106 protein-coding genes (1 of these 106 only partly in view) are annotated in these 115106 nt (G+C 68.6%); 59 read left to right on the top strand and 47 right to left on the bottom strand.

What is annotated here, in order from left to right; all coding sequences use genetic code 11:
- A protein-coding gene (locus AB0F41_RS02860; RefSeq protein WP_357420963.1) for an acetyl-CoA hydrolase/transferase C-terminal domain-containing protein crosses the window boundary here: on the top strand, positions 1-97 show its 3' end. Its footprint begins 1175 nt before the window's first position; 97 of the gene's 1272 nt are visible here — the last part of the coding sequence; its start codon lies off the left edge, out of view; it ends in the stop codon at positions 95-97.
- Positions 98-868, top strand: a complete 771-nt coding sequence (locus AB0F41_RS02855; RefSeq protein ID WP_357420962.1) for an enoyl-CoA hydratase-related protein — start codon at positions 98-100, stop codon at positions 866-868.
- Positions 869-872: 4 nt separating this feature from the next.
- Here the strand turns inward: AB0F41_RS02855 and AB0F41_RS02850 are convergent, their stop codons facing one another.
- From AB0F41_RS02850 to AB0F41_RS02835, 4 genes are all read right to left on the bottom strand, one after another.
- Positions 873-1136, bottom strand: a complete 264-nt coding sequence (locus tag AB0F41_RS02850; protein WP_357420961.1) for a hypothetical protein — start codon at positions 1134-1136, stop codon at positions 873-875.
- Between the two features lie 9 nt (positions 1137-1145).
- Positions 1146-1457: a hypothetical protein gene (locus AB0F41_RS02845; RefSeq protein WP_357420960.1), complete on the bottom strand. Its 312-nt coding sequence runs from the start codon at positions 1455-1457 to the stop codon at positions 1146-1148.
- Positions 1458-1529: 72 nt separating this feature from the next.
- Positions 1530-1724, bottom strand: a complete 195-nt coding sequence (locus AB0F41_RS02840; RefSeq protein WP_357420959.1) for a ferredoxin — start codon at positions 1722-1724, stop codon at positions 1530-1532.
- 5 nt (positions 1725-1729) lie between these two features.
- Entirely contained in the window at positions 1730-3019 is a 1290-nt protein-coding gene (locus tag AB0F41_RS02835) for a cytochrome P450 (protein WP_357420958.1), read from the bottom strand.
- A gap of 142 nt (positions 3020-3161) precedes the next feature.
- Between AB0F41_RS02835 and AB0F41_RS02830 the strand changes: the two genes are divergently transcribed.
- The 4 genes from AB0F41_RS02830 to AB0F41_RS02815 are packed head-to-tail and all read left to right on the top strand — an operon-like array spanning position 3162 to position 7397.
- The gene (locus AB0F41_RS02830; protein WP_357420957.1) at positions 3162-4319 is read left to right on the top strand and encodes an acyl-CoA dehydrogenase family protein; all 1158 of its coding nucleotides are present in this window, start codon (positions 3162-3164) and stop codon (positions 4317-4319) included.
- 33 nt (positions 4320-4352) lie between these two features.
- The gene (locus tag AB0F41_RS02825; RefSeq protein WP_357420956.1) at positions 4353-5582 is read left to right on the top strand and encodes an acyl-CoA dehydrogenase family protein; all 1230 of its coding nucleotides are present in this window, start codon (positions 4353-4355) and stop codon (positions 5580-5582) included.
- Positions 5583-5616: 34 nt separating this feature from the next.
- Positions 5617-6534, top strand: coding sequence for an LLM class F420-dependent oxidoreductase (locus AB0F41_RS02820; protein ID WP_357420955.1), 918 nt, complete (start codon positions 5617-5619; stop codon positions 6532-6534).
- 11 nt (positions 6535-6545) lie between these two features.
- The gene (locus AB0F41_RS02815; RefSeq protein ID WP_357420954.1) at positions 6546-7397 is read left to right on the top strand and encodes an SDR family NAD(P)-dependent oxidoreductase; all 852 of its coding nucleotides are present in this window, start codon (positions 6546-6548) and stop codon (positions 7395-7397) included.
- A 34-nt stretch (positions 7398-7431) separates the two neighbouring features.
- Here AB0F41_RS02815 and AB0F41_RS02810 read toward each other — a convergent pair whose 3' ends face one another.
- Positions 7432-7869, bottom strand: a complete 438-nt coding sequence (locus AB0F41_RS02810; RefSeq protein WP_357420953.1) for a MarR family winged helix-turn-helix transcriptional regulator — start codon at positions 7867-7869, stop codon at positions 7432-7434.
- A 67-nt stretch (positions 7870-7936) separates the two neighbouring features.
- Here AB0F41_RS02810 and AB0F41_RS02805 point away from each other — a divergent pair, with 67 nt between their 5' ends.
- Positions 7937-8539, top strand: coding sequence for a TIGR03086 family metal-binding protein (locus AB0F41_RS02805; protein ID WP_357420952.1), 603 nt, complete (start codon positions 7937-7939; stop codon positions 8537-8539).
- A gap of 13 nt (positions 8540-8552) precedes the next feature.
- Here AB0F41_RS02805 and AB0F41_RS02800 read toward each other — a convergent pair whose 3' ends face one another.
- From AB0F41_RS02800 to AB0F41_RS02765, 8 genes are all read right to left on the bottom strand, one after another.
- Positions 8553-9353, bottom strand: coding sequence for an NAD(P)-dependent oxidoreductase (locus AB0F41_RS02800; protein WP_357420951.1), 801 nt, complete (start codon positions 9351-9353; stop codon positions 8553-8555).
- A gap of 89 nt (positions 9354-9442) precedes the next feature.
- On the bottom strand, positions 9443-10282 hold the full coding sequence (locus AB0F41_RS02795; protein ID WP_357420950.1) for an NAD(P)-dependent oxidoreductase: 840 nt from the start codon (positions 10280-10282) through the stop codon (positions 9443-9445).
- A 21-nt stretch (positions 10283-10303) separates the two neighbouring features.
- On the bottom strand, positions 10304-10825 hold the full coding sequence (locus AB0F41_RS02790) for a DoxX family protein (RefSeq protein WP_357420949.1): 522 nt from the start codon (positions 10823-10825) through the stop codon (positions 10304-10306).
- A 3-nt stretch (positions 10826-10828) separates the two neighbouring features.
- On the bottom strand, positions 10829-11797 hold the full coding sequence (locus AB0F41_RS02785; RefSeq protein WP_357420948.1) for an alpha/beta hydrolase: 969 nt from the start codon (positions 11795-11797) through the stop codon (positions 10829-10831).
- Between the two features lie 25 nt (positions 11798-11822).
- Positions 11823-13508, bottom strand: a complete 1686-nt coding sequence (locus AB0F41_RS02780; protein ID WP_357420947.1) for an OB-fold domain-containing protein — start codon at positions 13506-13508, stop codon at positions 11823-11825.
- A 144-nt stretch (positions 13509-13652) separates the two neighbouring features.
- Positions 13653-15005, bottom strand: coding sequence for a cytochrome P450 (locus AB0F41_RS02775; RefSeq protein ID WP_357420946.1), 1353 nt, complete (start codon positions 15003-15005; stop codon positions 13653-13655).
- Positions 15006-15022: 17 nt separating this feature from the next.
- Positions 15023-15217 (bottom strand): ferredoxin, encoded by a 195-nt coding sequence (locus AB0F41_RS02770; RefSeq protein WP_357237425.1) that lies wholly within the window; start codon positions 15215-15217, stop codon positions 15023-15025.
- Positions 15218-15264: 47 nt separating this feature from the next.
- Entirely contained in the window at positions 15265-15972 is a 708-nt protein-coding gene (locus tag AB0F41_RS02765; protein ID WP_357420945.1) for an SDR family NAD(P)-dependent oxidoreductase, read from the bottom strand.
- 235 nt (positions 15973-16207) lie between these two features.
- On the opposite strand from AB0F41_RS02765, the gene AB0F41_RS02760 reads away from it, so the two are divergent.
- Entirely contained in the window at positions 16208-17674 is a 1467-nt protein-coding gene (locus AB0F41_RS02760; RefSeq protein ID WP_357420944.1) for an aldehyde dehydrogenase family protein, read from the top strand.
- Positions 17671-18879: a CoA transferase gene (locus tag AB0F41_RS02755; RefSeq protein WP_357420943.1), complete on the top strand. Its 1209-nt coding sequence runs from the start codon at positions 17671-17673 to the stop codon at positions 18877-18879. The genes AB0F41_RS02760 and AB0F41_RS02755 overlap by 4 nt, the downstream gene beginning before the upstream one ends.
- A gap of 73 nt (positions 18880-18952) precedes the next feature.
- Here AB0F41_RS02755 and AB0F41_RS02750 read toward each other — a convergent pair whose 3' ends face one another.
- Complete coding sequence (locus AB0F41_RS02750) at positions 18953-19207, bottom strand: hypothetical protein (protein ID WP_357420942.1); 255 nt, start codon at positions 19205-19207, stop codon at positions 18953-18955.
- 216 nt (positions 19208-19423) lie between these two features.
- Between AB0F41_RS02750 and AB0F41_RS02745 the strand changes: the two genes are divergently transcribed.
- Positions 19424-19861 (top strand): TIGR03667 family PPOX class F420-dependent oxidoreductase, encoded by a 438-nt coding sequence (locus tag AB0F41_RS02745; protein WP_357420941.1) that lies wholly within the window; start codon positions 19424-19426, stop codon positions 19859-19861.
- A 92-nt stretch (positions 19862-19953) separates the two neighbouring features.
- Here AB0F41_RS02745 and AB0F41_RS02740 read toward each other — a convergent pair whose 3' ends face one another.
- Complete coding sequence (locus AB0F41_RS02740; protein ID WP_357420940.1) at positions 19954-20829, bottom strand: helix-turn-helix transcriptional regulator; 876 nt, start codon at positions 20827-20829, stop codon at positions 19954-19956.
- 301 nt (positions 20830-21130) lie between these two features.
- Between AB0F41_RS02740 and AB0F41_RS02735 the strand changes: the two genes are divergently transcribed.
- The 3 genes from AB0F41_RS02735 to AB0F41_RS02725 all read left to right on the top strand — a co-directional run bounded on the left by AB0F41_RS02735 (position 21131) and on the right by AB0F41_RS02725 (position 23202).
- The gene (locus AB0F41_RS02735) at positions 21131-22153 is read left to right on the top strand and encodes a zinc-dependent alcohol dehydrogenase family protein (protein ID WP_357420939.1); all 1023 of its coding nucleotides are present in this window, start codon (positions 21131-21133) and stop codon (positions 22151-22153) included.
- A gap of 94 nt (positions 22154-22247) precedes the next feature.
- On the top strand, positions 22248-22643 hold the full coding sequence (locus AB0F41_RS02730) for a cupin domain-containing protein (RefSeq protein WP_357420938.1): 396 nt from the start codon (positions 22248-22250) through the stop codon (positions 22641-22643).
- 133 nt (positions 22644-22776) lie between these two features.
- Positions 22777-23202 (top strand): hypothetical protein, encoded by a 426-nt coding sequence (locus AB0F41_RS02725; protein ID WP_357420937.1) that lies wholly within the window; start codon positions 22777-22779, stop codon positions 23200-23202.
- A gap of 59 nt (positions 23203-23261) precedes the next feature.
- Here AB0F41_RS02725 and AB0F41_RS02720 read toward each other — a convergent pair whose 3' ends face one another.
- Positions 23262-23999, bottom strand: coding sequence for a TioE family transcriptional regulator (locus AB0F41_RS02720; RefSeq protein WP_357420936.1), 738 nt, complete (start codon positions 23997-23999; stop codon positions 23262-23264).
- Positions 24000-24079: 80 nt separating this feature from the next.
- On the opposite strand from AB0F41_RS02720, the gene AB0F41_RS02715 reads away from it, so the two are divergent.
- The 4 genes from AB0F41_RS02715 to AB0F41_RS02700 all read left to right on the top strand — a co-directional run bounded on the left by AB0F41_RS02715 (position 24080) and on the right by AB0F41_RS02700 (position 30718).
- Positions 24080-25270, top strand: coding sequence for an erythromycin esterase family protein (locus AB0F41_RS02715; protein ID WP_357420935.1), 1191 nt, complete (start codon positions 24080-24082; stop codon positions 25268-25270).
- A gap of 78 nt (positions 25271-25348) precedes the next feature.
- The gene (locus tag AB0F41_RS02710; RefSeq protein ID WP_357420934.1) at positions 25349-27160 is read left to right on the top strand and encodes an ABC transporter ATP-binding protein; all 1812 of its coding nucleotides are present in this window, start codon (positions 25349-25351) and stop codon (positions 27158-27160) included.
- A complete protein-coding gene (locus AB0F41_RS02705) occupies positions 27157-28896 on the top strand; it encodes an ABC transporter ATP-binding protein (protein ID WP_357420933.1) in 1740 nt (579 codons plus the stop codon). The genes AB0F41_RS02710 and AB0F41_RS02705 overlap by 4 nt, the downstream gene beginning before the upstream one ends.
- A gap of 247 nt (positions 28897-29143) precedes the next feature.
- Entirely contained in the window at positions 29144-30718 is a 1575-nt protein-coding gene (locus AB0F41_RS02700) for an alpha/beta hydrolase (RefSeq protein WP_357420932.1), read from the top strand.
- 206 nt (positions 30719-30924) lie between these two features.
- On the opposite strand, the gene AB0F41_RS02695 is transcribed toward AB0F41_RS02700, so the two are convergent.
- The 4 genes from AB0F41_RS02695 to AB0F41_RS02680 all read right to left on the bottom strand — a co-directional run bounded on the left by AB0F41_RS02695 (position 30925) and on the right by AB0F41_RS02680 (position 36651).
- Positions 30925-32184, bottom strand: coding sequence for an amidohydrolase family protein (locus AB0F41_RS02695; protein WP_357420931.1), 1260 nt, complete (start codon positions 32182-32184; stop codon positions 30925-30927).
- A 248-nt stretch (positions 32185-32432) separates the two neighbouring features.
- Positions 32433-33860, bottom strand: a complete 1428-nt coding sequence (locus tag AB0F41_RS02690) for a FadD3 family acyl-CoA ligase (protein ID WP_357420930.1) — start codon at positions 33858-33860, stop codon at positions 32433-32435.
- Entirely contained in the window at positions 33857-35053 is a 1197-nt protein-coding gene (locus AB0F41_RS02685; RefSeq protein WP_357420929.1) for an amidohydrolase family protein, read from the bottom strand. The genes AB0F41_RS02690 and AB0F41_RS02685 overlap by 4 nt, the downstream gene beginning before the upstream one ends.
- A 38-nt stretch (positions 35054-35091) precedes the next feature.
- Positions 35092-36651 carry an AMP-binding protein gene (locus AB0F41_RS02680; protein ID WP_357420990.1) on the bottom strand — a complete coding sequence of 520 codons (1560 nt, stop codon included), beginning with the start codon at positions 36649-36651 and terminating at the stop codon, positions 35092-35094.
- Positions 36652-36817: 166 nt separating this feature from the next.
- On the opposite strand from AB0F41_RS02680, the gene AB0F41_RS02675 reads away from it, so the two are divergent.
- Entirely contained in the window at positions 36818-37534 is a 717-nt protein-coding gene (locus tag AB0F41_RS02675; protein ID WP_357420928.1) for an enoyl-CoA hydratase/isomerase family protein, read from the top strand.
- Positions 37535-37550: 16 nt separating this feature from the next.
- Here the strand turns inward: AB0F41_RS02675 and AB0F41_RS02670 are convergent, their stop codons facing one another.
- The gene (locus AB0F41_RS02670) at positions 37551-38135 is read right to left on the bottom strand and encodes a helix-turn-helix domain-containing protein (protein WP_357420927.1); all 585 of its coding nucleotides are present in this window, start codon (positions 38133-38135) and stop codon (positions 37551-37553) included.
- A gap of 366 nt (positions 38136-38501) precedes the next feature.
- Between AB0F41_RS02670 and AB0F41_RS02665 the strand changes: the two genes are divergently transcribed.
- On the top strand, positions 38502-39770 hold the full coding sequence (locus AB0F41_RS02665; RefSeq protein ID WP_357420926.1) for a cytochrome P450: 1269 nt from the start codon (positions 38502-38504) through the stop codon (positions 39768-39770).
- 78 nt (positions 39771-39848) lie between these two features.
- On the top strand, positions 39849-40685 hold the full coding sequence (locus AB0F41_RS02660; protein WP_357420925.1) for a mycofactocin-coupled SDR family oxidoreductase: 837 nt from the start codon (positions 39849-39851) through the stop codon (positions 40683-40685).
- A gap of 371 nt (positions 40686-41056) precedes the next feature.
- Here the strand turns inward: AB0F41_RS02660 and AB0F41_RS02655 are convergent, their stop codons facing one another.
- The gene (locus tag AB0F41_RS02655; RefSeq protein WP_357420924.1) at positions 41057-41527 is read right to left on the bottom strand and encodes a DIP1984 family protein; all 471 of its coding nucleotides are present in this window, start codon (positions 41525-41527) and stop codon (positions 41057-41059) included.
- A 182-nt stretch (positions 41528-41709) separates the two neighbouring features.
- Here AB0F41_RS02655 and AB0F41_RS02650 point away from each other — a divergent pair, with 182 nt between their 5' ends.
- Positions 41710-42339 carry a hypothetical protein gene (locus AB0F41_RS02650; RefSeq protein ID WP_357420923.1) on the top strand — a complete coding sequence of 210 codons (630 nt, stop codon included), beginning with the start codon at positions 41710-41712 and terminating at the stop codon, positions 42337-42339.
- A 45-nt stretch (positions 42340-42384) separates the two neighbouring features.
- Here the strand turns inward: AB0F41_RS02650 and AB0F41_RS02645 are convergent, their stop codons facing one another.
- A complete protein-coding gene (locus AB0F41_RS02645) occupies positions 42385-43281 on the bottom strand; it encodes a serine hydrolase (RefSeq protein WP_357420922.1) in 897 nt (298 codons plus the stop codon).
- Positions 43278-44153, bottom strand: a complete 876-nt coding sequence (locus AB0F41_RS02640; RefSeq protein WP_357420921.1) for a LysR family transcriptional regulator — start codon at positions 44151-44153, stop codon at positions 43278-43280. Before AB0F41_RS02640 ends, AB0F41_RS02645 begins: the two co-directional genes overlap by 4 nt.
- Before the next feature lie 190 nt (positions 44154-44343).
- Here AB0F41_RS02640 and bla (AB0F41_RS02635) point away from each other — a divergent pair, with 190 nt between their 5' ends.
- A complete protein-coding gene (gene bla / locus AB0F41_RS02635) occupies positions 44344-45261 on the top strand; it encodes a class A beta-lactamase (protein WP_357420920.1) in 918 nt (305 codons plus the stop codon).
- A 108-nt stretch (positions 45262-45369) separates the two neighbouring features.
- Positions 45370-46326 (top strand): class A beta-lactamase, encoded by a 957-nt coding sequence (bla, locus tag AB0F41_RS02630; RefSeq protein ID WP_357420919.1) that lies wholly within the window; start codon positions 45370-45372, stop codon positions 46324-46326.
- A 111-nt stretch (positions 46327-46437) separates the two neighbouring features.
- Here the strand turns inward: bla (AB0F41_RS02630) and AB0F41_RS02625 are convergent, their stop codons facing one another.
- Positions 46438-48924, bottom strand: coding sequence for an FAD-dependent monooxygenase (locus tag AB0F41_RS02625; RefSeq protein ID WP_357420918.1), 2487 nt, complete (start codon positions 48922-48924; stop codon positions 46438-46440).
- Positions 48925-49068: 144 nt separating this feature from the next.
- On the opposite strand from AB0F41_RS02625, the gene AB0F41_RS02620 reads away from it, so the two are divergent.
- Positions 49069-49656, top strand: a complete 588-nt coding sequence (locus AB0F41_RS02620; protein ID WP_357420917.1) for a helix-turn-helix domain-containing protein — start codon at positions 49069-49071, stop codon at positions 49654-49656.
- Positions 49657-49704: 48 nt separating this feature from the next.
- A complete protein-coding gene (locus tag AB0F41_RS02615) occupies positions 49705-50232 on the top strand; it encodes a DUF1990 domain-containing protein (RefSeq protein WP_357420916.1) in 528 nt (175 codons plus the stop codon).
- Here the strand turns inward: AB0F41_RS02615 and AB0F41_RS02610 are convergent.
- From AB0F41_RS02610 to AB0F41_RS02600, 3 genes are all read right to left on the bottom strand, one after another.
- On the bottom strand, positions 50193-51464 hold the full coding sequence (locus AB0F41_RS02610) for a Bcr/CflA family efflux MFS transporter (RefSeq protein ID WP_357420915.1): 1272 nt from the start codon (positions 51462-51464) through the stop codon (positions 50193-50195). The genes AB0F41_RS02615 and AB0F41_RS02610 overlap by 40 nt on opposite strands.
- A complete protein-coding gene (locus AB0F41_RS02605) occupies positions 51461-51967 on the bottom strand; it encodes a MarR family transcriptional regulator (protein WP_357420914.1) in 507 nt (168 codons plus the stop codon). The genes AB0F41_RS02610 and AB0F41_RS02605 overlap by 4 nt, the downstream gene beginning before the upstream one ends.
- 275 nt (positions 51968-52242) lie before the next feature.
- Entirely contained in the window at positions 52243-52998 is a 756-nt protein-coding gene (locus tag AB0F41_RS02600; protein ID WP_357420913.1) for an IclR family transcriptional regulator, read from the bottom strand.
- Between the two features lie 270 nt (positions 52999-53268).
- Between AB0F41_RS02600 and AB0F41_RS02595 the strand changes: the two genes are divergently transcribed.
- The 10 genes from AB0F41_RS02595 (at position 53269) to AB0F41_RS02550 (ending at position 62946) form a co-directional block, all read left to right on the top strand.
- Complete coding sequence (locus AB0F41_RS02595; protein WP_357420912.1) at positions 53269-54330, top strand: NrtA/SsuA/CpmA family ABC transporter substrate-binding protein; 1062 nt, start codon at positions 53269-53271, stop codon at positions 54328-54330.
- Positions 54331-54340: 10 nt separating this feature from the next.
- A complete protein-coding gene (locus tag AB0F41_RS02590) occupies positions 54341-55195 on the top strand; it encodes an ABC transporter permease (protein WP_357420911.1) in 855 nt (284 codons plus the stop codon).
- Positions 55192-56004, top strand: coding sequence for an ABC transporter ATP-binding protein (locus AB0F41_RS02585; protein WP_357420910.1), 813 nt, complete (start codon positions 55192-55194; stop codon positions 56002-56004). Before AB0F41_RS02590 ends, AB0F41_RS02585 begins: the two co-directional genes overlap by 4 nt.
- Positions 56001-57050 (top strand): ABC transporter substrate-binding protein, encoded by a 1050-nt coding sequence (locus AB0F41_RS02580; RefSeq protein ID WP_357420909.1) that lies wholly within the window; start codon positions 56001-56003, stop codon positions 57048-57050. The genes AB0F41_RS02585 and AB0F41_RS02580 overlap by 4 nt, the downstream gene beginning before the upstream one ends.
- Positions 57047-58093 carry an LLM class flavin-dependent oxidoreductase gene (locus AB0F41_RS02575; RefSeq protein ID WP_357420908.1) on the top strand — a complete coding sequence of 349 codons (1047 nt, stop codon included), beginning with the start codon at positions 57047-57049 and terminating at the stop codon, positions 58091-58093. Before AB0F41_RS02580 ends, AB0F41_RS02575 begins: the two co-directional genes overlap by 4 nt.
- Positions 58090-59247, top strand: coding sequence for an LLM class flavin-dependent oxidoreductase (locus AB0F41_RS02570; protein WP_357420907.1), 1158 nt, complete (start codon positions 58090-58092; stop codon positions 59245-59247). Before AB0F41_RS02575 ends, AB0F41_RS02570 begins: the two co-directional genes overlap by 4 nt.
- A 10-nt stretch (positions 59248-59257) precedes the next feature.
- Positions 59258-59965, top strand: coding sequence for a class II aldolase/adducin family protein (locus AB0F41_RS02565; RefSeq protein ID WP_357420906.1), 708 nt, complete (start codon positions 59258-59260; stop codon positions 59963-59965).
- Between the two features lie 26 nt (positions 59966-59991).
- Positions 59992-60939 (top strand): ABC transporter substrate-binding protein, encoded by a 948-nt coding sequence (locus AB0F41_RS02560; RefSeq protein WP_357420905.1) that lies wholly within the window; start codon positions 59992-59994, stop codon positions 60937-60939.
- 212 nt (positions 60940-61151) lie between these two features.
- Positions 61152-61592 (top strand): MarR family transcriptional regulator, encoded by a 441-nt coding sequence (locus AB0F41_RS02555; RefSeq protein WP_357420904.1) that lies wholly within the window; start codon positions 61152-61154, stop codon positions 61590-61592.
- A gap of 262 nt (positions 61593-61854) precedes the next feature.
- The gene (locus AB0F41_RS02550) at positions 61855-62946 is read left to right on the top strand and encodes an epoxide hydrolase family protein (protein WP_357420903.1); all 1092 of its coding nucleotides are present in this window, start codon (positions 61855-61857) and stop codon (positions 62944-62946) included.
- Here the strand turns inward: AB0F41_RS02550 and AB0F41_RS02545 are convergent, their stop codons facing one another.
- On the bottom strand, positions 62947-64038 hold the full coding sequence (locus AB0F41_RS02545) for an aldo/keto reductase (protein WP_357420902.1): 1092 nt from the start codon (positions 64036-64038) through the stop codon (positions 62947-62949).
- Positions 64039-64171: 133 nt separating this feature from the next.
- Here AB0F41_RS02545 and AB0F41_RS02540 point away from each other — a divergent pair, with 133 nt between their 5' ends.
- Positions 64172-65104 (top strand): AraC family transcriptional regulator, encoded by a 933-nt coding sequence (locus AB0F41_RS02540; RefSeq protein ID WP_357420901.1) that lies wholly within the window; start codon positions 64172-64174, stop codon positions 65102-65104.
- 163 nt (positions 65105-65267) lie between these two features.
- On the opposite strand, the gene AB0F41_RS02535 is transcribed toward AB0F41_RS02540, so the two are convergent.
- Both AB0F41_RS02535 and AB0F41_RS02530 read right to left on the bottom strand, forming a co-directional pair.
- Positions 65268-65912 carry a pentapeptide repeat-containing protein gene (locus AB0F41_RS02535; protein WP_357420900.1) on the bottom strand — a complete coding sequence of 215 codons (645 nt, stop codon included), beginning with the start codon at positions 65910-65912 and terminating at the stop codon, positions 65268-65270.
- A 95-nt stretch (positions 65913-66007) separates the two neighbouring features.
- Positions 66008-68827, bottom strand: coding sequence for an FAD-binding and (Fe-S)-binding domain-containing protein (locus tag AB0F41_RS02530; RefSeq protein ID WP_357420899.1), 2820 nt, complete (start codon positions 68825-68827; stop codon positions 66008-66010).
- A 476-nt stretch (positions 68828-69303) separates the two neighbouring features.
- On the opposite strand from AB0F41_RS02530, the gene AB0F41_RS02525 reads away from it, so the two are divergent.
- The 13 genes from AB0F41_RS02525 (at position 69304) to AB0F41_RS02465 (ending at position 83379) form a co-directional block, all read left to right on the top strand.
- Entirely contained in the window at positions 69304-70908 is a 1605-nt protein-coding gene (locus AB0F41_RS02525) for an SMP-30/gluconolactonase/LRE family protein (protein WP_357420898.1), read from the top strand.
- A 7-nt stretch (positions 70909-70915) separates the two neighbouring features.
- On the top strand, positions 70916-71761 hold the full coding sequence (locus AB0F41_RS02520) for an SDR family NAD(P)-dependent oxidoreductase (RefSeq protein WP_357420897.1): 846 nt from the start codon (positions 70916-70918) through the stop codon (positions 71759-71761).
- A gap of 58 nt (positions 71762-71819) precedes the next feature.
- Positions 71820-73193: an aromatic ring-hydroxylating dioxygenase subunit alpha gene (locus AB0F41_RS02515; protein WP_357420896.1), complete on the top strand. Its 1374-nt coding sequence runs from the start codon at positions 71820-71822 to the stop codon at positions 73191-73193.
- A gap of 45 nt (positions 73194-73238) precedes the next feature.
- The gene (locus AB0F41_RS02510) at positions 73239-75062 is read left to right on the top strand and encodes an NAD(P)/FAD-dependent oxidoreductase (RefSeq protein WP_357420895.1); all 1824 of its coding nucleotides are present in this window, start codon (positions 73239-73241) and stop codon (positions 75060-75062) included.
- Positions 75063-75090: 28 nt separating this feature from the next.
- A complete protein-coding gene (locus tag AB0F41_RS02505) occupies positions 75091-76005 on the top strand; it encodes an SDR family NAD(P)-dependent oxidoreductase (protein WP_357420894.1) in 915 nt (304 codons plus the stop codon).
- Positions 76006-76007: 2 nt separating this feature from the next.
- A complete protein-coding gene (locus AB0F41_RS02500) occupies positions 76008-77714 on the top strand; it encodes a thiamine pyrophosphate-binding protein (RefSeq protein ID WP_357420893.1) in 1707 nt (568 codons plus the stop codon).
- Entirely contained in the window at positions 77714-79150 is a 1437-nt protein-coding gene (locus AB0F41_RS02495; RefSeq protein WP_357420892.1) for an aldehyde dehydrogenase family protein, read from the top strand. The genes AB0F41_RS02500 and AB0F41_RS02495 overlap by 1 nt, the downstream gene beginning before the upstream one ends.
- 30 nt (positions 79151-79180) lie before the next feature.
- On the top strand, positions 79181-79714 hold the full coding sequence (locus tag AB0F41_RS02490; RefSeq protein WP_357420891.1) for a nuclear transport factor 2 family protein: 534 nt from the start codon (positions 79181-79183) through the stop codon (positions 79712-79714).
- Between the two features lie 11 nt (positions 79715-79725).
- Positions 79726-80589: an SDR family NAD(P)-dependent oxidoreductase gene (locus AB0F41_RS02485; RefSeq protein ID WP_357420890.1), complete on the top strand. Its 864-nt coding sequence runs from the start codon at positions 79726-79728 to the stop codon at positions 80587-80589.
- Positions 80590-80620: 31 nt separating this feature from the next.
- Positions 80621-81172, top strand: a complete 552-nt coding sequence (locus AB0F41_RS02480; protein ID WP_357420889.1) for a nuclear transport factor 2 family protein — start codon at positions 80621-80623, stop codon at positions 81170-81172.
- Between the two features lie 113 nt (positions 81173-81285).
- The gene (locus tag AB0F41_RS02475) at positions 81286-81870 is read left to right on the top strand and encodes a carboxymuconolactone decarboxylase family protein (RefSeq protein WP_357420888.1); all 585 of its coding nucleotides are present in this window, start codon (positions 81286-81288) and stop codon (positions 81868-81870) included.
- 124 nt (positions 81871-81994) lie between these two features.
- Entirely contained in the window at positions 81995-82396 is a 402-nt protein-coding gene (locus AB0F41_RS02470; RefSeq protein ID WP_357420887.1) for a DUF427 domain-containing protein, read from the top strand.
- A gap of 71 nt (positions 82397-82467) precedes the next feature.
- Positions 82468-83379 (top strand): acyl-CoA thioesterase domain-containing protein, encoded by a 912-nt coding sequence (locus AB0F41_RS02465; RefSeq protein WP_357420886.1) that lies wholly within the window; start codon positions 82468-82470, stop codon positions 83377-83379.
- 1 nt (position 83380) lies between these two features.
- On the opposite strand, the gene AB0F41_RS02460 is transcribed toward AB0F41_RS02465, so the two are convergent.
- Positions 83381-84187 (bottom strand): GntR family transcriptional regulator, encoded by an 807-nt coding sequence (locus tag AB0F41_RS02460; RefSeq protein ID WP_357420885.1) that lies wholly within the window; start codon positions 84185-84187, stop codon positions 83381-83383.
- Positions 84188-84307: 120 nt separating this feature from the next.
- Positions 84308-84730: a helix-turn-helix domain-containing protein gene (locus AB0F41_RS02455; protein ID WP_357420884.1), complete on the bottom strand. Its 423-nt coding sequence runs from the start codon at positions 84728-84730 to the stop codon at positions 84308-84310.
- Between the two features lie 48 nt (positions 84731-84778).
- Between AB0F41_RS02455 and AB0F41_RS02450 the strand changes: the two genes are divergently transcribed.
- On the top strand, positions 84779-85603 hold the full coding sequence (locus tag AB0F41_RS02450; protein ID WP_357420883.1) for an SDR family NAD(P)-dependent oxidoreductase: 825 nt from the start codon (positions 84779-84781) through the stop codon (positions 85601-85603).
- Between the two features lie 55 nt (positions 85604-85658).
- Here AB0F41_RS02450 and AB0F41_RS02445 read toward each other — a convergent pair whose 3' ends face one another.
- From AB0F41_RS02445 to aztB, 9 genes are all read right to left on the bottom strand, one after another.
- Entirely contained in the window at positions 85659-86891 is a 1233-nt protein-coding gene (locus AB0F41_RS02445) for a TerD family protein (RefSeq protein ID WP_357420882.1), read from the bottom strand.
- A 94-nt stretch (positions 86892-86985) separates the two neighbouring features.
- On the bottom strand, positions 86986-87381 hold the full coding sequence (locus tag AB0F41_RS02440) for a hypothetical protein (protein WP_357420881.1): 396 nt from the start codon (positions 87379-87381) through the stop codon (positions 86986-86988).
- Between the two features lie 108 nt (positions 87382-87489).
- Positions 87490-94326, bottom strand: a complete 6837-nt coding sequence (locus AB0F41_RS02435; protein ID WP_357420880.1) for a putative T7SS-secreted protein — start codon at positions 94324-94326, stop codon at positions 87490-87492.
- Entirely contained in the window at positions 94327-94965 is a 639-nt protein-coding gene (locus AB0F41_RS02430; RefSeq protein WP_357420879.1) for a type VII secretion target, read from the bottom strand.
- A gap of 24 nt (positions 94966-94989) precedes the next feature.
- Positions 94990-95376, bottom strand: coding sequence for an SseB family protein (locus AB0F41_RS02425; RefSeq protein ID WP_357420878.1), 387 nt, complete (start codon positions 95374-95376; stop codon positions 94990-94992).
- 186 nt (positions 95377-95562) lie between these two features.
- Positions 95563-96366, bottom strand: a complete 804-nt coding sequence (locus AB0F41_RS02420) for a methyltransferase domain-containing protein (protein WP_357420877.1) — start codon at positions 96364-96366, stop codon at positions 95563-95565.
- Positions 96367-96447: 81 nt separating this feature from the next.
- The gene (gene aztD / locus AB0F41_RS02415; protein ID WP_357420876.1) at positions 96448-97599 is read right to left on the bottom strand and encodes a zinc metallochaperone AztD; all 1152 of its coding nucleotides are present in this window, start codon (positions 97597-97599) and stop codon (positions 96448-96450) included.
- A gap of 58 nt (positions 97600-97657) precedes the next feature.
- Positions 97658-98575 carry a zinc ABC transporter substrate-binding protein AztC gene (gene aztC, locus AB0F41_RS02410; protein ID WP_357420875.1) on the bottom strand — a complete coding sequence of 306 codons (918 nt, stop codon included), beginning with the start codon at positions 98573-98575 and terminating at the stop codon, positions 97658-97660.
- Complete coding sequence (gene aztB, locus AB0F41_RS02405; protein ID WP_357420874.1) at positions 98572-100620, bottom strand: zinc ABC transporter permease AztB; 2049 nt, start codon at positions 100618-100620, stop codon at positions 98572-98574. Before aztB ends, aztC begins: the two co-directional genes overlap by 4 nt.
- A 58-nt stretch (positions 100621-100678) precedes the next feature.
- Here aztB and aztA point away from each other — a divergent pair, with 58 nt between their 5' ends.
- The 6 genes from aztA to AB0F41_RS02375 all read left to right on the top strand — a co-directional run bounded on the left by aztA (position 100679) and on the right by AB0F41_RS02375 (position 105436).
- Positions 100679-101350 (top strand): zinc ABC transporter ATP-binding protein AztA, encoded by a 672-nt coding sequence (aztA, locus tag AB0F41_RS02400; RefSeq protein WP_357420873.1) that lies wholly within the window; start codon positions 100679-100681, stop codon positions 101348-101350.
- Positions 101351-101541: 191 nt separating this feature from the next.
- On the top strand, positions 101542-101838 hold the full coding sequence (locus AB0F41_RS02395) for a hypothetical protein (protein ID WP_357420872.1): 297 nt from the start codon (positions 101542-101544) through the stop codon (positions 101836-101838).
- Between the two features lie 133 nt (positions 101839-101971).
- On the top strand, positions 101972-102910 hold the full coding sequence (locus tag AB0F41_RS02390; protein WP_357420989.1) for a phosphotransferase family protein: 939 nt from the start codon (positions 101972-101974) through the stop codon (positions 102908-102910).
- An 8-nt stretch (positions 102911-102918) separates the two neighbouring features.
- Positions 102919-104205: an acyl-CoA dehydrogenase family protein gene (locus AB0F41_RS02385; protein ID WP_357420871.1), complete on the top strand. Its 1287-nt coding sequence runs from the start codon at positions 102919-102921 to the stop codon at positions 104203-104205.
- Between the two features lie 101 nt (positions 104206-104306).
- The gene (locus AB0F41_RS02380) at positions 104307-104645 is read left to right on the top strand and encodes a hypothetical protein (RefSeq protein ID WP_357420870.1); all 339 of its coding nucleotides are present in this window, start codon (positions 104307-104309) and stop codon (positions 104643-104645) included.
- A gap of 11 nt (positions 104646-104656) precedes the next feature.
- A complete protein-coding gene (locus tag AB0F41_RS02375; protein ID WP_357420869.1) occupies positions 104657-105436 on the top strand; it encodes a crotonase/enoyl-CoA hydratase family protein in 780 nt (259 codons plus the stop codon).
- Here AB0F41_RS02375 and AB0F41_RS02370 read toward each other — a convergent pair.
- The 3 genes from AB0F41_RS02370 to AB0F41_RS02360 form a co-directional block, all read right to left on the bottom strand.
- A complete protein-coding gene (locus AB0F41_RS02370) occupies positions 105429-106361 on the bottom strand; it encodes an LLM class flavin-dependent oxidoreductase (protein WP_357420868.1) in 933 nt (310 codons plus the stop codon). The genes AB0F41_RS02375 and AB0F41_RS02370 overlap by 8 nt on opposite strands.
- An 83-nt stretch (positions 106362-106444) precedes the next feature.
- Positions 106445-107680, bottom strand: coding sequence for a cation:proton antiporter (locus tag AB0F41_RS02365; protein WP_357420867.1), 1236 nt, complete (start codon positions 107678-107680; stop codon positions 106445-106447).
- A 97-nt stretch (positions 107681-107777) separates the two neighbouring features.
- Entirely contained in the window at positions 107778-108248 is a 471-nt protein-coding gene (locus AB0F41_RS02360) for a hypothetical protein (RefSeq protein ID WP_357420866.1), read from the bottom strand.
- A gap of 261 nt (positions 108249-108509) precedes the next feature.
- Here AB0F41_RS02360 and AB0F41_RS02355 point away from each other — a divergent pair, with 261 nt between their 5' ends.
- Positions 108510-108929, top strand: a complete 420-nt coding sequence (locus AB0F41_RS02355) for a YciI family protein (protein WP_357420865.1) — start codon at positions 108510-108512, stop codon at positions 108927-108929.
- 9 nt (positions 108930-108938) lie between these two features.
- A complete protein-coding gene (locus AB0F41_RS02350) occupies positions 108939-110231 on the top strand; it encodes a DUF6596 domain-containing protein (protein ID WP_357420864.1) in 1293 nt (430 codons plus the stop codon).
- 42 nt (positions 110232-110273) lie between these two features.
- On the opposite strand, the gene AB0F41_RS02345 is transcribed toward AB0F41_RS02350, so the two are convergent.
- Positions 110274-112439, bottom strand: a complete 2166-nt coding sequence (locus AB0F41_RS02345; protein WP_357420863.1) for an elongation factor G-like protein EF-G2 — start codon at positions 112437-112439, stop codon at positions 110274-110276.
- Positions 112440-112708: 269 nt separating this feature from the next.
- Between AB0F41_RS02345 and AB0F41_RS02340 the strand changes: the two genes are divergently transcribed.
- A complete protein-coding gene (locus AB0F41_RS02340) occupies positions 112709-113230 on the top strand; it encodes an MmpS family transport accessory protein (protein WP_357420862.1) in 522 nt (173 codons plus the stop codon).
- A 95-nt stretch (positions 113231-113325) separates the two neighbouring features.
- Here the strand turns inward: AB0F41_RS02340 and AB0F41_RS02335 are convergent, their stop codons facing one another.
- The gene (locus tag AB0F41_RS02335) at positions 113326-114882 is read right to left on the bottom strand and encodes an NERD domain-containing protein (RefSeq protein ID WP_357420861.1); all 1557 of its coding nucleotides are present in this window, start codon (positions 114880-114882) and stop codon (positions 113326-113328) included.
- Positions 114883-115106 lie beyond the last annotated feature (224 nt).

The raw sequence follows: 115106 nt of genomic DNA, 5'->3' as shown, positions 1-115106 counted from the left end.
GGCCGAACGAACCCGGCGATTGATCGCGATCGCGCACCCGGACTTCCGGGAAGAGCTGTCCCGCGACGCCTACGAGATCCAGCGAAGAGGATTCTGAATGACCGACGACGCCGTACTGTTCGATGCCCGGCCCGACGGGATCGCGGTGATCACCCTGAATCGTCCGGGGCGCCGCAACTGCCTGGACAAGGATATCCGGGAGGGCCTGTTCGAGGCGTGGGACCGATTCGAACACGATCCGGCCCTCCGGATCGCGGTACTCACCGGGTCCGGATCCAAGGCATTCTGCGCCGGCGGGGATCTCGCGGAGATGGTGGAGACCCGGATGGCCGAGCCGCCCCGGGAGATGTTCCCGCTGCCCTACGACACGATCGAACTGTCCAAACCCACCATCGCCGCGGTGAACGGGGCCGCCTTCGCCGGCGGCTGGATGATCGCCCAGGCCTGCGATCTCTGCGTGGCCAGCACCACCGCCACCTTCGCGGTGACCGAGGTGAAGGTCGGCCGCAGCTCACCGTGGGCGGCGCCGCTGATCCATATGATCCCGCAGCGGATCATGATGGAAATCCTGCTCACCGGCGACCCGATCACCGCCCGGCGCGCCTACGAAATCGGTCTGGTGAACCGGCTGGCCGAACCGGACGAGTTGCTGCCGACGGCATTGAAGTTGGCGGGGAAAGTCCTGGCCGGGGCGCCGCTCTCGGTGCGCGCCGCCCGCGAAACGGTCATGCTGGCCACGGAAATGGGCCGATCGGCGGCGCTCCAGGCGGCCCGCCATTCCGCCGCGCGCGCCTATCGCAGTGCGGATGCGCAGGAGGGACCCGCGGCATTCGCGGAAAAGCGACCGCCGCAGTGGCGCGGCGAGTAGCCGGTCAGAAGCGTTCGGCGGTGAGATCGTCCGGGTTCCGGATTCCGAATACCTCGCGGAGCACCGCGGTGACGATGTAGGCGACCCGCTGGTCGTCGTCCCCCGTTTCGTCCGGGCGCATCTCGTAGTTCGGATCGCCGGGCCGGAATCCGAGATGCGCCAACGCCGCGATCTGCCGCTCGGTGAACCCCGCCGGAGCCGCCCGGCCGGAGTGTTCACGGCGCTGCCACCACCGGCGGCGAGGGTGCCGTGCCGGATCGACGCTCATGCTCCGGGATCACCTGGGCGCGGTGGGTACCGAGGCTTCGGATGTGACATCGCTGGGGCGTGCCGCTGGAGCGCTGCAGGTGAGCCAGAGGTTACCGATCTTGCCCTCTTTCAGGGACAGCGTGAATCCGTCTCGCGGGTCGTGGATACGCAGGACACGGAAGCGGTGGTCGAATTTCCGGGTGATGATGCGGTAGTCGTTGTCGACCGACCATCTGTTCCTCCGCTTGAAGACGGCCGTGTTCCGGGCGAAGATATCGCCTTCGGGATCGGGAAGGCCGACCGTGTAGTTCACCTCCACGTCCACCAGTCCCGTATCCACGCCGGCATAGGTGGGTGAATGGGCCGCAGGGTCGGATCCGGACCTCTCGCCATGAGGTCCGGACCGGCACGCCTATTCGTCGACGATCTTGATGGCCCACTCGGGGCAGGCGTCCTTGGCGGTGGTCACCGCCTCCTGGAGATCCGCGGGGATCTCGGTGTCGATGGCCTCGGCGTAGCCGTAATCGTTGAGCGTGAAGACCTCCGAGCACAGCGTGGTGCAGATACCGTGGCCTTTACAGGAGTCCGCGTCGACGATGACCTTCATGGGACCTACCCTTCCGTGCGGTCGAATTCCAGGTGCAGCGACGTGATTCCGCGGAGGATGAACGTCGGCAGATACGTGTAGTCGCGGTTGTCCGCCGGCCCGTGCACGCTTTCGTCGATCCGGATATCGGTGGTGCGTTCGAGCAGGCGTTTGATCGCGACCTTCGCCTCGGCCCGGGCCAGCGGAGCACCCGGGCAGGTGTGGATACCGCGGCCGAAGGCGATATGGGAGCGGGCGTTGGACCGCTGGGCGTCGAAGGTATCCGGGTTCTCGAACCGGCGGGGGTCGCGGTTGGCGCCGCCGTTGGCCAGCATCAGGACCGTACCGGCGGGCACTTCGACACCGGCGACCGTGGTGGTCGTCTTCGCCATCCGGAAGTCGCCCTTCACCGGGCTCTCCATGCGCAGCATCTCTTCGATGAAGTTGTTGATCCGCTCGTGGTCCTCCCGCAGCCACCGCTGCAGTTCCCGATCCTCGGCGATCATCTTGAGCGCCGAGGACAGCAGCCGGACCGTGGTCTCCTGGCCGGCCGAGAACAGGTTGGCCGCCACCCGCACCACATCGAGTACCTCCGGCCGACTGCCGTCCGGGAAGGTGGCCTCGGCGAGGCTGGTCAGGACATCGGCCCGGGGGTCGGCGCGCCGGTCGTCGATATACGCCGAGAATTTCGCGTAGAGGAATTCGATGGGGTTGTGCGACATCCCGCCTTCGCCCTCGGTGCTGCCCACGGTTTCGGTGCGGTGCGGGTCGCGCTGGAGGGCGTTGAGGAATTCCTGCTGGTCTTCGGTGGGGACGCCGAGCAGGTCGGCGATGATGTAGAGGGTGAAGGGCCCGGCGAAATCCCGGATGAGGTCGCCCTTGCCGGGCGCGAGGTATTCGTCGAGCACCTTATCGGCCATATCCCACATCGCCTCTTCGTTCTCCTTGAGGCGTTTGGGGGTGATGAGCCGCATGAGCAGGCCGCGATGCGCGGTGTGGGTGGGCGGATCCAGCGTCGGCAGCTGGTCGCTGAGCGGCAGCGAATCGCGGTGTTCGGCGATGAGGGCGTCCACATCGGAGTTCTCGTCGATGGGGACGGGAAAACCCGGGAACGGGCCGGTGACCGAAATGCACGACGAGTACTGCTGCGCGTCGTTGAGGATCTCCAGCGCTTCGTCGTAACCGGTGACCATCATGACGTTGTGGTGCTGCTCCCGTGTCACCGGGCACTTTTCGCGAAGAGCCTGGAAGTACGGGTAGGGGTCGGCTACCAGTTCTTGACCGAGGAAGAAATCGAGATCCTCGAAGTTTTTCACGTGACGGGTCCCTTCGCTTCGCCGGCTCCTACCGCCACGAGCAGCTCCGCCGGTTGACTTTCGCATTTGAGAATATAACTCTCATCTGTGAGTATGAGATTTCCACACGGCGTGCCGTGCGTCAACCGGAGGACCGGACAAAATGAACCTCGACCTCACCGCTGACCAGCGGCTCTTCCAGCAGACAACCCGGGAATTCCTGGCCGGAACGGTTCCGGTCGCGACAGTACGCGCGCTCGGCGAGAGTGGTACCGGATTCGAGGCGGACTGGTGGCGTTCGGCCACCGAATTGGGCTGGACCGCCATGCTGGTCGCCGAGGAACACGGCGGCGGAACGATTTCCGGTCGTCCGCTCACCGAACTGGCGCTGGTGGCCACCGAACTCGGCCGCGCGTGCGCACCGGGCCCCTTCGTGACCACCAACGCGGTGCTGGCCGGTCTCGCCGACGCGGGCGAGGGATTCGGTGCGACAGTGGCGGAGATCGCCGCGGGCACCCGGATCGCCTCATGGGCCATCTACGAACCCGGACACGGTATGGACGTGATCGCCGCCCTCACCGACGAACCCGCGGCCGCCGCCGATACGGTCACCGCGGTCGCAGACGGCACCGGTTACCGCCTCACCGGCGCGAAGGACCGCGTCGAGTCCGGCGACCGCGCCGATACCTTCCTGGTGACCGCGCGTGGACCGGAAGGGCCCGTCCAGGTCCTGGTCCCCGCGGACGCACCCGGCGTATCCATCACCCCCACCTGGACGCTGGATCTGGTCCGGCGGACGGCCCGGGTCGATTTCGACGCGGTGGCGGTACCCGCCGAAGCGGTCACACATACCGGCGCCGCGGCGGTCGCCGCGGTCCGCGCCCAATTGCATACCGCGGCCGTGCTCACCGCCGCGGAGATGGTCGGCGCCACCGATAAAGCCCTGGACGCGACCCTGGGCTGGCTGAACGATCGCTTCACCTTCGGCCGGCCCCTGGCCTCCTATCAGGCCCTCAAGCACCGGATGGCGGACAACAAGACCTGGCTGGAGGCCTGCCGGGCGACCGCGGCGGCGGCTGCCGCCGCCTGCGACGACGATCCGGCGAGCGCGGACGAGGCGGTCAGCGTCGCGAAATCCTATGTGGGAGCGAAGGCCCCGGTGATCGGCCAGGACTGTGTGCAGCTGCACGGCGGGATCGGGGTCACCTGGGAACACGATCTGCACCTGTACCTGCGGCGGATCGGTCTGGGACGCGCGCTCTACGGCACTCCGGAGGAGCACCGGCGCCGTATCACCGAACTTCTCGTCGCCGCCGCCTGACGCGGCGATCTCCTCGTGGAAGGCAGTACCGCTATGACCACCGAAGTCGAACCCGTCGCCGAATTCCGGGAGCGCGCCCGGGTCTGGTTGCGCGACAATCTTCCGCCCGCCCCGCCGGACCAGGGCCCGCCCGACAGCAAAGAGGAATGGGACCGGACCCGCGAGCTGCAGCGGCTGCTGTTCGACGGCGGTTTCGCGGGAATCTGTTTCCCGGAGGAGTACGGCGGCCTCGGTCTCACACCGGCGCACCAGCAGGCCTTCACCAAGGAGTCGTACCGCTACGAGATGCCGGTCATCCTGAATGTGCCCACGCTGTCCATCTGCGCCGCGACCCTGCTGGATCTCGGCACCGAGGAGCAGAAGCGCGAGCACCTGCCCGCGGTACTGCGCGGGGACGAACTGCTGGTGCAACTGCTGTCCGAACCCAACGGCGGCTCGGATCTGGCCGGCCTGACCACCCGCGCCGAACGGGACGGCGACCGCTGGATCCTCAACGGCTCGAAGATCTGGAGTTCGGGTGCGTACGCGGCCGATTACGGGCTGTGCCTGGCCCGCACCAATTGGGAAGTGCCCAAACACCGTGGGCTGACCATGTTCCTGGTGCCCATGGGTGCCGACGGGGTCACCGTGCAGCGGATCAAACAGGTCACCGGGTCGACCGAGTTCTGCCAGGAGTTCTTCGACGATGTGAGCCTGGGCGACGACGCGGTACTGGGTCAGGTGGACAACGGCTGGGAGGCCGCGTCGCGGCTGCTCTACCACGAGCGGTCCGCGATCGGCGGCACCTCGCCCTACATCAGTGGCGCGCGGCCGCATATGGGCGGCGAGGATTCCCCGATCTTCGAACTGGCCCGTGACACCGGTCAGCTGGACGACGCGCGGGTGCGCGAGGACGTGGGCGAAGCGCGCGCCATGGCCGTGGTGCGTGATCAGCTCATCGCCCATATCACCCGCGGCATCATGGCCGGGGAGCTGCCGCCCGCGGCCGGTTCGATCACCCGGCTGTTCAGTGCCGAATACTCCTGGCTGCAAACGGATATGGCGGTCAAGATCGCCGGTTCGGCGGCGGCCACGCACGCGCCCGGCGATCCGGCCGATACCGCGAAGATCGGGACGGATTTCCTGTTCCGCGCGGCCTGGAGCCTGGCCGGCGGCAGTACCGAGATGGCCCGCAATGTGATCAGCGAGCGGGTGCTCGGTATGCCGCGGGAGTACGCCGCCGATCGCGATGTGCCGTTCAACGAGGTCAGGCGCGGCCGGTAGCGGACCGGTTCGTCTCGAATACGCGGAGGTAACAGTGCGGTTCATCTTCCACTATCCGGAGACCGGCGGCGTGGACGCCGATATCCTCGACCCCGGGCCGCTCGGCGAGGTGGCCGCCGCCGCCGAGGAGGCGGGCTTCGCCGGATTCTCACTCAGCGAGCATCCGGCGCCGGGAGCGCGCTGGCTGGGCGCGGGCGGTCATCAGACCCTGGACCCGTTCGTCGCCCTGGGCTACGCCGCGGCGCTGACCAGCCGCATCCGGTTGATCACCTATCTGTCGGTGGCGCCCTACCGCAACCCGATGCTGCTGGCGAAAGCGGCGGCGACACTGGACAAACTCTCCGGTGGGCGGGCGATCCTCGGTATCGGCACCGGCTACCTCAAGGGCGAATTCCACGCCGTCGGCATCGATTTCGAGGAACGCAACACGCTGTTCGACGAGGCCCTCGACGTCCTGCCGCTGCACTGGAAGGGCGAGCCGTTCAGCTATACCGGCACCCATTTCAGTGCCCGTGACGTCCAGGCCCGGCCGACGCCGGTGCAGCAGCCGATTCCGATCTGGATCGGCGGCAACTCCGCGCTCAGCCGGCGGCGCGTGGCCCGGGCCGCGCACGGCTGGATACCGATGTCGGGCGGAGCGGAGCTCAGTTCGACGGCCCGGACCCCGGAGCTCGGTTCCATCGACGACCTCGCCCGCAAGATCGCCGAGGTGCGATCGGCGGCCGAAAACGCCGGGCGCACCGACCATATCGATCTGGTGTACTCCTACAGCCATACCGGTCTCACCGGCCCCGGTGAGGATCCGGAACCGCACCGCAAGGCGTTCGAGGCGCTGGCCCGGGCCGGCGTCGACTGGATCACCGTCTCCACGCGGGCGGGGGTGCACGACACCGTGGACCCGGCCGTGACCCTCGAGTTCCTGTCGTCGTTCGGCACGACCTACATCGATTGAGAGGCGCGACGATGGGCTGGTTCGAGGAGCGTGCCGGTTTGGCCGGTACCGTCGCGGTGGTCACCGGCGGTGCCGGGGGTCTGGGCCGGGCGGTGGTCACGGATCTGGCGGACAACGGCGTACGGCCGGCGGTGGTCGATATCGATGCCGACGCCGTGGCGGACCTGCGGGAGTTCCTCGGCGATCGCGGCTGCGACGCCCTCGTGGTGCACGGCGACGCCCGGGACCCGGAGGTGCTGGCCGCGCTGTTCGCCGCGGTGGACGAGCGCTGGGGCCGGCTCGACATCCTGGTGAACGTGGTGGGCGGGACCTTCCGCAGCCCGTTCACCGAGACGCGCCCGAAGGGCTGGGACGCCCTGCTGCGCACCAATCTGACCCATGTGCTGCACGCCTGCCACCTCGCCGTGCCGCGGATGCGGGCGGGCGGTCGCGGTGGCAGCATCATCAATATCTCCACCATCGAGGCGCACCGCGCGGCACCGGGTTTCGCGGTGTACGCGGCGGCGAAGGCGGCGGTGGAGCAGTTCGCGCGCACACTCGCGATCGAGGTCGCGCCGGACGGTATCCGGGTCAACAACATCGCCCCGGATTTCGTGCCCACCCCGAATCTGGAACGGATCGGGACCGGTGACAACGCGATGCTGGATCCCGAGGGTGTGCGGGTCGCGATCCCGATGGGCCGGGCGGGAGAGCCCGGCGATATCTCGGGCTGCGCGGTGTTCCTGGCCTCGCGGCTTGCGTCCTATCTCACCGGCACCACCCTGCATCCCGACGGCGGCACCTCGGCCTCGGCGGGCTGGTTCAACTGGCCGGAGGAGGGCTGGGCGAACCACGCGCCGCTGCGGGTGCTGCGGGGGAACTGACGGGGTCGCGCGCGGTGGCCGGTCGATCGCGCGGCTATTCGCCGGTCTCGGGGCCGCTGGCGCGGAGGATCCGCAGTGCGTTGAGGAAGCCGCGGCGGTCGGCGGCGGGGAGTCGCTCCAGTAACTCCTCCTCCCGCGCCCGGATCCCGGCCTGCGCGGCGCCGTGGAGCCGGCGCCCCGCGGCGGTGAGTTCGAGCAGGCGCGCACGCCGGTCGGCCGGATCGGGGGTGCGTTCGATCAGGCCGCGGGCCTGGAGATCGTCGAGGGTCGCGATGATGCGCGTCTTGTCCGCGCCGATCTCCTGGGCGAGTACCCCTTGGCCGCGGGCCGGGCCCGCGGACAGCGCCGTCAGGACGGAGTAGGCCCACATGGTCAGTCCGTGGTCGTCCAGGATGGGCAACTCCATGGCGATGAGACTGCGGGTCAGCGGCGCGAGCATTGCCGCCAGGTCCGGCCGGTCCGTTGATCCCATGGGTAGAACCTACCGGCCGAAAATAATGTGCATGGACATATGATAGGCAGCTGCATATTATTGCGGTATGACTCCGAACCTTCGTGACCTCGACCGCACCGCGGTCCTCGATACCGTGAAAACCGCCGAACTCGTCACCCCCGAGCACCTCTTGTCACCGACCCCCTGCACTGCCTGGACGGTCGGTGACCTACTGGCGCATATGGCCGCACAACACCGCGGTTTCGCCGCCGCGGCCCGCGGTGCCGGAGCCGATCTCGCGGTGTGGCAGCCGCGCACACCCGGTGCGCACACCCCGGCCGAGTACACCGAAGCCGCCGACGAGGTGCTGCGCGCTTTCGAACCCGCCGATGTGCCCGATCGGATATTCGCGTTACCGGAATTCGGCCCCGCCGTCACCGTGCCCGGACACCAGGCCCTCGGTTTCCATCTGGTCGACTACGTGGTGCACGGCTGGGATCTGGCGCGCGCCCTCGGACTGGACTACGAACCGGACGCGGCCTGCACCGATGCGGTACTGGGCATCGCCGCCGCAGTCCCCGACGGCCCGGAGCGCGAGAATCCGGGTTCACCCTTCGCGCGGGCGTTACCGGGGGCCGACACCGGCTCTCCGCTGCAGCGGATCCTGCGGATGCTCGGCCGGTCTCCGGACTGGCCGGCCCTCGGATGAGCCCCGGCCGATATCAGGCGGGTTCGACCGCGGCCCGGATCGCGGGATCGAGCAGACCCAGGTCGCTGCCGAGCCGAGCGGCCAGTTCCCGGGCCACCGCGACATCTTTGCGCAGGAAATCGCCGACGGATTCGGAGAAGGCCGCGACCGAGCCCTTCGCGGCCACGCTCAGCACGGCCCGGCTCGAACTGCTCGCGTGCGGAAGCGCGGCGAGTATCTCGGATTCGGCCAGACCGAGTTGCCCGGCCAGGCGCACGGCCTCGGTGACGAGGCCGATCTGGGCGGCGAACAGCGAATTGTTGACCAGTTTCACCCGCTGGCCGTTTCCGAGCGCGCCGACCGCCAGTATCGGGTCGGCATAGGCGGCCAGGACGGGCCGGGCGCGTTCGACCGCCTCCGGGGCGCCGCCGAGGAAGACCGTCAGACTGCCGTCGGCGATATTGTGCGGGCCGCCGCTGACCGGGGCGTCCACCACCGGCCGGCCGGCGGCCGCCGGTGCGGCCGCGATCGCGGTCGCGGTATCGGGACTGCCGGTGGTGTGCAGGATCAGCAACGATCCGGCGGGCATGGTTTCCAGCAGGCCGCTGTCCAGGCATACCTCGCGCACCTGCTGGTCGGTGAAGACACAGATCACCACGGCGTCGGCCTGCCGGCCCGCTTCGGGCGCGGCGCCGACCGCGGTGGCGCCGGCGCCGGTGATCGCGTCGCGGGCGGCGGGGGTGCGGCCGACCGCGCGCACCTCGTGGCCCGCCGCGACGAGACGCCGGATCATGGGGACGCCCATCCGGCCGGCGCCGACGAATCCGATACGCACTCGGTTCTCCTTCGTTCGTGGGGCGCGGAATCACCGTGCCCCGGTGGGGCGCACCGGGGCACGCGACGGGCGGCCGGTGCGGCGCGGGTTCAGCGGGGCCGGCCCATCAGGGCCAGCGTCGCGTCCGCGGTATCGAGTACCGCGCCCGGTGTGATACCGGCCGCCGCGGCCAGTTCGCCGATCAGCCGGACATCCTTGCGCAGCAGATCTCCGGCGTGCGTGGCGATCTGGTCCAGTGATCCGCCGCCGGCCAGGATCCGGCCGAGCGCGAAGCTGTTCCCGCTGCCGTTGCCGATCACTTCGCCGAGTTTCTGCGGGCTCACGCCGAGTCGCTCGCCGAGTTCCAGGGTGCTGACCGCGGTCGCCATATGCGCGGTGAAGAGCAGATTGTTGAGCAGTTTGGTGGTCTGCCCGGCGCCGATATCACCGAGGTGCACCACCGGGTTCGCGTACGTCTCGAAGACCGGCAGGCAGCGCTCGAGGGTCGCGGTGTCACCACCCGCCATCACCAGCAGCCGCCCGGCCTCGACCGCGGGCGCACCGCCGCTGACGGGCGCGTCGATCAGCGAGATCCCCTGCGCGGCAGCGGCCGAGGCCAGATCTCGGCAGGTATCGGGGTGCACGGTGCTGTGGATGGCGATGACGGGCCGCGTGCTCCGCCCCGGCGCGGAAGCGGCGAAGCCGGCCAGCACGCCGTCCTCGCGTTCCAGGACCTCCCGCACATCGGCGTCGCCGACCACACAGAGGCAGACCAGATCGCTTTCGGCGGCCAGGGCCGCCGGGGTTTCGGCGATCTTCGCCTTGGTGTCCGCGTAGGGGTCGGTACTCGCCGCCCGGCGGGCCCACAGGGTGGTCTGATATCCGCCCTCGACGATACGGCGGGCCATCGGCCCGCCCTGACTTCCCAGTCCGATGAATCCGACTCGCATATGACTCTCCGTTCGTACTGTTCAGGATTCGGTGTTCGGGGTGGCCGGTTCGGGCGCCCGCGGCCGCCAGAACACGGCCAGTAGTGCGGCTGTCGCGAGCACCCCGACCCCGAGCGCGATACCGCCGCCCGCCCAGCCGGTGATCTCGATTCCCGCGGCGTGATCCAGCGAGAGCCACCCGGGGCCCAGCAGGCCGATCACCACGCAGACCACGCCCAGGACGAGGACGTACTCGTAACCGTCCTTCATCACGAAGAACCCGTTGGTCCGATGCGCCAGCAGCGCGGCGACCAGCATCACCGACACCACGGCCGCGGCGGCCAGCGGTGTCAGCAGCCCGAGGACGAGCAGCACCCCCGCGCCGATCTCGGTGATCACACTCAGCCACGCCTGCAGTACCCCGTTGCGCAACCCGAGACTGCTGAACCAGCGCCCGGTTCCGGCGATCTTGCCGCCGCCGACCCAGTGGTTGACCCCGTGCGCGATCATGGTCGCCCCCACGACCAGCCTGAGCAGGAGCAGTGCGATATCGGTGACGTCCATCGGTTACCTTTCCGGCGGCGCGGCGCCGCCGTCGAATTGCAGGGTGGGCCCGGAGAACTGTCCGGTCTCGCGGGCGACGACGCATTCCTCTGCGAAGGAGAGCACATCGAGGTGGTAGGCGGTGGCCGTATGGCCGAGGCTGATGTTGTGGCCGGTATTGGGTCTGAGGTTCAGGACGACCCGCGGCGCGGCCGTGAACAGGGCGCCGGCGGCCGTCATCTCCTCGGGATCGTTACGCCATACCCGCTCGTATTCGCCGAGGCTGTAGCGCAGCGGTATCCGGATACGTGGCGCGAGACCTAGGAATTCCCGTTCCGCCCAGTCGTGCAGATTGCGGGATTCGAGCGCGGAACCGCGCGCGGAGACGCTCGCGCCGCCGAGCACATCGCGGGGGTAGAGGCGGGGTTGTTCCCAGATGAGCCGTCCGACCCCCGACGGCCGTTGCCCGGTCATCCGGGCCGGGCCCCACAGCAGTTCCTGGGCGGCCGGCTGATGCCGGCGGCCGGTTCCGGCCAGTTCCAGCCCGAGCAGGTCCGCGCCGCGGTCGGCCGCGGCCATCCGGACGGCGAGTTCACAGCCCGCCGAATGCGCGAGCAGGAAAACCCCCGCGCCCCGGGGGATTCCGTCCAGCAGGGCGTCGACGGAGCCGTACATGAGGTCGACCCGGCGGCGCGGGTCGGTGAGCCGGTCGGCGTAGGGGGCCGAACTCCGGAACCCCGGGCGATCCAGCGCCAGCACGGTGTATCCGAGCCGTTGCCCGAGCCGCAGCAGCGACAGTTCCGGATGGCCGGGGCAGTCGAAATAACGCGAATCGACCGCGCCGCCGTGCAACGCGACCACCACCGCGCGCGGTGCGGGCGCTTCGGCGAGCAGGCCGGAGACCGGAATACCGCCGACCTCGGGCACTTCGGCGACGACCGGTAGCGGCCCGCCGGAATCGGCGGGCGCCAGTTCGGTGTCGGTGAGGGTCACCGGGCACCCCGCTGCCGTAGGCCCATCAGGACTCGCTCCGCAGCAGCATGGCGCCGCCCGGCGTGAGACCACCGCTGGACACCACCGCGACCCGGGCGTCCCGTACCTGGCGTTCCCCGGCGGTGCCGCGTAACTGGACGATCGCCTCGTGCAGCAGGCCCATACCGTGGGTGCGGCCGTGCGAGAGCTGGCCGCCGTGGGTGTTCAGCGGCAGGATGCCGTCACGCGCGATGTTCCTGCCGCCCTCGAGGAAGTCCTTGGCCTCACCGATCTTGCAGAAACCCAGCGCCTCGATCCACGACACACAGTTGATGGTGAAGCCGTCGTACAGTTCGGCCACGTCCACATCGTCGGGCCGCAGATCGGTACGGGTCCACAGATGCGCGGCCGGGCCCAGCACCTGCGGTTCGTGGGTGAGCGTGCTCTGATCCCATTCGATACGTTCGGCGATCTGGGTGCCCACGGCCTCCACCCGCACGGCCGGAACCGGCAGATCCGCCGCGGCCTCGGCCGCCGAGACGATCACCGCCACCGCGCCGTCACACGGGACATCGCAGTCGTAGAGGCCGAACGGTGTGGTGATCGGCCGCGCGCTCAGGTAGTCGTCCATCGTCATGGGGTCGCGATAGACGGCGCTGGGGTTCAGGGCGGCGTTGGCGCGCTGGTTCAGCGCCACCCATCCCAGGGTTTCACGGGTGGTGCCGTACTCGTGGAAATGCCGCTGCGCCTTCTGCGCCAGGGTGTGGGCCGCGGAGGTGGCGCCGAACGGATTCATCCAACTGGTGGTCCGGCCGCCGCCGGACGGGGTGATGGTGCCGCGTTTCATCAATTCGTTGAACGTGGCCTCCCAGACCGTGCGGAAGCACAGCACATGGGTGGCCAGCCCGGCATGCACCGCGAGCATGGCCGCGATGACCGAACCGCCGGGACCGAAGGTCTCGATTCCGCCGTTGTGCCAGGTGGGCCGGATGCCCAGGGCCGCCTCGAGCGCCGTGACCCCGCCTTCACCGAAACCGCCGAGATTCCCGCCGCCCGGGTACGAGGACAGGCCGTCGATATCGTCGATGCTCAGACCGGCGTCGGCGATGGCCCGTTCGCACGCGTCCACGGTGAGTTCCAGCGGCGGCCGCATCAATCGCCGCCCGATATCGGACATGCCGATTCCGGTGAGCGCGATACTGTCCTCGAACTTGGTGCGCCCGCGCATGGGCGCGACGTGCTGCCCGAACTCCTGCGGCGGGATCTCGTCCACCGGAAGCGGGGCCGGGCCCGGCTGTTCGGCGGCCGGCCGGAAAAGTGGCAACCACACATCGTCGTCCTGCTGGAACACCACCTCCAGCCGCATGCCCAGAGTGAGTTCCTTCGGATCGCAGTCGATGATGTTGGTGGTGAGCCGGACCCGGTCGTCCTCCGCCAGCGCGACCGTGGCCACCACGTACGGCGGCGGCAGGCCGGGTAGTGCGAAGCGCTGGTTGACCGTGAACGACGCCAGTATCGCGGTGCCCGAGACGATCCGGGGCGCGAGATCGCGGGCCCGGCAGTATCGGCAGATCGGCTGGGGCGGATGGATCAGCGCCGAACACGCCCGGCACTCCTGGATGCGGAGGTGCCCGTCGGCGCCCGAGGTCCAGAAGAACTCGGTGTCCAGGGACAGCAGCGGGAGCGGCCGCCCGGAGCGGGGTGCCGGATCGTCGCCGGTCGTCGATGCCATATCGCCTCCTCGTATCGCCGTGCGGCCGGGGTGGTCACCCCGTCGCCGGCGACTGTGTGCAGTGCCTTCACGCTCGCGGCGGGTGACCGGTTGTCCGGCCACCCGCCGCGCGCCCGTGGTCCGTTGTACGGCCGATGACCGGCCTCAGATCTGCGCCGCGCCGCGGCGGACGGTCACCGGCTCGGCCAGGCGCTGTTCGTCGCACACGGACTGCAACTTCTCCAGCGTCTCCGCCAAGCCGGGTCCGAGCGGTTCGCCGGGGGTGAAGGCGGCGGGCAGGTGCCGCATCCCCTGGATCACCGCGATCGTCTCGTAGTGGACCGCGTCCTCCGGTATGCACCGGTAGTCCGGCAGCCGGTCCAGCACCGCGATCAGCATGCGCTTGTACACCGCGCGGGCCACATTGGACCCGATACAGCGGTGAATGCCCAGACCGAAGCTGAAATGCCGGTTGCCCTTCCGGTCCAGCACCACGGACTCCGGCCGGTCGAACACCGCGGGGTCGCGGTTGGCCATCGCCCAGGACAGCCACAGCCGATCGCCCTCGGCGAACCGGGCACCGGCCAGATCCACATCCGTGTTGAGGGTGCGGCCGTCGCCCGGGGCCGGGGTGAAATACCGCAGGAACTCCTCGGTGGCCGAGTCGAGCAGCTGATCCCGTTCCCGGCTGAGGGTTTCGCGCTCTTCGGGATGTTCCGAGAGCCACTCCAGGGAGTGCGCGGTGAGTGCGGTGGTGGTGTCGAAACCGCCGCCGATCAGCAGGCCGAGCATGCCCAGGATCTCGATATCGCCGAGCGGTTCGCCGCCGAGGGTCGCGTCGGTGGCGAGGGCGTGGATCAGGCCGGGCCGGGGCTTCTCCCGGATCTCGTTGAGGTTGAGGTACATATCCAGGCCCATCTCCTGATGGAGCCGGTGTACCCGCTCGTACTCCGGGGAGTCCGGCGGGGTGTAGACGGTGGCGTGCGCGGGTTCGCTGTACACCGCCCAGTTGCGCAGCGGTATTCCCAGCATCGCCAGGGTGAGCACGGCCGGAACGATATTGGCCAGATCGTCGACGAAATCGATATGCCCGGTGGCGATCTTCTCGTCGAGCGCCGCGCGGACGAGTTCGTCGACGAACGGGATCCACCGCTGCACCGCGGCCGGGGAAAGATAGGGGTTGAGCACCGCGCGGAGTTCGCGGTGCTCGGGATCGTCCATTTCCAGGATGCCGTTGCGGATGGCGGACTGGTTGGTCGAGGGAATGGTGATGCCCTGGTACCCGCGCCGCACGCCCTCGACATCACGGTCGTTGGAGACGTGCGGACACCGTGCGAGTTCGAAAACCTCCCGGTTCCCCGCGGCGACCCAGTACCCCTCGTGGTTGTCGGTCCAGGCGATCGGGCAGTGCCGGTGCATATGCTCGGTGATCGACTGGAACGATTCCCGGTAGCCGGGGCCGTACCGGTCGAAATCGAATCGGGGATGTAAACGGTCGGTGGGTTCGATGGCGGACATCGGATGCCCCCTCTGTGCTACTCGGTGAGCGAGATGGCGCGTTCGGGGCACGAGTGCACCGCTTCGCGCACCTGATCCTCTTGGTCGTGCGCTACATTCTCGTCCACCGGCGACGAATGACCGTCGATTTCGCTGAGTTCGAACGCTTTCGGCGCGATCATCGAGCAGAGGGTATGTCCCTGGCAGCGATCCTGATCGACATGGACCTTCACGGTTGTCACTTCCCTTCGAGTGAGGTCGGCGGATTCCTGGGGCTGATTCAGGTGTTCCGTCCGCCGTTGACGCCGATGATCTGGCCGGTGATGTACCCGGCCTCCTCGGAGATCAGGAAAGCGCAGGTGGCGGCGATATCCTCGGGTTTGCCGACGCGCCGCACCGGGGTGCGCTGGATATGGTCCTCGACACTGCCGCCGAGCAGCCGGCGTTCCTCGGAGCGGCGCAGCATCGGGGTGTCGATGAAACCGGGGGGCACGGCGTTGACCGTGATCCCGGAGGGGCCGAGTTCGAGCGCCAGCGATTTGGTGAGCCCGTTGACCGCGGATTTCGACGAGACATAGTGCGACATGAACGGCTGACCCGATTGCGCGCTCGACGACGAGATGTTCACGATCCGGCCCCAGCCGGATTCGATCATATCCGGCAGTACGGCCTGGATGGTGTGGAAGACGCCGTGCAGATTGACCTCGATGACCCGCTGCCATTCCGCGAAATCGATGTTCTGGAACCGTTTGAATCCGTCCACGCCGGCGGCGTTCACCAGAACGGTGACCGGGCCCAGCTTTTCGCGGACGGTGCCCAGTGCTTCGGCGAGACTGTCCGGGTCGGTGACGTCGGCCCGGTATGCGGAATCATCGTCCGCGGAGGCGTTCCGGTCGAGTGCCGCTACGTGGAATCCGTCGCTGCGCAGCCGCTGCGCGATGGCCAGTCCGATGCCCGAGGCGCCGCCGGTGACAACTGCGGTTTTCACGCTTGCCTCTCCTCACTCCGCGCCCCACGGCGCAAGAACATGCATTCCGATTACGAGAACCGTACTCTCGTCGCGATCTGCTGCGCAAGATCTGCACGAACCCTCCGCTGCGGGCCGATTCGGCGCTTTTCTCGGGATCACCCCAGCTCACCGAATCGGCAGCGGGAGCGCCCTTGTCAAATGTACTATTCTCCTCAAACGAGAATGTTATTTCCACGAACTTGGAGGAGGCGGGATGTCAACGCAGGAAGAGGCGGTGACTGCCACCCAACGGCTGCTCATCGACGGGCAGCTGATCGAGACCGGGAGCACCCTGGCCTCGCTCAATCCCGCGAACGGTGAAGTGGTCGGTCACGCGCCCGAAGCCGGTATCGCCGAGGTCGACGCCGCCGTGGCCGCCGCCCGCCGCGCGTTCGACACCACCGACTGGTCGACGAACCACGAATTTCGCGCGCGCTGCCTGGATCAGCTCTACCAGGCGCTGCAGGACAATGTGGAACAGCTGCGGGCCCTGATGATCGCCGAGGTCGGCGCGAGCTTCATCCTGACCAAGGGCAACCAGCTCGAGACGCCGTTCGAAATCGTCAAGTACTACGCGGGCGTCCTGCGGGACTACAGCTGGACCGAGGATCTGGGTCCGGTGGAGATCCGGGGCGCCCAGCATCAGCGCTGGGTCGAGAAGGAGGGCGCCGGGGTCGTCGCGGCCATCGCCGCCTACAACTACCCGTATCAGCTGGCCTTCGCCAAGCTCGCGCCGGCACTCGCCGCGGGATGCACCGTGGTGCTCAAGGGCGCCCCGGACACCCCGCTGATCACCCTCGCGCTCGGCGAACTCATCGACCGGCACACCGATATCCCCGCCGGGGTCGTCAACATCCTGACGAGTTCCGAGGTGGCCGTCGGCGAGCGGATGACCACCCACCCCGATGTCGATGTGGTGTCCTTCACCGGATCCACGCCGGTCGGCCGCAAGATCATGGCCGCCGCAAGTGCCACGCTGAAAAAGGTCTTCCTCGAGCTCGGCGGTAAATCCGCTGCCATCCTGCTCGACGATGCCGACTACAACCTGGGCGCGATGTTCGCGGCCTTCAGCATCTGCTCGCACGCCGGTCAGGGCTGTGCCATCACCACTCGGCTGCTGGTACCGCGCGCCGATCACGACAAGGTCGCCGAACTGGTCGCCGGGAACCTGGCCAACATCACCTACGGCGATCCGGCCGACCCCAAGAACTACATGGGTCCGCTGATCAGCGAGCGCCAGCGCGATAAGGTGCACGGTCTGGTGGAACGCGCGGTCGCCGCGGGCGCCACCCTGGTCACCGGCGGCGAGAAGGTCGATCCGGGCTTCTTCTACAAGCCCACGCTGCTGTCGAATGTCGATCCCGACAGCGAGATCGCGCAGGAAGAGGTCTTCGGGCCCGTGCTGGCCCTGATCCCGTACGACGATATCGATGACGCCGTGCGGATCGCCAACAACTCGATCTACGGCCTGTCCGGCGGTGTATTCGGCGCCGACGCCGAACGTGCCCGGGCGGTGGCGCGTCGTATCCGCACCGGCACCTTCAGTATCAACGGCGGCAACTACTTCCATCCGGACGCTCCGTTCGGCGGCTACAAGCAGTCCGGTGTCGGCCGCGAGATGGGCGTCGTCGGGATGGAGGAATTCATGGAGCGCAAGACCATCGCCGAGGTGGTGGCATGAGTAAGCCGCTGGAGGGGATCACGGTCCTCGAGGTCGCCATGTACGGGTTCGTGCCGTCGGCGGGCGCGGTGCTCGCCGACTGGGGCGCGAACGTGATCAAGGTCGAGCACGCGGTGACCGGCGACCCGCAGCGGGGTCTGCGCCAGATCGGCAAATTCAAGGTCGAGGGCGATCCGAACCCGAATATCGAGCACGCCAACCGCGGTAAACGCAGTATCGGCGTGGATATGTCGGTGGAAGGCGGCCGCGAGGTCATCTACGAACTGGCCAAACGCGCGGATGTATTCCTCACCAGCTTCCTCCCCGCGCACCGGCAGAGGTTCGGCATCGATGTCGAGCACATCCGCGAGGTGAACCCGGGCATCGTCTACGCGCGCGGCAGTGCGCTGGGTCCGCGCGGTCAGGAATCCGACCGCGGTGGCTACGATATGACCGCCTTCTGGTGCCGGGGCGGCGTGGCCGCCACGATCACCCCCGAGGGCACCGACGGCATGATCTCGCCTCCCGGACCGGCTTTCGGTGACACCATCTCCGGCACCAATCTGGCCGGCGGTATCGCCGCGGCGCTGCTGAAGCGGGAGCGCACCGGCGAACCTTCGATCGTGGACGTCTCCCTGCTGGGCAGCGGTCTGTGGTCGCTGGGCCATACCGTGGCGCTTTCGGCGTACCAGGGCGAGCCGATGCTCGCGCCGCCGCCGGGGACCCACGGCGCCATGTCGAACCCGCTGTCCGGGCTCTACCGGACCTCCGACGACCGGTACCTGTCGTTCGTCATGCTGCAGCCCGGCAAGTTCTGGGCCGATGTGTGCCGTCATATCGACCGCCCGGAACTGGCCGAGGATCCGCGGTTCGCCGATGCGGCGCAGATCGCGGCGAATACCGATGCCGGGGTGGAGATCCTGCGGGAGGCCATCGCCGGCCGCACCCTCGCCGAATGGACGAAGAAGTTCGCGACCCTGAAGGGCCCATGGGCACCGGTCCAGGACTCCTACCAGGTGGGTCAGGACGACCAGATCAGGTCCAACGAATACCTGCTGCCCGCAGGTGAATTGGAGCTGGTGTCGAGTCCGGTGCAGTTCGACGTGCAGGCGCCCGAACTGCGGCCGGGCCCCGAGTTCGCGGCCCAGACCGAGGAGGTTCTGCTCGAACTCGGCTGGGATTGGGACCGGATCATCGAATTGAAAACCAGTGGGGCGGTGGCCTGAGGCCGGGCCTCATCGGTGTACCGCACCCGAATCGACCGGGCCGGGGCGTATGCTCCGGCCCGTTGTCGTGCGATCAGCTGTTCTCGCAGCCGATCCCGTTGCCATCGCGGTCGAGATCGTATTCGTCGGGACCGATCACGGTGACGCGGGCGGTGTATTCCGGCCCGTTCCCGGTCCCGCCGATACAGTCCACATCGCTGGTGATGGGGACGCAGGGTGTGTAGGAGGAGTGGCATTGCGCGGGCTGGGCGGTCGCCGTGTGGGTGGCGCCGGCCAGGCCGGACGCGGCGGCGGCGAGGGCGGCGGCGAGGATGGGAAGAGTTCTCATCGGGAACTTCTTTCAGGGGGATTGATGAAGCGCTGAAGTCTCGCACGCGGGCCCGAGCGACCCGGGCAAATTTAATGCAAACGTGACCTATAAAATAGGCTCGTCCCGTTTCGCCGAAACCACCCGGATCGGGTGAGGCGGGGAGTCGCTTCGATCGCCACGCTGTTCTTCCCCGAGACCTGCCCGCGCGTTGGACCGCAGCCCCCGGAGGTATTCATGACCGCACCCGGCACAAACGAGCTGTTCGATACCGCTACCGAATTCGGATCCCGCGTCGCCGCCCGCCTGACCGGCGAGCAGATCATCTGGCTCACCACCATCGGCGCCGCCGGCGCCCCGCAGCCGAACCCGGTGTGGTTCCACTGGCGCGGCGATTCCTTCCTGATCTTCAGTCAGCCCGACCGCCCGAAGCTCCGGAACATCGCCCGCAACCCGCGGGTGGCCCTGCATTTCAACAGCACCGGCAGCGGCGGCGATATCGTCGTCTTCGGCGGCGCCGCCCGGCTCGAGGCCACCGTCGACCCGGACGAGGCGGCCGGTTATTTCGCCAAGTACGAGCAGGGGCTGGCGGACCTGTCCATGACGGCGGACCAGTTCCGGGCCGAATACTCGGTGCCGATCCGGATCGTCCCCGACCGGATCCGCGGCTTCTGACCGCCCCGCACGGATCGGCGAAGGGGCTCCGAGGGGCCCTCGTGCGCACTGCCGGCAGGTCACCGGGTGATGACGAGCTCGGGCAGCGGAGGTCAGCGAGCGCGGTCCGGTGGATATGCGGATCGGGCCCAGGAGCCGAGGATCTGCAGGCGCTGGGCCGAGGGTGAGCCGGGTTCGGGGGTATAGACCATGAGGATCAAACCGGGCTCGGCGGTGACGGCGAGCTCTTCATAGGCGAGGACGAGTTCCCCCGCGTCCGGGTGCCGGAACCGTTTCGTGCCGGTGCCGTGGGTTCGCACATCGTGAGTGCCCCAGAGCCGCCGGAAGGTCTCGCTGCGGGTGGACAGTTCGCCGACGAGATCCTGCAGACCGCGGTCGTGCGGGTCGCGGCCGGCCTCGCTGCGCATGATCGCCACGCACATCTCGGCGAAGGTGTCCCAGTCCGGGTAGAAGTCGCGGGCGGCGGGGTCGAGGAATTGGAAGCGCGCCAGATTGGGGGTGCGCCCGCCCGACCCGAGCAGTGGCGAGTAGAAAGCGCGCCCGAGCTCGTTGGTCGCCAGCAGGTCCTGCCGCGGGTTGCGGACGAAGGCGACCGCGTCGTGGATGCTGTCCAATGCCCACTGCAGGCTCGGCCGGGCGGCGGAGTGCCTGGTGGCCCGCCGCCGGGGGCGTCCGGAGGTGGGGATGCCGTCGGCCGCGCGGGCGAGGTCGAGTAGGTGGGCGTGTTCGGTGTCGTCGAGTTGCAACGCCCGCGAGAGGGCATCGAGTACCGAGGCCGAGGCGCCCGCGATCGCGCCGCGTTCCAGTTTCGCGTAGTACTCGACGCTGACCCCGGCCAGGGCGGCCACCTCCGATCGGCGCAGTCCCGGAACCCGGCGGTTGGGTGCCGCGGGGATTCCGGCCCGATCGGGGCTGATCTTGGCGCGCCGTGACATCAGGAACTCGCGCACTTCGTCCCGGTTGCCCATATCCGAAGCGTAGGACGATCCGGCCGCGCCGAGGGTGCCCTGGTGGTACACCCCTCGAGGGAGACTCCCCGGATCGGCGGTCGGGGGGTTCACTGGAGGTTGCCGGCGGAACAGGGCCGCGCCGGGCCTGTGGCGACTACCGCGGACCTCGACGTTCCGGCAGGGCCCGCCCTCGGCCGAGCGAGATGGAGCCCGGGCGGCTCCGCGGTCTCCGCTGCGTCACATCTGCGCGTGGCGGGAGGAGACAGAGGCCCGCCCGCGCGACGATTCGAACCAGACATCGGCGAAGGAGAACCCGATCATGCGTGGAGTCATGTTGTACGCCCCCGGAGATGTGCGGGTCGAAGACCGCGACGACCCGGTGCTCGTCGAACCCACCGACGCGATCATCAGGATCGCCGCCACCTGTATCTGCGGCTCGGATCTGTGGCCCTACCGGGGCGTGGAAGCCGTGGACGGTCCGGCTCCGATGGGTCACGAGTACATCGGTGTCGTCGAGGAGATCGGTACCGATGTCCGCGGCATCGCGGTGGGCGACTTCGTGGTGGGGTCGTTCATGGCCTCGGACAACACCTGCGAGATCTGCCGCGCGGGCTACCAGAGCCGCTGCGTGCACGTCGTGCCGATGGGCACGATCGGCACCCAGGCCGAACGCGCCCGTATCCCGCACGCCGACGGCACCCTGGTCGCCGTTCCGGCCACTCCGGCCCCGGAACAGTACCCGAGCCTGCTCTCCGCCTCCGATGTACTCGGCACCGGCTGGTTCGCTGCCGTCGCCGCCGCGGCCGGGCCCGGCAAAACCGTGGTGGTGGTCGGCGACGGTGCGGTCGGCCTGCTCGCCGTGCTGGCCGCGAAACAACTCGGCGCCGACCGGATCATCGCGATGAGCCGGCACGCCGACCGGCAGGCGCTGGCCCGCAGATTCGGCGCCACCGATATCGTCGAAGAACGCGGTAGGGACGGTGTGGCCCGGATCAAGGACCTCACCGACGGCCTCGGTGCGCATTCGGTGATCGAAGCCGTGGGCACCCAGGAATCGATGACGCAGGCCATCCGGTCCGCCCGGCCCGGTGGGCACGTCGGCTACGTGGGTGTGGCGCACGATGTGGAACTCGACGGGATGCGGTTGTTCTTCTCCAGCGTTCATCTGCACGGCGGGCCGGCGCCGGTACGCCGGTTCCTGCCCGACCTCATCGACCTCATCGTGCGCGGTGAGATCGACCCGGGCGACGTTTTCGATCTGACCCTGCCGCTGGAGCGGGCGGCCGAGGGCTACGCCGCGATGGACGAACGACGCGCCACCAAGGTTTTACTGACCGTATGAGGCGGTACCGCCCCGGACCGCGTTCACCGGTGAGCCGCCCATGTGACAGGGGTGCGGCTCCCACCCGCCGACGATCCGACTGTGGAGGAGATCGATGGACATCCTGAGCACACCGCCCACCACCGAGGCGCCGCCGGAAATCTTCACCGGCTCCGTCTGGTTCGACACCATCTACCGCGGCGAAGAACCCGCCCGGGCGCGACTCAACGCCGTACATTTCGCACCCCGGTCCCGGACGAACTGGCATACCCACGGCCTCGGGCAGACATTGCATGTCACCGAGGGCACCGCGCTGGTCGTCACCCGCGCCGGTGTGGTGGCGGTGCTGCGACCGGGCGACACCGTATGGTGCCCGCCCGGCGAACAGCACTGGCACGGTGCCGCTCCGGACCATTTCATGACGCATCTCGCGCTCTGGGAAGGCGACGACGTCGATTGGGCGGAACCGGTGACCGCCGCCGAATACAACCGGGCAGCCGCGCAGATCTGACCGGCCGCGTTCACCGGTTCCCGTGTCCTGCGCCGAGGGCGGCTGCGCTGGCTGAATAATAAGCGCACGTATACGATGTGCGCATGCGTATCAAAAGGAACGGTGGCGATGCCCGGGCGAGACGAGTCGGGTCGTGACGCGCGCCGAACACTTCACCGAGGGCACCCTGCTCATGCCGTGGCAGCCGGGTCCCCGCGCGGAGACCACCGACCCGGTGTTCGTGAGCGTGACCGATTTCCTGGCCACCTCGGAGGCGGACGTGCAGGAGATCTACCGCCTGGGGCTCGAGCTGGGAGATGCCTGGCCGGTACTGCAGGGCGCGGTCGGCGTCTGGCTGTGGGGTAGACCCGCGGACCTGCGTGGCGGCTCGATCTCGGTATGGGAGACCGAGCAGGATATGCGGCGTTTTGTCCGGTGGCCGGTGCACACCCGGATCATGCGGGATTGGCGCGGCCGGGTGCGGGTGGCCGCGGACTCCTGGTGGGCGGACAGTTTTGATATCGACGGGGTGTGGGCTCGGGCCGCCCGAACCATCGACGAGGATCGTTCGGGCTCATGATGAACCGATGGCCGCGTCCGGAAGGCGGTCGCGGGGTATGTTCCGGTACGGGGTAGTTGTCACACCGGTGGCCGAACCGGTCCATCCGGCCGGAGCAGGTGCAGGTACTGCCCGAGCAGACCCGCCGCGTCGAGCATGGCGAGGCCGCGTGCGGTGAGTGTGCGCCGCCACCCGGTGAGCGCGGTGGCGGTGGCATCGGTGCCGCCCGCGGTCCGGATCCGTTCGACCACTCCGGCGATATAGGGCAGTCCGTACCCGCCGCGCCGGAGCAGGTGAGCGAGTTCCGCGTCGCGGGTATCGGCGCTGTCGTAGACGCGATACCCGGTGGCGGGGTCACGTGCGGGGTCGAGGATTCCCGCGCGTTCCCAGGCGCGCAGGGTCGCGGGGGTGACGCGGAGCCGGTGGGCGAGTTCGCCGACGGTACGGGTCGCGGCGTCCGACGGTCGCTCGCGGAGGTCCGCACTCGCGGCGGTGAGATGGTCGATCGCCGCGCGTACGGCGCTCAGGGTCTCCCGATCGCGGAGCAGCTGCTGGTGCCCGCGGTCCAGGAGTTCGAGCGCGCTGTCGAGTTCGCCGTGGTGGATCTCGGTCATGATCCGCCCGGCGAGATCGTGTCCGTATGCGGTGACGAGCGCCAGATAGGCCCGCAGGGCCGCCGCGTGCAACTCGGTGTAGACGCGGTAGCCGCTCGGCGTGCGTCCCGCCGCCGGGAGGAAGCCGTCTCGTTCGTAGTTGCGGACGGCCTGGGTGGAGAGCCCGTGCTCACGTGCGAGATCGGTCGGTCGCAGGGTGGACATCGCTTTGAGACTTTAGCCGGATATCCCGCGGTGTTTCGGCAAAAAGTCTCAACCGATCCATCAAAGATACGATCGAAGAAATGGACTACGATCTCGACTCAGTGCTCTCCCCCTCCGTCGACCTGCTCGCCTTCGGTGAACCGACCCACCTGGAACCCGCCTTCGCCTGGACCCGTAACGACCTGCTCGCCCGGCTGGCGGACCGCGGCTTCCGGTCGATCGCGCTCGAATCCGACCGGGTGGCGGCACTTCTCGTGGACGAGTATGTCCGGGCCGATGTGGGCACGCTGGACACGGCGATGCGGGACGGTTTCTCGCACGGCTTCGGGGAACTCGAGGCCAACCGTCACCTGGTCGCCTGGATGCGGGAATACAACGAGGGCCGTCCGGTGGAGCAACAGCTCGCGTTCTACGGTTTCGACGCGCCGACCGAGATGGTCAACGTTCCCGGCCCGCGCAGCTATCTCGAACACGTCCGCGACTATCTGCGGCTCGACCTCGATCTCGCGGATCTGCTCGGGGCGGATGAACGCTGGCACCGCACCGAAGCGGTCATGGACCCGGCCGAATCACCCGGAGCGAGCCCCGAGGCCGGTGTGGTCCGCGCCCTGGCCGACGATATGTCCGAGCAGCTCTACACGCGCGCACCGGAACTCGTGGCGCGGAGCTCGCGGGCCGAATGGGTCCGCTGCGAAACCCATGTGATCGCCGGCCTGGGTCTGCTGCGGTATCACCGGCTGGCGGCGCAGCCGCTGGAACAGGAGGACCGGTGGACGCGGATGTGCGCGCTACGTGATGTCCTGATGGCGCAGAACCTGCTGCACATCCGGCGTATCGAGGCGCTGCGGGGTCCGACGTTGATCTTCGCGAACAACAGGCATCTACAGCGGAATCCGAGCACGATGCGGTTGGGGGAGATGCACCTCGGCTGGCACAGCGCCGGTGCCGTGGTGGGCTCGGTGGTGGGGCCGCGGTATTCGCTGATCCTCGGGAGTCTGGGACGCGACGAACTCATCGGCCTGCCCGAGCCGGACCCCCGGACCTACGAGGGATTCCTGCAGACCCGGATGACCGCCCCGGGCCCGATCGCACCCGCCGAGATCCCGGCCGCGGATATCCGCGCCGACCACGGGCCCGACCACGGCTACTTCCCACTCGACCGGGCGAGTATCGACGCCGCCGACCTGATCCTGCACATTCCGGACGGCTCGGCCGTGCGGGGCGCCGGACCGGCGATCCGCGGCGACTACGGGTCGCGCCACATTCCTTAGGCAAGGCTTTCCTTGTCTTCGGGTATCTGGATAGACTGCGCGTGACTACCACCCGAAACAACGTGTAGGGGTTTCTCCGTGCCCGAAGACAGCCCGGCCGGCAACCGTCGCGGGGCGACCGCCGATACGAAACAGGCCGCGAAGACGGCTCGCCGCGTGGTGCTCGCACCGGTACGCGGGCGCCTGACCATGGCCGCCGCCATCGTGTTCGTCTCCGCCATATGCGCGGTGCTGCCCTATGTGCTCATCGTCGAGGCCGCCCGGCGGCTCCTCGGCGATGTGCGCAGCGATGTATGGCAACCGGTTCTGATAGCGCTGATCCTGCTCGGCCTGCGCGGCATGCTGTACTCGGGTGCGCTGCTGTGGACCCATGTGATCGATGCCGACAACCAGCTGCACCTGCGAGAGGCGCTGGCGGACAAACTGCGCCGCGTCCCGCTGGGCTGGTTCGGGGCGCGCTCCTCGGGCGAGGTGAAGAAACTCCTCCAGGACGACGTCGAGGCGATCCACTATCTGGTCGCCCATGCGCAGATGGAGTTCACCGCGGCGATCGTGACGCCGGTGCTGACCCTCGGCTACCTGTTCCTCGTCGATTGGCGCCTCGCCCTCGTCCTGCTGGCGCCACTGGCGCTCTACGGTGCGGCGCTCGCGGTGATGATGGGCCGCAACTACAACGAGAAGCTGGCCGAATACACCGAGTGGGAGAAGAAATCGGAGTCGGCGACGGTCGAATTCGTCGACGGTATCCAGGTGGTCCGCGCGTTCGGGCAGGCCCGCCGGGCACACCACCGCTACCGTGAGGCGGTCGAGGGATTCACCGACTACTTCACCGCCTGGACCACGCCGATGACGCGGATCGAGGCGGCGGCGGGCCTGTTCCTCAATCCGGTCTTCCTCATGGTGGTGGTGCTGGCTGTCGGACTTCCGCTGATCTCCGGCGGGATGCCCGCACTGGACCTGCTGCCGTTCCTGCTGCTGGGTCTCGGATTGGGTACGACGGTGCTGACGGTCGGTTATTCGGCGCAATCGCTGAGCCAGGCGGACGCGGCGTGCCTGCGACTGTACGAGCAGCAGCAGGTCGCGGAGCTGGAACAGCTCGAACCGGCGGATCCGATTCCGGACGAGGCGGCCGGCACCGTGCACTTCGAAGATGTGCGGTTCGGTTACCACGACGGGCACGATGTGCTGAAAGGCGTGACGGCGACCCTGCGTCCGGGCACGATCACCGCCTTGGTCGGTCCCAGCGGCTCCGGTAAATCGACCTTGGCGAAATTGCTACCGCGGTTCCATGACGTCACCCGGGGGCGGATCACCATCGACGGGCGCGATATCCGTTCGCTGCCGCAGGAGGATCTGTACCGGCGGGTGGCGTTCGTATTCCAGGATGTGCGCCTGCTGCACGACACAGTGCGCGCCAATGTGGCGCTGGCCCGGCCCGGCGCGACCGACGAGGAGATCCACCGCGTCACCCGGGCCGCCCAGATCCACGACCGCATTCTCGAACTCCCGCGCGGCTACGACTCCGTGATCGGCGACGACGCGCGACTGTCCGGCGGTGAGGCGCAACGGCTTTCCATCGCCCGCGCACTCCTGGCCGATGCGCCGATCCTGGTGCTCGACGAGGCGACCGCGTTCGCCGATCCCGAATCGGAAGCGGCGATCCAGGACGCCCTGGCCCAACTGGTCGCCGGCCGTACGGTGCTGGTGATCGCGCACCGGCTGCACACCATCACCGGAGTCGACGCACTGCTGGTCCTCGCGGACGGCGAGCTGGTCGAACAGGGCACACACGACGAGTTGCTCGCTGCGGGTGGCACGTACCGCGGGCTGTGGGACGCGAACGAAGCCGCGGTCCGCGATCTCGGCGAAATCGAGGGAGTAGCACGATGATTCGGCAGATCGTCCGGTTGGTTCCGGATCAGTACCGGCCGCTGCTGCCCCGCTACGGCGCGGCGCTGATCGTACTCGGGATCGCGCAGGGCATCGCCTATGTCCTGCTCGCACCGCTGCTCGAGGACGTTTTCGCCGATCGCCTGGACCGCGCGGGCTGGTGGCTCGCCGCGATCGTGGGCGCCTTCGTGGTAGTCGCCGCCGCCAGCTTCCTGCAGGCCCAGATCGGCCTGCGCATCGGCGTCGCCCTGATGCGCCATCTGCAGATGCGGCTCGGCGACCACCTCGGTGCCATGCCGCTCGGCTCGTTCGGCCCCGCGACCTCGGGCCAGGCCTCGCGGTTGATCACCTCCAGTACCCGCGAGGTCATGGGTGTACCCGCGCATCTGCTCACACCGCTGGTCACCGCCGTGCTCGTGCCGGCGACCGTCGCGGTCGGAATGTTGTTCATCGACTGGCGGATCTCGGTGGCGATGGTCGCCAGCGCGCCGGTGCTCTACCTGGTGAACCGATGGGGTGGCGACCTCTTCGCCCGGGCCACCGCCGGGCAGCATCAGGCTGCCGCCGAGGCCAACTCCCGCGTGATCGAGTTCGCCCAGGCGCAACCGGTGCTACGGGCTTTCGGCGCCGACGATTCGGGCACCCGGGCGCTGCGAGCGGCGTTGCGGGAGCAGGGCCGCGCGACAACCCGCGCCATCGGGGCCTCCGTGCCCGGGCTGGTGATCTTCTCCTTCGTCGTGCAGCTCACCTTCATACCCCTGGTGTGGCTGGTGATCTCGCTGGCGACGTCGGGCGATATCTCGGTTCCGGTGGCGATCGCGCTGATCGTCGTCAGTTCCCGGTTCGTCGAACCGCTCAATCAGGCCGCCGAACTGTCGACCGCCATCCGCCGCGCGATGGTCGCGGTGAACAAGATCAACAAGTTCCTGGACGGCCCGGTTGTCGCCGAGCCCGCCGAACCGGCGCAGCCGGCCGATGCCGGTATCCGTTTCGAGGACGTCACCTTCGGATACCGTCCGGGGGAGACCGTGTTGAACGCTGTGTCGTTCGCCGCGCCCGCCGGGACGACCACGGCGATCGTCGGCCCCAGCGGCGCGGGTAAGACGACGGTGCTGCGGCTGGCCGCCCGGTTCTACGACGCCGGCTCGGGCCGTATCGTGCTCGGTGACCGCGATGTGCGCGATCTGGCCTCGGAGACCCTGTTGAACCAGGTCTCCCTCGTATTCCAGGATGTGTACCTGTTCGACCAGTCGGTGCTCGACAACATCCGTGTCGGCCGCCCCGGCGCCACCGACGACGAGGTCCGCGAGGCGGCCCGGATCGCGCGGGTCGACGAGATGGTCGCGCGGCTGCCCGACGGCTGGGACACCAGGGTCGGCGAGGGCGGTACCGCGCTGTCCGGTGGTGAGCGGCAGCGGATCTCGATCGCGCGCGCCCTGCTCAAGAACGCCCCCGTGGTGCTCCTCGACGAGGCGACCAGCGCCCTGGACCCGCAGAACGAGGCGGCCGTCGTCCGCGGTATCCGTGAACTCACCCAGGGCAGGACCGTGCTCGTGGTGGCCCACCGCCTGCCCACGATCCGCCATGCCGACCAGATCCTCTTCCTGGACGACGGCGGGATCGTCGAACGCGGCACTCACGACGAACTGCTGGCGGCCGACGGGCGCTACGCCGCGTTCTGGTCCGAACGCAGCCGGGCGGCCGGGTGGCGGCTGACCGCGGCGGCGCGGGCCTGAGTTCGTGCTGCTCTACGTCCACCGGGTCACCATCGCGGTCGATATGGTGACGAAAGTGTGAATCTGTCGCTTCGGGCGTTACCGGAGAACCTGCCGGAGCCATCCGTTTCTCCTGGACGCGACCCGAACCCGCCGAGTCTTCGCGACGCCGATGACGATGGCGGCGCGACGAACCGATAGGGCGCCGGTACCGCTCGTGTGGCAGGATCGTCCGGTTCGACGATGTTGTCCGCGGAGGGGCCCTGGTTTGGTTATTCGATTCGGGCCCAACGGATATTTCCGGACGCGGTGTGCTTTCCTGGCAATAGCGGTCGCCCTCGGCGTGCTGGGTATGCCGGTGCCGGTTTCGGCGGAGGACGGGATCGACCCCTATATCGATCGGCTGGCCGAGGGCGCGGCGACTCCGGCGTTGCAGTGGTCGGACTGCCAGGACGGCTTCCAGTGCGCCACGGCCGACGTGCCGCTGGATTATCACCGGCCCCAGGGCGACCGGATCGGGCTCGCGGTGATCAAATTGCCCGCTACCGACCCGGGACGCCGAATCGGCACCTTGTTCGTGAATTTCGGCGGACCCGGCGCTTCCGGTGTGGACCGGCTGCGGGAGCGGGCGCGGTGGCCGTGGCTGTTCTCGGAGGAACTGCGGTCGCGTTTCGATGTGGTGTCCTGGGATCCGCGCTCGGTGGCCCGGAGCGCACCGGCGCGCTGCTTCCCGGACGCGGACGAACAACTCGCCTTTCTGAACTCGGCTCCCGCTATGCCCGCGTCCGCGGGCGACGAAGCCCCGTTCTACGACTGGTCCCGGCAGTTCGCCGATCGCTGTGCGCAACAGGCCGGGCCGATCCTGAATCACGCGTCGACCGGTAACACCGCCCGGGATCTGGACCTGCTGCGCCGCGCGGTCGGCGATGCCCAGCTCACATATCACGGCATCTCCTACGGCACCCAACTCGGTGCCGACTACGCGAACATGTTCCCCGGCCGGGTCCGGGCGATGGCGCTGGACGGATCGCTGGACTTCGAGGGCAATATCACCGGACATGCCGCGCAGGGCGCCGTATTACCGCTGGACACCAGACAGAACGTCGCCGACGCCATCGCCGCAACCTTCGACGCCTTCCTGCGCGACTGTGCCGCCGCGGGCCCGCGTTGCGCATTCTCTTCCGGCGACCCGAAGCTCAAATGGACGACACTGGCCGAGCGGGCGCGCCTGGCACCCATCCGGGTCGACGGCCAGGAGTGGACCTATGCGGCGATCGTCAACGCGGCGGCCGGGCTGTCACAGCCGTCCGGTTATCCCGGCCTCGCGGCCCTGCTCCAGACGTTGTTCGAGGCGGGTACTTCGATTCCGGGCCCGTTGCCGGCCGCCGGCTCGTCCTACTCGGGCAATCGCACCGAGGCCTACCATGCGATCCAATGCGCCGACAGCGCTGTCCCGGCCGATACCGGAAGCTACAGTCGCGCGGCGGTATCGGAAGACCGGCGGGTGCCCTCCTTCGGGCGCGTAGCCGTATTCAGCAGTATCGCCTGTGCGTTCTGGCAGGGCCACGACGACGACCGGTACACCGGCCCGTGGAACCGGCGCACCGCGGCGCCGATCCTGGTGCTCAACAGCAGGTTCGATCCGGCGACCCCACTCGCCGGCGCCGAGTCCGGCGCCGCCCAGCTGGCCGATGCGCGGGTGGTGGTGACCGAAGGCGCCGGGCACAGCAGCATGTATGTGCCGAGCGCCTGTACCGAGCGTGTGAAGCGGGACTATCTGTTCACCGGTTCCCTGCCGCCCGAAGACACCCGCTGCGCGATCGACAGATCGCCGTTCGGCTGAGTCGACAGGTCGCCGTTCGGCTGAGTCGACAGGTCGCCGTTCGGCTGAGGGGGGCACCACGCGGCGGTCGGAACGGAGCAGCGCGACCTGGCCCGTGACCGCATCGCCGCCGCGGGCCTGTGCGCCTGATCGAGTGAATCCGAAATGCCGCCATCGCAGCACGACTCGGCCGGCCACGACGTCGTGGCCGGCCGGAGTCGTACAGGTCAGCTCGCGTGTTTGGCGGCGAATCGTTGCGCGTACTCCGCGCGGGTGGTGGTCGACAGATCCACATCGGTGGCCTTGGCGCGCAGCGCGCCGACGGTGGCCTGTTCCCGGGGGATATGTTCGAACGGATCCCAGCTCAGGTGGCGGCAGGCGTTCTGCCAGGTGATCTTGTCGATATCGGAGTCGTCGGCGCCCGCCTGCTGGAGCTCGTTCAGGACGAACTCCGGCGCACCCGGCCACAGCGAATCGGAATGCGGATAGTCGCATTCCCAGGCGATATTGTCGATACCGATCTCGTGCCGCAGTTTCAGCGAGGTCGGGTCGGTGACGTAGCAGGCGAGGACATGCTCCCGGAACACCTCGCTGGGCATCTTGCCGCCGAAATCGCGGCGCAGCCAGCGCTGGTTGGTGTAGTGCCGGTCGGAACGGTCCAGGAAGAACGGGATCCAGCCGACACCGCCTTCGGACAGGGCGATCTTCAGTTTCGGGAACGTGCGCATCGCCGGTCCCCACAGCAGGTCCTGGGTGGCGATCAGGGAAATGCTGGGGGCCAGCACCATGAGGTTGTCGATCGGCGCGTTCGGTGCCAGCTTGAGAACACCGAAACCCTGTCCGATGTGCAGGTTCATCACGGTGTCGTTATCGCAGAGCGCCTGGAACACCGGGCCCCAGTAGTCGATATCGTGGTAGCTGGGCAGACCGTCGATATGCGGCAGTTCCGGCATGGTGACCGAATGGCAGCCCTTGGCGGCGACCCGCTCGATTTCGGCGACCGCGAGTTTCGGGTCCCACATGGGCAGGATCGCCAGCGGGATGAACCGGCCCGGATAGGCGCCCGCCCACTCTTCGATATGCCAGTCGTTGTAGGCGGAGATCATCGCGACGGTGATGTCGTCCATACCGCCGCGGCTCAGATGCCCGGCGCTGAATCCGGTGAAGGTCGGGAAGCACATGGAAGCGAAAACGCCGTTGGCGTCCATATCGCGGACCCGGTCGTGGATGTCGTAGACGGCGGGCCGCATCTCGGCGTAACCGGCGGGATCGTAGCCCCACTCCTCGGGCGGCCAGGAGACGACGGCGTTGAGGCCCGTGACACCTGTCGGGCGGTCCCGGTAGATCCAGCGATCGATACCGTTGTCGTCGACGACGACCTTGGGCACGTACTCGGCGTACTTCTTCGGCGCGTGGTTGTCGAACATATTTTGCGGTTCGACCACGTGGTCGTCGATGCTCACCAGAATCATGTCGTCGATATTCACCGGACTCCTCGCTGTTCAAGGTCGACGCCGGGCGCGGCCCGGACTAGGAGATCGAAAATCTCTAATTATGAGAATCACACTCTCTTTTGTGTTCGACGATACACCGTGGCGGGTGCCCCGGTCGAGATCCGGCCGGGTCGGCCGCACGCCGAATCGAAGACGAGAGAGGGGTGCGGACACAGTGGGTCCGCGGGTGATGCGCACCGGATCCCGGCGGCCGCCGATACGGCAGCCGGGAACTGCTCCGGTCAGCGCAGCTGGTCCTTCATCACCTTGCCGGTGGCGTTGAGTGGCAGCTCGTCCAGGAACACCACCGACCGCGGGACCTTGTACCCGGCCATCCGGTCCTTGCTCCAGGCAAGGAGTTCGGCTTCGCCGAGTGCGCCGCGCTTCACTACGAAGGCCTTGCCCACCTGCCCGAGCCGCTCATCCGGGACGCCGATCACGGCGGCCTGGGCGACGGCGGGATGTTCCAGGAGGAAACCCTCGATCTCCGCGGGGTAGGCGTTGAACCCGCCCACGATATACATATCCTTCTTGCGCCCGATCACCTTCAACCGGCCACTGTCGTCGAGGCTGCCGAGATCGCCGGTGTGCAGCCAGCCGTCGGCGTCCACCGCCGCCGCCGTGCCCTCCGGATCGTCGAGATATCCCTGCATCACGCTGTAGCCGCGGATCAGGACCTCGCCGTCGTCGGCGATACGCAATTCGATCCCGTCGCAGGCGCTGCCCGCGGTGGTCGCGATCTGCTCGAAGGTGTCCCCGGGGCGTGAGGCGGTGGCGGTCCCCGCTTCGGTCAGCCCGTATCCGGTCATGATCGACTGGAACGGCAGATCCTCCCGGATGCGCCGGATCAGATCGACCGGGATATCGGCGGCGCCGGTCACCGCCGCGCGCAACGAGGAGATATCGCGCGCGCCACGGTATTCCAGCAGCGAGTGGTAGAGCGTCGGCGGTCCCGGGAGCATGGTGACCCGTTCGGTCTCCACGAGTTCGAGCACCTTGTCGACGTCGAACACCGGAACCGGCAGCATCGTCGCGCCCCGGATCAGTGAGGATACGATGCCGGCCTTCAACCCGAAGGTGTGGAAGAACGGGTTGACCATAAGATACTTGTCGCCGCGGCGCAGATCGGCCAGATCGCACCATTCCGCGTACAGCCGCAGCGTCTGCAGATGGTTCATCATCACGCCCTTCGGGCGCCCGGTGGTGCCCGAGGTGTAGATGATGTCGGCGATATCGGTGCCCGCGACCTCGCGTTCGAAAGGATCACCGGAGGTGAGGAAATCGGATTTGAGGTCGTAGACCGGCACCCCGTGCGGCGCCGGGTAGTCGCCGCCCAGGAACCCCTTCTGCACCAGCAGGGCCTTGGCGCCGCTGCGACGGATCACATCGGCGGCCTCCTCCGCTTTGAACCGGGTGTTGACCGGGACCAGGGTGCCGCCCGCGGTCATCAGACCGAGGGCGGCGACAATCCATTCCGCCGAGTTGGGCGCCCACACCGCGGCGCGGTCGCCCTTACCGATACCGGCTTCGGCGAACGCCCCCGCGGCCCGGCGCACCCGGTCCACGAGTTCGGCGAAGCTCCACCGCAGCTCGCCGTCGACGACCGCTTCGGCATCACCGAAGCGGTCCGCCGCCGACAGCGCCAACTGCGGGATGGTCTGCCAACTCATACCTTCAGCAGCCGCGCCAGGTTGCCGCCCATGATCTTGGCCTGCTTCTCCTGGGGCATGTCCTTGATCTCGTTGATGTAGCGCGCGGGCTCGGCAAGGCCCTCCGGGTGCGGCCAGTCGGAACCGAACAGCACATGGTCTTCACCCATGACCTGCGACAGGCGTTCCAGGTCTTCTTCCCAGAACGGGCTGACGTAGAGGCTCTTCTTGATGGCCTCGATCGGATCGCGGAAGCCGAAGCCCTCCGGGGCCTTCTTGTAGACATCCGACAACTGCTGCAACAGCGGTTCGAGCCAGGCCGAACCGTTCTCGATCACGGCGATCTTCAGGTCGGGGAAGCGGTTCAGCGCACCGTGGCACACCCAGGACGCGACCGCGTCGGTCACCGGCCGCCACTGGTTGGTCATGGCGAAGGTGTTGGTCTGGAACGGCAGCATCTCGGAATCGCTGCCATCCCATTCGGCGTCGAAGCGGGAGTAGCCGCTATCCGAGGAATGCATGGTGACCAGCACATCGAGTTCCTGAACCCGCTTCCAGAACGGATCGAACTCCGGCATCGCGAACGAGCGCATCCCCTTGAAGCCGGGGACCGGGGCCGGGCGCACCAGGATGGCCTTGGCGCCGTGTTCGACGACGGCCCAGTTCAGCTCGGCGATCGCCCGTTCGACGATCGGCAGCGTGATGACCGGCACGGTGAAGATCCGGCCGGAGTGCACGAAGTTGCCGTCCTGGCCCCAGTCGTCGAGCATCCAGCGGTTCAGCGATTCGATCACCGCGTGGATCAGTTCGGGATGGTGGCGCATCCGCTCCTCGACCAGGCTGGCCAGGGTCGGGAACATCAGCGCGCGCTGCAACTGCAGGTCGTCCATGACCTGGAGCCGGGCCTCCGGGTTGCGGAAGGCGTCGATCGCCTTCATCGACTTGCCGAAGATCTCGCGCCGGCTCTTGCCCTCCGGGTTGCCGTGCTTGAAGTAGTCCTCCATCGCGCCGGGGCGTGCCACGACCTCGAAGGTCGGGTTGGGGATGTACTCGCTGATCTGGCCGAGGACCGCGATCTTGGTGCGGCCGTTGATCTCGACGTACTGGATGGCGCCCTTGTACTTCTCGGGCAGATGCCGGGTGAGCGCTTCCTTGGTCTCGTAGAGATGGTTGTCCGCGTCGAAGAGCTGGTACGGCAGATCGACTTTGCTCATGGAATCCTCCTTGGCTATTTATGAGAATCGTATTCTCATCAGGGTTCGGTTGCAACGGCCTCGTTGCGCGCCGCGGCCAGCTCGCGCCGGATGACGAATTTCTGGATCTTTCCGCTGGGGGTACGCGGGAAGTCGGTGACGATATGCAGTTCCTCGGGCCACTTCTGCTTGGCCAGCCCGGCCTGCGCGAAATGCGCGCGCAGGGTCTCGATATCGGGTTCGGGCCGGCCGGGAAGGCAGCGCACCACCGCGGCCGTACGCTCACCCAGGCGGGTATCGGGGACGGCCACCGCGACTCCCTCGGCCACGCCCGGCAGGCCGAGCAGCACTTCCTCGACCTCGAGGGCGCTCACGTTCTCTCCGCCCCGGATGATGATGTCGGATTTACGGTCGGTGATCGTCAGATAACCGTCGTCGTCCACGACGCCGATATCGCCGGTGTGGTACCAGCCGTCGTCGTCGAAGGTGCGGGCGGTGAGTTCCGGATCGGTGTAACCCAGGCAGAGATCCGGTCCACGGCTGATGATCTCCCCGTCCTCGGTCAGCCGGAACTCCACACCGGGCAGCGCGTTACCATCGGTGAACAGGCGTTTTTCCGCCGCTGCGGTGGCGAGTGAACCGGTGATGGACGGATGTTCGGTGCTGCCGTAGGAGCGGAACACGGTGATGCCGAGTTTTTCGAGACGGGTGCTCACCGTCACCGGTACCGCCGCACCGCCGAGTCCGGCGTAGCGCAATTGGGCCAGATGTCCGGGCTTGTAGTCCGGGTGGTCCAGCAGGCTGGTCATGAAATAACTCACCCCGCCGCCGACGCAGATGTTCTCGGTCTCCATGAGCTCGAGCACCCATCCGGGGTCCCAGATATCGAGCAGATGGATCGGCGCGCCGTCGAGGACCGGGATGAGCAGGGCGTTGAGCATGCCGATGAAATGGCCGACCGGCGCCGCGGTGAGCTGATCACCGCGGTCCGGCGGGTACATCCCGGCGAGCTGGCGCACCTCGTAGCCAAGGGTGTTGTGGCTGTGCACGACACCCTTCGGTGCGCGAGTGGTGCCCGAGGTGAAGGCGATGCAGGCCGGCGCGTCGGGGTCGGTGATGAGGAGCCCGCGCATCGGCTCGGGCTCGAGCAGATCGTCGAAGTCCTGGCCGACCACTCCCACCACCGGCACCGATTCGCGGACCTGCGGATCGAATTCGTTATGGCCGAAACGCTCACAGGTGATGAACACCTTGGGTGTGACGGCGCCCAGGATGTAGCCGAGTTCCTTGCGTCCGTAGAAATGCGCGATCGGGACCACGGTCGTGCCCAGCAGGGCCGAGGCCCAATAGGTGGCCGCCGCCTCCATCCAGTTCGGCAGCTGGAACGCGACGAGATCGCCCGGTCCGACGCCACGGCGGCGCAATCCGGCGGCCAGCCGCCGCGCGATCCGCTCCACCTCGGCGAAGGTCCCCGACCACGGCCGGATCCGGGAGTGCACCCGGAAGATCGCCTCGGGGGCCTCCGCGAGGCTGCGGGCGAGTAGTTCGCCGAGCGTTTCGTCGGCCCACCAGCCTGCTTTCCGGTAGCGAACGGCCAGTTCGGAGGGAATTGTGCGCAGAGGCGAGTCGAGCCCGGAGGGGGTGGCGGAGCGTGACGAGGCAGGGCCCTCGCCCGGATGCGATGGATGCGGCATTTCGAACTCCCGATCCCAGCGCCGGAGACCGGCGGGAAAGTATATGGTTCTCTATGTAAGAGAATCATATTTCCGTCGAGGAGAACAAGTTGTGATCGAGCTCGAACTGGCCGACGGTCTGGCCGTCGTCACCATCAACCGGCCGCATGCCCGCAACGCCATCGCCCTGGACACGATGGACGAGCTCGACAAAGCGATCGACGGGGCGGCCGGCGCCCGGGCTCTGGTGATCACCGGTGCCGGGGACAAGGCCTTCGTCTCCGGCGGCGATCTCAAGGAACTGGCCGCGCTGCGGACCGTGGAGCAGGCCTCCGCGATGGCGAACCGGATGCGGGAGGTCTGCGACAAGATCGCGAGCTTTCCGGGGCCGGTGATCGCCGCGCTCAACGGCCATGCGCTCGGTGGCGGCGCCGAGGTCGCGGTGGCGGCGGATATCCGGATCGCCGCCGACGACATCAAGATCGGGTTCAATCAGGTGACACTGGCGATCATGCCGGCCTGGGGCGGTGCGGAACGGCTGTCCCGGCTGGTCGGGCGCAGCCGGGCGTTACTGCTCGCGGGCACGGGGGAGATCCTGACCGCCGCGGCCGCCGAACGCGCCGGGTTGCTGGACCGGGTGCTGCCGCGCGCGGAATTCGACGCGGGGTGGCGGGCACTGGCTCGCACGCTGGCAACGCCCGCCGCCGGCTCGATCAAACGGGTCGTCGACGGCGCGAGCCCGCCCGAGGCGGTGGCGGCCTTCGCCGAACTCTGGGTGTCGGATGCGCATTGGGCGGCGGCCGACCGGGTGATGAACCGCGGTAAATGAGCCCGGGATGAGCCGCCTACGCCCCGTTCTCGAGGAAGCCGATCTCGCGTTCGGCGAACGCGAAGGTCTCGGCGTGACCCGCCGTCATCCCGAGGGCCTCCTCGAGCACGACCATCCGGGCCGCGCTGGTCATCAGCACCGAGAGCACATCGGCGGGGAAGCGGCTCATATCCACTCCGTAGCCCTCGAGCAGCCGGGCCAGTGCCTCGGTCTGCGCGGCGCGGAACTGTTCGGAGTAGCGGACCACCTCGGCCCGGATGGCCGGTTTGTGGTTGGCCAGCCCGACGAATTCCATGGTGAACCGGGCCGCCGTGGTGTCGGTGCTGAACTTCCACAGCGCGTGCAGGGGGCGATCGGATTTCAGCACCTGCGCCAGGGCTTCCAGGCCCTGATCGGCGCGGCGCCGGAACATATCCAGGAACAGGTCATCCATCGACCGGAAGTAGTAGTGCACCAACTGCGGTTTGAGGCCGGCGTATTCGGCGATCCGCCGCGAGGTCACGGCCGCCCAGCCCTGTTCCATCATCAGTCGTTCCGCGGCGTCCATGAGGACTCCGCGGTTCTTCGCGTCGGGCGCACCGAGCCGACGAGGGGATGACATGTTTCGGCCTCCTTCAGGATTTCCGCAATGTCAGCGCAGCTACGCCGGTCATGGGATCACCCGGGATGGTATCCCGCGGACGGCCACTGTTGACGCGCTCCCGCCGACCATGCTAAGCATGTGCTCAGCATCACATCTGAGCGCTCGCTCAGCAAGGGTCGTCCCGGATCGTCATCGGGATACGGCTGTGATCTCGGATGGAATGCGCGACGGCGCGAGGAGGCGGCTGTGGAAATCCCGGAGCGGCAGTGCGCGTCGACCACGACCTACGGCGGCGACTGCCCGAGCGGGCAACGGAGCATACGAGCCGTATCAACCGGTGACCCACGGTTGGCAACACGATTCTGTTGATATCAGGAGGTTCCCGTGACCGATTTCGATACGGTCGACTACTTCACCGACCCTGCGCTGGTCCCCGACCCGCACCCCTACTACGACCATCTGCGCGCCAAATGCCCGGTGACGCAGGAGCCCAACTACGGCGTCTGGGCGGTCACCGGGTACGAGGAGGCCGTCGACGTCCTGCGCGATTCGGACACCTTCTCCTCCTGCATCGCCGTCGGCGGCCCGTTCCCCCCGCTGCCGTTCACCCCCGAAGGCGACGACATCACCGGTCAGATCGCCGCGCACCGTGAACAACTGCCGATGCACGAGCATATGGTCACGATGGATCCGCCGGATCACACCGCCGCCCGCTCGCTGCTGAACAAACTGCTCGTTCCTTCGCGGTTGAAGGAGAACGAGGAGTTCATGTGGAAGCTCGCCGACAAACAGCTCGACGAATTCATCGACGACGGGAAATGCGAATTCCTGGGCGCCTATGCCAAGGTCTTCACCCTGCTGGTGATCGCCGATCTGCTCGGCGTGCCGGAGGAATATCACCAGGACCTCCGCATCAACCTCGCGGGCGGTCCCACCGTGGGGTCGATCGACAAGGAGATCGTGCCGGTCAACCCGCTGGAATGGCTGGACAACCTGTTCAGCACACTCATCTCGGACCGGCGGAAGAACCCGCAGGACGATGTCCTCACCTCGCTGGCCCAGGCGAAATACCCCGACGGTTCCACGCCCGAGGTGATCGAGGTGGTGCGGACCGCGACCTTCCTCTTCGCCGCGGGTCAGGAGACCACCGCCAAACTGCTGGGCAGCTCTATGCAATTCCTGGTGAGCCGCCCGGATCTGCAGGACGCCCTGCGCGCCGACCGTAGCCGTATCCCGGTCTTCATCGAGGAGACCCTGCGGATGCAGGCGCCGGTGAAGAGCGGTTTCCGGCTGGCGAAGAAGCCGGTGGAGATCGGTGAGGTGCCGCTGGACGCGGGGTCGCTGGTGATGGTCTGCCCGGGTGCGGCCAACCGCGACCCGCGGCGTTTCGAGAACCCGCACGAATTCGACCTGGACCGCCCGAACTTCCGGGAGCACATGGCCTTCGGCCGCGGTGTGCACACCTGCCCGGGCAGCCCGCTGGCGCGGGTCGAGGGCCGGGTATCGCTGGAACGGATCCTGGACCGGATGCTCGATATCCGGGTCGACCCGGAAAAGCACGGCTCCCTGGACAACCCGACCTTCAACTTCGAGCCGACCTTCATCCTGCGCGGCCTGACCGACGTGCACATCACCTTCACGCCCAAACGCTGACGTTCCAGAGCACGAAATACCCGAAGCGATAACACGATCCGGCCGGTGGATACGGCCGGATCGAGGAAAGAGGTAGACATGACCGGACGGGTCGAAGGCAAGGTCGCCTTCATCACCGGCGCGGCGCGCGGCCAGGGCCGCAGCCACGCGGTGCGGCTGGCCGAAGAGGGTGCCGACATCATCGCGATCGATATCTGTAAGCCGATCGACACGGTGGAGATCCCGCTGGCCACCCCCGACGATCTCGCCGAAACCGAGGAGCTGGTCAAGGCCACCGGCCGCAAGGTCGTGACCGCCGAGGTCGACGTCCGCGATTCGGATGCGCTGAAGGCGTCGCTCGCCGAGGCGGTCGGGAAGCTGGGCCGGCTCGATATCATCGTCGCCAACGCCGGGATCGCCAGCGGCGGCGATACCCTGGCCGAGACCGACGAAACGGTCTGGCAGGACATGATCGACGTCAATCTGAGCGGTGTCTGGAAATCGGTGAAGGCCGGTGTCCCGCATATTCTCGAGGGCGGCCGCGGCGGGTCGATCGTTCTCACCAGCTCGGTAGGCGGTCTCAAGGCCTATCCGCAGACCGGTCACTACGTCTCCGCCAAACACGGTGTCGTGGGCCTGATGCGCGCGTTCGCGGTGGAACTCGGTCAGCATATGATCCGGGTCAACTCGGTGCATCCGACCCATGTGAGCACCGCGATGATCATGAACGAGAAGACCTTCGCGATGTTCCGCCCCGATCTGGAGAACCCGACCGCCGACGATATGGCGCCGATCTGCCAGATGTTCCACACCCTGCCGGTGCCGTGGGTGGATCCGATCGATATCAGCAACGCGGTGCTGTACCTGTCCTCCGATGAGGCCCGCTACCTCACCGGTGTGACACTGCCCGTCGACTGCGGGTCGATGCTGAAGTAGCCGGATACGAATAACACTCGTGGCCCGGACAGTAGGCCTACTGTCCGGGCCACGAGTGCGCGGGTCCGCGTGCGACCGGGCGTGGGCCGGGTCGTCGCAGCGGCTCCGGCCGGCGGGATCGTCTCCGGTCTCTCGGCGCCGGACCTTTCGCGGTGGTGGAGTACCCCGTACCCGCCCTCATCGTCACGGATCCGCACCCGGTTGTGTGCTGTGCGCGGTGCGCGCTCACCTGTGCACGCTGCTGGGCTGCGTTGTTTCTCGGGGAGTCGAACCCCGTGCACTGCCCTCCGTGCGCCAGGAGGTGACCGATTGCCCGTCGGTCAGCGGGTTGTGCGCGCCTCCGTGACGACTACCTGCTCCACCTACCGCGATCAGTCCAGCAGGTCGACCTCCCAGTTGGTCCGCTGGATTCGTACATCGAGCTCCCGCAGCTCCGCGGCCGACCGGTCGGCCCGCGCGCGGAGATCGGCGACCGGCAGCGCGGACAGGATCTTCAGCTCCGACCGGAGCTGGCGTGCGTAACCGGACCGGTTCTTGCCCGCCGCGGCGTCCGCGGCGTCGGTGACCAACGAATGCCGCAACCGGAGCGCATCCCGGCGCGCGAGGGCGTCGGTGAGCGTGCCGTCGGCGCCCAGGACGGTGGCGGCGTTGGTGCGATTGATCCGACGGATCAGGGCCTCGTACTCGTCGAGCACCGCACCGGCTTCCCGGAGCAGGGCCGCCGCATCCTCGCTGGGCTCCTCACCCTCCTGGAACCGGGCGTTGCCCACGATGCGGGCACGCAACTGCTCGATCCGGCGCGCCGCGTCGGCGCGCAAGGACAATGCTTCTGCCAGTTTCATACCCCCACCCCTTCGACTTGTGGATCACGAAGACCCGAGTATGGACCGGATCGGCCCGAAGATCATCTCAATTATGGACATTGCGATGCTCCCGGTACTGGGCACAGTCCGGCGGACAGTGGGTTGCCCGGCTGCGCATACTCGGCCCGGCGGACGCCCGTGCCGCACAGAAAGGAGGATCCGTGTGCCCCGCACACTCCACTCGCGAGGTGGTGGACACGATCGTCGCGCTCGGCCTGGTCGATCCGGCGACACCGGCCGCGGTGCTGCGGCTCGGTGAACTGGAGGAGCCGCTGAGCTATTACGGTCACACCGATCGGAGTGCGGTACGCAATCTGCTCAGCGATCTGGGAATTCGCTACACCTTCGATTACAAGACGTTTCGTGGGATCCGGGACGCGGACGACGAGGAGCGGCTCGACTGGTACCGCGGCGAATTGGAGTCCGTGGCCGCGTGTACCCGGGGCGCGGCGACGATCGGCGATGTGCGGCTGGTCGAGAACGACGACACCTGGGAGCTGCGGTTCGAGTGGAACGGCGAGGTCGAATCGTGGCTGGTCTACCCCGGTGACGAGGACGAAGATCTGGAGGCAGCGCTGACCTTCGCCACCTACGTGCCGGGCCTGTCGGCTCCTCCCTCCGGTGTCTTCTGCCTCGTGAATCCACCGGATCTCGACTACAGCGGCGAGGCCGTCTTCGGTGTTCCCGAAGCGCTGAATACGCTGGGCAGGCCTTTCGGTCTGACATTCGAGGGTCCGTGGCAGCAGCGACCGGACGACACGGGCGCCCCCAAGGCTCCGCCTGCCGGATGAGCGGTCACCCGGGCCGGTGCCGCCGGTCGTCCGGTGCCGGCCGGGTCACTCGGTGGGCAGCGCGCGGCGCAGTTCGGTGACCGCGATCCGCGCGGCCTCCGCGATCGCGGCGTCCACGGCGGGCAGCGCGGGGTCCGCCCGGGCGGCCCTGGTGAAAACGGCCACCGCGACCGGATACTCGTCCGGAAACTCGACTACGGCGACCTCGTTGCGGATGATCCCGATGGTTCCGGTCTTCCCGGCGACCGTCACACCGCGGTGCGGAAAGCCGGCCGCGATCCGGTGCGGCCAGACCTGACGGCGCAGCACCGACCGCGCGAATTCCGTCTGTGAATCCGACACCACCTCACCGCGCCACAGCGCCGCGAGCAACCGCGTCATCTCCTCCGGGGTGGTCGCGCTCGTATAGGCGGGGTCGTAGGCGGAGACCGTCCAGGCCTCGTCGTTGTCGGCGAGCGCGGCGAACGCCGCCGCCGTGTCGTGGGTATCGGTATCGCGCACCAGGGTGCGGTGGACATCGCTGGTCCCGCCGACCAGCCGGGTCTGCTCGAGTCCGGCCGATTCGACCAGTTCGTGCACGGCCGCGAGCCCGATCTCACCGAGTAGCAGATCCGCGGCGGCGTTATCGGAGACCGTGATCATGGAGGTCGCCAGGTCCCGGCGGCTCAGGGTGACCGGATCGTGCAGGGCGGACAGGCCGGTCGGCCCGGGCGTGCAGTCGGCGGGATCCACGGTGAGGCGGGACAGCGGATCGATGCGGCCCGCGTCGACCGCGCGGCAGTAGGCGAGCAGCAGCGGAAGTTTGTACACCGACGCGGTGACCACCCGTTCGGCGCCGCCGATCGAGATCTCCTGTGTGCTGTCGTCGCAGCGGCGGGCATGCAACCGGCCGGTGCACCCGGCGTCCGCGAACACCGCGCGGATGCGGTCGGCGGCCGTCACCGCAGGCGTTCCCGGTAGAGCACCCGGTCCAGTGCGTCGGCCTGGTCCTCGGCGCCGGGCCGGTGGATCACCCGGCAGCGCAACGCCACCGCGTGCGGCGCGACCCGCAACCAGGCGACCCCCGGGATATCGGCCGGCGGGGTGGTGGTGAGACCGAAACTGGTTCCGGCGGCCACCGCGGCGAGTACCGCGCGGTCGTCGTGCACCGTCACCGTGGGAACGTCGAGGCCGCGCTCGCGCAACAGGTCCCGGACCGTATCGGAGGCCGGGGGATTGGCGGCCCGGGGATAGGCGGCGTGGGTGAGTCCGGCGAGCATCGGGAACACCGGGCGTTCGGTGGTCGCGCTGCGATGATCGGCGGGGACCACGATCCAGCGGGGTAGTTTCACCACCGGCCGGGACTCGACACCGTCGACGAGCGCCGGATGTTCGATCACCGCCACATCGCACAGCCCGGACCGCACCGCCGTGACGAGGTCGACGGTGCCGGCCACATCGGTGGATACCGCTTCACCGGAGGTGTTCCCGCTGCGTAGAGCGGTGACGCAGGCCGTGACGATCCGGTCGGGCAGTGCCGCGGTCGCTCCCCAGTGCACCGTGCCGCGGGTGCGGGCGATGCGTTCCGCCTCGGCCAGTAGCCGGGCGGCGTCGTCGACCAGCAGCCGGGCCCGGGGCAGCAGTTGCCGCCCGGCCGCGGTGAGTACGGCGCCCTGCCGGGTGCGGTGCACGAGTTCGACCCCGAGCCGGGTCTCGAGCCGCCGCAACCCCTGGGAGAGCGGAGGTTGCGTCATATCCAGTACCGTGGCGGCCCGGCCGAAATGACCCTCGTCCGCGATGGCGACGAAATAGCCGAGATGGCGGATGAGGTCCATAGCGACATTGAACCAGGGGCCTTCCGGGGGCCTGCCGGTAGCCGGTCGACACGCCGAATCGGGCGTGTAAAACCCCATTTACCAGCATTCATATCAAATAGGAATGACAGGCGGGAGTGTCGAATATTGGCGGTGGCCCCGATAGTGCGTGTGTGCTGCCGGAGTGAACCCCCACCGATCCGAATCGCGTGTGCCCGCGGGAGGTCGAACACTGGCGGCCGCGCTCGCCGTTGTCGCGCTGGCCGGCGGCGCCTGTAGTGCGGACAAGGGCGAGCCACCGGCACTGCCTACTCTCAACGTACCCGGGAACTCCGCGCTCGCCACCACCTTGATGGAGCTCGAGGAGCGGCACAACGTGATGTACGGGATCGCCGCCTACAGTCCGACCGGCGCCCGCACGGTCGAATGGAACGCCGACGACCGGTTCGCGATGTGCTCGACCTTCAAGGTGTACGCGGTGGCCGCGCTGCTGCGGCTCGCCGAACGCGAGGAACTGAAACTCGATGAGCGGGTGCCGATCTCCGAGGCGGAGATCGTGCCGAACTCGCCGGTCACCAGTTACCGGGTCGGCGAAACCCTCACCTGGTACAGCCTGGCGCAGGCCGCCATCGTGCGCAGCGACAACACCGCCGCCAATCTGATCCTGGACCGGATCGGAGGGCCGCAGACAGTGACGGATCTGGCGCGTACCGTCGGCGATACCGAAACCCGGCTCGACCGCTGGGAACCCGCGCTCAACGAGGCGCTGCCGGGGGACAACCGCGACACCAGTACCGCGACCGCGCTCGCCACCGGCTACCACCGGCTGATCCTCGGTAACGGCCTCGCTCCCGAGTACCGCCGGATGCTGACCGGATGGATGCGCGGCAGCGTCACCTCGGGCGAGCGGATGCGTAAGGGTTTGCCGGTCGGTTGGGTGGCGGCGGATAAAACCGGTGCGGGTGGTTTCGGCACCGTCAACGACGCCGGCGTCGTCTGGAGTCCCACCGGAACCTCGGTCGTCCTGGTGATCTTCAGCCGTTCGACCACCGGATACCCGATCGCGGCACCGAGCAACACCGCCGTCGCCGAGGCGACCACCGCGGTCCTGGACGCCATGACCACCTGACAGCAGCGCACCGGAATCGCCTCCCACCTGCGCCGATATCGGTTGCGTCTCGGAACCGGGCGAATCGGATATTGGCGTGGAGTGCGCCCGTCCGTGTGTGCTGCGGTGGTGAAAACGAACAGACCCATCCACCGGGCCGGCCGGTCGCTGACGCTTCTGCTGGTGGCCGCCGCGCTGTCCGCCGGCGGTTGCGCGGCCGGTGACGGCGCCGCCGGCGATCCGGCCACTTCGGCGCCCGCCTCGACCACCGCCGGTACCCGCGACTTCAGCGCGCTGAACACCCGATTGGCGGCCCTCGAACAGCAACACGGGATCCGATACGGCATCACCGCCTTCGTTCCCGGTAGTGCCGACGTCTTCGGCCGGAACGCCGATCAGCGCTTCGCGATGTGCTCCACGTTCAAGACCTATGCGGCGTCGGCCGTCCTGCGGCTCGCCGAGCAGGGCAAGCTGGATCTGAACGAGCGGGTACCGGTGGCCGCCGCGGATATCGTGGAGAACTCGCCGGTGACGAGCACCGCGGTGGGATCGACACTGAGCTGGACCGAAATCAGCCGCGCGGCCCTCGAACGCAGCGACAACACCGCCGGCAATCTGCTGCTGCGCCGGATCGGCGGACCCGGCGCGATCACCGAATTCGCGCGCACCGTCGGCGATGGTGAAACGCGGCTGGACCGCTGGGAAACCGAACTGAACGAGGCGGCCCCCGGCGACCCGCGCGACACCACCACACCGGCCGCCCTCGCGGCCGGCTACCGGAGCCTGATCCTGGGCGACGGGCTGAGCGCGGACGGCCGCGCGAAGCTCACCACGTGGATGCGCGCGAGCGTCACCTCCGAACAGCGGATTCGCAAGGGGCTACCGCTGGGCTGGACCGCGGCCGACAAGACGGGCGGCGGTTCGTACGGCTCGGTCAACGACGCCGGTGTGGTCTGGAATCCCGCCGGAACTCCGCTGGTCCTGGTGATTCTCACCCGGTCGGCCACCGACGATCAGGCCGCGGTCCCGAACAACCAGGCCATCGCGGACGCGACGGCCGCCGTGGTGGACGCGTTCTCCGGCTGAGCCGGAAGGGGCTCCGAAGGGAGCGATCCGGCGGTTCGAGGCCATGTGATGGGTGAGCCGTGGGCGCCCTGCGGCACCTGCCGGACGCGCCGGACCGGGCAGCCCGGCCCGTCACCGCCCGAAACGCAGGGTCAACTCCGCGGTGACCGGGTGAGCCCGGCAGGGCAGCACGCGGCCGGCGGCGAGTTCGCCGTCGGTGATCGCGGCCAGTGGGTCGGGTTCCATCCGCGCTGTACCGTTTTCCACGGTCGCCAGGCAGGTTCCGCAGGAACCGCCCAGACACGAGTAGGGCAGATCCTCGCGCTCGTCCAGTGCGGCGTCGAGGATCGTCCGGTCGCGCGGCATCTCGAATACGAGCGGCCGGCCGTGCCCGGTGAGGGTGACCCGGCTGCGGCCTCCCGTGGCGGCCGCGGCCGGAAGCGGTCGCCGGGTATCGAACAGTTCCACCATTATTCGCGCACGGGGGACGCCGCGTGCGGTCAATGCCGCGACCGTATCGGAGACCAGCGGCCGCGGTCCGCACAGGAACCAGCGATCGGCATGCTGCTCCGCGAGGTCGGCCGGGACGATCCGCCCGGACCGGTACTCCGCGGTGGTGGTCGCGCCGGAGCCGGTGCCGGGCTCCGAGCCGGTGCGGGTTTCCACGGGGTCTGCGCGGACACGGGAGAGGTGATGGACAACGCGCAGCCGGTCCGGGAATCGGGCGAGGAGGTCGGCTGTTTCGCGGGCCAGCATGATGCGCGCGCGGTCGCGGCTGCCGTAGTGCAGGGTGCAGGTGCTGTACGGTTCGGACTCCAGCAAGGCGGCCAGGATCGATACGATCGGTGTGATCCCGCTGCCCGCCGCCACCGCCGCATAGGTTCGCCGGGCCTCCGGATCGAGTGCCGGTGTGAACGCGCCGGTCGGCTCGGAGACGTAGAGCGCGGTTCCGGTGATGCGGCCGCCGGCCGTGTATGCGCCGAACGCGCCGCCGGGCACTCGTTTGACCGCGATGCGCAGGCGTCCCGATGACGGTGGGTCGCAGAGTGAATAGCTGCGGCGTATCGGTTCGCCGTACCGGGTTCCGCGAATGATCACGTGCTGGCCGCCGGTGAACGCGAACCGGTCCCGCAGGTACTCGGGTATCTCGAATTCCAGTACCGCGCTGTCGGCGGTATCGGGGACCACCGATCGCACCGTCAGCCGGTGAAAGCCCTGGGCGGGGCCGTGCGGGAGCGGATCGAACAGTGCCATGGGCGATTCGGTGGGCGGGCCGGGTGTCCGGCGCAGCCGCCGGATACCCAGGGTTCCCAGTGTGAGCGCCGCGCGCCCCACCAGGTCCGGGCGGAGCATGGAAGCGGGTGGGTCGAGGAGGCCGGCCACCCGGGCGACCTGCCTGCCGATGGCGGGATCGTGTTCGCCGATCGTCATCGCGAGGCCCGTGAGCGGGCCGAGTGCCCGCAGCGGCGCCGCGTCGGCGGTATCCACGTGGGGCATGGCGAGATCGAACAGCCGGGTGATGGCCCAGGGATCGTCGACGGTCGCCCCGACCGCGCGGAAGAAGCGCCGGGACAGCGCGTGGTCGCCCGCGGCGAGAACCTCGCGCAGTCGCAGCGCCTGCAGGGCCGAGACCGTCATGCCCTGACCGAAGGCGGGACTGAAACTGCAGACGGCGTCGCCCAGCACCAGCAGCCCCCGCGGGAAGCGATCCAGCCGCTCGTAGCGGCGGCGCTGGTTGGCCGGGTAGCGGTAGGTCGCGATATCGGTCAGCGGTTCGGCGTCCACCAGCGCCGCGCGGACATCCGGTGGCGCCACCGACGCCGCGAATCGCCAGAAGCCGTCCGGATCGGCCGGCGGATGGTCCTTGCCGTACCCGATCAGGGTGAGAATGTGGCGGTCGTCCTCCACCGCGAACAATGCCAGCCCCCGGGCGGGATCCTGGTTCGCGACCACGATCTCCTTGTCGCCGCCCACCGAGCCGCCCGGTAACCGGATATAGCGGCTCGCGTATTTCATATCGATCCGCACGCCTTCCTCGGGCGGGCGGTCGTAGCCGAGATCGGCCAGCCAGTCGTTGATCGGCCCGTGCCGGCCGGTGCAGGCGACCACCAGGTCGGCGCGGATCTCCGCACCCGTATCGAGTCGAACCCCGGTGACCCGCGTCCGCCCGGTATCGGTGAGCAGACCGGCCGCAGTGGTGTTGTCGGCGAACTCCACACCCCGCAACGCCCGGACCCGTTCCCGTACCCGCCATTCCAGGAAGGGCCGGCTCGCCTGCAGCAGTGAGTATCCGGCATCGGACTGCCGCAGGGTGTGGCCCGCCACCGTCATCCGCATCTCGCTCAGCGAGCGGCATTCCACCGCGCCCGCGGCGAGGAGGTCGCCGGTGATTCCCGGGAAGAATTCCTCGAGTATCTGCCGGCCGCGGGCGAGTAGTGCGTGCACATGCCGGCCCTGGGGGACACCCCGCCGGTCCCCCGGGGCCGACAGATCGTCGCGTTCGATCACTGTCACCCGCGCGAAGCTCTCGCTCAGGACGCGGGCGGTCAGGAGCCCGGCCATGCTCGCCCCCAGCACGACGGCATGCCCGCGCGATGCCGCATACCCGGTTGCGCTCATCTCTGCCTCCGACCTCGTCGTCCCGGCCCCGCGCCGGCCTGCCGCGCAATCGGACGCTACTCCGAACTGAGACGAAATGGCAAGTGAGTCTCAGAATGGCCACCGGGTCGACCGGCTCCCGGCCGTTTCGGGGTAAAAAGAGCCATGACCCCTTCGACCCGGTCGTCGGACGCGCTGCTGGACGCGGCGGTCGCGCTGATCGCGGAGAGCGGTCTGGACGCGCTCACCCATACCGCCGTCGCCGCCCGGGCCGGTGTCTCCCGGGCCACCGCCTACCGGGAGTTCGGCGACAAGGACGGTTTGGTTTCGGCGGTGGGCCGCCACGAAGTGGGCAAAATGGTGGCCGCCGCGTTCGCTGCGATCGATCCCGGTGCTTCGGCCGGTGAGATGGCTTATGCGGCAACGCTGTTCGCTCTCCGCTATCTCCGCGAGCACCGGGCATTCCGCTACATCCGGGTGCACGAACCCGCCTGGCTGCTCACCGTCGCGATCGAAGCGGGGGATTCACGGCTCACGCTGGTCGGCACGGTCGCGGCCTTCGCCGAAGCGCTGATCGCGAGCCGTGCGGACCCCACCCTCGCCCTGCCCGCACGGCAGGCAGCGGAAGTCGTCGTGCGCACGGTGCTGTCCCACGCCCTGGTCCAGGACAGCGCCCTGACCGACGAGGAGATCGCCCGGACGGTTGCGCGCGCGATCACCACCACGCCCGAGGGCGTCCGGAGGCCGGGCTGACCGCGGCGCAGGCTCGCGTAACCCGTCCGAGATCGCGAGGATCGAGAGATGAACGAATCGCCCGCCCGGCCCGGATTCACCTACACCGAGATCGGCGCGACCCGTGACGAACTGCCTCCCGGCTACCATCACCTGCGACTTCGCCGCGAGGTCGGCCGCGGGCGGACCGAATTCCACCGGCTGGGCGCGGCCGTGCTCCGTTACCGGATGCAACGCGGGCTGGGCATCTTGCGGGACGCGCGGAGTCCCGTGGCGGAGCCGGGTGCCGATGTCACGGTGCAGCTCGGTATCGGCCGATTCGGGTTGCGCGCGCCGTGCCGGGTCGTCTACGTCCTGAACGAGGCGGACCGGATCGGTTTCGCCTACGGCACCCTGCCCGGGCACCCGGAGAGCGGGGAAGAGCTGTTCGCGGTGGAGTACGACCCGGACACCGATATGGTGTCCGGCGTGGTCACCGCGTTCTCGCGGCCGGCGAGCCGGTTGACGCGCTTGGCGGGGCCGTTGACCCGGCCGGCGCAACGGGTGATCGCATGGGCCTACCTCGCCGTGCTGCGGCGCACCCCGCGCGAACACTGATCGGTGGCCCCGTACCGGGCGGTGGCCACCGCCGCGAGTAGTGCCGCGGCCAGGACCACGGCCATCATCGCCGCCATCGGCGTGGGGCCGGTATCGCCGAACAGCCCGACGACCGGCGAGGCCGCGGCGCCGAGCAGGAACTGACCGCCGCCGAGCAGTGCCGACGTCGCACCGGGGGCGCTGCGTCCGCGGGCCTGGGCGATGGTGACCACGGCGGGAAAGAAGACGCCGAACGCGGTCAGCGACACCAGCAGACACAACCACGTCACCACCATGGCCGCGCCGACGGTGAGCGATACCGCCACCAGCAGCACCGGTCCGGTCAACGCCACCGCGGCACTCCCGCACAGCAGGAACTCCGCCGGCCGTCGCCGCACCAGGCGCCCGTAGGCGAGGCTGCCCAGCATGTTCCCGACCGCGTTCACCCCGTACACCAGGCTCGCCGCCGCCGCGGAAAGCCCATAGAACTGCTGGAACACGAAGGTGGTGCCGGCGATATAGGCGAACACCGCGGCACCGCCGAACGACAATGCCAGCACCGGAGCCAGTACCGCGCCCCGGCCGGCCACCCCGCCGATCGACCGCAACCCCGCCACCAGGCCGGCCGGGCGCCGCGAATGCGGTGGCAGTGTCTCCGGGATCCACCACCACACTCCCGCGGCCAGCAGTGCACCGATACCGGCGAGGACGAGAAACACTCCGCGCCAGGGCAATACCAGCAGTAATGCACCACCGGCCAGCGGAGCCAGTACCGGTGCGGCGGCGGTGATCGCCCCCAACCGTGAATACACACCCGCGATGTCGTGATCGTCGAAGACATCGGTGACCACCGCCCGGGCCACCACGATCCCCGCCGCCCCGGCCACGCCCTGCCCGAACCGCGCGACATCCAGGACCGCCGCGGTCGGGGCCAGCGCGCACGCCACCGACAGGACCGTGAAACCGGCCGCACCCGAAAGCAATACCGCCCGGCGCCCGGAGGCGTCACTGAGCGGGCCGAGTATCAACTGGCCGACGATGATCCCGGCCAGGAAACCGGTCAGCGACAGTTGCGCTCCAGCGGTATCGGTCCCGAGGGAGCGGGCAAGCTCCGGCATCGCCGGTACATACATATCGGTGGCCAGCGGCGCCGCACCGCTGAGCCCGGCCAGCACCACCAGCAGCCGGCCCCGTCGCGCCACCCCGCCCGCTTGCGCGGCCGCTGGGCGGCTGTCGGTGCGCTCGGTGGTCACAGTGCCGGTGCCGCGCCCTCGCCGCGCGAGAGCGCCGGCGTATCGCCGGTGGCGGAGGTGGATTCGGCGACCGTACGCAACAGGCCCGCGGCGATCTCCAGCACTGCGCGTTCGGCGTCGGTGAGCGAGGAACGCAGCGCGGCCGCCAACCATACGTTTCCGTCACGCACATGCTCGCGCAACGCGTCCTGCCCGGAGTCGGTGATGGTGATGTCCTGCTGCCGGGCATCGACTGCGCTGCGTGATCGGCGAATCCGCCCGAGTTCGTCGAGCTCGTTGAGTACCCGGGTCAGCGACTGCACCTGCAACCCCTCGATCGCCGCGAGTTTCGAGGCCGTCAACGGGCCACTGTGCGCGAGGTTCGCCAGCACCGACGCCCCCAGACGCGTCAACGGCCGCTCCCCACCGGGCTGCTCGGCCCGCAACCGCGACGACAGCCGTGACACTGCCCATCGCACCGATTCGGCCAACAACAGGTCATCCACACCATCTGCCGTAGTCACAGTTATCACGCTAAAGCTTGGTGATTTTGCAGTCAAAGGCGAATCGATCGAATAATTAGCACGCTAAAACTTAACTATCTGCCGGCTTGCTGGACGCTACGGCTCAGCGCCGTCAAGCGTCCGCGTGGTCGGCACCATCGATCCGGACGTATCGCTCGATCTGCGGAACGGCTACCTGCGCAGCTTCTTCAACGCGACACTGGGCCGATACGGCCGGCTCATCCAGGCGCCGGCCGCCTTGCTGCACCCGGAAATGGTCCCGGAAGGCCGGCCGCTCAGAGCAGGATGTCCGCGATCTTGCGGGCGGTGACCTTCGCGAGGTCGACGAAGAACGGAACCCGTTCGTCGATCATCAGGTCGATGGGCCCGCGCAGCCCGAGGGCGAACCGGGCCGGCCCCGGCTCGTCGCCGATCGGTACGCCGATGGTCCGGAATCCGTGGACGAGTTCCTCGTCGTTGAAGGCGTAACCGCCCTGCCGTGTGCGGGCGAGTTCCTGTGCCAGTCCCACCGGCCCGGAAACCGAACGTGCGGTGCCACTGTCGTAGGGCAACCGGGCCAGATCCTCCTCGCCGGCCGGTGCCCAGGCCAGCAGCGCTTTACCGAGCGCGCTCGCGTGCAGGGGAAGTCGCAGGCCCTGTAGTTCGTGCCCGTCGGCTTCGCGCCAGCTGCTGGTTCCCAGCAGAACGGCATCGTTACCGTGCCGCGTCGCGATGGAGGCCTTCGCGCCGGTGATCGTCGCCAGCTCCTCGAGGTGTGGTTCGGCGAGGTGGATGCGGTGCTGCCGGTAGGCGATCTGACCGTATTCGGCCAGCGTGGTGCCCAGCCGGTACCGGCTGGGCGAGTCCATTTTGTCCAGGAAGCCTGCCTCGAGGAGTGCGGAGAGCAGGCGATGGGTGGTACTCACCGGCAGGTCGAGCTGTCTGGCGATCGCGGAGACACCGAGGTCCTCGCCATTGCGGAAGCAGGTGAGGACGGACAGGGCCCGCGTGACGGATTGGAGTTGGCCCTTGGCCGAGGAAGTGGGCTCCACATGCCGACGCTAACACGGGATGTGTCCGGTTCGGTGCCCAAATTTCCGCCTGGCGGAAAGGATGGATTTGATTCGGAAGTCCTGCCGTGGCTGACATCTAGGTCATCTATCTGGAGATTTTCACCTTTTCCGACTTTCTTGGAGAAGAAACATACCTACCGCTCTCGCGTCAAGCTTTCCGGTCGAAGGAAAAGTAAGGGTGGGCACCTCCACGGCTGCCGCTTAGTTTTCTGGGGTACCCCGCCCTCTCCCGACTAGGAGCCGAATCCGATGCGTCCCCACCGCCGCCCACCTCGTGTGCGCGCTGCTCTCGCGATCCTCCCCGTCGTTGCGTTGGTCGCCGCCGCGTGCGGCTCCGGCGGAGAGGCCGCGGACGGGTCTGCGGCGGGCGGCGAACCCACCTTCGTCCTCAAGGTCACCGACGAAGGCAATTCCGGCCCGCTCGCAGTCGCCAAGCGAGACGGCACTTTCGACGAAGCGCTCGCACCGCTGGGCGCGAAGATCGAATGGGTCAACGCTCCGCCGTCGTTCAGCGCGAACCTCAAGCTGTTCAACGCCGGTGAACTCGACGTCTCCGGCGGCGCCTACAGCCCGGTCGTCGGAGCGCTGTCGAAAGATGTCGGCGTCCGCATCGTCGCGGTCGCGGACCCGGTGGATCAGGATCAGGCCGGTATCATCGCCGCGCCGGACTCGGGTATCCGGAAAGTCGAAGACCTCGTCGGTAAGCGAATCGCGGTCAATCCGGCGGGCAAGGGTGAGTACATCACGCTGAAGGCGCTGGAACAGGCCGGGATTCCCGCCGCCCGGGTCGAGCGGGTTCCGCTGCAGATATCGGACGCCGCCTCCGCTTTCTCCACCGGTCAGGTGGACGCGTGGGCCTCGTTCAACGATCCGTACGCGGAGGCCAAGGCCCGCGGGGCCGTCGAGATCGCGACCGAGGCCACCGTCGGCTCGACGGACAATACGATCGTCGCGTTCCGTACCGAGGTCCTCGAAAAGCGGCCCGATGTCGCCGCGAAGTATCTCGAGACGCTGCAGCAATTGGTCGAGCGGCAACGGACCGACCCCGAGGACTTCGAGAATGTGTTCGAGAAGGCCGGGCCACGGGCGCTGTCCGGTGAACGGCTCGAGCGCGCGATCGATCTCGGGCGCCGGGCGTCGGTGCCGCACTACCCGACCGCCGACGATGCGGCCGATCTGCAGGGAGTCGCCGACCTGTTCTACGAGAACGGTGTGATCACCCGGGCCGTCACCGCGGCGGACGTCTTCTATCCGCTCGAGGAAAAACTCGCCGCCGCCGGGAACCGGCCCGCACCGACCACGGGGAAATGAGATGGCCACGGTGACCACACCGCGTGCCGGGGGCGGGCCCGGGCAGCGCCTCGGGGAACCCGGTCTGGAGGCGCCGCGGTACCGGGGCGGCCGGCGCCGCCCCGGGTGGGTGTCGATCCCACTCCGTTTCCTCGTGCCCGCCCTGCTCGTCGCGGTGTGGTGGATCGGCTCGGCGACCGGTGTGATAGCCGAGGAGATCCTCGCCGGACCCCCGAAGGTGTGGACGGCATTCGCGGAGTTGTACGAGACCGGACAGCTGGTCGACTATTCGATCGCCTCGTTCCATCGGGCTGCGCTGGGAGTGCTGTTCGGGGTCGTGACCGGGCTTGTCCTCGGTGTCCTCTCCGGGTTGTCCGCCCTCGGTGAGGAACTCGTGGACTCGACGATGCAGATCAACCGGGCAGTTCCGTTCCTCGCGCTGGTTCCCCTCTTCATCGCCTGGTTCGGTATCGATGAGACGTTCAAGGTGCTGCTGATCGCGTTCGCCACCGTCGGGCCCATGTACGCCTACACCTATCTCGGCGTCCGCAATGTCGATCGCAAGATGGTCGAAGCGGCACGGAGTTTCGGAGCGCGGGGCCCGCGCCTGGTGTTCGAGGTGATCCTGCCCTCGGCACTGCCCGGAGTGCTGATGGCACTGCGGATATGCCTATCCATCGCGATCACCGGCCTGATCGCGGCGGAGCAGGTGGGAACCCGGGAAGGGATCGGATACCTGGTGACCCTCGCGCAGGAGTACAACCGGACCGACTACATGGTGCTCTGTGTGGTGCTGTACGCGGTGCTGGGCCTGATCTTCGACGGAGTGGTCCGGATCATCGAACGGTTCGCGATGCCGTGGCGCGGTCAGGTGGCCACCCGATGAGCCCCGAAGCGCCCCTGCCGCCGCTGTCCGCGCGCGCCCAGAGCCCGGCGTCGGCAACCGCCCGCCGGGCAGGCGAGCCGGTCGCGGTGTCGATCACCGGGCTGCACAAGAAGTTCGGTGACAACACCGTCCTCGACGGGATCGACCTGGAGATCCGCCGCGGCGAATTCGTCGTCCTCCTCGGGCCGTCGGGAACCGGGAAGACCACTCTCCTGCGGCTGCTGACCGGTCTCGAGAAGCCGGATGGGGGAACGATTCTCGCGGCGTCCCGGCGGACCACCGTCTACCAGGAGCCGCGACTGATCCCGTCGAAGCGGGTTCTGGGCAACGTCACCATCGGGCAGCGCCGCACCACCGAGACCAAGGAGCGCGCTACCCGCGCTCTGGTCGAGGTGAATCTCGACGGCAAGGCGCGCCAGTGGCCCGCGACGCTGTCGGGAGGCGAGGCGCAGCGGGTGGCGCTGGCGCGGGCGCTGGTGCGCGAACCGGAACTGCTGTTGCTCGACGAGCCGTTCGCCGCGCTCGACGCGCTGACCCGGCTGCAGATGCAGGATCTGGTCGGCGACCTCGTGGCGCGGCACCGGCCGGCGGTGCTGCTGGTGACCCACGACGTCGACGAAGCGGTCCGGCTGGCCGACCGGGTCCTGATCCTGAACGAGGGCCGGTTCGCCGTCGATACCGATATCGACCTGGCCCGCCCCCGGGACCGCACCGATCCGGAGTCCCTGCGCTACCGCGCGGCGTTCCTGGCCGAGCTGGGTGTCGGCCGCACCCCTTCCCCCACGACCCTCCGAAGGAGCACGCGATGACCGCTGCCGCCGATCACGTCCTCGACACTCTCTGGTACACACGGTGCCCCGTGCCCACCGCGAGCGGTCTGGCGCACAGTCTCGGCTGGCTGGGCGAGACCGCCGCCGAAGCGGGGATCGGTCTGGGTGTGCTGCAGGACGCCGGGCCCGAACTGGCGCCGCGGCACTTCGACCATCGGCTGCTGGGCCTGATCCGCGAGGGCGGCAATGTGCCCGCACTCGCCGCGCGGGCCGAGGGTTCGCCCACCCGGCTGATCGGCCTGACCTGGATCGACGAAGCGCAAGCGATCCTGGTGGCACCCGACTCACCCGCTTCCGGACCCAGTGATCTGGCCGGATCGCGGATCGCGGTCCCCGCCTGGGCGCAGGACCGGGCCCGCAGTTTCCCCCGGGCGATGGCGCTGCACGGATTCGCGAGTGCGCTCGCGCTCGGCGGGCTCACCTTCGCGGATGTCCGTCCCGTCGAGGTCGCGGTCGAGCGCGACCCGCAGGTACGGGGCGCGCAGGCTGCGGGTCGCAGAATCACCACCTGGGGGGTGGAGGCGCTGCTCGCCGGCGAGGTCGACGCGATCTACGTCAAGGGCGCCCGCGCCCAGGAGGTGGCCCGCGAACACGGCCTGCGGACCGCGGTCGACCTGGATGCCACGGAGTCGAAGCGTTCGCGTGTCAACAACGGCACCCCGCGCCCGATCACCGTCCACGCGGACCTGTTGGAGTCGCGACCCGATCTGGTGGTCGGGTTCCTCACCCAGACGCTGCGGGCCGCGGACTGGGCCACCGGCAACCTCGACGAGGTCCGCGCCGTGCTGGCCCGGGAAACCTTCTCCGGCGCGGCGGGAGTCGAGGCCGCATACGGTGACACGTTCCATCGTGGCCTGCACCCGACGCTGTCCGGCGAGCGGATCGAGCTGCTCGACATCCAGAAACGTTTCCTCTACACCCACGGTTTCCTCGCCGCCGATTTCGATCTCGCCTCGTGGGTCGCCCCGGAGCCGCTGCGGCAGGCGAGCGAGCGGCTCGCCGCCGAACGGACGGTGTCCTCGTGACCGAGTTCCGGTGGGAGCTGCCGGTTCGCGGGGACGGGCGCCATGTCGGCTCCGTTTCCGCGCATCGCGGCGGATTCGACTTCCTCGATCAAGTCGTCCTCGCCGCCGAACTGTCCGGGCTCGACGGTGTCGTGGTCCCGTACGACCCGGAGGGGGAGGAGTCGTGGGTGGTCGCGGGGTCGGCCCTGCGGCAGACCCGGCACCTGCGGGTCGGCGTCGAATTCCATCCCGCGTTCGGGACACCCGTGTACGCGGCCAAGCTGTCGGCAACCCTGCAGCGGCTCTCGAACGGCCGGCTCGACTGGCGGTTGCGCGTGGAAACCGATGCCGCCGATGCCGCGGCGCGGGGTGACCGGGTCGGCGGCGCCGATCGTTACCGGCGGGCCGCCGAGTTCCTCACCGTCGCACGCGGCGTGTGGAACGAGGAGCAGGTGCTGCCCGGGCGGTTCGGGGGCACCGGGTTCGACTTCGCCGGCGAATACTACGACGTCATCGACGGCGGATTCCGTGGCATCCTGTCGGGTCTGCCGTTTCCCGTCGTACATCTGTCGGGCAATTCGCCCGCGGCGATAGAACTGTCGGCCGAGCACGGTGATGTGCACGTGTTCGACGAGACCGCGGCCGGCGTCGACGACGCGGTGGCGGACCTGCGGGATGCGACGCGCAGGGCCGGGCGCGGTGTGCGCGCGGGACTCGCCCTGCCGGTCGTCGCCCGGGAGACCGAGGACGAGGCGTGGGCGCGCGTCCTGCGACAGTGGCGCGAAGTTCATCCGGCGGGGCACGAGAACGAGGTCCGGGGGCTCGCACTCGACGGTTCCCGCTGGTCGGGTTTCGACCGTATCGGTTACACCCGCTCGATCGGCCTGGTCGGTAGCTACGAGCAGGTGGCGCGGGCGCTCTCGGACTACCGGACGCGCGGTATCGAGCTGTTCGAACTGACCGGACATCCCCATATCGAAGAACTGCACCGGGCGGGGGAGCACCTGCTGCACCTGGCCGACCCGGCCGGACGCACTCTCGTGGGACAGGAGAACCAGGCGTGAGCACGGACTTCTACTGGCGCATCGGTATGGAGGGCGACCACGCGTCGTTACGCACCCCACGCCGCTACAACCGTGGGCATGCCGGCGGCCACCGGCCGGGCAATATCGCACCCGCTATCCGTGGCGGCAGGCTGGATGGATACAGCTATATCGACCATATGGCCGCGGTGGTGAAGGCATCGGAGTCCGCGGGGTTCGTCGGTGGGCTGCTGCCCTCCTTCCCGATCACCGAGGACCCGTGGGCCACCGCGTCCGCGCTCGCCCGGGAAAGCGATACCTACCGATTCATGGTGGCGTTCCAGCCCGGGTTCCTGCACCCGCTGCAGGCCGCCCGGATGTCGGCGAGCCTGCAGCGTGCCACCGGGGGACGCCTGGTCTACAACATCATCAGCGGCGGCGGTGGGGCACCGCAGCTGTGGTGGGGCGACAAGGTGGCGCACGACGACCGCTACGGGCGCACCTCGGAATTCCTCGACGTGCTGCGCGGCGTGTGGGACGGGGCGCCGTTCGACTACAGCGGGCGGTTCTTCACCACCGAGGGGGCGGCGCTGCCGCCGTTGCTGGCCGGACAGCCGTTTCCCGAGGTGTACTTCTCCGGGTCGTCCGGTGCCGCCGTGGACGCCGCGGGCCGGCACGCCGACTACTACCTTTCCTGGCTCGAACCCTTCGACGACCTGCGGACGAAGTTCGACGGAGTCCGCGCGCGTTCCGAGAAAACCGGCCGCGCACCGAAGTTCGCGGTCCGGATCGACATCGTTGCCAGGCATACCGAAGAGGCCGCGTGGACGGAGATCGAGAAAGGCTGGGCGTCGGTCGACCGCGCGGCAGCCGACCGCGCCGCCCAGGGCGATTCCGTCGGTGCGGCGCGGATCAAAGGCTGGGTGCCGGAACACATCACCGGCTACCGCGACCTGGAAGTCCAACCCAATGTGTGGTGCGGATTCAGCCTCATCCGCGGCGGGCCGGCGTTCGGGCTCGTGGGCAGCTACGAGCAGGTAGCCGAACGGCTCGACCAGCTGATCGACCTCGGGGTGGACGCGTTCATCCTCGCCGGTAATCCCCATCTCGAAGAGGCCTACCGCGTGGGCGAAGAAGTGCTGCCGCTGCTCCGGCGCACCACGCCCACCCGGGTCCGTCCCGTTTCCACCCGATAGGAGAATCAGCATGACCAGCATCGAATCGCGCGTCACTCCCGCGGTCGAGGCCTTCGTCGACGACGCGCGCCGGGCCGCCGACACCGCGTTCCGCGTCTTCCGCGAGACCGGGACCGTTTCCGCCAACGGCACCGTGAACTTCGTCGAACGGGTCCCCGGCGAAGAACTCGCCGTCGCGCTCAACGAGCCCGGCCCGTGGGCGCAGGACCGGAACGCGAAACCGATCCTCGCGACATTCGACGGAGAGGTACTGGCCGGCGCCGGTCCCGCCGGATTCGTCACCGGCTATGCCAAGGTGTTCCGTGAGCACCCCGAGATCACCTCGATCGTGCACGTGCACACGCCGTGGCTGGGTGGGTGGGCCCAGACCCACCGCACTCTGCGTATCAAGTACGCGGCCTCGCAGCGCCTGACCCTCTCCCGCGATATACCCGCTCATATCGACCGCAGCCGGGCGCCCGGCGATTTCATCCTCGACCGCCTCGTCGACGACCCGGACCTCGCCGCGATCTTCGAGGCCAACGGCGGCGTCAATGTCATCGGCCGGTCGGGTCTGCTCGATCTCGCCAAATTCGTGGTCCTGCTCGAAGAAGGCGCCCAGTACCAGGCGCTCGGCGAACTCGTCGGCGGCGCCGTCGACTTCGACCCGACGAACCTCGTCGCGCAATGGGGTCGCAGTGGACTGCTGGACGAGGCCCGCCGCCGCGGCCTCGTCTGAGCGGTCGCCGAAAAGGAGTTCTTCTCATGACTGTTCGCATCGGCTACTTCCCGAACAACAACTCGTTGTTCGTGCTGCGCCACAACGGCCTGCTCGAACGCCACCTCCCCGACGCCGAGTGGGTCGACCTGCGCGAGCTGCCGGCGCCGCCGCGGGCCGATCCCCGCACCGGGTTGCCGACGCTGCATTCGGACTGGTTGTTCGAGGACGGTGGATACGATTTCATCGGTACCGGATTCACCCCGCCGATCACCGGCCTGGGCCAGGGGCGCGACCTGGTGTACGTCGGGATCTCCGGGCCGCGCGTCGAGAACGGGCGGTTGGTGAGCCTCGCGGACTCCGGTATCCGCACCGTCGCCGATCTGCGTGGTAAGCGGGTCGGGATCGCACACGGTTCGTGGCAGACCACGCTGGCCCTGCTCGCCCTGGACCGCGAGGGGCTGCGCTGGTCCGATATCGCGCCGGTCGATATCGACGTGAACGAAGGCGGTGCCGCCTTGGTGCGCGGCGATCTCGACGCCTGGGTCGGGGCCCACCCGGCACTGGCGGAGATCGAGGCCGCCGCACCGGTACACACGCTCGTCGACACCGAGGGCCTCTTCAGCCACCCGTCGTTGTGGTTCGTCCGCCGCGAGTTCGCCGAGAACCATCGCCGCGAGCTGGAAGCGATCGTCGCGGCGCTGCAGGAATCGGATGCGTGGATCGTGGCCAACCCGCGTGAGGCGGCACAGTTCTTCGTCGACGACGCGCAGCGGCGGGGCGGGACCGCCGACCTCGATCGCTGGGAGGCGGCGCTGCGTGGGCGCCCCTTCGGAATCGGCTCGGTCACCGGTGAATTCCTCGACGAACAGCAGCGTTCGGCGGATCTGTTGCGCACCAACGGTTTGCTGCCGCGAACCGTCGATGTCCGCGACGCGGTCCTGCCGTGGATCGGCGAGCTGGTCGACGCACGGCGTCCGGTCACGCCGGCCTGAGCATTCGAGCGCCACTCGCCCGATCGCGGCGTTCGGCGCGAGCAGGTTCTTCCCGGTGACCGGAGGCTCCCGCTCGATCGGTTTCGCGCAGGGCGGCGTCGACCTGGCCCGGCGCCGCCCGGATCTCACCCTGCGCCGACTCATCGTGCTCGCCGTGGGTAGCCACCAGCAGCCCCTGCTGTTGGGCGCGCCAATGGATGTACCGTGGCCGCATGGAGGAGATGCCCGCGCGCCTGACGGACAAGCCGAGCTGGTTGCTGACCCAGCTGTCGGTCTACGCCCATCGCTTCGCCACCGAGGCGTTCGCGGCGGCGGGTGCGCGTGGGTATCACTACCGCATTCTGGCCGCGTTGGATGAGTTCGGGGTGGCCAGCCAGGCCGAGATCGGCCGCCGCTGCAATATGGACCGCAGCGATGTGGTGGCGGCGATCAACGAGCTGGCCGAGCCGGGTTTCGTGGAGCGGACGCCGGACCCGGGCGATCGGCGGCGGAATCTGATCAGTCTCACCGAGGCGGGGAGCGGGCAGCTGGCGCGTCTGGACCGGGATCTCGATCGGGTGCAGGAGGAACTGCTCGGGCCGCTCTCGGATCGGGATCGGCAGACCCTGGCCCGGCTGCTCACCCGGCTGTTCACTCACCACCAGCAGAGGTAGGGCCGGGTCCCGGCTTCCGCCTGCCGGCTACTGCGCCGCCGCAGTATCGATGGAATCCCCGGATCGAGGGCGCTCTCGCGCTCACTTGTTGGTTCGACCAACGTTTGATAACGTTGGCAGCGCCAACGAAGTAGGAGCTGTCATCACCGGACCCATCCGTTGCGCCGCCGCTGGTCTCGCCGCGATCACCCTCGTATTCGGCGTCACCGGGTGTGCGTCGCCCGCATCCACCGTCACCCACCCCACCACGCAGGAGGCCGCCGTGAATCCGACCGCCGTCACCCCGTTCGAGATCGATATCCCCCAGGCCGACCTCGACGATCTGAACGACCGGCTCGCCCGCACCCGCTGGCCCAACGAGATCGCCGGCGCCGGATCGGACTACGGGTTCCCGCTGGCCCGGCTGCGGGAGCTGGCCGAATACTGGCGCACCGGTTACGACTGGCGCAAACACGAGACGGAGCTCAATCGTCTCCCGCATTTCACCACCGAGATCGACGGCCAGAACATTCATTTCGTGCACGTGCGGTCGCCGAAACCGGATGCGCTCCCGCTGATCCTCACCCACGGGTGGCCCGGTTCGTTCCTGGAATTTCTGGAGGTGATCGAACCGCTCTCGCGCGACTTCCACCTGGTGATCCCGTCGATCCCAGGTTTCGGTTTCTCGGGTCCGACCCATGAGCGCGGCTGGGATGTCACCCGGGTCGCGGGAGCCTGGGCCGAGCTGATGCACCGCCTCGGGTACGAGCGCTACGGCGCGCAGGGTGGAGATTTCGGTTCCGGCATCTCCACCGCACTCGGTGCGCTGGCGCCCGATCACGTGGTCGGAGTGCACGTCAACTACCTGCCCACCCCGCCGGATCCGGAAGCCGGTGTCGCCCTGTCGGCGACCGATGAGGCCCGGCTGGACAAGGTCCGGCAGCTGATGGCCAATCGCCCGCCCTACCAGGCGCTACAGGCCCTCACCCCGCAGACCATCGGTTACGCGCTGACCGATTCACCGGTCGGCCAGCTGGCCTGGATCGCCGAGCGTTTCGCGCAGTGGACCGATCCCCGCACACCGATCGACGACGAACGGATCCTTACCGATATCTCGCTGTACTGGCTCACCGCCACCGCGGCGTCGTCGGCGCGGCTGACCCGTGAGACCGCGCGCGGGTCCGCCCCTTGCCCGGTGCCGTTGGGAGTGGCGGTATTCGCGCACGACATCACGCAATCGGTGCGGCCGCTGGCCGAACGGAAGTACAACATCACGCACTGGTCGGAGTTCGACCGCGGCGGCCATTTCGCCGCGATGGAGGTCCCGGATCTGTTCGCCCAGGATGTGCGTGCTTTCTTCCGCTCGCTGAGTTGATCACCCGGGGTGGGAGACAACGGCGGTCCGGGGCGCGGCCTGCCCGGATCGGCCGCGCCGGCGCCGGGCGGGATCGGCCAGGACCGGCGGCCGCCACGCGGTGTCCTCGGGGTTGATATCGGTGCCCGGCGCGACGATCCGGTCGATGCGATCGAGGACGGCGGGGTCGAGCCGGATCTGTGGCGCCGTCAGCTGAGCTTCGAGCTGGTCCGGTGTGCGGGGTCCGATGATCGCGGAACTCACGGCGGGGTGCTCCAGGACGAACGCCAGTGCCAGCTCGATCAAGGTCAGCCCGGCTTCGTCGGCCAGGGCCGCCAGTTCGGTGACGATCTCGAGTTTGCGCCGGTTGGCCGGCGTCGACAGGTCATAGCGCCCGCCGGCGCCCGGGCGCGCGGGCAGGCGCCGATCCCGCTCGCTGCTGTTCGCCTTACCGGCCCCGAACCGCCCGGACAGCCAGCCGCCGGCCAGCGGGCTCCACGACACGACCCCCATCCCATACGCCTCGGCGACCGGCAGGACATGGCCCTCGATCCCGCGCACCAGGATCGAATACGGCGGCTGCTCGGTCGTGAAACGCTCCCGGCCACGCGTCTCGGCCACCCACTGGGCTGCCACGATCTGCTCCGCCGGGAACGTCGAGCTGCCGAAGGCCCGGATCTTGCCCGCCCGGACCAGATCACTCAGGGCACCCAGCGTCTCGTCGATATCGACTCTCTCGTCCGGCCGGTGGATCTGATACAGGTCGATGTAGTCGGTGCCGAGACGGCGGAGGCTGTTCTCGCACGCGGTCACGATCCAGCGCCGGGACCCGCCGCGCGCATTGGGGTCCGTCCCCATCGGCGAGCCGAATTTGGTCGCCAGCACGACGCGGGACCGGTCCACCGCGGCGAGAGCCTTGCCCACGATGACCTCCGACTCCCCGGCGGAGTAGACGTCGGCGGTGTCGACGAGGTTGATACCGGCGTCGAGCGCCCGGCCGATGATGCGGACGCAGTCGTCGTGGTCGGGGTTGCCCCAGGCACCGAACATCATCGTGCCGAGGGCGAGCGGGCCGACTTCGATCCCGGTTCTTCCCAGGGTGCGTGTTTCCATACGGTCATGAGATCGCGTGAACGCCGGCGACCGTGACGCCGATCCGGCTCCCGGCTTGCCCGATCCGGTCGAACTCGCCCGGATCGGGCCGAGGGGCGTTGCGCCGCCGGAGCCGGGGTGCTGCACTCGTGGGGTGAGCCTCCTCGACGAATTCCGGGCGCTGGTGGTGCGCCATGCCGGAGGCGGGGGCCAGCGCGCGGTCCGGGTTCTGGACGGTGTTCCGCTCGATGCCGCCCACACACCGACCGTGCTGGACGGGGTATCCCTCACCGCGGTCCGGGAACCGACCCTTCCGATCGGCACGATGGCCGAGCCGACATTCGCGCTGGTGGGACAGGGTGTGAAGCGTACGACGCTGAACGGGACGCCCTACGACTGCGGCACGGGGCAGTACCTGGTCGTCCCGGTCGATCTCCCGGTGACCGGCCAGGCGCTGCGCGCCGATGCGGACGCGCCCCTGGTGGTGTTCAGTATGCGGCTGCGTCCCGAGTCGATCGCACCACTGCTGCTGGAAACCGGCGCGGTGCCCCGCGCGGCCCGGCCTGCCGGTCTCGCCGTCGGTACCGCGCCGCCGGAACTGCTCGATCCGGTCGTCCGGCTGCTGCGCCTGCTCGATCACCCGGACGATCTCGCCGTACTCGCCGCCGGACTGCAGCGGGAGATCCTGTGGCGGCTGATCACCGGTGACCAGGGTGCACTCGTCCGGCGGATCGGCCTGGCCGACGGGCATCTCGCCCATATCGCCCGTGCCATCCGCTGGATCCGTACCCATTACGACCAGCCGTTGCTCGTCGCCGACCTGGCCGCCGTGGCCGGGATGAGCGAGTCCGCGTTCCGCCGCCACTTCCGGGCCGCCACCTCCATGACGCCGATCGAGTTCCGGCGGGAGATCCGGTTGCGCGAGGCCCGGATCCTGCTCGGCACCCGGACGGCCGATATCGCCGAGATCGGCTATCGCGTCGGCTACGAGAGCGCCTCGCAATTCAACCGTGAGTACCACCGGACGTTCGGTATCTCGCCCGGCCGGGACGCGGTGCGGCTGCGGTCGGTGACGGGCCGGAGATAGGCCGCGGGCCTTCCGGGTGTCCCACCGGGAACGTCGATCGCACCCGCGATCATGACGATCTGCCGATGCGATGCTTCCCCGCCGAGATGCCGCCCTGGGAACCGCGGCGGCGGAGGTCGACGCCGGGCTCCGCGGCGCCGGGCGAGTCCGGAATCGATGCGGGCTAGAGGGGTTTCACCACGAGGCCGGCGGCCGCCGCGAATGCCGGGGCCAAGTCGAGTAGCTGGCCGGGTGTGATGATCGCTCCGCGCAGGGCGTCCACCCCGTCTCCGACACCGAGGCTTTGCGCCTGCCGGAAATCGACCTTCTTCAGCTGCGTGTCACGCACCACGAGTGCCGAGATCTCGGTGCCGGGGAACTCGACCTCCGAGAGTTTCGCCGCGCCGATATCGATATGCCGCAGTACGCAGTCCACGAATCGGACCTTGGTCAGCGTCGCTCCGCGCAGGTTCACCGAATCGAATTTGCAGTTGTGGAACACCACCCGCCGCAACTCGGCGCCGCTGGCTTCCACACCCGACCAGGCGCCTTCGATGATCTCGGCGTCCATCCACATGGCGTCCGGCATCTCGGTACCGGTGAACCGCACGCCGTGCAGCCAGACGTCGGCGAACCTGGCGTTGTGGGCCGAACCTCCCGAGAAGGTCACGCCCCGGAAGGCGCATTGCCCGAATTCCGTGTGGCGGAGATCGGCACCGGGGTGTTCGGCCGCTTCGAACAGCGCGCATTCGTACTCGTCTTCGGCCCGCAGGTCACCGGCGGTTTCCAGCCACTGTGCGAACGGCAGGTCGGCGAGCTCCCGGGGCATTCCATTTCCTCACTGGACGGTGGACGGTTCGACGCCGGTGGACGCTACACCGCCCGCCCGACAACCGCCGTGCTGTCCGTGGTCGTCCGGTGCCGTCACTCCTGCTGCCGGACCAGGAGTTGCGCGAGCGTCGACCCGGTCCGGCCCGACAGTTCGGCGAGTTGCAGGCGGCAGGAGAAGCCGTCGGCGAGGACCACCGTCTCGCTGCCACCCGCGCGCACGGCGGGCAGCAGCGCGGTTTCCGCGACCGCGACCGATACCTCGTAGTGGCCCCGTTCGACGCCGAAGTTACCGGCCAGACCGCAACATCCGCCGACGGTGGTGACGGTGGCTCCGGTCCGTTCGAGTAGCCGGGCGTCGGTATCCCAGCCGAGAACCGACGCGTGATGGCAGTGCGGCTGGGCGATGATGTCGACGCCGGTGAGATCGGGTGGCTGCCACCCGGGGGTGTCGGAGAGGATCTCGGCAAGCGTCCGGACTCCCGCGGCGACGACGGGCAGGCGTGGATCGTCGAGCAGTTCGCGGGCATCGCTGCGCCACACCGCGACACAGGAGGGTTCGACACCGACCACCGGGGTGCCGCCGGCGATGATCGGATACAGCACATCGAGCGCCGCCGCCAGCTGCCGGCGTGCTCCGTCGCGCTGACCGGTGGAGATCCAGGTCAGGCCGCAGCAGGCCTTCCGGTCGAGGAACCGGGGCCGGTAGCCGGCGTCGGCGAGCACCCGGACCAGCGCTTCGAGATGTTCGTTTTCGAAACCGTCGGTGAACGAGTCGACCCAGACGACCACGGGTTGTCCCGTTACGGCCGGTATCCGCGTGGCCCGCCGGTTCGAGCGGCGCGCGAAGGCGGGCAGATTCCGGCGCCGGTCCACGCCCGCGGACCAGCGGATCAGGTTGCCCAGCCCGGGGAGCCGGGTTCCCGCGTTGAGCGCGGGACCCAGGCGCAGGGCCGAGACCAGCCGGGCCCAGCGGGGGAGCCATCCGAGCGCGTAGTGGCTGCGCGGCCGGATCTTCCCGGCGTACGCGTGGTCGGTGGCGATGGATTTGTAGGAGGCCATATCGACGCCGCTGGGACAATCCCGGGAACATCCCTTGCACGACAGGCACAGATCGAGCGCCTCGGCGACTTCGGGTGCGTCCCAGCCCGCGACCAGTTCTCCGTTGACGAGTTCCTGCAGGACCCGGGCGCGACCGCGCGTCGAATCCTTCTCCTCCCCGGTCGCCAGATACGACGGGCACATCACCTGACCGGCGGAACTACCGTTCGCCAGGCATTTCCCGACACCCGAACACCGGTGGATCGATTCCACCAGCAGAGGTTCGCGCAGCGCCAGCGGTGTCTCGCGCGCGAGCGGGATACGCATATCGGCCTCGACCGGCCGCGGATCGACCAAAACGCCGGGATTGAGCAGGTTCCGGGGGTCGAAGATCGCCTTCACCTGCGCCATCAGTGAGATCGCGGCGGGAGAGTACATACGGGGCAGCAGCGCCGAGCGGGCGCGGCCGTCCCCGTGTTCACCCGATATCGATCCGCCGTAGCCGCCGACCAGATCGGCGGCCTCCTCTACGAAACGCCGGTAGGCCAGGGGGCCGTCGGCGGCGTCGAGCGGGAAATCGATCCGGCAGTGCACGCATCCGTCCCCGAAATGACCGTACGGCAGCCCCCGGACCCCGTGCCGGCTCATCAGCCGCTCGAAATCGCGCAGGTAGGAACCCAACCGGTCCGGCGGCACCGCCGCATCCTCCCAGCCTCCGTAGGCGGGCCGGTCCAGGCTCAGCGCCGCGAGTCCCGCGCCGTCGGCCCGGATCTTCCACAGGCGGTCGGCGGCCCGCGGGTCCTCGACGACCCAGCCGTCCCGGGCGCCGGCCTCGGCGAGCAGGGCCTGGGCCCGGTCCTGCAGCAGGCGTGGATCGTCGTCGACGAGTTCGACGAACACCCAGGCGTCACCCTCGGGAAGCGCGGGAATGCTCGCGGCGCCCTGCTGCTGCGCGACGACATCGACGATCCGGCGGTCCAGGCCTTCGGCGGCCGTCGGCCGGTGCCGCAGAATGGCGGGCGCGTCGTCGGCGGCCGCGGGCATGGTGGGGTAGCCGAGGACGATCATCGCCTTGTGCGCCGCGTCGGCGGCGAGGCGGACCGTCGCCTCGGTGATCACGGCCAGCGTCCCCTCGGTGCCCGCCAGGAACCGGGCGACGTCGAACCCGTTCTCCGGCAGCAGATGTTCGAGGGAGTAGCCCGACACCTGCCGGCCGAACCGGCCGAACTCGGTGCGGATGGTCCGCAGGTTGTCGCGGACCAGCTGCTCCACCGCATCCAGCGTGGGGGACGGGGTCCGGGTCCCCGACCCGACCCGCAGCTGTTCACCGGTGCCCAGTACGACCTCGAGTGCGGCGACATTATCGGCGCTGCGCCCGTAACCCAGCGCGCGCGGACCGCAGGCGTTGTTGCCGATCATTCCGCCGATCGTGCATCGGTTGCTGGTCGAGGGGTCCGGCCCGAACCGCAGGCGGTGCGGCGCCGCGGCGGATTGCAGTACCGCCTGCACGGTGCCGGGCTGAACGGTCGCGGTGCGGGCGGCCGCGTCGATACCGAGAACACGGTCGAGGTGGCGGCGGGTGTCCACGATCAGGCCCGGTCCGATCGCGTTCCCGCAGCACGAGGTGCCCGCGCCGCGCGGGGTGATCGCGATATCGTTGCGCAGGGCGGTCTGCACGGCCGCGGTGAGTTCGCCGGCGGTGCGGGGGTAGGCGATCGCCTGGGGAACCACGCGGTAGAGGCTCGCGTCACTGGTGTAGAGCGCCCGGGTGAGTGTGGAATCGTCCACGGCGACGCCGGTATCGCGCAGGTCGGTGAGCAGCCGGGCGAGGCGGTCCGGGTGCCGGTGGTCGCGGGGGGTGTCGGTATCCGTCATGCCCTCTTGTCCGGTAGTCGGGAGTTCGTCTACTCGATGGTGAGGGCTATCGGTCGCCGGTGTGTGCATATCCACGCGCACCGCCGCGTTATGTGGTGGCGGCCTCACCGGGTGACTCCGCCAGGACGTGTCGGTCCGAGCATGGCCCCGTTGGCGGGGGGACACCACCGACCAGGGTCGGCCGGGTTCCGTGATCAGCCATCTGAGCTGCGGGGAAAGTTGTTCCCACAACCCGCCAGAGTCGACTGTTTCCCAATTGGAGAATGGTATTCTCATTTGTGATCGGCGGATATCGACGTCCGGGGCCGGACCGGTTGCCAGGCGCCCGGGCGGCCTTGCCGCGCCCTGTCTCGTCTATCCTTACAAAGATTGCAATACTTATTGCGCTTGCCTGGATGGAGCGTTAGATTCCTTACAAGTCCTCGACATCGAGGCGGATCAGCGCTATCGGCCGGGTCGGTTGGGAGTCAGTCGGAATGTTGCAGCAAGAGGCGCGCTTTCAGGGCGGTCAGGCGATCGGTCTCGCGGCGGGCTGGAGTCAGCGGCGCGTCACCGCGCCCAGCCGGCTTTTCGGAGCCAACGGCCTGCGGACCGGCCCGGACGGCCGGATCTATATCGCGCAGGTCACCGGGAGCCAGATCAGTGCCCTCGATATCGACACCGGTGCGATCGAGACCATCAGCGCCAAGGGTGGCGATATCATCGCCCCCGACGACTGCGCCTTCCATCCGGACGGCACCCTCTACGCCACCGAGGTGATGGACGGCCGGGTCAGCGCCCGGCACGCCGACGGCACCACCCGGCTGCTGCGCGCGGATCTGCCCAGCGCCAACGGCATCACGGTGCACCAGGGCCGGTTGTTCGTCAACGAATGCCGGCCCGGCGGCCGGCTCATGGAACTGCCGCTCGACGGCGGTACGCCTCGCATTCTGGCGGAGAACATCGAGCAGCCCAACGCCATGGAGGTCGGGCCGGACGGGTTGCTGTACTACCCGGTGATGGGTCTCAACGAGATCTGGCGCATCCACCCCGACGGCGGCGAACCCGAGCGGGTGGCCGGTGACCTGGGCGTCCCGGATTCGGTGAAGTTCGACTCCGAGGGCTATATCGTCTCCACCCAGGTGGCCTCGGGTCAGGTACTGCGGATCAATCCGCGCAACGGGGAGAAGACGCTGCTGGCGCAGCTGAACCCCGGCCTGGACAACTGCACCCTGGTGGACGGGCGCCTGTTCGTCTCAAACTTCACCGGCGAGATCACCGAGATCCTGTCCGGCGGCGAAACCCGCACCACCCTGCCCGGGGGTCTGAACTGGCCCCTGGATCTGACCGTGGGCCCGGACGGCACGTTGTTCGTGGCCGACGGGACCTATTTCTACGCCGCGGGCCCGGACGGGTTGCAGACGCTGGGCATGCTGTTCAGTCCCGGGTATCCCGGATTCATCCGCGGTGTGACCGCCACCGGCCCGGGCGAATTCGTGGTCGCGACCGCGGGCGGTCAGATCGCCCGCTGGCACCCGGCCACCGGGGAGAGCGAATTCCTCGCCGGTGCGGAGGCGCCGCTGGATCAGCTCTACGGTGTCGAGGTCGGCCCGGGCGGGGCGATCGTGACCACCGAATTCGGTACCGGCCGGGTGCTCGGAGTCGGCGGCGGCGGAGTCGAAGTGCTCGCCTCCGGCCTGGACAAACCGATCGGCGTGGCCTTCACCGCCGGTGGCACCTGTCTGGTCGCCGAATCCGGTGCGGGACGGATCGTCTCGGTCACCCCGGCCGGGGTGGATACCGTGGTCGACGGTCTCGACAATCCGCAGGGCATCCTGGTCCGCGGCTCCGAACTGCTGGTGGTCGACTCCGGAGCCAAGAACCTGGTCTCGATCGATCTGGAAACCAAGGCCCGCGAAGTACTGGCCTGGAACCTCCCGGTGGGCGCGCCCCCGGGAGTGACACCGAAACCGCTGCTGGGCATGCCGCCGTTCTCGGGGCCGCAGGGCCCGTTTGCGGGTATCACCGCGGGCGCCGACGGCACCCTCTATATCGCCGCCGATGCCGAGGGCAGTGTGCTCGCGTTCCGGAAGGACGGGTGAGAAATCCATGACGAACGACTTCTTCGGGCTCGACGGACGCGTGGTGATCGTGTCCGGTGCGGGCGGCGGTGGTATCGGCACCGCGGTGACCAGAATGGTCGCCGCGGCCGGGGCCACCGTGCTGGGGGTGAGCCGGGGCGCCGAGAATCTCGCGAAGCATGTGGAACCTCTTGCGGGTGAGGGGTTGAAAGTGATTCCGGTGCAGGCCGACGCCACCACCGACGAGGGAGTCGCCACCGTGCTGGCGGCGGCGCGGCAGGCCGACGGTGACCTCTACGGTCTGGTGAATATCGCCGGTGGGGCGGCGCCCGCCACCTGGATGCCGGCCACCCGGGTCACCCGGGAGGACTGGCGGGCACTGTTCCACCAGAACCTGGAGTCGATGTTCTTCATGAGCCAGGCGGTGGCGGCCGAGATCAAGGAGCAGGGCCGGGCGGGTTCGATCGTCTCGTTGTCCTCCATCAGCGGGATGAACACCGCGCCGTTCCATATCGCCTACGGCACCGCCAAGGCCGCACTGGTCGCCGCGACGCGCACCCTGGCGGTCGAACTGGCGCTCAGCGATATCCGGGTGAACGCGATCGCCCCCGGCGTCACCGAGACCCCGGCCTCGGGCACCTATGTGGACGAGGATCCGCACCGTGATCGCACCGCCATCGCCATGGGCCGGCGTGGCCGGCCCGAGGAACAGGCCGGAGCGGTGCTGTTCCTGCTCTCGCAGCTGTCGTCCTACATCACCGGGCAGACGATCCTGGTCGACGGCGGCCTGAACCTGAAATGGACGCATCTCGGCGCCGACAACACCTCGCTGTTCCTGAAGGACGAGGGGTTCCGGGCCGCGATCACCAGCTGATCACCGAAATGTATTGCACCGACACCGACTGTCCCCGGACCCGGGGTGGGAGAACAGCATGAGCGAGACCGTCGACGATATCGCCACGAACACCGAACCGCTGTCCGCGCCGAAGACGATCGGGGTCGAGGCCTACCTCAGTCCCGATTACGTGAAGGCCGAACGCGATAAGCTGTGGCGCAAGGTCTGGCAGCAGGTCGGCCGGATCGAGGAGATCCCCCGGGTGGGCGATTACCTCACCTACGAGATCCTCGACGATTCGCTCATCATCGTGCGCACCGCACCGGACAAGATCCGGGCCTACCACAATGTGTGCGCGCATCGCGGCCGGCGCCTGGTCGACACCCCGCCCGGGGAACGTAACGCCCACGGCCAGAAGAAGCAGTTCGTCTGCGGCTTCCACGGCTGGCGCTACGACCTCGAGGGCCGCAACACCTTCGTCCCCGAACGTGAGGACTGGCCCTGCGGTCTCAGCGACGGCCGGGACGGGCTCGTCGATGTGCAGGTCGACACCTGGGGCGGCTGGATCTTCGTCAACCTGGATCCCGCTCCGACCGAAAGCCTGCGGGAATACCTGGAACCGGCCGCGAGCCTGCTCGATCCCTTCCAGTTGGAGAACATGCGCTACCGGTGGCGCCGGTGGCTGGTGTTCGACTGCAACTGGAAGGTCGCGCTCGAAGCCTTCATGGAGACCTATCACGTGCCCTACACCCATCCGGAGTTCATGAACTTCGGCATGTTCCTCGGATGGGCGCGCGCGCAGGGCAAACACAGCAATATCGGCTACGACGCGCCGAAGGGGCAGGAGGAGAGCCAGGGCAAGATCCGCCTCGGCCACGGCCCCGACGCCCGTAAATCCACCATCGAACTGCAGAACTTCACCTGGGAGAACGCCAACACCAACACCACCTGGACCATGGTGGAGGCGGCGCGGCGGCTCACCGACGAACTGCCCGAGGGCACCCCGGGGCCGGAGGTCATGGCGCACTGGCTCGCCTCGGCCCGCGCCGACGACGAGAAGCGCGGTGTCATCTGGCCGACCGTCACCCCGGCCGATGTGGCGGCCGCCGGTACCGCGTGGCAGATCTTCCCGAACTTCCAGATCGGCCATGCCGTGAACAATATGCTCTGCTACAGCGCGCGGCCCTACGGCTACGACCCCGATAAATGCATTTTCGAGGCAGCGGTCTACGAACTGTTCCCCGAAGGCGAAGCGCCGGAGACGGAATGGGTCCACACGCCGCAGGACGATCCGGGCTGGCGCACGGTACTCCCGCAGGACTTCGACAATATGGCCGCGGTCCAGCAGGGTATGAAGACCGCCGGTTTCTCCGGTCCGAAACCGAATCCGTATCGCGAGCGCAGTGTCGTGAACCTGCATCACAACCTCGCCGAATACATGGGCACCGGCGAACCGCGTGACCTCACCTGACCCCGGCGCCGCCGGCCTCTCTCACAATCCCACCGAGGAATCCGAATGAACAACTGCGCACCCACGCAGACCCCCGAGATCGACCATGCCGCATTGCGGGCCAAGTATCTGGCCGAACGCGATAAGCGGCTGCGTCCGGAGGGGCAGAAGCAGTACGTGGCGTCCGAGGACGGATTCACCGACTTCTTCGAAGGCGACCCCTACACCCCGGTCGCCCCCCGTGAACCGCTGTCCGAGGATATCGACGTGGCGGTACTGGGCGGCGGCTGGGCCGGGCTCACCGCCGGCGCGCGGCTCGTCCAGGCCGGAGTCGAGGACTTCCGGGTGATCGAACTCGCCGGCGATTTCGGTGGCGCCTGGTACTGGAACCGGTACCCGGGTATCCAATGTGATTCCGACGCCTACTGTTATCTGCCGCTGCTCGAGGAAACCGGATACATCCCGACCCAGAAGTACGCCCGCGGCGACGAATGCTTCGAGCACGCGCAGCGCATCGGCAAGCATTTCGGGCTGTACGAGAAGGCCGTCTTCTCCACGATGGTGAAGTCGCTGGAATGGGACGAGGCCATCCAGCGCTGGCGGATCGGCACCAACCGCGACGACGATATCCGCGCCCGGTTCGTGGTGATGGCCCAGGGACCGTTCAACAAGCCGAAGCTGCCCGGTATCCCCGGCCTCAACGATTACACCGGCCATATGTTCCATTCGGCCCGCTGGGATTACGACTACACCGGCGGAGACATGAACGGCGGTCTCACCGGTCTGGAGGACAAGAAGGTCGCGGTGATCGGCACCGGCGCCAGCGGAATTCAGGTGATTCCGCATATCGCGCGTTCGGCCGAGCATCTGTACGTATTCCAGCGCACCCCGTCCTATATCAACGAGCGCGGCAATGTGCCCACCGATCCGGAATGGGTGAAATCGCTGCAACCGGGCTGGCAGTTGCAGCGGCGCCGCAACTTCCACACCGCGGCCTTCGAGGCGTTCGCGCCCGGCCAGCCGGACCTGGTGTGTGACGGCTGGACCGAGGTCAGCCGGAATGTGCAGTCCTACCTGGACGAGAACAACCTCTGGGCCGAGGTGACGCCGGAAAAGTTCATGGAGATCCGGGAGAACCAGGACTATCGGGCCATGGAACGGGTCCGGCAGCGGGTGGATGCCATCGTGAAGGATCCGGCGACCGCGGCGGCACTGAAGCCGTATTACCGGTTCCTGTGCAAGCGGCCCTGTTTCAACGACGAATACCTGCCCACCTACAACCGTGACAATGTGACCCTCGTCGACGTCGCGGCCACCAAGGGCGTCGAGCGGATCACCGCGAAGGGCATCATCGCCGCCGGGGTGGAGCACGAGGTGGACTGCATCATCTTCGCCAGCGGTTTCGAGATCACCACCGAACTCGACCGCCGCTACGGAATCCATCCCTTCGCCGGTCGGGACGGGTTGTCGCTCTACGAGCACTGGGCGAACGGATACCGCACCCTGCACGGTCTGACCAGCAACGGCTTCCCGAATCTGTTCTTCACCGGGTTCATCCAGGGCGGGGTCACCGCGAGCACCACCGATATGTTCGACCAGCAGGCCACCCACGCCGCCTACATCATCGGCGAGGCCCTGGAGCGGGGCGCGCACACCGTGGAGCCGACCGCCCAGGCCGTCGACCAGTGGTGCGCCACCATCAAGGAAACCGCGGTCGACAACAGCAACTTCCAGCGGGAATGCACGCCCGGTTACTACAACAACGAGGGCGAGCAGAACATCCGCTCGCATCTCGGCGAACCGTACTGGCCCGGTTTTTACGCCCTCGAGGACATTCTGCAGAGCTGGCGGGAAACGGGCGAGCTGGAGGGTTTGGCGCTCGGCGAATAGTTCGCCGCGGCGAAGGTTAGGAGAAGCGTTGTCCGAAATGCGGTTCGACGGACGGGTCGCGGTGATCACCGGGGCGGGTCGCGGCCTGGGGCGAGCGTATGCCCTGCTGCTGGCCGCCCGCGGCGCCGCGGTCGTGGTCAACGATGTGGGCGGCAGTATCCCCGGCGGCGACTCCGATATCGGAGTCGCGCAGTCGGTGGTCGACGAGATCGTGGCCGCCGGTGGACAGGCGGTGGCCAACGCCGATTCCGTTGCCACTCCCGAAGGCGGGCAGGCGATCGTCTCGAACGCGATCGACACCTACGGGCGCGTCGATGTGGTCGTCCACAATGCGGGCAATGTGCGGTACGCCCCGCTCACCGAGATGAGTTACGAGGATTTCGATTCCGTACTCGATGTCCATCTGCGCGGTGCGTTCCACGTGGTGCGGGCGGCATTCCCGGTGCTGCGGGAAGCGGGATACGGGCGGGTCGTGCTGACCTCGTCGATCGGCGGTCTCTACGGCAACCAGAACGTCGCCAACTACGCCGTCGCCAAGGCCGGTGTGATCGGCCTGTCGAATGTGGTGGCGCTCGAGGGCGCCGAATTCGGCGTGAAATCCAATGTGATCGTGCCCGCGGCGGTCACCCGGCTCGCAGACGGGCTCGACACATCGAAATACCCGCCGATGGATCCGGAACTGGTCGCGCCCGCGGTGGGCTGGCTGGCCCACGAATCGTGCTCGGTGAGCGGCGAAATGCTGGTGGCACTCGCGGGCCGGGTGGCACGGGCCTATATCGCCGAAACCCCCGGCGTCTACCAGCAGGAATGGACGCCCGAGGACGTGGGCGCCCGTATCGATGAAATACGTGACACCAAGGATTCATGGTTGCTGCCGGTCGTTCCGTCGGCCCACAGCGACCATATCGGTCGGAGTTTCGCAATGGCCATGGGAGGAAAGTGAGTATGGCGGTCAAAGTCTACGAACGGATTCTGGATCTCTTCGAAGCCGAGGGAATCAACACCATCTTCGGCATCCCGGATCCGAATTTCGTGCACCTGTTCCACCTCGCGGATGAACGCGGCTGGAATGTGGTGGCCCCGCACCACGAGGAATCCGCGGGGTTCATGGCCGAGGCCGTCTCCCGGATGACCGGAAAGGCCGCGGTGTGCATCGGCACCCTCGGTCCCGGCGTGGCGAACCTGGCGGGCGCCATGATGTGCGCCCTGGTGGAGAATTCGCCGGTCATCTTCCTCGGCGGGCAGCGCGCCCGCATCACCGAGCAGCGGGTGCGCCGTGGCCGGATCCAGTTCATCAAACAGTCCGGGCTGTTCGAACCGTCGGTGAAGTACGCGGCGAGTATCGAATACGCCGATCAGACCGACGAGGTCATCCGTGAGGGCCTGCGCAAGGCGCTGTCCGGAACTCCCGGCCCGGTCTACATCGAGTACCCCTCGCATGTGATCCAGGAGGAACTCGACGTTCCCGCGGCGCTGCCGCCCGAGCGGTACCGGCTGGTGGGCCAGACCGCGGGCCAGGACAAGATCGACGCCGCCGCCGACCTCATCCGGCGGGCGAAGCAGCCGGTCCTGCTGGTCGGGCACGGGGTGCACACCACCCGGGCCGGCGCCTCGGTGAAGGCACTCGCCGATCTCATGGCCTGCCCCGTCATCCAGACCTCCGGCGGTACCTCCTTCATCGAGGGCCTCGAGGACCGCACCTTCCCGTACGGCTTCTCGCCGTCCGCGGTGGACGCGGTGGTGAAATCGGATCTGTGCCTGGCCATCGGCACCGAACTCGGTGAACCCGTGCACTACGGCAAGGGACGGCACTGGGTCGCGGGTGAGGAGAACCGGAACTGGATCCTGATCGAACAGGATCCCAGCGCCATCGGCGTCAACCGGCCGATCGACGTTCCGCTGGTCGGCGATCTGCGGGCGATCGTGCCGCAGCTGACCGAAGCGCTCAAGAACACGCCGCGCACCGCGACTCCCGAACTCGCCCAGTGGATCGAACAGGACGCCTCGCGCCTGGCCGAACTAGCCGAGAACGCGCCCTCGGGTGGCACCCCGGTGCATCCGGCGCGGCTGGTCGTGGAGGCCACCAAGGATTTCCCCGCCGACGGCATCCTGGTCCGCGACGGCGGCGCGACCACGATCTTCGGCTGGACCTACACCCAGTGCAAACCGCACGATGTGATCTGGAACCAGAACTTCGGCCATCTCGGGACCGGCCTGCCCTACGCGGTGGGCGCCTCCATCGCCGACGGCGGAAAACGCCCGGTTCTGATGATCACCGGTGACTCCTCGTTCCAGTTCCAGATCGCGGAACTGGAAACCGCGGTGCGGCACAACCTGCCGCTGGTCTGCGTCGTCGCGGTCGACTACGCATGGGGCCTCGAGGTCGGCGTCTACAAACGCACCTTCGGCCAGGGTTCGCGCGAAACCGCCGTGCACTGGAGCAAGGAGACCCGGCTGGACAAGGTCGGCGAGGGCTTCGGCTGCTACGGCGAATACGTCGAGACCGACGCCGAGATCGCACCCGCCATCAAACGCGCTTTCGCCAGCGGTAGGCCCGGCGTCATCCACGTCGCGATCGACCCGAAGGCGAACTCCGAGGAAATGCCCAGCTACGACGAGTTCCGCACCTGGTACGCGGAAGGGATGCAGTGATGCGCGAGTACCTGAAGTTCTATATCGGCGGCCAGTGGGTCGATCCCGTGGCCGACCGCACTTTCGAGGTGATCAACCCCGCCACCGAAGCCGCGGCCGGCAAGGTCGCTCTCGGCTCGGCCGCCGATGTGGACGCCGCGGTCGCGGCCGCTCAGGAGGCCTTCCCGAGCTGGTCGCAGACCAGTGTCGCCGACCGGCTCGACCTGTTCGGCGCCATCGGGGCGGAGTACCAGAAGCGCACCGGCGACCTCGCCGCGGCCCTCACCGAGGAGATGGGCGCCCCGAGTGCCCTCGCCGGCGGATTCCAGGTGGATCTGGTTCTGGGCCATCTGCAGAAGGCGACCGAGGTCCTGCAGAACTACCGGTTCGAGGATCAGCAGGGCGCGACCCTGATCGTGAAGGAACCCATCGGGGTCTGCGGTCTGATCACCCCGTGGAACTGGCCGATGGCCCTGATCTCGGTGAAGGTGTTCCCGGCGCTGGCCACCGGTTGCACCATGATCCTCAAACCGTCGGAGCGGTCACCGTTCACCGGCCAGATCTTCACCGAGGTGCTGGACGCCGCCGGTGTGCCGGCCGGAGTGTTCAACCTGGTGCAGGGCGACGGGCCGAGCGTAGGTGTCCCGCTGGCCTCGCATCCGGGCGTGGACATGATCTCGTTCACCGGGTCGACCCGCGCCGGGATTGATATCGCGCGTAACGCTGCCCCCACCGTGAAACGGGTGGCCCAGGAACTGGGCGGTAAGGGCCCCAACATCATCCTCGACGACGAGGATTTCGCCACCAATGTCGGCCAGGGCGTCGCGGATATGATGGGTAATTCGGGCCAGACCTGTAGCGCCCCGTCGCGCATGCTGGTGCCCACCGCTCGCATGGAGGAGGCGGTCTCCGCGGCCCGCGCCGCCACCGAGGGCGTCACCGTCGGTGATCCCACCGGTGAGGTCGCCATCGGGCCGGTGGTCGCGGGGTCGCAGTGGGACCGGATCCAGGCGCTCATCCAGAAGGGCATCGACGAGGGCGCCACCGTGGTGGCGGGCGGTCCCGGCCGGCCCGACGGGCTGGAGAAGGGCTTCTACGTCAAGCCCACGGTGTTCGCCGGGGTCACCAACGATATGACCATCGCGCGCCAGGAGATCTTCGGACCGGTCCTGACGATCATCGGCTACGACAGCATCGACGAGGCGATCGATATCGCCAACGACACCGAGTACGGTCTGTCCGGGTTCGTCGCGGGCCGGGATCTGGACCAGGCGCGGGCGATCGCCCGGCGGCTGCGGGCCGGCTCGATCGCCATCAACGGCGGTTTCGATTTCGCGTCGCCGTTCGGCGGTTACAAGAAGAGCGGTAACGGTCGCGAATGGGGTGAAGCCGGCTTCGACGAGTACCTCGAGGTCAAGGGCATCCAGGGCTACGCACCCGACGCGGCCCAGGCGTAGGTCCGCCATGATCACCGAGGGCACCGAGCCATGACGACCGAGGGCACCGAAGAGATAGCGACCGTACTCGCCCACGCGCGCATCCGGGACTGTATCGTCCGGCTCGCGCGGGGCGAGGACCGCCGCGACGCCGCCCTGGTGAAGGACGCCTTCTGGCCCGACGCCACCGTGGATTTCGGCATCTTCGACGGCACCTTCGATCAGTATCTGAACTGGGTGATCCCCGGTTCTCCGGCGATCGTGGTGACCCAGCATCTGCTGGGGCAGACCTCGATCGATCTGCGCGACGCGGTGGCGCTGTCGGAAACGCAGGTCATCGCCTATCACCGGCTCGACACCGGCGCCGAGCACCGTGATTCGGTGCTCGGCGGCCGCTATCTCGACCGGTTCGAATGGCGCGACGGCCGCTGGCGGATCGGCAAACGGATCATGCTCTACGACTGGGCGCAGGACCAGGGCGTATCGGTGGACTGGTCGCAGGGCGTCCTGGGTGCGCCGCTGCGCGACGATCGGTTCATCGGCCGGGCCCGTGGTGACTACAGCGAACAGTTCTTCGGCGAATAGGGCGGTGCCAGATGGGGTCACTGACCGGCCGGGTCGCCGTGGTCACCGGGGCGAGCCGCGGGATCGGCAAGGGAATCGCGCTGGCCTTGGCGGCGCAGGGCGCGACGGTCTATGTCACCGGTCGTACGGTCACGTCCGGGGAGCATCCGTTACCGGGCACGATCGGTGAGACCGCGGCCGAATGCGGGCGCCGCGGCGGCACCGGGATCGCGGTGCGGGTGGACCACGGTGACGATGCCGATGTCGCCGCCCTCTTCGAACGGGTCGGCGACGAACAGGGCCGGCTGGACATCCTGGTCAACAATGCGTTCTCCCTTCCGGAGAATCTGACCGATCCGGCACCGTTCTGGGAGAAACCCCTGTCCGACTGGCAGATGGTGGATATCGGCGTCCGATCGAACTTCGTGGCCGCCCGCTACGCCGTGCCCCTCATGGTGCCCGGGAGATCGGGGCTGATCGTCGCGATCTCCGGCTACACCGGGGTCGCGTACACCTACGGGGTGGTGTTCGGTACCGCGAAATCGGCGGTCGACCGGATGGCCCGCGATATGGCCGTCGAGCTGAAACCGTTCGGTATCACCTCGCTCTCGCTGTGGCAGGGCCTCACCCTCACCGAGCGCGCCGAACGCAATCTCGCCACGATTCCGGGCCTGGCCGGCGCCGCGGCCACCACACCGGCCGACGGGTGTTCCCCCGAATACCCGGGGCGGGTGATCACGGCCCTGGCCGGCGATCCCGGCCTCATGAGCCGCACCGGCGGCACCTTCATCACCGCGGAACTGGGCCGCGACTACGGCATCACCGATATCGACGGCCGGGAGATCCCGTCGTTGCGGGCCACCCGCGGCGCGCCGATCTGGGCACCGCTCCCGTGACCGCGGGCCGCGCAGAAATACCGAGGAAACCATGACCACAACAGATCATCAGAGCCGGCTGGCCACCCTGCTGGAGCGCCAGGACATCCTCGACTGCCTGACCCGCTTCTCCCGCGGGATGGACCGGTTCGATCGTGACCTCTTCCTGTCGGCGTTCCATCCCGACGCGGAGATCGCGGCCGGCGATTTCGTGGGCGGACCCGCCGCCCTCTACGACTGGGCCGCCGCCATGCACGAACAGGGCCAGTCCGCCACCCACCACAATCTGCTGAACCACACCTGCGATATCGACGGCGAACTCGCGCACACCGAGACCTACTACCTGTTCGCCGCCCGTAACCGGGACGACAGCAACTGGCTCGCCGGTGGGCGATACCTCGATCGGCTGGAGCGCCGCGACGGCGAGTGGCGGATCGCGTTGCGGACCAACATCATCGAATGGTCCGGTATGGCACCGACCATGCCGCTCCCGTTCGCCGATGTCGCGGATCTGTACGCCAACGGCGCACCGTCACGCAGTCCGGCCGATCCGTCCTACACCCGCCCGCTGCGCAACCTGCGGGCGCCCCACATCCCCAGCTGACAGGAGGGCGGAGCCATGCCGATGATGCGCGGGGCCCTGGCGGACAAAGTGATCGGAGTGAACGGCGGGCGGAATACGTGAACGAGACCTCGCTATCGGACAAGGAGTCGGATATGGAGCGGATACCCCCGCTGAAACCCGCGGACTGGTCGGCGGAGCTACGGGCTTTCTTCGCCGACTTCCGGACCCGGGTGCATCACGGCGGTCCCGCACCCTCGAACACCCAGTCCGGGACGAACCTGCTGGGCACCCTCGCCCGCTATCCCGCCTTCACCATGGCGTTCCTGCCCTTCAACGGCCACCTGCTGTATGGAACCAAACTCTCCGACCGGCAGCGCGAGATGCTGATCCTGCGAGTCGCGAATCTCTGGGAGAGCGATTACGAGTGGGCGCAGCACGCGGTGCTGGGCGGTAACGCGGGACTTTCCGACGAGGAAATCGCCCGGATCGCCACCGGACCGGACGTCCCCGGCTGGACGCCGGAGGAGTCCGCACTGCTGCGGGCCGCCGACGAACTGCGCATCGACGGCGCGATCGGTGCCGGCACCTGGCAGGCGCTGGCGGAGGTGTTCGACGAACAGCAGTTGATGGATATCGTCTTCACTGTCGGCTCCTACGCGATGCTGGCCATGGCGCTACGTTCTTTCGGTGTCCGTCCCGAGCCCGGCCTCCTGCCGTATCTGCCTGTGGCACAGTGAGATAGGCGGGGCGGGCAATCAGCCCGCGTGGCGAATGCCCGCCGGGCACCGGCGCAGCGAGCGCCCGGACCCGTGCACGATTCGGAGCAGTGAAGATTCGGAGCAGCGAAGATTCGGAGCAGGAATGAGTGAACAACCAGTCCCCTCGGGCTACGACCGGCATCCCGACTACCGCGTCGATCTGCTCGCCCGCACCAATGTGATGACCGCGGTCGTCGCCGGGCAGCAGCTGGCCTCGAGTGACGCCTGTCTGCTGGTGGACGAGCAGGATCACGGTCTGGTCGTGTACTTCCCACGCGACGCGGTGGATCTGACCCGGCTCGAGCCCGTGGAACTGCACACCGTATGCCCGTTCAAGGGTGAGGCGTCGTATTGGGCGCTGCCGGGCAGTGACCGGCCCTGGATCGCCTGGACCTACCCGCGCCCGCATCCACCGGTCGCCCGGCTGGCCGGCTATATCGCCTTCGACCAGAGCGCCGTCGCGGTCACCATCGGCGCCGGCCGCTACACGGGGGTCCGGGCATGAGCGGGTCGGGCCCGGAGGAGGTAGCGGAGCGTCACCACGCAGGGCCCTCGCTCATGCCCCATGGACACAGCATGAGCGAGTCAGGCCCGGAGGAGGTGGGCGTTCACGCGGACACTGCGGAATCGTCGATGGCGCGCATGATCGAGATCTTCGATGTGCGTGCGGATCCGGTGGTTCCCGCCCGGTACTTCGGCGACAGCGACGGCGGCAGCCGGCGCGTGGTCGACGGCACCCAGATACTGGGCCAGAGCATCGTGGCCGCCACCCGGGCCCTGCCCGGCCGGACCGTCCGCTCCGCGCACGCACTGTTCGTCGCCGCGGCCGACCCCGATATCCCGCTGGACTTCACCGTCACTCCGATCAAGACCGGCCGCAGTTACGCGAGTGCCACCGTGACCGTGCGCCAGGAGTTGCGGGTCCGCACGAGTTGCACTGTCCTGCTGGACAGTCCGCAGCCGGATCTGGTTCGCCTGGATACGCCCGCCGGACTACCGGTGGCGGGGCCGGAAGAGGCCGTGCCGGTGGACAGCCTGGCGCTGCCGGGACGTGAGGTCCGCATCGTCGATTGCACCGATATCAACGACCCCGACGAGGTGGGTCCACCGGTGGTGGACGCCTGGCTGCGCTACGACGACGTGCCCGCCGCCGACGAGCTACGCCGCGCGATCCTTGCCCACTTCACCGGGCATCTGGGGATCTCCACGGCACTGCGCCCGCATCCGGGCATGGGCACGGCCCAGGCGCATCACACCCTGTCGACCGCACCCATGGGCGTCACCGTGACGTTCCACGATCCGGTGAAATGGGATGGCTGGCTGCGGTACCACCACGAGGCCGTCTTCATGGGTGCGGGTAGCGCCCATATCCGTGGTCAGATCAGCACCGAGAGCGGAGTACTGATCGCCTCGTTCGCCCAGGACGCGATGATCCGGGGGTTCGAGCCGGGGCCGGCGACCGCGATCCACAGCTCGGCGCGCTTGTAGGTCAGCGACGCGCGCCCCGGTCGCCGCGGATGGCCTGCTGCGCCATGGTCGACGAGGCGTTGACGATACCGTCGTCGAAGCGTTTCAGCAGCAGCGCCTGCGTGGCGGCCAGGTGCGCGCACGCCATATGCTCGGCGGCCGAGGCCTGCCCGGCGACGATATCGTCGACGATCTTCTGGTGGGTGCGCACCGCGGCCCGCGCCTGCTCCGGCGAGGGGTATTCACCCCGGCCGGTCAACGCCTCGGCCCATGCCTCTTCCTGCGCCGACCACAGCGCCACCAGGCTGCTCACCACATAGCGGACGGTGGCGTTCGGAGTGAACGAGACCACCAGGTCGTGGAACTCGCGCGCGGTCTGGGTGAAGGCGACACCGTCGTCGATCAATTCCATCGACTTCGCGATGTTCTCCTGGAGTGCCGGCACCACCGCCTCCAGCCGGTCCTCGCGCCGGGCGCATTCGGCCGCGCACATCGGCTCCAGCATCTGCAGGCCGGTGGCCAGATCGCCGAGTGTCACCCGCCCGCCCTGCAGCGCGAGCCCGAGATGGTAGGCCGCCGAGGTCTCGTCGGGCCGGTGCACCTCGGCGCCACCGACATTGCCACGCCGGACGGTGACCAGCCCCTCGGTTTCCAGGATCCGGATGGCCTCGCGGATGGAAGGATAGGAGACACCGAACTCCTGCACCAGCTGATCCTGGGTGGGGAGACGGTAGTCGTCGGTGCTGTTGAGGATCCGGGTGCGCAGCTCCGCCGCGACCGTCTGCGCCACGCGATGCTGGGTGACCCGCCCGCGCCGCGGGGCCGTCACGACAGCCGCTTACGGCCGGAAGGGTACGCCATGAACTGGAGTTTATCGCGACACCCCTAGTTCATCAATGATTGCAATATTTGCAAGGACAGCCGGCCCCGTGGCGGATGGTGGCACGGGCTACCGAGCGTTCTCTCCGGTGGCCGGGTCCCGTCGCTGCGGGTCGTTGTTCGCGCGGGACCAGGCGACCGCCCACCCGGCCAGCGCGGACACCGGTCCGAGCAGATCCCGCCCCGCGGCGCTGAGCGAGTATTCCACGCTCGGCGGCACCGTCGGGTACACCGTCCGCACCACGAGCCCATCGGCCTGCAACTGCCGCAGGGTGCGGGTCAGCATGCGCTGACTGATCCCCTCGATCGACCGTTCGAGCGCGTTGAACCGGTGCGGGCCGCGACCGAGCAGGGCCAGGATCAGGACCGTCCATTTGTCCCCGAGCCGGCGCGCTATCTCGGTCACCGGACAGGCCTCGTATTCGGCGCGAGGGACCGGCACGGGCAGGTCCGCCGTGAGCAGGACCGGAACATCGGTGTGCGTACCGGACATGGAACTGCCTCCTTGTGCGCGCCGCCGGACGCCCCGACGATCGGCGTTATGAGCGATGATACGAAAACCGTTGTGATCAGCGGCGGCACCGACGGGATGGGCCGCGCCCTGGCCCGGGCCCGTCGCGCCCGCGGCGATCGGGTGGTCGTGATCGGCAGCAGCGAGGAGAAGGGCCGCGCGCTGCGGGACGAAACCGGCGCCGGCCTGGAATTCCTGCGTGCCGACCTCACGCTGGTCGCCGAGAACCGGCGCGTGCTGCGGTATCTCACCGATCACTACCGGTCGATCGACGCGCTGGCCCTGTTCGCCAACCGGCAGTCGCCCCGCAGACGCGAAACCGCCGAAGGCCTGGAATCGGTATTCGCGCTGTATTACCTGAGCCGATATCTGCTCGCCCACGGGTTGCGGCCGCAGCTCGCGTCGGCGCCGGCACCGGTGATCGTGAGCGTCGCCGGTGTCGGAGCCACCGCGGGCGCGGTGCAGTGGGACGATATGCAGCTCACCCGCCGCTACGGCGCGGTCCGTTCCCAGTTGCACGCCGGACGCGCCAACGATCTGCTGGGCGTCGCCTATGCCGAGAGCTGCGGCGATACCGTCCCCTTCGTGATGTACCACCCGGGATTCACCCGAAGCGGCGATCTCTCCCCTCTGAATCCGCTGGTCCGCACGATGATTCGTACCCTTGCCCGATTCCGTGCCCGGCCGGTGGAGGCGTCCGTGGCGCCGATCCTGGGCTTCATCGACCGGCCCCCCGCCGCCGCGCTGACCGCGGTCGACCGGGGCACGACCCTGGACGCATCCTTCCCGACCCTGGATCCGGTCGCCGCGCGGCGGCTGACCGCCTACACCGAGGACCTGCTCCGCAACCTGTGACCGCCTACTGTGTTCGAGTCGTGGCGAAGTGGCCACGGGATCCGGCGAAGCGGGGTCAGGTGTGGTCGGCCTTGAACTGGTTGACCGGGCCTTTGTCCATCCGTACCTCCACGCGTCCATCGGGATGCAGGGTGGCGGCGGGACGGTGCTCGGAGAAGCGGCGGCTGTAGAGCTCGAGTCGTTCGATGAGAACGCCGTCGGGGCGGTTGTAGACGATGCCCGGGACGCAGGTGAAGATCCAGGCGGATTTCTTGGCCTGGTCGGCGGGGATGGTGACGCTGTCGGCGCCGCTCTCGATCGCCAGCGTCACCCGGTATTTGTGGAACGACCCGGTGCCGTTGTTGATCGCCGAATACGCGACCGGGATCACCGCGAGGATCTCGGGCGCCAAGCGGACCTCGAGGATCTCCTCGGCTTGCCCGCCGCCGCGCCGCACATCGCCGCGCCCGCGGTCGCCGAGGTGGCGGACGAGGTCGCCGTAGTGCGGGTCGGCCGGGATACCGGCGGCGGGGAAGGTGGCGACGTGTACGACCTCACCGCTGGTGAGTACGACCAGGGCGTAGGCCTCGTAATCGGTACCGCTGGCCCACGCCACCCGCAGCCGGACCAGCGGCGTCTTGCGGAGCAGGACCGGGGGCGCGCCCTTGGTGAGAGTGATCGCACCCTTGGCGAAGTTCACGGCCGGGCCCGGGGCGGGGTCGGCCTCGGGAAACGGTTGTCCGAGTGCGGGGGGAGGGCCGGGAGGCGTAGCGGGTTGGGGCGCCGGTGCCTCGGACGGGACGGGGGTGGATGCGGCCGCATTCGGTGACGGATCGTCGACCGTGATCCCGAAATCCGTGGCCAGACCGGCCAGGCCGGTCGCGTACCCCTGTGCCACATTCCGGATCTTCCAGGTGCCGGCTGGCCGGTAGACCTCCGCGAGTATCACCGTGGTCTCCGAGGTGAGCCCGGTGATGGGGAGGTCGTAGATGTCCGTGCCGTCCTCGGCGATCCGCACACCGAGTGCCATATCGCCGAAACTCCCGGAGTCGATCGACGCGGACACCACGATCCGGTCGGTACTCGCCGCGACACCTGGGAGATCGAGCTCGAGTTCCCCGCCGCGCAACCGGACCGCACCGTCCGGGGAGCGCGGCTGATTGTAGAAGACGAAATCCTCGTCCCCGCCGACCTTGCCGTCACTTCGCAGGCACAGCGCGGTGAGGTCGATCCCCGCCGGGGTGGCCGAGATCCGCAATGTCCCACCTCGCACGGCCGCATTACCGCCCTTGCCGATCACCTTCGACATCCGCACTCCGCCCGCGCTCGACTCGCCTGCCCCCAGCCTAGGGTGCGGCTGTATCGGACGGTCGTCGAAAGCCGGCATCGAATCCCGCGAGGACTCACGAAGGGCGGAGGGTCTCCACCATCTGCTCGAGATTGCCCGGATCGATTCGCCAGCGATCGGCGTCTTCGTACTCGAAGTCGACCGCCATATCCATTTCGGATCGCTTTATCTGTATGAGGCAGGATTTCCACGCCGGTTTCCCGTCCTCGGTCATGGTCGAGCGCAATACGGTCACTTTGTCGAGTACATCGAAGCCCTTTGGTTTCCGGGCGACCCATGAACCGTCGTCGAAATAGACATAGCCGAACATGGAATCACTCCCGCCCCGGAATGTTGCAACGAGTGACAATGATGCCCACGAGTCCTGGTATCTACTATTTTCGATTATCGACTCCGCGACAGCCGTCAACGCGGTGGTCGACTGTTCGGAGTCGAACGCCGGATCGGTCAACAAAGCTCCTTCCGCCTTCATCTTATTGCCGGTTTGTCGGATACGATTTATTCCACGGCCCGGATAGCAGTATACAGCCGGCGCAACCGAATCGGTGCCTCGCCGTTCTCAGGGACCGTCGGCGATCATCTTCTTGATCTGTTTGCTCCGGAGCCGGTCGAACTTCTGATCCGCTTCGTTCTTGAATCTGACCTGATTGTCGTACAACAGCTTTCCGTCCGGACCGTATACCTCGTATTCGACTGTGACTCGGTCGGGCCGGTTCGTTCCCTGTACGGGGTTCCCGTGTCCGTCGAGCAATTCTATTGTCGGTCTGACTTCGCAGCCGTTATCCACCCAGGAGGACCATTCGTTCGCCATCACCTTGTATGCGGAGGTATTGAAGTTTCCGTTCTGTGGAAACATATTCTTGAACAACTGGTCCAGCATGAACCGATGGTCGACGACGTGCCCGCCGTGATCATCGGTGCGTCCACCTGATTTACCGATCTTGTTGGCGGCACTTTCCTCGGCGTTGCTTCTCTCGGCCTTCTTGAAGACTTCCTTGAGTTTCGCCACGGCTCGTATCGGCTTACCATCCGAATTGAGTGTCCAGGTAGCGGTATTCCTACCTTGGGTTTCGGTCACCGTTCTGGTCGCATGGGGGTCGGGCCCGTCCGGGGGATCGTCGCCCGTTCCGGGCCGGCCCGTGCTCGTGCCGGCATCTGGGTCGCGGACAGCGGCCGGGGTGGTGTCGGGGACGCGGTCGGTATCGACGGTCGGCCGGGTCGGGGTGGGGTCGTGCGGGGTGGGATCGCCGGGGTCGGGATCGGGTTCGCGGTCGGGGGTGTCGTCGGTTTCGCAGGAGCGGGGGATGAGGCCGAGGGGGTCGCTCCAGACCGTCGGGTTGTGCGGGTAGATGTGGGGGTTCGGGGCGGGGGAGAGGCCGAGGGGGTCGCGGGTCAGGAAGCGGCCGGTCTCGGGGTCGTAGAAGCGGTGGCGGTTGTAGTGCAGGCCGGTTTCGGGGTCGTGGAACTGGCCGGGGAAGCGCAGGGGAGTACCGGTGGCGCCGGACCACATGGTGCGCCCCCACAGATCGGTGGTGGCGGTGGCGAGGGTGTCGCCGGTGCGGGGGTCGACGAGATGTGCCGGGGTGCCGACGAGGTCGGTCACGATCACGGCGAGCTCGGGCTCGGAGCCGTCGCGGTGGATGGTCTGGGTGACCGGGATGTGGGAGCCCGGGAGGTACTCCCAGCGGGTCGTCGTGCCGGGCTCGGCACACTCGATCAGCCGGTTTCCGTCCCAGGCGTAGTCGGTGCGCTCCAAGACGGTGCCGGTCGTGTCCAGGCGTTGTTTGGTCGTGCGGCGGCCGAGTGCGTCGTAGGTGTACTGCCACCATTGACTGGTGGGGGTGTAGACGTCGGTGAGCTGGTCGAATCCGTTGTAGCGGTAGAACCAGTCCTCGGCTGGGCCGGACGGGCCGGTGGCGGTCTTTCGGATCAGGCGACCCGCGGGGTCGTAGCGGTAGCTGTAGCGGCCGTCGTGGACCAGTAGGTTGTCGTCGTATTCGCGGCGGGAATCCGAATCGGGTTGTTCAGCGGCCGAATCGGTTTCCGATGGCGAAAGTGACCGCTGCGCGGCGATGATATTTCCGAGCGCGTCGTAGGTGTAGGCCTCGGTGGGCCGCCGGCCGTCTGCGGTGACGGCTGTGACGCGGCCCATGATGTCGAGGGCGTAATGACGCTGTAGCGGGGCACTTCCGGGACGGGTCGTGGTGTGGGCGGTGAGGGGGCCGTCCGGGCGATAGTCGAATTCGTCGCGGCGGAGCCGGTGTGGGGCCGGCCGGTTCTCCTGGCCGAGATCGAGGGACAGTAGCGGGGCGGGAAAGGCGGTCACGATCTGGCGGGTGACACGGCCGGCCGGGTCGAGTGCGCGGGTGACCGAGATTTCGCCGGTGCGCCAGCCGGTGCGACGGCCGAGGGAATCGTATTCGACGGTGATCTCGTGGTCGCCGGCACCGAGCCGGTCGATCCGGCCGGCGGTATCGTGATGCCAGCCGGTCTCGGTGCCGGTGGGGGCGGTGCGGCCGGCGCGGCGACCGTGCAGATCGTAGGTGTAGCGCATCGGTGGCCGGTCGTCGACCTGTTCGATGGTCGGCAATCCCGTTGCACTGTACGAGTATTCGATGGTGTGTGTGGTTTCGCCGCCGGTTCCGGCGGCGGCGTCGAGGATTCGGCCGGCCGGGTCGCGGGTGTAGCGGATCCAGTCGCCGGTGTCGGTACCGATCTCGGTGAGCCGGCCCATGATGTCGTGGCGGTGGTAACGGGTGGTGCCGGTGGCGGGGGTGACACTGGCGACCCGTCCGGCCGAGTCCCGGGTGTAGGTGGTGGTGGCCGCGGAATAGTCGGTTTCGGCGATCAGTTGCCCGGCGAGGTCGTATTCGTAGTTCCAGCGCTGTCCGAGCGGATTGTGCACAGCGGTGAGCCGGCGCTCGGTGTCCCATTCGTAGCGGGTGACCGACCCGTCGGGGTCGGTGCGTGACCGGATCAGGTCGAAAACGCCGTAGCGGTACTCGGTGACACCGCCCGCGCGGTCGGTATGACCGATCAGATTGTCTTCGCCGTCGTAGGACCACGACTCCTCGGTGCCGTCGGGATCCTTTCTGCACAGCAGATTTCCGGCCGCCGACCACTCGTACCGGGTCGCCGAACCGTCGGCGGTGACCGTCCGGACCGGCCGGCCGGCGGCATCGCGCTCGATCCGCGTGACTCCGCCGTGCGGGTCGACGATCCGGATCGGCAATCCGGCGGCATCGCTGTCCACGACGGTCGTGCCGCCGCCGGAGGTGAAGGTCGCGACGGCGCCGTTGGGATGGTGGGTGAATTCGGTCCGGGCACCGGGGGCGTCCAGGACGGCCGTCAGATCGCCGGTATCGGACCATTCGCGGCGATACACGGCCCCGTCCGCGCCGGTGATGGCGGCGGTGCGGTTGGGCAGTGCGTATTCCATCTCGATCGTGGCGCCGTCCGGCCGGGTGATCGTCGTCGGATCGCCGTCGGCGTTGTAGACGTACCGTGTCCGGGTGGCCGGATCGGGACCGGTGACCGTCAGCGGCTTGCGGTCGATGTTGTAGTCGTAGTGGAATCGCGCGCCGTCGGGTGTGATCAGGTCGCGCAGTTGCAGATCACGGTCGAATCCGTGGGTCGTGACCGCACCGCGCGAGTCGGTGACCCGGGTCAGCCGGCCGGTGCCGTCCGGTAATTCCAGGTAGTCGAAATCGCAGTTCAGCATGCCCGCGCTGCCACGCTGGCGGACGACCCGTCCGGAATCGTCGTAGGTGTTGACCATCCGGTTGCCGTTGGAATCGGTCCACGAGGTCAACCGGTGTCCGGTGTCGTAGGTGTAGCGGGTGGTGGCGCCGGCCGCGTTGGTGACGGCCACCAGTTCCCCGGCGTCGTAGGCGAACGTCCGCAGCGGTATCGCGGCGGGTGAATCGGTCTCTTCGGTGCGGAGCGCCAGCCCGGTGATACGGCCGCCGGTGCTGTCCACGCGAATCCGGTAGCCGCCGGAATGGGAGACCTCGACCGGTACACCCCGGGAGTCGTAGTGGAATCGGATGCGGTTGTGGTGGCGGTCGGTGACGGCCGATACCGCGTAGTTGCCGAGCGCGGTGTCGAGGCCGTCGAGCACCGGTTCCGGCGCGAAATGCCAGGTGAGTTCCCGCTCCCGGTCCCAGACCCGGTAACCACCGGCATCGGTGCGGGTCAGCGACCACTGCCGGCCACCGGTGAGCGGCGGCGCGGGGAAACCGGCCTCGGCATGCGGGTAGGCGAGCAGGACGCCGTCCTCACCGAAGAAGACGACGCCCTCGGCCGTGACGGCGATCCGGGTGTCCAGCGTGGTGGCCCACGACGGCCCGAACCAGCGTCCGAATCGGTAATTCGAATGATGCGCCCGCTTCAACAGCAGCGGGAGCACACCGGCCAGCTCGATATCGGTTTCGGGAAGCAGGAATTCGCCCGTGCTGATATCCACCGGATCGGTGGAGCAGGTCTTCTGCTCGGGGGTGCGGTTGTGGTCGGCGCCGGATTCGCGGGCGTGTTCGTGGGCGTCGCGGTCGGCATCGGCCCGGTCGTGTGGGTCGGGTGTATCGCTGTCGCGGTCCCGGGGGGTGTCGTGATCGCCTTTGTCCGGGTGGCGATCACGGTGTTCTGGATCGCGATCACGGTGGTCCGGGTCGCGGCGTTCCGGGTCGTGATCACGGTCCCGGGGATGCCGGTCTCGCGGGTTGTCGTCCGTGTCGCGGTCGGGCCGGGTGCGGTCGGTGGGTGAGTCCGGATCGTCGCGCCGAGTGGGGGAGCGGGGCGTGTCGTTGTCGCCGGTGCGCGGGTGGGTTCCGTCGCGCGGTGTCCGGCCGTCGGGGGTGTCGGGCGGGGTGCCGGGGCGTTCCCCGGGCTCGGGTTTCCGGTCGGGCGAATCGTGATCCGGCCGGGTGGCCGGTGACGAGTCCGGGGTGGGGCGGGCCCGTGACGATGCGTCGGGGTCCGCTCGGGTGGTAGGGCCGGGACGGGCGGGTGCGCGGTTGTTCGAGGTGTTCTCGAGGGTGCGGGCGGGGGAGGAACTCTCCGGCGCGCGCGAGGCCGGCGCGCTCTCACGGGTGCGTGCCGGGGACGAGGTGTCCGGGCTGCGGGGCTGGTTGCCGGGGTCCGGGGTGCGGGTGTCGGGTCCGGGATCCGAGCGCAGCGCGGGGGAGCCGGGGCCGGTGTGGGTGCCGGGGGCCAGGTAGGGCGATGGCGTGTCGGTGGAATCGTCCGGGCGCGTTCCGGGGGTGGGCCGGGAGTCCGCGGCACGGTCCGGATCGGTGCGCGTCTCCGGTGAGCCGTCGGTGTCGCGTGCACCTTGCTGGTCGGTATCGCGGACGCCTGGAAGTTCGGTGTTCGTCCGGGGTGCGGGGGAGTCGCTGTCTTCCGGCCGGTCGACCGGTGTGTCGTCCGCGTCCCGGTCCGGGCGCGGTGAGGAAGGGTCGCCCTCGGAATGGGGCGGGGGAGCGTGGCCGGGGTCGTCGGTCCGGGACCCGATGTCGTTCCGGGAGTCCGGGGACCCGGTTTCCGGGTGCGGACTGGGCTGGTCGGCACTTCCGTCCGGTGTCGAGTCCCGGGGTGTGTCCGGTGTGGAGTCTCGGGGTGCGTCGTTCGTGGGGCTGTGGTCGGGCCGGGTGGAGGGGTCGGTGTCGGTATGCGTTACCGGTGACGGTGGCGGATCCTCGTGCGTCGCCGGATGCGGGTTGGAGTCGCCGGGGGTGTGGGAGGTCGGACTCGAATCGCCCGGTGTGGTCGATGGCCGGTCGGTGTGTGCGGACGGGTCGGCCGCGTCGGGGCGGGGGTCGGTGCGCTGGAGTGGTGGATCGGGGTCGTCGCCGGGGCCCGGCGGGTCCGGATCCGGGGTGCGATCCGGATCGGGGGTAGGGGATTGCGGAGGTGGGGAATCGGTGTCGGTCTGCGCGGGCGGGTCGTTGTCGGGCCGTGCCGCGGGGGAATCGTCGGGTGTGTGGTCCGGTAGTTGCCCGACGACCGGGTCGTCGTCGGTATCGCGTTCCCGGGGCGGGTCCGCCTGGGCCGGTGGCTCGGCGGGCGAGTCGGAGGTGCGGTCACCGCTGCCGGGTCCGTCCGAATCCGGTCGGCCGCCCGCGTCCATGGGGTTGGTGTCGGGTGTGTGCCCGGCATCCGGGGCCGGTCCGGCCTGGTTCGGCGCCTGGCTCGGGTGACCCGGCGGGTTATCGGGGGTGTGGGGATTCGGTGCGGAATTGCCGGGCAGGTGGCGGCCGAGATCGGCGAGATCGTCCAGCCGCCTCCCGGCCTGGCCCGCATCGGCGAGCCGGCGCATCGCGCTGACCGCGAACTTGGCACTGCCCGCGCCACCCGTCGCCGCGGTGAGTAGCGCGTCACCGGTGAGCGCGCCCATGAACTCGAAGGGATTGCGGCGGGCATCCTCGAGGATCGCCGAGACGGCGGCGCCCGGATCCGCGGCCGCGACCACCAGCCCGGTGCCCAGATTGGAGAGCCCTTCCAGGTAGTCGGCCGGATGGGTCATGTTGTAGGTGTCGAACGGGTTGATCTGGCGGACGAACTGGACGAGCCCGGTGAGGCTGGTGAGCAGCCCGGACATGAAATTCAGGGCACCGTGTTCGAGGACTCCGCCGAGATCGGAGAGATTGGCCAGCCACCGATCGGTGAAGGGTGGTTCGGCCGGGGCCTTGTCGGTGGCGGCGGAGATCGCGCTCACCGCGACGGTGGCGCCGTTATCGCGCGCGATGCGGGCGTTGCGCAGAATCGCCCGGGCGTTGTTGCGCATGGGGGTCCAGGTGTCCACCACGGTGGTCTGCGCCTGCTGCTCCCCGGTCAGCGAATTCCACCAGGAGATCACCCGCTGTTCCTCCCGGGCCGCGGCCTTCCATTCGTCGATGGCGTCCGCGGCTTTGCCCTGCGCGGTTTTCACCACGTTGTGCCAGGCGGTCATCGCCGCGGCCGCGTCGGCCATGGCGTCGGCGCCGTCGAACCACAGCTTCGGCTGTTTGTCGTAGACCTCGTTGAACGCATCGGCGCCGTCGCCGACCCAATTCGCCGAATCGATCTGCTTCAGGGCCTCCCCGGTGGATTCGAGGGCGGCGGACATATCGTTCAATGTCTGCGCGGTGGAACCGATTTCGGCCGGATTGCCGAGAATCAGTTCGGTGGGATCCTCGGATTCACCGAGCTCCCGCTCCTCGACGTCGCCGCCGGTGGCCGAGGCGATCTCGTCGCCGAAATCATCGAGTGCCTCGGCGGCATCGTCGAGCCCGATCGCGTCCGCGCCTTCGGCGACGAGATCCAGCCCGTCGTCGATCAGCTCGCCGGCACCCTCGACGACGTTTTCGACGCCGTCCTCGATCGCCTCGCCGATATCGTCGACGAAATCGAATACCCCCACTTACTTCCCCCCGGACTCCTGCGCGATTTCCGCGGCACGTTGCGCGGCCCCCGTGTTCCAGCCCGGAGTCTCACCGGTGACCTCGCTCGTCACCGGAATGCTCGCCGGGCTCAGGACGCTCAGATTCGCCAGCGCCTGCGGCCCGACCTCCTGGATGATCTGATTGTTGGTTTCGATGGTCTGGAATGCCCGGTCGAAGGATTCCGGGCTGTAGTCGGGGTTGAGTACATGGTTGACGGGGTTGTCGGCGAAGGTATCGCCCCAGGACCGGCTCGTGATCTCTTCCTCCGACAGGTGCGGGTTGCCCAGCATATGGGTCCACATCTGTTTCAAGGTGCCCTCGGCCTGGTTCTCCATCTCGTCGTAGCGACCGGCGGCCAGCCCCAGGGTCCGGGCGATCGAATTACCGGCCTGCACCAGTGCCCGCACGCCCCACGACCAGCGTTCGGTGAACTCCTCGAACGTCTTCTGCACGGTGTGCTTGCCGATATCGAGGGTCGACATGGTCAGTAGCGAGAAACCGCGACCCATATTGCCGGTCTCCCCGATACCCAGCTCCGACAATTCGCCGATGGTGGCTTCGATTCCGTCCGCGGCCTGCTGCAGAACCGCCGGATCGACGTGCACCTGCTGTGTCATTCCCCGCCCCTCCCCTGGTTGTCTCTACTCCATGACGTTCGGGGGGAAGGCCATCGGCGCCCTCCCCGCGATATCCACCGCGATGCCGGTGGGATCTTCCTGCCGCTCGGTGTATGCGAGCAGGCGTGCGCCCCAGAAGGTGTGGTACCGGTATTGCCGGTCGGCCGCCACCCCGCCCTCGGTCATGGTCGCCCGGGCCATCGTGTACCGCGCGTATTCCTCGATCGTGGTGAAGGCGCACAACCAGCGCAGGCCGCCCGATCGGAGGAGGAACAGCCGGTCGTCGTCGGTGAGGGGCACCAGTAGCGCGGCTTCGCGCAGCGCGGTTCGTAGACTCGCGGGCTGTCCGAAACCGGCGTAATACGATCTGATCTCGTCACGCAGAACCGCGAGCCCGTCGTTGTCCGGCATCCCCGCACCTCCCTCCCCGCATGATGGATTCCCAGGCCCGATCGACGGATACGTTCATGGTACTCATCCCGATTCGGCGCTCGACCGTTAACGGGTATTTGCCATCGCGTTGTCCGCGGGTGCCGCACGGGTCGGTCCGGGGAGTGCGGTCGGTACCGAAAAGCGCTGTCGGCAGCGGTGTACCGGTTATCGGGCGGGGCGCGTACCCACACCGATGAGCGTGGTCGCTTCGAGTTCGGTGATACCGGCCGCGGCGAGGGTTTCGAGATAGCCCTCGCGGACCTCGGCGGTCTGTGCGGAATCGAGGCCGGACAGCGCGCCGACGTACCCCGAACCGGTGACGACCAGCCACGCCGTCTCGGCCGTCATGGTGAGGCGCAGTTCGTGCTCGGTCACGGTGACCTCGGTGAGCCCCCGGTCGGTGAGCCAGTCCCGGTACGCACCGGATTCGTTGATGCCGTCGAGCGGATGTTTCGGGCGCGACCGGGGCGGGTTCCCGGTGACCCGGGCGAGCGCGGTGTGCAGATGCCTACCGGCTTCCTCCATGGATCCGCGGCGCCAGATGGTCAGTCCGACCCGTCCGCCGGGCCGGGCGCGGGTGATCAGATGCTCGGTTCCGGCGGTCATATCGGGGAAGAAGAAGATACCCAACACCGCCTGGACCACGTCGTAACCGTCTTCCGGCCACGAGGTGACATCCGCGGCGCGGGGAGTCAGCTGCGGCAGATCCGCCGCGGCCCGGCGCAGTTGCCCGATCATCGGAGCGGAGAGATCGACCGCGTCGATATGGCCGGTGGCTCCCACCCGTGCGGCGGCCGGGAGCGCGGACGCGCCGGTACCGCAGCATGCGTCCAGAACCCGCTCGCCGGCCTGTGGCGCGGTCGCGGCCACGGTCGCGGCCCCGATCGGATTCCACAGATGGACACCGAGGCGATCGAAATCGCTGCTGGCGGTGTCGAAGGCCAGAAGTCGCTGTTCCTCGTCGGACATTCCCAGACCCTAACGGTTTTCTGGTGCCGGGAGGCCCGCTCGCCCGGGGGTGGTGTTCCCGCCGGACGAGCGGATCTCAGATCAGGAGCTCACGCCGCTGAGTTCGTTCGGTGCATCGGGCAGGGTGACCGAGGCGGTGACCGTACCGGCCTCCAGATCGATCCGATGGACCTGTCTGGTGGCGGGATCGCTCACGTAGGCGGTGTGGTCGCGCACGAACAACGCCGGTCGCGGCTGCTGCCATTCGATGGGTTCCTGCCACGGGTCCAGGACGTCGATGGTCCTGGTCACGGTGCCGGCCTCCGGGTCGATCACCCGAAGCCCGCCGTCGGTGCCCAGAACCAGTGCTTCACCGTGCGGTCCGCGCTCGAGCGAGCGGAACGTGTAGCTGGTACCGATATCGACCAGCCGCAGGGTGCCCTTCTCGGTGTCGATCAGCGAGACCTGTTCAGGCCTTTCGAGTTCCGCGTCCTCGTCCTTCTTGTAGTCCCCGAGCACGATCGGCGATTCCTCGCTGCCCGCCTGATTACCGATCCGGCCGTAGGGGGTCGGGCTGGTGACCTTGGTGAGCTTGCCGTCGCGGTAGATCAGTACGCCGTCCTGGCAGCCGACGACCAGGGTGTCCCCGGCCGCGGTCGCCTCACCGTGTACACCGGGGCATTTCTCGTTGCGGGTGATCTCCGAGCGGTCGGCGTCCAGGATCGCCAGGCCGACCCGTTCCTCCTCGGTGCCGAGGGTGACGGCCAGTTCGCCGCTCTCCAGTTCCACCGCGACCCCGTGATGCGGTGCGGCGGTTTTGTATTCGGTGGTTTCCGGGGTGCCGTCGGCGAGCCGGGCCGGGTCGAAGGAGGTGACGGTGCCGGTGCCGTCGTCGAACAGGACGGTCCGCCCGGCGTGGCGGACCACATGGCCCGGTTTGGTGCCCGGGAACTCGACGCCGGTGAAACGCGCGGCGGTCGCGTCGAGAACCTCGAATCCGCCGGAGGTCGAGACGATGACGTGCCGGTCGTCACCGGCCGGATTGACCCGCAGGAATCCCGGCAGTTCCACCCCACCGCCCCGCTCCAGGGTGGTGCCGTCGAGCAGATGGATTCCGCCGTCGTAGGTCACCGCCAGCGGATCGGCGATCACCGGCTCCGCGGTGGTGTCGTCGCCGCAGCCGCTGAGCGCGACGACCGCGGTGAGCAGGCCGGTCAGGGCCGCGGCACGGGTTGTGCCCGTCCGGATGTGCATGACATTCCCTCATCTTTCCTGTGCTGGCTGCGGCAGCGTGATCGCGCAGCGGTCCGGGTCATGCGGGCGCCAGGCCGTCCACCATGGCGGTGGTGTTGGCGCGCATCATTTCCAGGTAGGTGGCCGCGCCCCCGCCGGGCTCGGTCAGTGATTCCGAGAACAGCCCGACGATGCGCACTCGGACGCCCGCCTGTTCGGCGAGGGCCTGGGCCAGGCGGTCGGGTCGCGCGGAATCCACGAAGATCGCCGGAACCCCGGTGGTGCGGATGGCGCCGGCGAGGTCGGCCAGATCCGCGGCGCTGGGGGAGGCCAGCGTGGTGCCGCCGGGGATCACCGCGCCGACCACCTCGAAGCCGAAACGCTGTGCGAGGTATTCGAAGACGTGATGGTTGGTGACCAATTTCCGGCGTTCGGGCGCGATAGCAGCGAAGCGGTCGCCCATCCACTGCCCGAGATCGTCGATTTCGGTCAGGTATCGGTCCGCGTTCGCGCGGACGGCTGCGGCGTCGATTCCGGGAACCGTGTCGATCACCCGGTCGCGGATCACCTCGACCGCGCGATGCACCCGCTGCGGGTCGGTCCAGAAATGCGGATCCGGTTGTCCCGCACCGTCACCGGCACGGTAGGGCAGCGGGTCGATCTCGTCTCCCACAGACAACACCGGTACGCCCGCGTCCGCCGCGGTCGTGACGTGGCGGGCCAGCCCTTCCTCCAGGCCCAGCCCGTTCTCTACCACCAGGTCGGCGCCGTCGAGTACGGCCGCTTCCTGCGCGGACAACGCGAACGAATGCGGGTCCGCGTTCGGCGGCATCAGTACGGTGACCGGTGCCGCGTCACCCACCACCACGCGGGTGATATCACCGAGAATATCGGTGGTCACGACGACACCCTCGCCGCCGGAACCGCCGGTGCCGCAGCCGGTCAGCGCGAATGTGCCGAGGAGGAGGGCCGCGCAGACCCGGAGAGTCGTGGTCATCGGCCGGTCTCCACCATCAGATCGGGCCGGATATCCAGCGGGAAGCTACGGGCGATCCGCAATCCGTCGGCGTAGTCGATCTCGTGGATCTGCCGGCCGGCCGGATCGTTGATATAGGCGCGGTCGGTGTCGACCTGCAGCGCCGGAGGTCTCGCGGGATCCACCGGCGCGGCCAATACCCGGTTGTGCGCGGTTTCGGCGCCGGTCTCGGGGTCGTAGGCGTGCAGAACGCCGTCGGGAGACAACGCGAGGATCGAGGTGCCCGCACCGGCGGTGGTCGCCGCGGTCACCGGACCGGTCGGGATCGGGCGCCAGGACCGCTTCCCGATATCGAGGACCAGGACACGCGAATCCCGGGTGGTCACCAGGACATCGCTGCCGTTGCGGTGGAAGAATTCGTCCGCGCTTCCGGAAGTCCCGGCGGGGTAGGGGATCTTCTCGGCGGTGAAGGTGTCGTTCTCCTCATCGATCAGGAGGGCGCCGTCGGCGCAGGAGAACACCGCGCCACGCCGGGTCGGTGCCTGCCCGCCGGGATCCGGGCACGGCGGTGTCAGTGTTTGTGCCGGGGTGTTCTCCCGGGTCCGGACTTCGATGCGGTCGGAACCGGGGGCCGCAACCAGGAGATGGCCGCCGTAGGGGAAGACCGCGCCGTCCAGCACCGGACCGGGGCGCAATTCGCCCGCGTCGAGTGCCGGCCGGTCGGCGAGGGCGGTGGACCCGTTCTCCAGGACGGCCGCCGCGAGCACGGTATCGCTGTGCGCGGCGCGGACCGGGCCGTCGAGAGTTCCGGGCCGTTGCGGTTGCGCGCGGTAGTAGTGCACATGATCGCCGTGGTCGACCACCCAGCTGCCGCTGTCGAGGATCGCTGTCGCCCGCCCCGTGGCCAGATAGGCGTAACGGCCGTCGCTGGATATCCGGGTGACCCCGGGAACCGGATCCTGCGGAAGGATCTCCTCGGTCACCAGATCCAGAATCCGCACCTCGCCCGAGGCCCGATCGGCCACCACCAGCCTCGGCTGGGCGCTCGCACTCTCCTCCGCGCCGGCGACATAGCCGTGCGGGGTGGGCTCGGTGGCAGGTTCGGTGTTTTCGCTTCCGCAGGCGGCGACAGGAAGCACGAGCAGGGCCGAAAGCCCGGCTCGCGCGGCAGTTTTCCGGGTGAACCACCGCGCCCCGCGGGCGGGCCGCCCGGTACCGGCATCGCCGTCGCCGCCATCGGTGCGGTTCCGCACAAGGGTGCGGACGCGGGCCGCGAACGCCGACAGGAAGAAGATCACGACCGCCGTGGCGGCGATCGTGGCGCCCGCCGCGGTACCCGCGTGCCAGGAGACGAGCAGGCCCGCCACCGTGGACAGGGCGCCGAACCCGGCGGCCAGCAGCATGATTCGCGGTATCCGGTGGGTGAAGTACGTGGCGGCCGCGGCCGGGGCGATCAGCAGTCCGAACACCAGCAGAGTGCCCACGATATGAAAGGACGCGGCGATCGCCAGGGTGAGCAGGGCGAGCAGCGCGATCTGCGCGCGGCCCGGATGCAGACCCAGCGTGTGCGCGGTGCGCGTATCGAAGCTCAGCGCGACGAACGCGCGGTGCCCCAGCACGGTGACGGCCAGCGCGATCAGCAGGGCGATCAGCAGGAACAGTAGATCCCGGGGGCGTGTCGCGAGGACGTCGCCGAAGAGGAAACCGGTCAGGTCCACCGCGAACGATTGCGACCGTGATATCAGGATCACCCCGGCCGCCAGCATGCCCACGAACAGCAGCCCGATCCCGGTATCGGTGGACAGTCGCCGGTTGCGGCTGAGGACCGAGACGCCGGCGGCCATGGCCGAGGCGCTGATCAGCGCCCCGAGCAGCAGATTGCCGCCGAGCAGTGCGGCCACCGCGACCCCGGGCAGCATCCCGTGTGCCATGGCTTCGCCGAGAAAGGCCATCCCGCGCACGACCACCCAGGTTCCGGCCAGCGCGCACAGACACGAGACGAGCAGTCCGCCCCAGAGAGCCCGTTGCACGAAGGTCACCTCGAACGGGGCGATCAGCCAATCCATGAAGAGAACTGTAAACTGATAACGATTGTCATTACAAGTTGGTGTCGGGAGTTGTGGAATGCGTACGGCGGATATCGAGATCACCGGCTTGTCTGCGGGTTACGCGGGCACTCCCGTCTTGCACGAGGTCTCGGCGACCGTTCCGGGCGGCGGGGTGACCGCCCTCGTGGGACCCAACGGTTCCGGGAAATCCACCCTGCTCGCCGTGCTCGCGGGCATCATCGGCCCGGCGCGTGGAACGATCACGCGCGCCGGTGTCCGCCGTCCGGCGCTGGTGGTCCAGCAGCAGGCGATACCGCCGACGCTGCCGATCACGGTGGCCGAGACCGTGGCCATGGGCCGCTGGGCGCACCGAGGGCTCTGGCGCCGCCTCACCCGCTCCGACCGGACGGTGATCGCGCAATGTCTCGACCGGCTGGATATCGCCGACCTCGCCGCGCGACGGCTGGACACCTTGTCCGGCGGCCAGCGGCAACGGGTGCTGCTCGCGCGGGCCCTCGCTCAGGAATCCGATCTGCTGCTGCTGGACGAGCCCACGACCGGATTGGACTCCGCGTCGCACGCGGCGGTCGGCGCCGCGATCCGGGACGCCGCGGCCGCCGGGGTCACGGTCGTCCATGCCACACACGATCGCGACGACGCCCGGTGCGCCGACCATTGTGTGCTGCTGCGCGGCGGGCGACTCGTCGACCAGGGTGCTCCGGAAAGGGTTCTGGCGGCCGCCCGCTGACCGCGGCCGGGTGAACCAGGGGTCGAAGCACACCCGTCCGGAACCTCTGGTGCGACGATGAGAACATCCTCTACTGTTTGTCTCATCGCTCACCCGTGGCGACGACAAGGAGGTCGGATCGTGGATTCCAGTCAGCTGCCGCCACCGGCCGCCGTACCGCGCCGGGCCGGAATCCATCGACGGGAGCCGTAGTGCAGAACCGACCGACCGCAGCCGAGCTGCTGGAATCACTCGCCGAGCTGCTGGAGGAGACCCTGCTGCCGGCGCTGCCGCCCGATCTGCAACACCGAGCGCGGGTCGGGGCCAATCTCGCGCGCGTCCTCGGACGCGAGGCCGAACACGGACCCGCCGCCGCGGCCCGGGAGAAGGGACTTCTCGCCGCGGTCCCGGCCGGGGACGACGCCGCGCTGTGGCAGGCACTCACCGAGGTCGTGCGCGCCGATCTGGCGATCGCCAAACCGGGCTACGACAGCTGGGAGGACGCATGAGCGAGTCGGGCCCGGAGGCGGTAGCGGAGCGTGACCACGGAGGGCTCTCGCTCATAGGAGAGGAGACAGCGTGAGTAATGACCCGGTCCGGGGGCTCACCGACTTTCTCACCGCCGAACGCGGCGTACCGGTCGTGATCTCCGATTTCCAGTTCCTGTCCGCGGGAGCGCGACGTCGCAATATCGCCTTCACCGCCACCACGGGCGACACTCCGCGCCGGATGGTGGCGACGGTCGTGCCGCCCGCCGTCCAGCTGATGCCCGTCGACGCGGAGGCCGACGTCCGTGAGCTGGCGCGGGAGCAGGGTGTTCCGGTACCGGCCGTGCTCGCCGTCTGTACCGACATCTCCTATATCGGCGAACCGTTCGTGATCTCCGAACATATCGGCGGAGAGACGGTGCCCCGCAAGGTTTTGCGCACCCTGGCGGCTTCGGGTAACGCGGTGCGGACGGCCGAGCAGTGGGGCACGGCCATGGCGCGTCTGCACACTGTCGACCCGGCCGCCGCACCGGAAGGGGTCCCCGCCGCCGGCGCCGACCCCGCCGCCGAGCATCTGGCCGAGGTGCGATCCGTCGTCGAAACCCTCCTGCCCGACCGCCCCGTTTTCGCGCTCGCCCTGCGCTGGCTGGAGAAACGTCTGCCCGGCCCGCCCGAGCGACCGGCGCTGATCCATACCGATATGCGCAACGGCAATCTCATCATCGACGGCGACGGGCTGCGGGCCGTGCTGGACTGGGAGGGCGCCCAGCGGTTCGGCGACCCCATGCGCGATGTCGCCTGGCCGGCCCTGCGGATGTGGCGGTTCAGGGAGGACGCCTACGAGTTCGGCGGATTCGCCGACCGCGATACCTTCGTGCGCGGATACGAGCAGGCGGGCGGTGTTTTCGATCTGGACCGCTACCTGTGGTGGAAGGTCATGGGCACCCTCTATTGGGGCGCCGGGCTGGCCCAGCAGGCGGCGGCCCATCTCGACGGTACGGTCCGGGATATCGTCATGGCCGCCAGCGGGCGCCGGGTCTCGGAAATCGAATGGGATCTGCTCATGCAGATCCGGCCCCGAGTGAAAGCATAGGAGTCACCGTGGATTTCGAGCTGCCCGCCGAGCTGAGCGCCTATCTGGGCGAACTCGACGAATTCATCGAGCGCGAGATCGAGCCCCTCGAACAGGCCGACGACAATATCCGGTTCTTCGACCATCGTCGCGAGGACGCCCGCACCGATTGGGACCGGGGCGGCCTGCCGAGCGCCGACTGGGAGGAACTGCTGGCCGAATCGCGTCGGCGGGCCGACGCGGCCGGCCACTACCGCTACGCCTTCCCCAAGGAATTCGGCGGTCGCGACGGGACGAATCTCGGGATGGCGGTCATCCGGGAGCATCTCGCCCGGCGCGGTCTGGGCCTGCACTGCGATCTGCAGAACGAGCACGCCATCGTCGCCAACAACGTCGGCCTGCTGCTAATGCTGGAATACGGGTCCGAGGAACAGAAGAAGGTGTGGGTGGACGGACTCGCCGCCGGTACCCGGTTCTTCGCCTTCGGCATCACCGAACCCGAACACGGTTCCGACGCCACCCATATGGAGACCACCGCCGTCCGCGACGGTGCCGACTGGGTTATCAACGGCACCAAGACCTGGAACACCGGTGTGCATATCGCCGACGCCGACCTCATCTTCGCCCGCACTTCCGGCGAGGCCGGCGACGGGCGCGGGATCACCGCGTTCCTGGTCCCCACCGACGCACCGGGCTTCAAGGTCGAGGAATATCTGTGGACCTTCAATATGCCCACCGACCACGCGCGCGTCTCGCTCACCGATGTCCGGGTACCGGATTCGGCGATCTTCGGACGTGAGGGCCGGGGGCTGGGCGTGGTGCAGCACTTCTTCAACGAGAATCGCATCCGGCAGGCCGCATCCAGCCTCGGGGCGGCGCAGCACTGTGTGGACCGCGCGGTGGCCTATGCCAACGAGCGCAAACCGTTCGGTAAACCGCTCTCCTCGAATCAGGCCATCCAGTTCCAGCTGGTCGAACTGCACACCCAATGCGAGATGCTGCGCGCGCTGGTGCACAAGACCGCGTGGTCGATGGACACCTACGGAACTTTCGCGGTATCCGAACAGGTTTCGATGTGCAACTACTGGGCCAACCGGCTGTGCTGCGAGGCCGCCGACCGCGCCATGCAGGTCCACGGCGGACTCGGCTACTCCCGCTATACGCCGTTCGAACATATCTACCGGCACCACCGCCGCTACCGCATCACCGAGGGCGCGGAGGAAATCCAGATGCGCCGGGTCGCCGGGTACCTGTTCGGATTCATGGATCGCGCCGTCGTCAAGGGTGTGGGCTCCGGGCAGTCGTCTCAGGGCTAGACGGGATGTCAAGGGGAGGGCCGGCAGGCCGGGTGACCGGTCGTCGACCGCTCCGATATCGGCTGGCGGAGATCCCGGGCGACGTAGGTTGGGAGCGGCGCGTGGCCGGGGGCGGATTCCATCAGACGGATATGATCGTCGCCTGGCCCACCGGCGAATTCGGCGGCATAGGCCTTGAAGGGGCGGTACACCTGGCCTCCCGCGATATGCTGGCCGCCATCCCGGACCCGGACGAACGCGCCCGCCGCTTCGACGAACTGGTGGCCCCGGCCTACCGGCAGGGCAGCGCCGTCGATACCGCGGCCCACCTGGAGATCGACGATGTGATCCACCCGGCGGACACCCGCGGTGTGCTGCGTGCCGCGTTGCTCGCGCAGCCCGGGCCGCCACGCGAGGGCTGGCGCAACACCGCCCGCCGCACCGGTATCGACACCTGGTAGGGAGAAACGAGATGACCACCTCCGCGGTTCGGGTCGAACGCCACGGCCCGGTGTACACCGTGATCCTGTCCCGGCCGCACGCCCGCAACGCCGTGGACGGCCCGACCGGCGCGGCGCTGTTCGATGCGTTCGCCGAATTCGAGGCGGACGACACCGCCGCGGTCGCCGTGCTGTGGGGTGAGGGCGGAACCTTCTGCGCCGGGGCCGATCTGAAATCGGTCGGCACCGATCGCGCCAATCCGCTCACCGCCGACGGGCGCGCTCCCATGGGCCCCACCCGGATGCGGTTGAGCAAACCCGTTGTCGCCGCGGTCGCCGGGCATGCCGTGGCCGGTGGGCTGGAACTGGCGATCTGGTGCGATCTGCGGGTCGCCGCCGAGGACGCGGTCTTCGGTGTCTTCTGCCGGCGCTGGGGCGTCCCGCTGGTCGACGGCGGCACGGTGCGGCTACCGCGGTTGATCGGTACGAGTCACGCGATGGATATGGTGCTGACCGGACGCGCGGTCACCGCGCCCGAAGCGCTGTCGATGGGTCTGGCCAACCGGGTCGTACCCGTGGGCGAGGAACGCGCGACGGCCGAACTGCTCGCCGCCGAGATGGCCCGCTTCCCGCAGGTCTGCCAGCGGCACGACCGGCTGTCGCTGCTCGAGCAGGACGGCCTGTCCGAGCGGGAGGCGATGGCCAACGAATGGGAACACGGCATGATCTCGTTCGCCGCCGGAGCCGCCGCGGGCGCCGGACGTTTCGCCTCCGGGGCCGGGCGCGGGGGTTCGTTCGGCGACTTCAGCTGAGCCGTGGCACGACCTCCGCGGCGAAGAGTTCCATCGTGGCCTCCGCCTGTTTCGCACCGGTCATGAAGATCACGGCATCGATACCCTGTTCCGCGCGTTCGGACAGCAGATCCGCCACCATTTCCGGGGTGCCCACGTAGCCCTCGTCGAGGCCGAACGCCGCGGCGCCGTAATGGCGCCGGGCCCGGTCGCGGACCTCCGGGAGCTCGTCCTCGTTCGCGGCGAGGGCGAGGACGGCCTGATGGGAGCGGCGGATCGTCGCGGGGTCGCGGTCGATACGGGCGCATTCGGACTCGAGGAGTTCGGTCAGGCGGCGCTGCTCCCGCAGACCGTAGGTGGGGATGTTCCAGACATCGGCGTAGCGGGCCACCAGCGGAATCGTGTATTTCGGCCCGACGCCACCGATATGGATGGGCGGGCGCGGACGCTGCACCGGACCGGGCACATTGGCGATATCGCGCACCTGATAGTGCGTACCCTCGAAAGTGGTGCGTTCCCGGGCGAACATGGATGTGATGATCTCCAGCGCCTCACCCAGACGCTGGGAACGTTCACCGGCGCCGCCCCAGGGCAGCCCGGCCTGCCGATGTTCCTCGGCGATCGATCCGCTGCCGAGGCCGAACTCCAGCCGCCCACCGGAGATCACGTCGAGAGTGGTCGCCATCCGGCCCAGCACCACCGGATGCCGGAAGTTGTTGCACAGCACCAGGGCGCCCACCCGCAGGGTCGTGGTATCGCCGAGCAGTGCGGTCGCGGTGGTCCAGGACTCCAGCGCGGGGTGATCGGGCATCCCCGGCGCCGCGAGATGGTCGAACAGCCAGAAACTGCCGAATCCGGTGTGTTCGGCAGTGCGCGCCAGGTCACGCAGGCAGGCATAGTCCGAAACCAATTGCGGTACATAGATCCCGAATTCCGGCGTACTCACGCCGGGGATTCTGCCAGTTGCGGGGTCCCCGTATCGCCGGGTTGCCCGGACTCCCCGGTCGGGAGCGGCACTGGTCCCGGAGGTCAGCGGTCGCCGACCGGTTGCCCGGACCCACGGCGCGCGGCGCGGCCCCCGACCCGTTTGGCGATCAGCGGGAACAGCAGGACGGTGGTCGCACCGGCGGCGACCAGCGTGGAGGCCAGTTCCGCGGTGATGAGCTCGGAGCGGGTCGCCACCTGCGTGACCGCGACGATGATCGGCAGCCCGGTCGCCGCGTACAACGCCAGCTGGACGCGCTCGTGCGGGAATTCGAGATTGGCGCCGTGCGGGACGAAGCGTTCGCTCAACCAGACCGTAGAACCGCGAGCCAGCGCGATGGCGACCACGAACACCACCCAGGTCAGCGGTTTGTCGGCGACCGCGGCCGGGTCGATACCCATACCGGACACGACGAAGAAGATCGGGATGAGCACTCCGTATCCGATGGTCTCCAGCGAATCCTGGATCCGGGGATGGGTCTCGGCGACCAGCCGGCGCAGGATCAGGCCCGCGGCGAACGCGCCGAGCACCACATCCAGGTCGAAGACCTCCGCGACGGTCATCAGGATCAGCAGCAGCAGGAAGACCATGCGCACCGGAAGCTGCGTGGTTCCCGCGGCGAGGGTGGCGATCAGGCGTTCGGCGCCGGGCCGCCGTTCCAGCATCCGCTGCGGAACCCAGGCCAGCACCGCGGCGGCCGCCGCGAACAGGAGCAGGACCACCAGCGCGGCGCCCGGGCTGTGCCCGGAGAGCAGCAGCGACATCGCCAGCACCGGGCCCAGTTCGCCGACCGCGCCGTGTGCCAGGACGGCGCGGCCCAGCGGTTGTCCCAGGATGCCGTCCTGTTTCACGATCGGCAGCAGGGTGCCCAGCGCCGTCGACGTGAGGGCGATGGCGACCGCGATCAGCGCGGTGAACCCGGCGTCGGGGGCGGCGAACCACACCAGCAGCAGCGCCAGGACCAACCCGGCCAGCCAGGTGAACCATGCCGTCCGCCCGGGCCGTCCGCCCAGCAGCCGCGGATCGAGCTCGTATCCGGCGAGCAGGAACAGCATGCCGAGCCCGAGTTCGCTCAGCAGTTCGACCCCGCCCGCCGTACCCGCCAGGCCCGCCGCGTGCGGACCCAGCACGATTCCGGCCACGAGCAGCAGCACCACATCCGGTACCAGCCCGCGGAGCAGCCGGGACAGCAGCGGCGCGGTCACCGCGACGGCCGCGATCCAGCACAGTGAGACGATCGCCGACGGTTCGGTTTCCACGGGCGCCGCCGACAGCGTCATCCGTTCATGGTCGCATTCGCCGGACCTCCCGGCGCGCGCCGACACGGTCGCGAAACGGTGCCGTTCCCGGGCCGGCGCGTCGCCCTGTCCGGGATGCTCAGCTCCGGGCGGGATCCCAGGTGGCGAGGGCCCAGATGATCACGATATCGAGCGCGATGATCAGGATCGACCACAGCGGGTAGTGGGGAAGCCACAGGAAATTGGCGACGATCGACAGGCAGGCCAGGCCGATGGCGACGATCTTCGCCCAGACGGCGCCGGTCATCAGCGCCAGCGAGGTGAGGACCAGCAGGATGCCGAATACGATGTGGACCCAGCCCCAGCTGGTGAGGTCGAGCTCGTAGACGTATTCGGGGCCGGAGATGAAGACCTCGTCTTCGGCGAGGGCGGCGATTCCCTGGAACAGGGTGATGATGCCGGCCGTCAGCAGCAGCGCGGCGGCCGCGATCGAGCCGCCGGTCGCGATGGCCTGTTTCCTCGTATCGTCCGCGGACGCCGCGTGCGCCCCGGTGGTCACGCCGGGCGCGGCGGGTCTGCCTGCGCTGGGGGCTGCGGGTTGGGTGGTCATAACTGCTCCCTTCAGGATGGGAGGGGCCACACCGGACCCTGAGAACTGATCGCCGGCGACGCCCTCATACGCCACACTTCGATTCCCTTGTTCTGCCCGTAAATTATGCCACTGTCCTGGTATTTCTCCCAGAATGGAGCCGAGCCCGGGCCGCGTCGGAATTCCCGGGAAGATTTTTTCGCGGTGCTGTCGATCCGCAGGGCCGCCCGTTCGACCTATGGACGAAAGGGTCATCCGGACCCGCCGAAACGAGGAGAGACGATGAAATACATGCTGATCATGCGCGCGACCGACGAAGCTTTCGCGCAGATGGGCGAGATCGATTTCGACGAAATGCTGGAAACGGTGGGTAAGTTCAACGACGAACTGATCCGGGCCGGCGTACTGCTCGCCGCGGAGGGCCTCGAGGACGCCGCCGACGGCGTGGTCGTCGACTACTCCTCCGCGGACCCGGTGGTGACCGACGGCCCCTACGGTGAAACGAAGGAACTGTTCAACGGTTTCTACATCCTGAACGTCGCCTCCAAGGAGGAAGCGGTGGAATGGGCCAAGCGGATGCCGGTGACCGGCCCCGGCTTCAAGACCGAGGTCCGCCGGGTGCCGGCCATCGACGAATTCCCGCAGGACAATATCTGGATCCAGAAGGAGCGGGCGTGGCGCGAGGCCACCGGCCAGCTCTGAGCGGCGGCTGTGCCCGAATACGGTGGCCGTGAGGCGGTGGCCGCGGTGTGGCGGATCGAATCGGCGCGGATCGTCGGCGCCCTCGCCCGCTACACCGGCGACTTCCCTCTCGCCGAGGATCTGGCCCAGGAGGCGCTGGCCGAGGCGCTGGTGACCTGGCCGCGCGAGGGGGTGCCGCGCAATCCGGCCGGTTGGCTGCTCACGGTCGGCCGGCGTCGCGCCATCGACGGGTTCCGGCGTCGTTCGGCCCTCGACGACCGCTACGCCGCCCTCGCCCGGGACCTCGGCGAGGGCGGCCTGGCGGCGGGCGGCGCTCCGGCCGGACCGGAGCAGGAGGTGCTGTGGGATCCCGACCGCATCGATGACGATGTCCTCGCGCTGATGTTCCTGTCCTGCCATCCGGTGCTGGCCCCCGAAGCGCGGGTGGCCCTCACCCTCCGTGTGATCGGGGGCCTCACCAGCGATGAGATCGCCCGGGCGTTCCTGGTGCCGACGGCCACCGTGCAGGCCCGGATCACCCGTGCGAAGAAGACCCTGGCCGCGGCCCGGGTCCCGTTCGAGATCCCGCCGGTGGCCGACCGCGCCGACCGGCTGGTCTCGGTCTTGCGGGTGATCTATGTGATCTTCACCGAGGGCTCGTCGGCCAGTTCCGGCACCGATCTCATCCGCTTCGATCTGGCGTCCGAAGCCCAGCGCCTGGCCCGGGTGCTGGGCCGGCTGGTGCCCGACGAGCCCGAGGCGCACAGCCTGCTGGCACTGCTGGAGCTGACCGCGGCCCGGTTCCCGGCCCGCACCGGCGCCGACGGCGAACCGATCCTGCTGGAGAACCAGGACCGGCGGCGCTGGGATCGGGCCGCGATCGCCCGGGGCCGCGCCGCCCTGGCCCGTGCCGAACGGGCCCGCCGGGGGCTGGGAACCTACGGGCTGCAGGCGGCGATCGCCGAATGCCACGCTGTCGCACCGTCGGTGGCCGACACCGATTGGGCGCGGATCGTGGTCCTCTACGAGGCCCTGGGTCGCCTGGCCCCCTCCCCGGTGGTGGAGGTGAACCGCGCCGTCGCCGTCGCGATGGCGCAGGGCCCCGGGGCGGCGCTGGTGATCGTCGACGAGCTGGTGGCGGCGGGGGCGCTCGCGACGTCCCATCTGCTGCCGAGCGTGCGCGGCGAACTGCTGTTGCGGCTCGGTCGCGAGAGTGAGGCCCGCGCCGAACTGGCGGAAGCGGTGGCCCGCTGCGGTAACGCGCGGGAGCGGGCGGTGCTGGAGCGGAAGGTCGCGTCGATCGATGACGGGCGCGGGGCGTAGCCGGGGTTGCGCGGCGCGCAGGTTTGTCCCGACGGGGCGACCTCAGCCGGGTGCGGTCGCGGACTCCCGGCGGATCTGCTCGGCCAGTTGCGGGGGCATCCGGTCGTGGCGCAGGTAGGAGCGGGTGAACTGGGCGACTCCGTGGGTCAGGGAGCGCAGTTCCACGGTGTACCGGGTGAGTTCGGATTCCGGTACCTCCGCATGGACCGCGCTGCGGCCCGGATCCGCCGGTTCGGTACCGAGGATGCGGGCCCGGTGCACCGAGAGGTCGGTCAGCACCGCGCCCAGCTGCTCGTCCGGCGCCCGGACCCGCACCCGGGCGATGGGTTCGAGGAGATCGACCCGGGTGCCGGACGCGGCATCGCGCAACGCGAGCGCCCCCGCGGTCTGGAAGGCGGAATCGGAGGAGTCGACCGAATGCGCCTTACCGTCGATCAGCGTGACCCGCACATCCACCAGCGGATTACCCGTGGCCACGCCGCGCCCGGCCTGCGCCCGGATCCCTTTCTCCACCGAGGTGATGAACTGGCGCGGTACCGCGCCGCCCACGACCTTGTCCACGAATTCGATCCCCGATCCCTCCGGCAGCGGTTCCACCTGGATCTCGCAGACCGCGTACTGGCCGTGCCCGCCGGACTGTTTCACATGGCGGCCCCGTCCGGTGGCCGTGCCGGCGAAGGTCTCCCGCAGGGCGACCCGGCATTCCTGTACCTCGACATCGACGCCGAACCGGTCGCGCAGCCGTTCCAGCGCCACATCACGCTGCGCCTCCCCGAGACTCCACAGCACCAGCTGTCCGGTGTGGTCGTTGTTCTCCACACGCAGTCCGCGATCCTCGGCGACCAGGCGCGCCAAACCCTGCGGAAGCTTGTCCTCGTCGGCCTTGGTGCGTGCGCGGACCGCGGTGGGCAGCAGCGGTTCCGGTAGTTGCCACGGTTCGATCAGCAGTGGTGAATCGGTGCCGGAGAGGGTATCGCCGGTTTCGGCATGACCGAGTTTGGTGACGTAGGCGATATCCCCGGCCACCGCCTCGCTGAGCGGCCGCTGTTCCCGGCCGAACGGCGCCGTCACGCCGCCGACGCGTTCTTCGGTGTCGTGGTCGGCGCTCCAGCCGTGGCCGCTGATATGGACCGTATCGTCGGCGTGCAGGGTCCCGGAGAACACCCGTACCAGCGATACCCGGCCGACGTAGGGGTCCGACGAGGTACGGATCACCTCGGCGGCCAGGGCCGCCGCCGGATCGCAGTGCAGTGCCACCGGCCGGTGCCCGTCGCCCGGGCGTACTGCCGTGACCTCATGTTCGGCCGGTGTGGGGAATCCCGCGGTGAGGAGTTCGAGCAGCTCGACGGTGCCCAGCCCCTGCCGCCCGGATTCGGCGGCGGGCGCGGCGAACAGTACGGGATGGAAACCGCCCCGCGCGACCGCCCGCTCCAGATCCGTCACCAGCGTGGCGAGTTCGATCGCTTCTCCGCCCAGGTACCGGTCCATCAGGGTTTCGTCCTCGCTCTCGGCGATGATGCCCTCGATGAGCCGCTCCCGCGCCCGGTCGAACAGTGTCTCGTCGCCCGGGGAGGTATCCGCCCACACCCGGTCGCCGGTCGAATAGTCGGCGGTGCGCTGCTCCAGCAGTTCGATCAGCCCGGTCGCCGGCCGGTGCCCGTCCGCGCTCGCGGGCCCGTACACCGGCAGATGCAGCGGGAGCACGTTCTCGGTGGCGCCCCCGCCCAGTAGCGCCTGGCAGGTTCGCGTCATCTCCTCGAATCCCGCCCGGGCCGTGTCCAGATGGGTGAGCACGATGGCGCGTGGCATCCCGACGCTCGCGCATTCCTCCCACAGCGCCCGCGAAACCCCGCCGACCCCTTCGACCCCTTCGGCCGCCGACACCACGAACAGCGCGGCATCCGCCGCCCGCAATCCGGCCCGCACCTCGCCCAGGAAATCCGCGTAACCGGGGGTATCGATCAGATTGACCTTCACCCCACCCCAGTGGACCGGCACCACCGACAGCTGCACGGACCGATGCCGCCGCCGCTCGATCTCGTCGTAGTCCGACAGCGATGTTCCGTCCTCGACCCGGCCCACCCGGTTCACCGCGCCCGTGGCCAGGGCGAGCGCGTCCACGAGAGTGGTCTTGCCGGCCCCGCTGCCGCCGACGAACACCACGTTCCGGATGTCCTCCGGCCGCACCGCTGCATTCGCTCTGTCCACCGTGACTCACCGTCCTCGGGCATCCACGCGGTCTCCTTCGAGCTTCCCACTCGCGACGGCCGGGGTCTATGCGTCGCGGCGCCCGATCGCGGTCACAGCACTGCCGCGGAGCACGTTCAATTGGGTACCGGGCGGTACCGGCAGCCGCATACCCGCCGCTACAGGTAGCCTCCTGAACAGGAAAAATAGCTATGTAACATTAATTGGCGCGGCTGTGATCTACCTCCCAGTGATGCGATGAGTCATGTCCTTCGACCAGAGGAGTCACATTGACCAACCCTCCCGGCGACCAGACCCCGTACCGCGGACCGCGCGAGGAGCAGGATCGGCCTGCCGGGGCGAGGTCGCCGGGGCGGCCGGCGAGGAGACCGAGATGGCCCTGGATCGCGGGCGGCGCCGTGCTGGTGTGCGGGTTGCTCGCCGGCGGTGGGACCGCGGTGGTCGAGGGCGTGCGGAACCTGGCTGTCCGCGAGGCCGCGCCGGCACTCACGGTGACCTACCGGGTGGAGGGGACGGGCACCGGTATCTCCATCAGCTACCTGGGTCGCGACCTCGGCGTGGCCCGGGAGATCGCGGCCGCGGTGCCGTGGACCAAGGATGTGCCGATCTTCGACCTCGGCAGGATCGTTTCCCTGACCGCCACCAACAGCGCGCACGGCGGTGACATCACCTGCCGCATCCTGGTCGCGGGGCGGGTGCTGTCCGAGCAGACCTCCTCCGGCCCGTACGCGTCGGCAGGCTGTTCGGGGGACGCCGACGGACCCCGCCCGGATGAGGACCGACCGCGATAGTCCCGAACCCGGCCGGGCGCAATGGGGCAGGGGGACCTTCCGGAAGTGGTGTGGTCGCAGGTTCGTCGGCGACGGGATCGTGCGGGGCCCGGGGTTCAGCAATTCGGCTGGAACGGGAAACACGTCCGGGCAGATGGTGGGGCGGGAGCCGGGGGCCGGGGTGGTACCGCGGCGGGCGGAGGTGCAACGACCGGTTGTTCGGCGACCGAGCTGATCTGCTGCTCGGGGACGGTTTCCGGGGGCGCGGTCTCCCCGCCGGCGCGGCCGAGCAGCCACAACCCGGCGCCGAGGGCGGCGATCACGGCGAAGGCGGCGGCGGTCTGATAGTGGGCGCGGCGGTGGCCGGATTGCACCGGCCCGGGTTCGGCGGGGGTGTGGGGCGCGGGTTCGGGACGCGGCGGCGTACCGGCTGCTGTGTCCGTGTCCGTGTCCGTGTCCGTGTGCGTCGGCGGAGCCGCGAGGGACGCCGCGCCGGGGGCGGGTGTAGGCAATGCACGGCTCGGAGGGGTCGTTGGGGAGGCAGCGTCCGGGGGGTGTGTCCGGGAGTCGGTGCCTGGAGGGTGCGTCGGGGAGGCAGCGTCCGGGGGGTGCGTCGGGGAGTCGGTGCCTGGAGGGTGCGTCGGGGAGGCAGCGTCCGGGGGGTACGTCGGGGAGTCGGTGCCTGGAGGGTGCGTCGGGGAGGTATCCGACTCCGGGAGTCCAGGGGCTTCCGGCGGTCTCGGGGGTGCGGGCGGGGCCGGCTCGGACCTCGGATTCGGCGCGGGCACGTGCGGTGTGGAGGTGACCACGGGGGCAGCGGATTCCGAGATTGGGAGACTCGGGGCCGCCAGGACTACCGAGGACGGGCCGGCGTGCGGATCCGCTTTCTTCCGAGCCGGTTCTCCCGGCACAGGCTCCGGCTCCGACGCAGGCCCCGCCGGCGACACCCTCCCCGTCTCCGACCCCGGCGGTGATGCCGATTCCCCCGACCCCGCCGCCGCCGCCGATTCCGGCGCCGGGGAAATCGGTGTCGGAGATGAGGGCGCGGGGAGCGCGGACTCCAGGGGGAAGCCTTCGTCGGCCAGCGCGGCGACGGTGGTCCGGCCGCCGTATTCCAGCGCTTCCACCAGTGCGTAGGCCTGCTCCGCGGTCCACACCACCGCGCTGCGGTGATGGGCGCGATGGAACCAGGCGCGCAGCGGATTCTGGGTGCCGCACAACAGCACATCGCAGCCCTGCGGCGGCGCGGATTTCTTTTCGAGCCGCATCGCCGACCCACGCGGCGGCACCACCACCACGAGACCCGAGATGAATCCGCCGCCGTCGAGCTGTCCCGCCGCCGCCTTGAGTTTGAAGACCGCCTCGCGGACCTGGTCGTAGGGTGTCGTGTCGTCACCGCGCACGCCGACCGGATCGCCCTCGAACTCCGGCACCTGCCACGGACTGTTGGTGGTGCACTGCAGGACACCGCCGGTGACCCGCGGGTCGACGCCCTTGATCTCACCCACCAGGGTCGTATGCGGGGTGACCACCACCAGATCGACTTCCTGTCCGGCGAGGTAGCAGTTCATGATCGCGACACCGGGAACCCGGTAGTCCCCCTCCCAGCGCCGCAGCCATCCGGCCACGCGTTTCTCCGCGCCCGATCTGAGCTTGTCGGCGATGACGAGCATCGCGACCACCCCTCCCTGTCGCCGGTGATGGGGACACGATATCCGCCACCGCGAACCCGCGAACGAATCCCCTTGCCCCGCCTGCGTTCATCGGACACCGTCCGGAACCGCGGATCGCGGCGAAGCGCGCACGGGGTCGTCGCGTACCCGCGCCCCACCTGCACCGTTGCCGCCGGCTATTGCGGAAACGGCATACCGTGCGGTATTCGACTTATGGGAGCGCC

This window comes from Nocardia sp. NPDC024068 (assembly GCF_040638875.1).
Taxonomy (GTDB): domain Bacteria; phylum Actinomycetota; class Actinomycetes; order Mycobacteriales; family Mycobacteriaceae; genus Nocardia.
This window is presented reverse-complemented; position numbering and strand designations above follow the sequence as displayed.

Coding starts and splice junctions, on each gene's coding strand:
- AB0F41_RS02855 (WP_357420962.1), top strand. CDS start 98: ATGACCGACGACGCCGTACTGTTCGATGCCCGGCCCGACGGGATCGCG.
- AB0F41_RS02850 (WP_357420961.1), bottom strand. CDS start 1,136: ATGAGCGTCGATCCGGCACGGCACCCTCGCCGCCGGTGGTGGCAGCGC.
- AB0F41_RS02840 (WP_357420959.1), bottom strand. CDS start 1,724: ATGAAGGTCATCGTCGACGCGGACTCCTGTAAAGGCCACGGTATCTGC.
- AB0F41_RS02830 (WP_357420957.1), top strand. CDS start 3,162: ATGAACCTCGACCTCACCGCTGACCAGCGGCTCTTCCAGCAGACAACC.
- AB0F41_RS02825 (WP_357420956.1), top strand. CDS start 4,353: ATGACCACCGAAGTCGAACCCGTCGCCGAATTCCGGGAGCGCGCCCGG.
- AB0F41_RS02815 (WP_357420954.1), top strand. CDS start 6,546: ATGGGCTGGTTCGAGGAGCGTGCCGGTTTGGCCGGTACCGTCGCGGTG.
- AB0F41_RS02810 (WP_357420953.1), bottom strand. CDS start 7,869: ATGGGATCAACGGACCGGCCGGACCTGGCGGCAATGCTCGCGCCGCTG.
- AB0F41_RS02805 (WP_357420952.1), top strand. CDS start 7,937: ATGACTCCGAACCTTCGTGACCTCGACCGCACCGCGGTCCTCGATACC.
- AB0F41_RS02795 (WP_357420950.1), bottom strand. CDS start 10,282: ATGCGAGTCGGATTCATCGGACTGGGAAGTCAGGGCGGGCCGATGGCC.
- AB0F41_RS02790 (WP_357420949.1), bottom strand. CDS start 10,825: ATGGACGTCACCGATATCGCACTGCTCCTGCTCAGGCTGGTCGTGGGG.
- AB0F41_RS02780 (WP_357420947.1), bottom strand. CDS start 13,508: ATGGCATCGACGACCGGCGACGATCCGGCACCCCGCTCCGGGCGGCCG.
- AB0F41_RS02775 (WP_357420946.1), bottom strand. CDS start 15,005: ATGTCCGCCATCGAACCCACCGACCGTTTACATCCCCGATTCGATTTC.
- AB0F41_RS02760 (WP_357420944.1), top strand. CDS start 16,208: ATGTCAACGCAGGAAGAGGCGGTGACTGCCACCCAACGGCTGCTCATC.
- AB0F41_RS02755 (WP_357420943.1), top strand. CDS start 17,671: ATGAGTAAGCCGCTGGAGGGGATCACGGTCCTCGAGGTCGCCATGTAC.
- AB0F41_RS02750 (WP_357420942.1), bottom strand. CDS start 19,207: ATGAGAACTCTTCCCATCCTCGCCGCCGCCCTCGCCGCCGCCGCGTCC.
- AB0F41_RS02745 (WP_357420941.1), top strand. CDS start 19,424: ATGACCGCACCCGGCACAAACGAGCTGTTCGATACCGCTACCGAATTC.
- AB0F41_RS02740 (WP_357420940.1), bottom strand. CDS start 20,829: ATGGGCAACCGGGACGAAGTGCGCGAGTTCCTGATGTCACGGCGCGCC.
- AB0F41_RS02735 (WP_357420939.1), top strand. CDS start 21,131: ATGCGTGGAGTCATGTTGTACGCCCCCGGAGATGTGCGGGTCGAAGAC.
- AB0F41_RS02730 (WP_357420938.1), top strand. CDS start 22,248: ATGGACATCCTGAGCACACCGCCCACCACCGAGGCGCCGCCGGAAATC.
- AB0F41_RS02720 (WP_357420936.1), bottom strand. CDS start 23,999: ATGTCCACCCTGCGACCGACCGATCTCGCACGTGAGCACGGGCTCTCC.
- AB0F41_RS02715 (WP_357420935.1), top strand. CDS start 24,080: ATGGACTACGATCTCGACTCAGTGCTCTCCCCCTCCGTCGACCTGCTC.
- AB0F41_RS02705 (WP_357420933.1), top strand. CDS start 27,157: ATGATTCGGCAGATCGTCCGGTTGGTTCCGGATCAGTACCGGCCGCTG.
- AB0F41_RS02690 (WP_357420930.1), bottom strand. CDS start 33,860: ATGAGTTGGCAGACCATCCCGCAGTTGGCGCTGTCGGCGGCGGACCGC.
- AB0F41_RS02685 (WP_357420929.1), bottom strand. CDS start 35,053: ATGAGCAAAGTCGATCTGCCGTACCAGCTCTTCGACGCGGACAACCAT.
- AB0F41_RS02670 (WP_357420927.1), bottom strand. CDS start 38,135: ATGTCATCCCCTCGTCGGCTCGGTGCGCCCGACGCGAAGAACCGCGGA.
- AB0F41_RS02660 (WP_357420925.1), top strand. CDS start 39,849: ATGACCGGACGGGTCGAAGGCAAGGTCGCCTTCATCACCGGCGCGGCG.
- AB0F41_RS02655 (WP_357420924.1), bottom strand. CDS start 41,527: ATGAAACTGGCAGAAGCATTGTCCTTGCGCGCCGACGCGGCGCGCCGG.
- AB0F41_RS02640 (WP_357420921.1), bottom strand. CDS start 44,153: ATGGACCTCATCCGCCATCTCGGCTATTTCGTCGCCATCGCGGACGAG.
- AB0F41_RS02625 (WP_357420918.1), bottom strand. CDS start 48,924: ATGAGCGCAACCGGGTATGCGGCATCGCGCGGGCATGCCGTCGTGCTG.
- AB0F41_RS02620 (WP_357420917.1), top strand. CDS start 49,069: ATGACCCCTTCGACCCGGTCGTCGGACGCGCTGCTGGACGCGGCGGTC.
- AB0F41_RS02615 (WP_357420916.1), top strand. CDS start 49,705: ATGAACGAATCGCCCGCCCGGCCCGGATTCACCTACACCGAGATCGGC.
- AB0F41_RS02595 (WP_357420912.1), top strand. CDS start 53,269: ATGCGTCCCCACCGCCGCCCACCTCGTGTGCGCGCTGCTCTCGCGATC.
- AB0F41_RS02585 (WP_357420910.1), top strand. CDS start 55,192: ATGAGCCCCGAAGCGCCCCTGCCGCCGCTGTCCGCGCGCGCCCAGAGC.
- AB0F41_RS02580 (WP_357420909.1), top strand. CDS start 56,001: ATGACCGCTGCCGCCGATCACGTCCTCGACACTCTCTGGTACACACGG.
- AB0F41_RS02565 (WP_357420906.1), top strand. CDS start 59,258: ATGACCAGCATCGAATCGCGCGTCACTCCCGCGGTCGAGGCCTTCGTC.
- AB0F41_RS02560 (WP_357420905.1), top strand. CDS start 59,992: ATGACTGTTCGCATCGGCTACTTCCCGAACAACAACTCGTTGTTCGTG.
- AB0F41_RS02555 (WP_357420904.1), top strand. CDS start 61,152: ATGGAGGAGATGCCCGCGCGCCTGACGGACAAGCCGAGCTGGTTGCTG.
- AB0F41_RS02545 (WP_357420902.1), bottom strand. CDS start 64,038: ATGGAAACACGCACCCTGGGAAGAACCGGGATCGAAGTCGGCCCGCTC.
- AB0F41_RS02535 (WP_357420900.1), bottom strand. CDS start 65,912: ATGCCCCGGGAGCTCGCCGACCTGCCGTTCGCACAGTGGCTGGAAACC.
- AB0F41_RS02530 (WP_357420899.1), bottom strand. CDS start 68,827: ATGACGGATACCGACACCCCCCGCGACCACCGGCACCCGGACCGCCTC.
- AB0F41_RS02525 (WP_357420898.1), top strand. CDS start 69,304: ATGTTGCAGCAAGAGGCGCGCTTTCAGGGCGGTCAGGCGATCGGTCTC.
- AB0F41_RS02520 (WP_357420897.1), top strand. CDS start 70,916: ATGACGAACGACTTCTTCGGGCTCGACGGACGCGTGGTGATCGTGTCC.
- AB0F41_RS02515 (WP_357420896.1), top strand. CDS start 71,820: ATGAGCGAGACCGTCGACGATATCGCCACGAACACCGAACCGCTGTCC.
- AB0F41_RS02510 (WP_357420895.1), top strand. CDS start 73,239: ATGAACAACTGCGCACCCACGCAGACCCCCGAGATCGACCATGCCGCA.
- AB0F41_RS02500 (WP_357420893.1), top strand. CDS start 76,008: ATGGCGGTCAAAGTCTACGAACGGATTCTGGATCTCTTCGAAGCCGAG.
- AB0F41_RS02495 (WP_357420892.1), top strand. CDS start 77,714: ATGCGCGAGTACCTGAAGTTCTATATCGGCGGCCAGTGGGTCGATCCC.
- AB0F41_RS02490 (WP_357420891.1), top strand. CDS start 79,181: ATGACGACCGAGGGCACCGAAGAGATAGCGACCGTACTCGCCCACGCG.
- AB0F41_RS02485 (WP_357420890.1), top strand. CDS start 79,726: ATGGGGTCACTGACCGGCCGGGTCGCCGTGGTCACCGGGGCGAGCCGC.
- AB0F41_RS02480 (WP_357420889.1), top strand. CDS start 80,621: ATGACCACAACAGATCATCAGAGCCGGCTGGCCACCCTGCTGGAGCGC.
- AB0F41_RS02475 (WP_357420888.1), top strand. CDS start 81,286: ATGGAGCGGATACCCCCGCTGAAACCCGCGGACTGGTCGGCGGAGCTA.
- AB0F41_RS02470 (WP_357420887.1), top strand. CDS start 81,995: ATGAGTGAACAACCAGTCCCCTCGGGCTACGACCGGCATCCCGACTAC.
- AB0F41_RS02465 (WP_357420886.1), top strand. CDS start 82,468: ATGAGCGAGTCAGGCCCGGAGGAGGTGGGCGTTCACGCGGACACTGCG.
- AB0F41_RS02455 (WP_357420884.1), bottom strand. CDS start 84,730: ATGTCCGGTACGCACACCGATGTTCCGGTCCTGCTCACGGCGGACCTG.
- AB0F41_RS02450 (WP_357420883.1), top strand. CDS start 84,779: ATGAGCGATGATACGAAAACCGTTGTGATCAGCGGCGGCACCGACGGG.
- AB0F41_RS02445 (WP_357420882.1), bottom strand. CDS start 86,891: ATGTCGAAGGTGATCGGCAAGGGCGGTAATGCGGCCGTGCGAGGTGGG.
- AB0F41_RS02430 (WP_357420879.1), bottom strand. CDS start 94,965: ATGACACAGCAGGTGCACGTCGATCCGGCGGTTCTGCAGCAGGCCGCG.
- AB0F41_RS02425 (WP_357420878.1), bottom strand. CDS start 95,376: ATGCCGGACAACGACGGGCTCGCGGTTCTGCGTGACGAGATCAGATCG.
- AB0F41_RS02420 (WP_357420877.1), bottom strand. CDS start 96,366: ATGTCCGACGAGGAACAGCGACTTCTGGCCTTCGACACCGCCAGCAGC.
- aztD (WP_357420876.1), bottom strand. CDS start 97,599: ATGCACATCCGGACGGGCACAACCCGTGCCGCGGCCCTGACCGGCCTG.
- aztC (WP_357420875.1), bottom strand. CDS start 98,575: ATGACCACGACTCTCCGGGTCTGCGCGGCCCTCCTCCTCGGCACATTC.
- aztB (WP_357420874.1), bottom strand. CDS start 100,620: ATGGATTGGCTGATCGCCCCGTTCGAGGTGACCTTCGTGCAACGGGCT.
- aztA (WP_357420873.1), top strand. CDS start 100,679: ATGCGTACGGCGGATATCGAGATCACCGGCTTGTCTGCGGGTTACGCG.
- AB0F41_RS02375 (WP_357420869.1), top strand. CDS start 104,657: ATGACCACCTCCGCGGTTCGGGTCGAACGCCACGGCCCGGTGTACACC.
- AB0F41_RS02365 (WP_357420867.1), bottom strand. CDS start 107,680: ATGACGCTGTCGGCGGCGCCCGTGGAAACCGAACCGTCGGCGATCGTC.
- AB0F41_RS02360 (WP_357420866.1), bottom strand. CDS start 108,248: ATGACCACCCAACCCGCAGCCCCCAGCGCAGGCAGACCCGCCGCGCCC.
- AB0F41_RS02355 (WP_357420865.1), top strand. CDS start 108,510: ATGAAATACATGCTGATCATGCGCGCGACCGACGAAGCTTTCGCGCAG.
- AB0F41_RS02335 (WP_357420861.1), bottom strand. CDS start 114,882: ATGCTCGTCATCGCCGACAAGCTCAGATCGGGCGCGGAGAAACGCGTG.